This is a genomic window from Acetobacter orientalis (genome assembly GCF_000963965.1).
In the GTDB taxonomy this organism is placed as follows: Bacteria; Pseudomonadota; Alphaproteobacteria; order Acetobacterales; family Acetobacteraceae; genus Acetobacter; species Acetobacter orientalis.
Window position 1 is genome coordinate 1 of sequence record NZ_BAMX01000022.1, and the last position, 115,343, is coordinate 115,343.

Below are 115,343 nucleotides of genomic sequence, written 5' to 3' on the forward strand. Positions count from 1 at the left end.
CAATGCTAACGCATCATGACCCCCAGTCCGGAAACAGGCTGGGGTCTTCTGCGTGTCGTACCAAAGCCTACAATGCTATAAACACCCACACATACAGTAACCTGTAGCCCCGTAGCAGGTAGAAAAAGAGGGGTAGGGTGTGTCTGGGCTGCCTTATATAGCGCGTTATTATTTAATCACAGGTATTGGCTTTATGGGTTTTGTTTTTTCCGACCATAAGGCGGTGTGCTTGTAAGCAGAATGAAAGCGAAAGTGGGTGTTTATGCCGTACAGTGGAGTGATATACTGGCGGCATAAATAAGGTTTATTATAGCAAAGGGCAGATAATATGCGCCCGAAATAGGGCGCATAAAGGCTTTAGTTATTCCATTTAATGCCGGGGGTGGCGTCTTCCTCGTGGCCGACCGGCTGTAGAGTATGGCATGTGCTTTGGGGCACTTTGCCTTTTAAGAGGTTGGTTGCAAACGGTACGGAGTCATTTGCTGAAGGGTTAACTGCTCCGTTATGGGTTAGGCCATGGTACTGCACCCACGTAACATGCGTGCCAGCATCGCACATGGCGGCAACGGCGTTATATTGCTGGCTAATACCCGCTTCACCATCGGCTAAGCCTGTGCCAACCCAAACTGGCATTTTAAAATGCGCGTCTGGGATAACGAAGGCTTGGTTATAAGCTGGGTCGTTTTGCGTGACACCAGATGTAAACATGTTGCCGATAGTAATGTCGTGGCTGTCTGTGTAACGGAACAAGTCACCTAAGCAAGACTGGCGCGCTTGGCGTGACAGGTCGTGCCCTTTGTCTGTCATGCCTGTATCCATATTTTGGCCGGGGTGTAGGCTTTGTTTGGAGCCTTCATCGGTCAAAATGTCAAAAGCTGCCGCCATGTGGGGTGTTTCTGTGTTGCTACGGGGCAGCGGCGGGTGCTTGGGGTTTGCTGGTATTGCAAAATCTGTCACGACACCAGTGGCCACAACCCCCAGAATATGAAGCTCTGGGGCATAATGCGGGGCCATCCAGCCCGTGCCGAGTGCCGCACCACCCCCTTGAGACTGCCCGACCAAAACAATACGGTTACGCAACTGGGTGGGGTATTGCTTTAAGGATGCGCGTAGCCCGTTAAGCACGCTGTAGGCCTCAGGCTTATACATAAGGTAGGGGTGCGCGCCCGGTGTGCCTAGGCCTTGGTAATCGCTGGCAACAATAGCAAAGCCTGCGGTAAGCCAGTGGTCTAGAAAGGCCCGGTCGCGGGAGAAATAGCCACGCCAAGAAGGTGCACATACGTCTGCAATGCCGGTTGTACCGTGCTCCCACGCAATAACGGGCCAGCCGCCTTTAGGCGGTGTGCCTTTGGGAAAAATAACCTGACCAGACACAACTACGGGGTCTTCGTGCCCTACACCGCTAAGAGAGGTGTAGAGAATACGCTCTGCATGGTCGGCTGTTTCGGGCAGTTTTAGGTTTTGAATTCTCTCTGTGCGGATCATGTGCCCGACAGCGTTGGGTACGGTAGCGGGGGGCTGATAAAAAGCGCTGACACCTCCGTCACCCAAGGGGCGGTCTGGCACTATGGGTGCTGCTGGCGCTGGGGGCTGCTGGGCGGTGGTGCAGGCGGCCACAGTGATAAGAGCTGTTGCACTCAGGAGGGTACGGAATGAACGGGTCATGACAGTGTCTCCAAATTTTTAGTGGCCAACCGCCACGCCGTCACGGTGGGGGTCGCCCCAGCCTTCTAGGCCAGAAGCGTTACGGGTAATGCCCTGCACGGCAGCGTTCATAACGGCACTTTTGGGGGTATGGCCCATTTTGCGTAATGCTGCGGCTAGGTTTGCGGCAGAGGTACCGTGCTCAAGCTCTTCGGCTCGGTTTTGTGCGCCAATACGGGGTTGCTCAATGGCTGTGCGAATGTTTTGGCCCCATGCCAGATACCCCACCAGTGACTGCACAACTGAATCGATAATGCGTGCGCCACCACCCGCACCAATAATAACTTCTGGTGCGTTATCTGCGCCAAAAACAATAGTGGGGGCCATAGTGGTAATAGGCCGTTTGCCCGGGGCAATGGCGTTGGCTACGCGCTGGCCATCAACAACTGGGCGCGTGGCAAAATTTGTAATAGCGTCGTTTAGCACCATGCCATTGACAACAATATCAGCCCCGAAATTGAGGTTAATTGTTGTTGTAAAAGACAGCGCATTGCCAAAACTATCATGAATAGACAGGTGCGTGGTGGCGGGCACGGTCATGGCGTCTGAGACGGGTAGGGCTGTTTGGCCTGCCGGAATAACGCCTGGCACGACTTTTATAGCGGCAGAATTGAGGTTTATCTCTTTTGCGCGGCTATCGAGATACCCTGTGCTGAGCAAATAGGTGGTGGCTACCGGCACAAAGTCTGGGTCTGCTGCGTATTTGCGGCGGTCGGCCTCAGCAAGGCGGGAGGCTTCAAGCAAGAGGTGGGCAGCTTGCACACTGCCGGGCTGGTAGCGGCCAATTTGCATGCGGTCTAGCAGGGCAAGCTGTTGCAGCACGGCAAGCCCGCCTGCCACAGGCGGGGCGGCAGAGCAAATACGCCGCCCAAAGGCATGCACGCATAATGGGGTACGCTCACGCACTTTGTAAGCGGCAAAGTCTTCTGGGGTAATGTGGCCGGGGTAGGGAGCTTGCGCTACCGCTTGGGCAATACGTTTGGCGTTTTCTGGCGCGTAAAAAGCTTCGGCACCATTTTGGGCTATGGTGGTGAGGGTATCTGCCAATGCGCTGTTATGGAGCAGGGTACCACGCGGCAAGGGCTTATGCTCGGCATCAAAATAGCTTGCAAAGTCAGGCAGTTTTGCAAGGTCTGGGCGCTCGGTTAGCACCAAATGCAGGTAACCGGGCATTGCAAAGCCGTTGCGGGCGGTAGTAATGGCCTGCGTAAACAGGTCTGCCCAAGGCAGTTTACCGTAGCGTTTGTGCAGCAGGGCCAGGGTGCGTAAAGTACCGGGTATGGCAACAACGCGGCCTGTACGCTCAAGTACAGCGTGCGGAATTTGCCTGCCTTGTGCATCTTTGGTGTAGTCTTGCGGAATAGAGGCAGGGGCACTGGCTAAGCCATCGTAAAAACTAAGCTGCCCGGTTTGTTTTTCCCAGAATAGAATGGCGGAGCCACCACCTAAGCCAGAGGCTTGTGGCTCGACCACGGCCAGCACCATTTGCCCGGCAATAGCGGCATCTACTGCGTTGCCACCGCGTGCCAGAATGTCTGATGCGGCATGAGACGCCATAGGGTTGGCTGTTGCAACCATATAGTTTTGGGCGGTGGTAGGGGTTTTTGGGGGCATAGGGGCAGCACAAGCAGAAAGAAGAAGGGCAGAGGCACCAAACATGGCACTAAGGCCAGCCCGCCTGCGCAGAGAGAGGGGAAGGGCTCGGGGATCTGTTTTGATACTCATTTTGAAACAAAGACCTCTGCTACACCGCATAAAAATATCTCTGAGAAAAGATGTTACGGTCTTTAATCGAAACAATAAACGTGCTGATTATGGATAGATTAGAAACCTATGGTGATGAATGAACGTCTTTCAGGCAATGACTACGTTTGTAGCGGTGGTTGAAACCGGTAGCATGGCGGCTGCAGCCGAGCGTTGCAGTATGTCGTCTACCATGGTGGGCAATTACATTCGTTTGCTGGAAGAGCGCGTGGGGGCCAGCCTGCTGCGGCGCACCACACGGCGGCAGAGCCTAACCCCCTTTGGCGCTGTCTATTTTGAAAAATGCCGCGAGCTTATCGCCATGCTCGAGGAAACAGACCGTATGGCGCAGGCGGCCCAAACGGTGCCCGGTGGTAAGCTACGGGTAACGGCCCCTGTCACTTACGGCACAGAAAGCCTAACCCCCCAACTGGTAGACTACCTGCACCAACACCCCATGGTGGACGTAGAATTGGTGCTGACAGAACGCAGCGTTGACCTGACAGAAGAAAAATTTGATGCAGCCATTCGGCTTGGTTTGCCAGCGCCTTCCACCCTTATTTGCAGGCGTTTGGGAGATTACCGCATGACACTTTGTGCCTCTCCCGACTATTTGGCACGACGGGGAGAACCCTTTACGCCCATGCAACTTCAGGCGCACGATGCCCTGTCTTTTCCCTATCCGGCTAGTTCTCCCATGCAGTGGGCCGGGCGGGAATGGCAGCTTGAAGGGCCGAAAGGAAAAGTTGTGGTCGATATTTTACGCACCCGCGCTGTTATGAATAGCACACAGGCCCTGCGTAAAGCCGTACTGGCAGGTATGGGGGTGGCTATGTTGCCAGCCGACCTTGTGCGGGAAGACCTGCGGGCTGAACGGCTTAAAGTGCTGTTGCCAGACTACCGCCTGCCCACTCGGCCTGTTTACTTATTATACCATAAAGACCGTTTTAGCTCGCCCACCTTGCGCTCGTTTATCAATTTTATGGCGGGTGCTCTGGGTGGCATAGCAAGCCAGACCCGATGACAGCATTTTTGTCTGCCTCTGAACGCAAACGCTATGTTCTGACAGCAATCATCGGCAATGTTGTCGAATATTATGATCTGGTCATTTACTCTTATTTCTCTGCATTTATTGCCCGGACATTTTTCCCGGCAGATTTACGGTTTTCTCAAATTGCGCTGGCGCTTGCCACCTTTGGGCTTTCGTTACTAGCGCGGCCTGTGGGCGCTTACTTTTTGGGCGGGTATGCAGATAAAAATGGGAGGTTGCCGGGCCTTACGGCCTGTATGGCCCTTATGGCGCTTGGGAGTGCCCTTATTGCCTTTTGCCCCAGCTACGCACAAATAGGCGGCCTTGCGCCGTGCCTTATTGTTTTTGGCCGCTTGATACAAGGGTTCTCTTTAGGTGGCGAATTTGGGGTGGCGACCTCGTTTTTAATAGAACAATCCCCCCAGCATGAAGCAAAGCGGGCCAGTTGGCAGGCTATAGGGCAAATATTGGCCTCTCTGTGTGCGTGTAGTGTTGTGTTGTTGCTTGGCAGTGTTATGAGCCAGCAGGCTTATGCGCAGTATGGGTTTAGAGTGGCGGCGGTGCTGGGGTCTTGCGGTGGTTTGGTGGGGCTGTTGCTGCGTGCCTCTCTTGGCCCGCGTGAACGCATGCCGCAGGTTGCTGTGCCCAAACCAGTTGGGGTGGAGCGTTATACAGCCCTGCGTATTGTGCTGGTTATGGGTATGGTTAGCCTTGGCAGCGGCATTACCTATTTGGGGTTTTATATGCCCCACTATGCACAAAATGTTTTTCATGTGTCTGCGCGGCAAACTTATTGGGCGGCCTTTACCACCTATGCTGGGCAATTGCTCTTCACCCCTGTGCGGTGGCGGCTGGCAACCTATTTTGACCAAACAAAACGTATCTACCCCATGCTATGCTCGTGTACCGTGTTGTTTTTATTCCCGGCTACGCTGGCGCTCTGGATCCCTTGGACACCGCTTACGGTTATGGTGTGCCCCCTTTTGCTCAATATATTGGGGCTGTTTTATTTTGCCGCGCTGGACGGATATATGGGCCTGCTATTTGGCAAAGCGCATAGGGGGCGGGGGCTTTCGGTTGGGTACTCGCTTGGGGTGGCTATATTTGGTGGTTTGGCGCCCTTGTTAAACGGGGCAACTATCCAGCTCACGGGTTACCAAAATGCGCCGCTTTATTACGTTATGTTTACCGCGTGCCTTGCCGCGGTAGCCGTAAGGCTGGGCGTGTATTTCTTAAAAGAGACACACTCAGCCTAAGTGTCGTGGCTTCTAGAAGGCGGTTTTGCTGCCTTAGGGAGGTTATTATCAACCTTAGGTTGGCAATGTCCCCACGATTAAGCCATTTATTTTTTGTAGAAGATTCGTAACGATTATCAGGCATCACGCTCTTTCAGGAAAATGTGCCGCCATGTCTCGCCAAAAGATTTGCACGATTGCTGCTCACTCCAACGCTCTGCTGCGTGCCGCTAAAAGCAAACGGCACCTGATGGCAGCAACAGTGCTTGGCGCGTTTGTGCTGAGTGACGTTGCCGCTGCACAGCCTACGGCAAACACACTAGTAGCCCCGCAAGTGACTGGCCACGCAGCAGGCGGTAGTGCCCCTAACGCGGCGCGGGCGCGTAAGCGCACGGCACAAGCTGGCCCACGTGTGTCTAGTTCTTCTGAAAGCCTCGATATTCGGGGTAATAGACGCAATGCCCCCGGTGGCGGCATGATGCGTGTTGAGCGGCAAGCCCGTGCGACCCAGTCTGTGACCAGCAGCTACATTGCTATGCAAAGCCCTACCAGCGCCCCGCTTGATCTTATTTCTAACCTGCCAAGCGTGAACGTGTCTTCATCAGATCCAAGCGGCATTGATGGGAGTTCTATCAGCAGCCGTGGTCTGAATGATGTTGATATTGGGTTTTTGCTTAACGGTATGCCCATAGCCAACGGCTCATCTACATCTGGGGCAAGCTTTATCCAGAACTATATTGATTCCCAGAATATTTCTGTTGAATCCATGACACCGGGTTCCATTTCTGTGGAAGACCCACTGACTTCGGCTGCGGCTGGCTCACTCTCCATTACCACCCGCGCACCAACCGATAAATTTGGTGGCACGCTTTCTGGCAGCTATGGTTCGTTTAATACGTCTAAAGAGTTTATTCGTATCGATACCGGGCTTTTGGGCAATTCTGGTATTAAAAGCTATGCCTCGTTTTCACACACACGCGCAGATGCATGGCGCGGGTCTGGCAATAGTGACCGCAAGCACATGGATTTTCGGGCACAAAAAACATTTGGGCAAAATAGTTCGGTTGATCTGTTTGTAGGCTACAACCACTATGAGTCGTACCTGCTGCGTTACCCAACCATGGCTAACTTCATGAACGACAAGCACGGTCGGCCTGTTGCAACGCCCCTGAACTATACCGACACATTTAACCCGACCTCTCCCAGCACGTATTATGCAGAGCGTGGCACAAACAAAGATCAGTTTTACGCCTCTTTGCCGAGCAAATTTGCGCTTAACCATATTTTTAGCTTGAGCATCGTACCGTATTACCAGCGTGCTGCTATTACGCTAGACAGCGCATCGCGCATGCGGGAAGGGTATACGTATGCAGGGAGCGCGCTCCAACAGGTTGATCTAGACGGCAACGGCAAAATTACAAAAGGCACCTATTACGATGCCGCCAGTGCTGCGCAGTCTGTTAACCAGCAAGGCGGCGTTGTTGCTGCCCTGCATTGGTCGTTAAAAAATAATTCCGGGCAGGTTGGCTACTGGCACGAAGAAAACCGCTACTCCCTGCTCACCCCCATGATGCGTATGAACCAAACAACCGGTGCGCGGCCATCAGACAACGATAAATCGTCTTACCTGCGTGATACGGCGGGCAATGTTTACTACACGACCAATTTCTTGGGGTCTTACAGCCTTAACTCCGGGTTTTTGGAAGATGCGCAGTATTTCATGAACCACAAAATGAGCCTGCGCGCCGGTATTAAAGTAACAGCCATGACCCTGCGCGGGCAGGATTTTCTGGCGGCTGGGGCCGGTAAAACGTCTCAAACCTTTGTGTCCCCCACCCCGCGGGTTGCATGGTCTTATGATATTGACCGCCATAATCAGGTTTATATCAATGCGGAGGGAGACTTCCGTGCGCCGTCACCTGTTGGCCTAATCACACGCTTCAATACTTCAACAGGTAAAATCAACACATCTGGTGCGGGCGCAAAACCACAATATTCCATTAAGGAAGAAATTGGGTACCGCTATTCAGGCAATTTGCTGGTGGCAGATATTAGCGCCTTTAACTTCAATGTCTCAAACCGCCTGCTAACCCTCAACACATTCAGCAACGATGTACAGGTAAGCCAGACCATGAACGCGGGCGGAGAAACGATTAGGGGGGTAGATGTTATGTTGTCTACCCGGCCTTTGCTGCACCGTTTCCGTCCGTATGTGTCGTTTGAATATTTGCACGCCACCATGGACAACAACCTGCCAACAACAGCGGCAGATGGCGTGGTAGATTACCTGCGCACTAAAGGCAAAAGACCGGTCATGACCCCTAAATACATGGCAAGTGTTGGCCTCACCTATAATGAAGGCCCGTTTTTTATGAATGCCAGCCTGCATTTTACGGCTAAGCAGTATTCATCTTTCATGAACGACCAAGCAATGCCCTACTACTTTACCAACACTATTGCGCTTGGGTACCACTTTCCAAAAGTATGGATTGCGCAATCTCCCACTTTCCGTTTGAATTTTTCAAACGTTACTGGGCAAAATAAGTTAGGGAGTGTGTATTCCTTTGCGAACAATGCACGGCCAACAGTAGGTGTATATGGGCATGCTATTGCGGCATCTTCTGCACCGACTTACGCACCACTCCCATCGTTTGCCATGATTGGCACGGTTTCTACCTCGTTCTAAAACAGCACGGGTTGTGCAGAATATTTTAAAGTGTTCGGTACAACCCGCTATAGACTCTCTGATTTGAGCACGGCTCTCAGAGTATTTAATTCCTATAATATTTCTTTAAAATTACAGAAGATGTAGCACTTTTACTGCGCTACGGGCTCTTTCGTGCATATAAGAAAATATACCCGCCAGAGTGGCTCTGGTTGTTGTGTTAGGGCGTATTTTTGAGTGTATTATGCCTTAGAAATTTGGAATACATCGTTAATTTTCTCAAAGTAGTGTTTCATTTTAAATAACAAAGTTAAATAAAAAACAACTACAAAATATAAAAAATAATCAAAATTGTTAAGAGTATTTTAAAATAGCAAATATAGCGTGGCGACACTTTGTTGGCGTATTTGTAATAAAAGTCTAAAGCGCTTTTATTCAAATGCTGCTCTGTGCTCTCCAGATACAAGAAGCAGTAGTATGAAATTATGCGTGTCTTCCCGGCCTGTAACGCAACAAGCATGGTTTAGCCATTCACAGCTTCTTATGCGGTCGGTTTCTACCCTGGCTCTTAGTTTGTGGGGGTTAGCTGTTATTCAGCCTAATAGTGCCAATGCAGAAGATATCACAAATTCATCGACTATTGTTGGCCAAACAGGAACACAGCCTTCAGGCAGCACAGGTTGGTTAAACGGCACGCCCGGTAACCCCGGTGGGGATGGCGCATCCGTTAGTTCAGCGCAAACCTATACCAACACAAGCCTTGGTAACATAACGGGTGGCAAAGGGAGCAAAGGGGGTACTGCACACTATAGTGGTTCTGGCGGGCAGGGTGGCTCTGGCGTTCTTATTTCAGGCCAAGGTAGCACGTTAATTAATGCTGGGAGTATAACCGGCGGGCAAGGGGGCGATCGTGGCAGTTACTCGGTAGGCCCAGGTGGGTATGGGGCGGCTGGGAATGGCGTTTCTATAACAGGTACAGGAAACACACTTATAAATTCAGGAACTATCTCTGGTAATCATGGTGGCATAGGTAGCCCTGACGGCACTAATATATTTTCCAATTCAGTTAACGTGACAGCAACCAATAATACTGTAGAGCTAGATGTTGGAGGCAGTTTTGCGAACAATGTCGTGTCTACTGTCACAGGCAATACGTTTGCCTTGGGGGGTAAAGGGACATCGACGTTCGATTTTTCAAATTCGTCTTCTAAAGTAACGGGTTTTTCATATTTAAAAGTAACAGGCGGTTCAGATTGGACAATTTTAGGGACCAACACCACAAGTGTTGATGTAACAATAGACCCGACAGCAACCCTTGAGCTTGGGAATGGTGGCGCAAGTGGTCTTATAGCAAGTGGCCAAGCTATTCATAATAGTGGCACCCTTGTTGTGAACCACAGCGATACAGTCGTACTTAACCAAACAATTGATGGAACCGGCACCTTTGTGCAGGCCGGTAATGGTACAACGCGCCTTACTACAGCCCAAAAATATACTGGGGCTACCAGTATTACTGGAGGCACTCTAGCACTTACGGGAGACGGCTCTATTGCGGCATCTTCTGGTGTGCATGCCAACAGCGTGTTTGACCTCTCTGCTACGACCAACACGGCACCTAACATTACCGCTTTAGATGGTACGGGGTCTATTATTTTAGGCGCTAACACGCTTAACCTAACTAATGCCAATAGTGGCTTTGGTAATGTCTTTTCCGGGGTAGCATCTGGTACCGGCGGGTTGGCGGTTGGTGCCGGCACAGAAATTCTTGCAGGTGATAATACTTATACCGGGGCAACAACGGTTAATCAGGGCGCAACCTTGCAACTTGGCAATGGAGGCACTGGGGGGCGTATTAGCACCAGCTCTGCCATACACAATAATGGTGCATTGGTTGTTGACCATAGTGATGCTGTGGTTCTTACACAGGGCATTGACGGTATCGGCAGCCTCACCCAGCAAGGGCAGGGTACCACAACCCTGAGTGCGGCCAACAGCTACACAGGTGCTACCACCATTACAGCAGGTACATTGGCTTTAAGCGGTGATGGCAGCATTGCCACGTCTTCTGGCGTGCACGACAACGGTGTGTTTGATGTCTCGGGCAGCAGTTCTGCAACACCGAGTATTACTGCGTTAGAGGGGGCAGGCTCAGTTGTGCTGGGTGCCAATACGCTCACCCTGACAAATGCAAATAGTAGCTTTGGAAATATCTTCTCCGGTGTTGCCTCTGGCACTGGTGGCCTGACGGTTGCGGGTGGCACCGAGACACTGAGCGGGGCCAACACTTACACGGGTGTAACCACAGTTGCGCAGGGAGCCAGTCTGAACTTGCCGGGTTCTATCGCGGGTGATCTCACGACAGCCGGCACCACGAGCATTTCTGGCGGCAGCGTTGGTGGCAGCACCAGCAATAGCGGCACATTAACAGCGTCCGACGCGACCCTGCACGACCTCTCGAGCACGGCAGGCACGGCAATGCTCACAAATACCACAGCGGGTGCCCTGACCAACGCAGATGGCGCTACGCTACGCTTGAGCGGTGGCAGTGCGACCTCTGCGACTAATGCTGGCACCATGAGTTTGAGTGGTGGCAATAGTGTCAGTGGTGACGTGACCAACACAGCCGGTCAGGTAACGCTAGATGGCGCAACAGTTGGCGGCACGTTGGCGGCCCAAGGTGGTAGCTTCACGGTTGGTGCCAATGCTGCCACCGCCGGGTCTTTAAGTGGCACGGCAAATGGGACGCTGGACGGCACGCTTAGCTTGAGCAATGCTGCAGATACTTATAGTGGCATTTTATCTGGCGCTGGTGGCCTGAGTGTTAAGGGTGGGAGCGAAGTTCTCAGCGGAGATAATACTTACACGGGGGCCACAACCATCGCGACAGGTGGAACCCTGCAGTTGGGCGATGGTGGCACCACAGGGAGCATCAGTTCCAGTACTGCCGTGCATAATGACGGCCAACTGAGTGTAAAACATAGTAACGATCTGACCATAGCTCAAGCCATGGACGGCAGCGGCAGCTTTACCCAAGCAGGCACCGGCACAACCGTTTTAATGGGGGCAAATAGTTATAGCGGTACAACCACGGTCAGTGCTGGCACTTTGCAGGTTGATGGTAACCAGAGCGCCGCGACCGGCGCAACAGAGGTGGCGTCTGGTGCTTCTTTAGCCGGTATTGGTACTCTGGGCGGCAATGTAACATTAGCTGATGGGGCAACATTAACCCCTGGTGGCATTAACCATGCTGTGGGCACATTAACAGTGAACGGCAACTTGAGCCTTGGGAAAAATTCCATTCAGAACTGGGATTTGGGGCAAGTTAATATTGCTGGCGGTCAATATAATGACTTTGTTGACGTCAAAGGGAATCTGACCCTAGGCGGCACTTTAAATGTTGCCGCTGTTACCGATGGGCCAGATGTTAAAAATGGCTTGCTAGACGCTGGTGTTTATAGACTGTATGCGTACGATGGAAAATTGTCTGGTGCTCTAGATGAAAAACTGGGGGATATTCCACAAGGTGATAATGTAAGCCTTGGTTTACAAACATCTATTGCACACCAAGTTAATTTGGTTGTGAGCGATGGAACACTCATTTATTGGGATGGTGGCAACAGTGCAAACCATGGAACCGATGGTGCCTCTGGTAATGGTGAGGTTAATGGCGGTGATGGTGTATGGACAACCTTAAACGGTGTGGGAGACGGTAATTGGACAAACTATAACGGCACCCGCAATGCTCCGTGGGATCCGGGTGGGTTTGCCATTTTTAATGCAACTGCTGGCACTGTTACTGTGTCGGATACAAATAAGGCTGGTAATGTTGCCAATGTAACAATTAAGGGTATGCAGTTCGCCAATAGTGATGGAAATATGTATGTTGTTACAGGCGACGACGTGTACGCAACAACCAATACCACCACTATTCGAGTGGGTGACGGCACGAACGAAGGCTCCACTATTATTGCCGATTTAGATACCGTTATAAACGATAGCCAAGTTTCTGGTGGTACCTCTTTGGTTAAGTCAGATGCAGGCACTCTTCTTATTACAAAAGACCAAACTTATGTGGGAGATACCACAATTAGCGGTGGCACCTTGCAGCTCGGTAACGGTGGCACAGAAGGCCGTATAGACAGTAGTGCTGCTATTCATAATGATGGCGCATTGGTTATTGACCATAGCGATGCGGTCACTTTTACGCAGCAGATTGATGGTTTAGGTAGCCTTACGCAGCAAGGGGCAGGCACAACGGTGCTTGGCAATACTAACACCTATGCTGGTGGTACAAACATTACAGATGGCACCTTGCAAGGTAGCGCAAGTAGTTTTGGTAGTGGCGCTATTGTAAACGAGGGCACGCTCGTCTTAAATCAAGATAAAGATGGTAGTCTCGATAATCCCCTTTCAGGTAAAGGGGACTTTATAAAAAATGGCAATGCCTTAGTTGGCATAAATTACGACGACAGCCAGTTTGAAGGCAAAACAACCGTGTCTGCTGGCACCCTTAATGTAAATGGTTCTTTAGAAAACTCTCAAATAAGCGTTGCAGAGGGTGCAACTTTGTCGGGGTTAGGTACGGTAGGGGCAACGCATATTGCACAAGGCGGCATATTGGCGCCCGGTAATGCTGATACTGTAGGGGCATTAACTATTAAAGGCGACCTGAGCATGCAGGCAGGCTCTGTTTTATCAGGCACAGGTACAGGCACACTGACAGGCACAACATTTACGGCCAACGGTGCTACTTATGCCCAACTTTTGGGTGATGTGGTGCGGGTTGCTGGGTCTGCAAATATTGATGGTGCATCTGTCAGCTTTAATGTGGTGCAGGGCTCAGTGCTTAAGGCGAACCAAGCGTATACAGTCTTAAGTGCGACAGGTGGCATAAACGGTAAATATCTTGATCTTCTGACAAATATTACAAAAAACTATCTCTTTTTGACCCCTCAACTATTTTATACGGCTGATGATGTAGACCTGCTTTTAATAAACAATGGCTTAAATATTTCAGAATTGGGCGGCAGTGGTAATCAACGTCAGGTAGAACAAGGGTTGTCTGGCATGTCTGTTGAAAACCCCATTATTAAGGCTATTTCTCAGCTTGATAAGCAAGATGGGTTACAGGCCATTAATGCTCTTTCGGGAGAAGGGCATGCTTCTGTCGCTACAGCTATGACCGAAGACGCATTTTTTGCACGAGATGCCATGAATGAGCGTTTAGAAAGTGCTGAATGCGATGGCGGCTATAACAGAGGCACACAAAGTACAGCGAGCTTAAATAACAAGGTTTTTGAGAAAAATAACCGCTGTTATACGGACCGCTTTACACTGTGGGGCCAAAGTTATGGCAGCTTAGGTGAAAACTATGGTGACGGTAACGCCGCTACCATGCACCACACCACAGCAGGCTTTATGGTGGGGGCAGATACCGCAGTGCATGACCGTTGGCGTGTTGGTGGGTTGTTAGGGTATGGTAGCTCAACATTTAATGTTGGCACTGGTCGTAACTCTCATGGCAACAGCAATAATGTGCTGCTTGGTGGCTATGCTGGCACACATTGGGGTAAGCTCAACCTGCGTATGGGGGCGTCTTATGCATGGAATATGCAACAAGTTAATAGAACAGTTGCATTTAAAGGGTACCAAGGTGGGCGGCTTAATAGCAGCTACCTAGGTGGCACAGCGCAAGCATTTGGTGAGGTTGGCTATAAAATACGGCATAACGGCACAGTTATAGAACCTTTTGCCCAAGTTGCGTATGTTAATACTCATACCAATAAATATCACGAAACAGGTGGTATTGAAGCTCTGAACGGACGCGCTATGGATATGGGGGTTACGTTCTCCAGTTTTGGTGTGCGTGCGGCCTCTACTTTCAAAGTGGGTAATCTGGCCATGACCCCTCAAGCACTTTTGGGTTATCGCCACGCGTTTGGGCATCTAGCACCCACCGTGCGGCAAACATTCGCAAGCGAAGGGAATGGCCCTATGATGTCTATTTCGGGCACGCCCTTAGCAGCAGATAGTGCCGTGCTCAATGCAGGCTTTACCATACAGGCAACAGACCGCATTGATTTTGGTCTTTCCTATATTGGCCAATACGCCGTGCAGGCATTGGATAACGGGGCACGCGCCCACGTCAAAATTACGTTTTAAAGCAAGGCTGGCAGTAAGCGGTGTCTCTGCCATCAAAAAAATGGAGCTATTATGAACAAAAATCTTAAAATTATTGTTCCCGCAAGTATTGGTGTTTTGGCCCTTGCCTGTATAGGAGCATTTACATTTTATGGTCATGCATCAGCTAATACAGCAGCATCTAAGGCAAAAAGTGCTAACAACACCCAACCGTTACTGGAATATACTCTACCAAGAGGGGCCTCTTCTTTAAACGAAACCTACCAAGACTGGCGTGTTGTATGCCAAAAAAACAACCAGACGGCACAGTGTTTGGTTGTGCAACAAGAAAATGAAAATAAAACACACCAGCATATTCTTACTCTGGAGCTACAACCCAGAGGTGACAGAATAGCAGGGTTTGCAACACTCCCCTTTGGCCTTGCTTTGGCAAAAGGGGTTACTTTACAAGCTGATGCACACCCCATAGCCGATGTGCAAGCCTTTACAACATGTGTGCCTGCAGGTTGCCTTGTGCCGGTTAATCTGACCACTCAGCAATTTATAGAGCTACAAAAAGGCACAAAAGTAGAAATAAGAGCCGTTTCTGTTACGGGACAAAATGTTTCTATTCCTTTTTCTAACAAAGGTTTAGAACAGGCGATGGCGCGTATTACGGCGCTTTCTAGTTCAAAAATTTCTGGACACTAAACTATGCCGAGAGTCTTTTTGTATACAGTATAATGAGTTAAAGTAGATGTTAATTTTGCCAATCATATTTTCTATCAAAATATGGTTGGCGTATAAATGTATAAGAAATTAAAACTTTCAATAATGAAGAATATCTAAAGCAGCATAGTCATTCAATACAATGCTATAGCACAGTATATGCGGCAGATATATTTTAGCGATGAGATCATGCTCAGGGGAACGCCAACATGTCTCCAATTCTTATTAAAGGCTGTTAAGGAGAGAAAATTGCGTTTTCCCTTAACAGTAACCTGCCTTTTCATGGCACCATTACCCTGTATGGCAGAACCCGCACTGCCAATGCTACCAGCCCATACATTAGAGTGTGAGCGTTCTGAAGCTTCTCTGTTCACAACAGAACAACAAACTGCACCTCTCATAACAGTTGGGCGTTTCCCAATTTTTTCTGCTTTGTCGCGTAGCCCAGATGTTTTTCAGTCTCCCGATTCCGTTTATATTGGTGGGCTGCCTACGCATGGTTGGGGCAAAACTGGGCAGGCAAATAATACGGTATCACGGCCAGGTTCGTTGGTGATTACAGGCCAGCCATGGGGGCCATATAATGCCGGAGCTCTAGAAAACATTTTATGGGGCATAGGTGTTGACCAGCAAAATGGTGTGGCTAATGTAGACTGGCGAGCTGGGCAAGTGCCGCCATTTGATGGTGTGGGCCAGTATACAGGTGTAACCAACGCATCTGCTATGGTTATTGCACCGGCAAAATTTATGGCTGGGCATGCTGTTATTTCTCCAGCATTCACGCCTGCTCAACTGTCTATGTTAAGAATTGGTATGTATGTCAGTACAAATATCATTAATTCCCAGATTTCAGAAAAACCTATAAACAATTGGGTTGGTGACAGCTATCCTCTGGTTAATTTTTATCAGGGTATATTAGCTGGTTGGCAGCAGTCTTTTGATAGTACGGGTAAGGCCATTACGCTGCTTAATGTGCCTGCATGGGGTAATTATAATTTTAAACAGCAGCACGTAGGGAGCGTACCCGGTTACGAAAAAGGTGATAGTTTAGATACATTAAGGTCTAACTATAAACAGCCAATGGTATTTATCGGCAACGATACAGGCGAAACCGCTCATAATGACTACCTTTTTTATGATGGCCGAAAATCATCTTCTCAAGAAAATAAAGGGTATGCAAAAGCACTTTCGCATACATTAAGCGATACTGAGGTAGACTTACGGTATTATGCAACAAAACCAAAAGATGTAACGGTAAATGGTATAACCGTTTCAATTGCGTCTATGATGAACAGCCCTGTGGGGCGAGAGGCCATGACATCGGGTAGCTATCTCATGAACTTGAGTGGCGATATTCCCAACATACTTATTCTTGATGGCGCAGCAGATGCCAATATTATTCAAGGGCACTCTTTTTACCTACATGGGCAGGAAGGTACATATTTTCCGAAAGAGTATACCGCCACACAAACAAAAAATAGAAAAGTCCAAACCAATTTTGCATTCACTAGTTTTGCAGACAGCATAAATTCTCTTAACTTAATAAGTTACCAACAAGCTTATGGTCATTCTCAAGGTGCAACCAACACATCTTACCATTTGGGTTTACATGCAGACGGTAATTTTAAATTCCCGACGACTACAGGTTCAAATTATGGAGAGATTGAATGGAACCCCAAAGGAGCTTGGGGTGCTTCTATTGCGTTATGTGCAGCGCAGGAAAATTGTGGCCTGATTCATGACGGGAATGGCATGGTGCATTTAAAAAATGGCGCTCATGTAAAAGAAGGGGGGGTAACAGCAGGGAGTGGTCTTGTTATTGGCCCGCAACCGCAAGGCCATAATGCAGGGTTGGGTTTGTATATGCCTGTTTCTAATATCACTACTCTTTTAGAGATTATGCAAGGTAATGAAGAGTTGCTTTCATTGCAAAATACAGGAAATTTTATATTAAAAAAGACTTTTTTAGCGAAGCAGAATGTCATTGCTCAGGGGAACATTGTAGCAATTGGGTATTTTCAGCAACCTCTTAAAACCCCAACCTCTTCTCAAGCATCGTGTTCTGCTGGTCAGTTTATGGATGATGAAAATTACCATTATGTCTGTGTGGGTAAAAATCATTGGAAAAGAAGCGCTTTGAGTGATTTTTAGAGACTGGCTATAATCCCATTCAATACTGTAAGATGCATTGATGGGGTTATGAGAAACAAATAATACAGTTAGAGAGTTATAAAATTAAACAATCCAAGAGAGAGTTTTGTTACTTTCCTCTAAAAGAAGCTCTTTTGATTTAGTGTCTAAATTGGAAGATGCAATGAGAAAATCATTATAATTTAAATTTTGTTTCAGTAAAAAATCTACAAACTGTTGGTAGTTAAAATAATATTTTATAGATGAAAGTGTCTCAAACTGGAACGAGTTTTCAATAAGGGAAAATTGCTCCCACGCAGAGTGGTCTTGTCGGTTACACGTAATGTCTCCACCAAGGTCTAGCGGAACACAGCTTAGATATTTATTGGTATAAGGATCTCTTAAGAAAACAGAATTATTATGGGAAGGTACAATCTGAAAACGATAGCAGAAGCTTTTTTGCTGTTTATCTTTAATGTGAAAATTAATATTGGAGACCTGTTCGTTGTCTTGGCTTACAAGGTAAATAGTATCAGGGTCTTCGTCGTAAATTATGCCATATATAGGGTTGTTTGTGGTTGAGATATCTGGTGTTTGTGCAAGAAAACCGTCAATGCTATCTAGGTGTAAATAACTATCATGTTGTGTTTTAATAACAAAAGTTTTTGATTTTTTCTCATTTAAATTGATAACTTGGTTATGGAATTTATTTTTTAAAATAAGAGTTTCTTGGTAGTTATCAAAAAGTATAGCTTTAATATCGTTCAAAATTTTATTGGCATTTTCAATTTTTGATTTTTCAATATGATATTCAAGATCATTCTTATCAAAATGATTCCAATAAACTGTAGAGTTAGAGAGATCTGCTCCTAATCTTCTATTTATACGAGCAACATAATGCTCCATAGAGCGGCAAATATAATGGTTTACTCTGGCTCTACCCCATTCAACTTTTTTGGTAGAACCGGACCATGTAAAGCTATTTCCAAGAGAGTCTAGATATTGCTCATTTTCTAAATGGAATTTATGTGGGTCAGTGTAATTAAAAGTATAATATTCTGGTTTTATAATGCTCTTAACAAGCGTATTATCATCAAGCTCTTTTTGAGAGTGAAAAAGGAAGGCCTGATAAATAGGGATATGATCTTTTAGAACCTTATAGGAGCCACCATAAATACACCAGTTTAAAGCAATAGCATTGCAATTTTCATAATCTAAAAGAAAATCATTTATGGTATTATGTTCTTCTAAATAAATATATTCATCAGCATCTAAAAATGCGAGCCATTTGTAATTATTAAGCGATTTTCGGCAGGAATCAAAATAAGATTCTTTTTGTCTCCAGTAAAAATTTGGCTCTTTTCCAATACTAGTTCTATTTAATTCAATATTATATTTACGGCTAATTATTTCACATACTTCAAAAGTGCCATCTGTTGAGTGGTCATCGTAGATAAAAATTTTATCAAAACCTAAACTCAAATGCCATGAGATCCAAGAAGCGATATCGTAAACTTCATTTTTAACGAAAAGTACAATTGCAGACTTGTCACTCATTTTAATTTCTCCGTAAGCACAGAAATAAAATAGAGAGTTCTTATTTTTCATTCAATTAAAGTTATTTATATCAGAGCATTATTTAATTTTTCATAACGTAATTTGTATTTTATTATGTTAAAATAAATTGAACAGTGATTGTTTTATTTTTTGGTCTGCAAATACAAGGCTATCTCGTAGGTCATTAGGGTTTATGTAATAAGAAGATTCTGGATAATTTATTTCTTCACGGCCAAAGATATAGCACATTTTTTGCTGAGCGGCTTTACAGAGCGCAGATTGTATAAACCCAACTGAGCGTTTGTTATCTCTTAAACATCCGATAAAAGCAGAACGAGGCGCAAAAATACTATTATGGGAGGCTGATCCATATTCGCTAAATATAGAAACACTTTTAGAGTAAGTTTTTATTTGTTCATCAATAGTCATTTTTTCCGGGTAAAATATTGTATAACCAAAGTCTGTTACAATGTTTTCTATTTCGGTTGCATTAATAATACGCCGTGTGGAGGTTAGTTTTTGGCGAGAAAGATAAATTTTTTGCGTAATATCTGGTAGGGTAGGTAGCTTGAGTTTGGTTTTTAACCAAACAATATAATCTGACATAAGGGGGTGACAGGACATACCACATGTTAAATTGGTTGGGATAATAAGAGACTGGCAGTGTAGATATTCTTTTGTATGTTCAAATTTTATAATATTATCAGGTGTTATTCCAAATTTTTTAAGAAAAAAATGAACAAAATCTGGACATTGGGCGGGAATAATCCACTTTATTTCTTCAGATCTGGTACCTAAGCGCTCTAGTAGATATATGCGTGTAAAAAATTCTATTGTCCAATGGCCCCAAGTTGTCCAGCCTGGGCCGTAAAGAAGCACGCAAGGGTCATGAATAAAAGTTTCTGTAATTATATTTTCTAAAAAATGAGCGAGCACGGGGCGGCCTGCTTCTCTTAAATTTAAACCATCTGTTGCTAGAAAAGAGTTGTTTTTAAAAAGATAACCATCAAAAGTAATGCAAACATTTTTTGCGTTATAAATGCCGACAGGTGACCCTGCTGTATTTTCTACAATTGAGCGTCCAACATCTTGGTTCACCGCGCCAAAAAATGCGGTTATTTCGTGGTCTAATAAATCTGTTGTCTGAGATAAAGGGATAAAACTATGACCCAATTGTCTATCTATAGAATAAAACGGCATTTCAAGCAGGGCGTGTTTTGTAATATTTACCATATTCATAAACCGAAAAAATAAAAATTAGATTTAGAGTTAAAACTCTGCACAAGCAGGATATTTTAGATTTCATGAACAATAGAAAGCCAAATCATCCACTGATACTTTAAGCAGAGAGCATTAGAAATATTCAAGCTTGAGTTGAAGGTTTAATTATAAAACAAGAAAATGTTTTCTTTTTTCTGTCAGTAATATATTTTATTTAAACGTAAATATTGACCTCTATTTTTTTGAATTTCTCTTCGAGGGCATTAATTTTTATGCTGAGTGCTTTATTTATGGTTTCATCAAAGCACTTTGCTCTCTGGCCAGTTAAAATGTTAATAAAGTAAATATCGTAAGTTGATTTTATTTCACGGAGTAATGAATATTCAAAGGTTCTATTGTTTTTTATAGTCCTTATAACCAGACCATGTTTTATAAAATAATTTAGCGCCCTTTGCATTGAAGAAACACCCGGAATGTCACGATGCATCATAATTGTGTTGAGGGTTTTCCATAGCTCAGTTGCTGTTAAAGGTTTGTGTGCGTGTAGAAGCGCACATAAAGTTAACAGCCCAACATTGCGGAGAATAATTTTTTTGTTTTTTAAGTCTTTTTGTATTTCAAAAAGAGACTTCTCAATGCTTTCCCTATAATGCGGCCACAAGCCTTCTAAGCCAGAAGATTTTTTATACGTGGGTATTATGGGGGCTGGGGGGAGCATAATCTTCCTTACTTGTGTTGGGGGTGGGGGGCTGATGTAGCCCCCATTGTTGTACCAAAGGCTAGTAAGTAGCTGAAAGATTGAATAAAAATGAGCGGCCGACGGCTGGTGTAACACGGTTTTGGAAAAGGTTACTGTAATTAAGTCTGTTTGCAAGATTATAACCATTCATAGCAACACGCCAATGTTTACCAAAATTGTGAGAAATCAGAGCATCAAAGTCTAGCGTAGCGGGAACGCGCGCTGTATTGGGCGCATCAAGCCAGACCCCTTCGCGCCATGTAATGCCACCACCAATAGTAAGGTTGTAAGGGGTTTTGGCGGCTATGGAGTAGGTGCTCCATAATGTAGCAGAGTTTTTGGGTACATATTGTATGCGTTTGCCGACATCAGCCGCAGTTTGGGAGCCTGTAACGCGACTATCATAGAACGCATAGGTGCCAATGATGCTCCAGTTTGATGTAATATTACCAGACGCACTTAGTTCTAAACCTTGGTTGCGTTGTTTGTCTGAGGAAGCCGAGATATCACCCGTTGAAGGATCTGTTATTGTAGAGTTGTTTTTTTCTAGCCTGAAAAGTGCGGTCGTGAAACCCATGCGGCCTTTGAAGGCGTTATATTTGGCACCCACTTCGTAAAGGCTGCTTCGCTCAGGTGCGTAGCCAGAGTTAGTTGTAAAAGGTGCGTTGCTGTTTGTTACATACAGGCTTGTTGGTGTGGTAGATTGCGCCCAGTTAAAATAGAGCATGAGGTCATCATTGGGGGTGTACATCAGGTTTACTGTTGGGTTTACTGTTGTTTCGTTTTGTTTAAAGTGTGTGTCTGGGGTTGTTTTAACACCCCCCGTTGCAGAATAGCTGCTGTACCACCTATCAAGACGAAAACCACCCTTGATGGCAAACCATTTTGCAAGCCAGATTTGATCGGATAGAAAGACCCCGATATCTGTGGCGCTACCATCTTTGTAGCATTTACGGCCTACACCATTAGGGATAGAGGCCAGACCATTGGGGTTGTCTGCACAATTAAGGCGCTCAAGACCGGGCACATACATAGAAGGGTTGGTAAGGCTGGTACCTTGGCGGGTTACGTTGTAGGGGTAGTTTTTTCGGTGGTCTTCTACGTGCTCAATATCAAAACCGCCAATGATTTCATGGCGAATAGTGCCTGTGTGGAAGTGTGCAACACTAGAGAAAACATTTTGGATAGACCAATCGTTTTGGCGGTAAGGGTTGGGGCCACCTAAGCCACCATTTCGGGTGGTTGTGGCGTTACTTGGGTTGCCAGAAAAATACGGTGTAACACAGTTTTTGGCTGCGCAATTGGGTTGCGAGGCTGAATAATACCGATGATAAATGCCCCCTTTTGTGTCATTAAAGAGGGTAAGCCACGGCGCTACTTTTGCTGTAAGGCGCCCACTGAGCATATCTGTGCTGACATCGTCTTGATCAAAAGTGGTGCCATACCAATTTTTTCTATTTATACCATATTCGGTAATGGGTTTACTGATGCTTGTGCCCGGTTTTTGGACAACCCACACACCATAGTCAGGAATGCGATTATCGTTCTGATGGAAATAATCAACCGTGTAAGATATTTTTTTATTAAACCCAAATGTTACTGAAGGGGCTATACCCCATCTGTGCGAGTAAATATAATTACGACCAACGGCATTATTTTCATTCCCCATTGCAGACAGACGCACCGCAATGCTGTCGCTTATCTGTCGGTTTATGTCTAATGTGCCACGGTAATAGTCACCCGAGCCGCCAGAAAAACTACCTTGGTATGAGTTGCCGGTATGGGGTGCTTTTGTAACAATATTAATGGCACCGCCTGTTGTGCCGTTACCAAATACTTCTGACGATGGGCCTTTAATAACAGAGACATGGTCGTAATAAAAACTATCGCGTGTATAGACACCAAAGTCTCTTAGGCCGTTTTCGTAGATGTCGTTTTGTGCCTGAAACCCGCGAATAAGAAACTGGTCACCAGACATTCCGCCTTCGCCTTCACCAACAGACGCGGTAATGCCGGGTACGTTACGGAGTGCTTCATCAAGCGATTTAACGTTTTGTTGCTCCATTAAGGCTTGGGGCACCACATTAATAGCTTGTGCAGTGTGCATAACATCTTGCGGCATGCGGCTTAAGCCAACAGATTCGTGCAAGATATTCATACGAGAACCAACGACGGTTAGGTGCTCTTCGTTGGTAATAGCTTTACTGGGGTCAAGTTTGGGGCCGTTGAGCAGTTGCGCGTGTGCGCTCTCGTTCTGTGTTGTCTGCGCGGGTGAGGGTGGGGCTGTTTTTTCCCTTTTATGGGGTGTAGGTTTTTTGCTGGTTTTATCATGGTCTGGGGCGGCATGTGCGCTTTGTATGCCCGCACAAGCAAGTGCAAGGCCCGCGACAAGACCAGTTGACCCTATTTTCCGACGTGCCGGAATGTCGCTCATTTTTAGTGTCCTTGGTGGTGTAAATATGCCTTCTTAACATCACAATCGATAGTTATTCGCAATTGCAATAATGATGTGGGGATATTATACTTAGGTATTATTGATAGAGAAAAATTGCTTTTTTGGTCTATATGAAATTTTATACTCTGATAATTTATGTATAATAATCAATTAGAAGTTTGAATTAAGTGAGAGTATTTTCCGGCTTTCTGGTTGGGGCGTACAATGAGGATGCTGATGAGGCATTTGTCTCTTTTGTTTATAGTGCTTTTATCACTGTCTATTTTTTGCTTTACGTTGCTACCACCAAGGCATGACGCATTTAGCGTCTTGTATGTTATTGTCATTTTTCTGGTGTCTCAAGCAGCGTCTCGGCATGTTATCAAGCTTATAGCTTGTTTATGTATTGGTTTGAGTGTTTTTTCTTTTTCTTTAGTGCATAGAGATGACATTGTGCACGGCCCATATACACGCTTAGCCTTGAGCATTTTTGCTATTTTATTGGTTACTCTTCTTGCATTGCGTAACCAACGTATTACTGAAGCTCTTGCAAAGCAAAAGCGTATTCTGGCGCATGCTGACCGTATGCTTACATTGGGCTACCTTTCAGCATCTATTGCGCATGAAATTAACCAACCACTTACAGCAATCAGAACATATGCACATTCTGGCGTAAGGTGGTTAAAGAAAACGGAGCCCGACCTTACTGAGGCTTTGCACTGTTTTGGCTCTATAGAAAAAAACTCTCAAAGGGCGGAGAGTATTATTGGTAATATTAAGAACCTTGCTCAAAAAAAATCAGGCATACCAGAGCAAATTTCTGTTCACCAAATTATTCAAGAAAGTTGCGATATTTTAAAGAATGAAATAAGCAATAAGAAAATAAACGTGATTTTCAACCCTTCCGGACAGGATATTCAGTTTTGTGCTGTTAGAATAGAAATTCAGCAGATTTTCATTAATATTTTAATGAACGCTATTCAGGCATTTAAGGAGAGCATACCTAACAATTTCATTCATATTCGCGTGTATGATATGACCGATCGAGAGAATTTTTTTGCAATTCATGTTGTTGATAATGCAATGGGATTTATAGAAGCAACACCGGAAAATATTTTTGATGCATTTTTTAGCACAAAGCAAAACGGCATGGGGTTGGGTTTGACAATTTGTAAGGGGATAATTGAAGCTCATGGGGGTAGGCTTATTGCTGAACATAATAAGCTCAAAGGTGCAAAATTTATAATACAGTTGCCAAAACATGTTTCATAAAATACCCAAAGAGCAAAATCTTATTGTTATTCTTGATGATGATAAAGATGTTCAATTTTCATTAGATAGTTTGCTGCGGAGTGTTGGTTTTACAACATTTATTTTTTCAAGCACAGACGAATTTTTAACCACGCCTTTGCCGCCGCAAGCCTGTTGTATGCTGCTTGATGTGAAATTAGGTAACGTAAATGGTTTAGATTTTTTAGAAGAGATGGCGCAGCGTGGCCTAACCTTGCCGGTTATTATTATTACGGGCCATGGGGATATTCCAATGGCTGTGCGGGGTATTAAAAGTGGGGCAACAGATTTTCTTTCTAAACCATATAAAGATACGGTTTTGCTTAATGCGATTGCAGATTCACTTGAAAAATGGCGAAATAATCAAGAATCCCAAGAAAAGAAAAAACAAGCGACTGATTATTACGCGACGTTAAGCCAACGAGAAAAAGAAGTGATGGAATGCATTATTTCAGGTTTGATGAATAAACAAATTGCAGATCGGTTAGGTATTAGCCTTATTACTGTTAAAATACATAGGGCGCATATTATGAAAAAAATGCATGCACAATCTTTGGCAGATTTAGTAAGAATGAGTGAGTATCTTAATTTACATAATAAAGAAATATCTCGATATAAAAATAAATAACATGAACAAAACTATTTCTCTTTTACAAACAGTTTTGCTCATGTTCGGTCACTAGTTCTGATGAATATAAAATTCTACTGGCACGGTGAGTGTTAGGGGGTCTCCCGCTACGCTCTCTGGCGGCACAGGGAGTGGCTGTGCGCGTTTAGGAAGTGCTAGGGCTTCTGTATCCAGCAAAGTATGGCCAGAGCTATGGGCAAGTTTGACCCAAAGCACATGGCCTTGGCGGTTCATGGCAAAGGTAAGCGTGGGCACGCCTTCTTGGTGGTCTGCCATGGCCTCTGCTGGGTAGCGCTTAAATTTTTCAAGCTGGGCGAGAAGCGCGCTTTGCCATGTTGCAGGAGCCTGTGAGGACGATTGAGAAGAAGAGGCGCTGGCACTAGGGGCTGCTTGTGTTTGTGCCGGTGGTGCTTCTGTTGCGGGTGGGGCCGTTGTGGTGTTTGCTGGTGGTGTTTTGTCTGGAACTGGCTTGTTTAAAGTTACTGTCGTTTTATGCAGCTTTGTAAGTTTACGCGGCTTTTCAGGCTTTGGTACAGGCACTGGTGGGTTAGGAGCGGGTGAGGGGGGGGCGGTAATTTTAGGTGGGTCTACCGGTGTGGTATCGGGCACAGAAAGCGTTTGCTGCGGGCCTAGGGGTACATTTGTGGGCGGTGCTGGCGGGGAAACGGGAGCAGGTGCCATATCGATAGCAATGGCTGCTGGTGCTTCCGGTGCGGGTAGAGCAGTAGGCGTTAAGTGGGTTGCACCCCATAAAACAACCCCGCTTACACTCACAACGGCTAAAAGCGCGCAACTCCAGCGGCGTGTTTCTTCTCGCTGGGCTTTTTGTATTTGGCTTTTGTACCAAGCAGAAAAAGACGGTGCGGGGTTGTTCTGGTTGTGCATGGCAGTAGGGGTCACGGGGTGGTACCGTTTATGGCAGAAGGCGTTACTATGCCTGTAGCGCTCCCTTGCTCCTGCCCTTGTAAATTAACGAGCGCTACTTTGAGGTAGCCTGCGCTGCGCAGTTTATCCATAACGCTCATGAGCGTGCCATACTCGACTGTTTTGTCAGCCCGCAGAAAAATACGCTGTTCTTTGTCGTCTTTGGTGGCTGTGGCCAATGCCGTGGGAAGTGTTTCGAGAGAGATATTGTCCTCTCCCAAGGCAAGGTCATGGTCAGCTTTTACGGTTAGAAACACGGGGTTATCTGGCCGGGGGGCTGGCTTTTCGCTGGAAGAAGGCAGGTCAACGGGCACATTGACGGTGGTGAGTGGTGCAGTCACCATAAAGATAACCAGCAGCACCAACATGACATCAATAAAGGGTGTTACGTTAATTTCGCTGGCTTCGTGCAGCGTTTCGTCTGTGTGGCGAATACGGATCATATAAGTTTATTCCCCTGCCATGCGGGGGGTATCAAAGCGTACAATTTGCCCGCTGGCGGCGTGTTTGGCGGTGAGCGCTTGAGCGCGCCCTAAGTCGCGCGAGACAAGCCGCATAACAAGAGAGGTAAGGTCTGCCACCTGTGCGCGGCATGCCGCTGTTTGGCGGCCAAGGTGGTTATAAATAACCACTGCGGGAATAGCGGCCACAAGCCCCAGTGCTGTAGCCAAAAGAGCTTCTGCAATACCGGGTGCAACAACAGCTAGGCTGGTTGCTTTACTAGCGGCAATGCCGGTGAATGAGGTCATGATACCCCACACCGTACCAAAAAGCCCAATAAAGGGAGAGGTTGCCCCAACAGTCGCTAACAGGCCAGTGCCCCGCATAAGCCTACGGCCTTCTGCCGCTTCTAAGCGCTCAAGGTGGAGCACAATGCGCTCTTTTAACCCTTCGCTATCATCTGGGATATCGCGAGAGCGTTCGCGCTCAACCTCTGCTGCCATAACCAAGGTATGTGCAACGCGGCTTTGGCGCGTATCGTGCTCGCCTGTATCTAGGCTGTTGGCGGTTTCTAAAGAGTGTTCGGCCAAGTGTAGGGTGCGCCGCACCTTAAAGAGTTCAACAGATTTGGCGATAAAAATTGTCCATGTCAGCAGGCTTGCTACGGCAAGGAGCATCATAACGCAGCGTACCACTGGCCCCGCATGCAAAAACATATCCCACGGAGAAAATGAGAGCGCAGAAGGGGGAAGGGGTGGCATGTGCTGTGGTTCTCCTGAGTGTTTTACTGGGGCGTGCATAGGCACGGTGTAGCTATAAAGGCCTGCAACGGGCCGCTTATATATGCAAATAAGACTCGTTCTCAAGATAAAAGAGTGTGAGGCACCGGTACGGGGCTAAAAGCTACGGGTAAGCGGTAGTTTAGAGGCTCAAGCTGTGTTCAGAACGCAACAGGGTGGGGGAGTTTATAAGAATGACTCGCATTTATTTGTTGCGAACGATACGCAATATCATAATAAGAGCACGGTTTATCGATACGCTGAATAACACATATTGGGTGTCTTACGCCCAAGTAGGAGATAATAATGGAACAGTGTACGCGTCAGCTCTCTCCTAAAATGCGCCTTGGGGCTGCCGTGGCCTTGAGCTTATCTGCCAGTTTAGGCTGGGCAGAAAGCGAGGCCGAGGCGCAAGAGACAAATCTTGAGCCTGCGCAAACGGATAGCACAATTAAACTCTCAGCTGTTAAAGTGCGTGGTGAAAACAAGCGGGAAAACGAAATTCCCAACACGAACGCAACACTGTTGGATATTGGGCGTATGCCTACCTCTGTGCGTGATACGCCACAGGTTATTAATGTTGTTCCTCAAGAAATTATTAAACAACAACGTCTTTATACACTCGATCAGGCCCTTGCTAACGTGCCTGGTATTACGCTTTCAACGGGTGAAGGGCGTGGCGGGCTGAATGGTGACCAGTTTCGTATTAGGGGGCAGCAGGCCCGTGGCGATGTGTATACCGATGGTTTGAAAGATTTTGGCACATATACCCGAGACATTTTTGATATTGAAAATGTTGAGGTAATTAAAGGCCCTGCGGGCGAATATTTTGGCGCGGCTAATTTGGGCGGCCTTATTAATGAAACATTGAAAAAAGCCCATGACGGCACATCGTATAATTACGACCAAGCTTTTGGTAGCGCGAGCATGTACCGCGGGCAAGGTGATGTAAATTACCAGTTTACCAAAAATGTGGCGTTGCGCCTTAACGGTATGTATAACCGTGCTGGCGTTGCTGGCCGAGACTATGTTTATTCAAACCGTTATGGTGCCTCGGCAGATTTGGGTGTTGGGCTGCATGGTAAGACAACATGGCACTTAAACTGGCGGTGGCTGCATACCGATAGTATTCCAGACTACGGGGTGGGTATGATCAAGCTGCCCAACGGCACATATAAACCCATAACCAGTGCAGGGCTCGACCGGAGCACAACATATGCTAGAGAGGCCGACCGGGATAATTCTGATATCCATAGCCTGACATCATCTCTTAAATCGAAAATTTCTTCATGGTTTACTTTTAGTAATAACACGCGTTTTACGCGGTATGAGCGCAATTATGCCTCTACTACGCCCGCAGCATGCAGCACACCGGCTTGTGTCAGCTCGTTTATGGCTGGGGGCAACCCTACTCTTTCTTATGGAGCCATGGGCGGCACGGCGTATCTTTCTAAAGGGATAGGTGTTGAAAACGTGATGATGGGTGATGCCCGCTTTACCACCTTCCAGATTAAGCATGACCTCAAATTTGGGGTGGATGTAAACTACCAAGATGAAGACCGGTATATGGGCACATGGTTTGGCCGGGTAAATGACCAAACTATTCGTAACACGTCTCATTCTTCTAAAGGGGCTTATGTAACATTTCCTAAATCCAACAAAGCGAACTCAGACCAACGCGATGTTGGGCTGTTTTTGTCTGACCATATTCAGTTGACTAAAGAGCTTGCTTTGTTTGGTTCTGTGCGGTGGGATGCTTTCCAATCTACTTTTGCGGGCTACCAGCTTTCACCGGTATTAGTGCCGCGGCAAAAACAGAATGCCGACCGTTGGAGCCCATCTGGCAGCATTATGTATACCCCTTTAAAAAACTCGTCTTTTTACTTCACCTTCTCACGTTCGTATAAGCCTATTGGTACAGATGTTTCTTCTCAGGTTACAATTCTGGCAAGCGATACACCGCAAAATGGTGCAGACTTTAAACCGCAGCGGAGTGACCTGTTTGAATTTGGTAACAAGACAGACTTTTTACAGAAGCGTTTGGGCCTAGGAGTTGCGTTTTTTCAGATTAACCAAAACAATTCTTATTACTACGACGAAAATGGAGATGTTGTTTCCGGCTTTAGTGACTCAGGCGTTGGGCTGCGCACCCGTGGTGTAGAATTAAACCTGACAGGTAAAATTACAAAAAATTGGGATATTTATGGTGCATATTCTTGGATGGATGGAAAAATTCGGAATAGCACGCAGTATCGTGGTAAAGAGGCACCGGGGGTTTCTCATAATAATTTCTCGGTATGGACATCTTACGACCTGACAGATTACTTGTTTAAGCCAGAAAGCGGGCATTTGAAAATTGCCGGTGGGGCGCAATATGCCTCTGCTTATTGGTCAAACGGAGATTTTAGTAACACGGCGCGTATTCCGTATCAGTTCTCTCTTAACGGCATGGTATCATGGGAGGCCAAAAATTACCGTATTTCGTTTAATGCCAATAATATTACAGACCATTTAAATTATGCGTCTTCGTTTAGCACAAGCCGTGCTGTGCCGGGGCCCGGGCGCTCCTTTATTGGTAACGTTGGTTTAACATTTTAATGAGCACAAAAGAACTGGTGGGGGCGTTGCCTCCCACCAGTCACACGCTGCTAGATACAGTGCATGTGCACCTGCTTATTGGCCAAATACAGCTGAATAACGGAAACGCAGCCGGGGCCTTTAACCTGTTTGCTTTGGCGGCACAAAGTGGCCAACCTCAAGCCCTTAACATGCTTGGCCGGGCGTATGAGCAAGGCTGGGGTGTTAAGCGTAGTGCAGCACATGCTGTGTTGTATTTTCAAAGTGCGGCAGAACAAGATTATGGGTGGGCTTATTTCAATTTGGCAGACCTCTACCTTGCAGGAGACGGCGTGCCGCAAGATACAGAAAAAGCCTTTACCTATTATGTGCAGGCTGCGCGTAAAGGCGTGAGTAAAGCCCTCAATATGCTTGGTACATTGCATGAAAATGGTAGTATTGCCGGGCAGGCCGACCTAGAAAAAGCCTGCCAATATTTTAAAGCCGGAGCAGAGGCAGGAGATTGCTGGGCCGCATTTAATATGGGCCGTATTTTGTATACACACCAAAAATATGACCAAGCAGCACAGTGGTTTGAGTATTCTCTACCTTTAGGGTTTATGGCCTATTGGCAGGCTCTAAAAATGTTTTTGCTTGAGCATGATGGGCTCTTTTTAAAAGAAGTGTACCAAAAAACGATACAATTGTGCGAGCCCCAAACCTAAAGTGCGAGTTAGGTTAAAGGGGGGGGCTGGCACAGGCTAAACACTTTAGCACGCCTTTGTTCTAGGGGTATGGGTGGCTTACTTTAGGCCGTTGCTATCATGGCAGGTAGTGCTGCTTATGGCGGGATATTATTGACCGACCTTGCACTAAAGCGTCTTATTGAGCGGGGACACGCTGAACCTGCCTCTATGTTTATTTTCAAACCGTCAGCGTTAGAAAACGCTATTAAAAGCAATTTGGGGTGAAATATCAAAACCGGTATTATGCCCTGCAAAATAGGTTGAAACCCCAGCGATAACACCAAAACGGGGTGACCAGTTATATTCAAGCGCTGGGGCTATTTGCCAATCTCCTGATGAAGAGGAAATGGTGTTGATTTTTTGCCCCACAGCATTGGTGCCGTGTATATGGGCACCGTTTGACCAGTCTCGTGCAAGGTCGAGTGCCAGAACCCATTTTTGGTTTATGCCAAATTCTAACGAAAAGCCGCTTTGGCCATACATACCGGGCTGTGCCCGCCCCCTAAAGCCTGCGGTTGTGCCATAGCTGGTAGTATCGTGCAGGTGGGCAGTCGTCACTGCGCGGCGCAAAGTGCTCCACATACGCAAGCGTAATTCGTGCTGGCCGGGTAGGGTGTAGGTAGATTGTTCTGTTAACGCGAGCCGAAACGTATAAGCCCCGGCCCCTACGCCATCTTGCGCGCGGCCAAGTTTGTTATAATCACCAGTTGGAAAAGCCATGCCAGCAAAAATGCTGAGTGCCGGTATATAACGTTTGGGGTCAGCATCAAGGTAGCGCCACATGAGGTCTATGGGCAGGTCTGCAAATTTAAGACCACTGCTGGTGCCATGCCCGCGCTCCCACCTGTAGCTGATGGCGGGTGTGGCTTGCAGGCTAATGGAATCTGTTAGTGAGTATTTATACAATGTAAAATTGGTTACGGCTTTTTGCCGGGGGTGCTGGGGCCCAAAGCTGCCGTTACTATTAAGGTAACCAACTGGCTGGCTGTAGGTCATGTAGGGTTCCCATGCCAAAATGCCTTTTTGGGTCATGGCGCCGGAGGGAGAAACAAGAGAGCCTGTGTACCATTGTGGTTTGCTCTCTCCGGGTGCTTGTGACCCGCCAGCGTTGCTATTGTCTGTGCCAGCAGCCTGTGTTGGTTGAGTAAACAGAACAAGACCGCAAAAACCGAAAAAAACTGCCGTTGGCAAACAAATAACAGGCGCAAAAAGAGCACGCATTTACTCAAAGCTCGTCTAGTTAGTGGTGTGCGCGTGGCAGCATTGAATGCACGACGGCGCACATAAGAAACAAAATGCGGCCTAGCGTTGTACAAGGCCATGCCGCGCGTAGCGCGCAACCTAGTGTGTAAGCACAGGGCAGTAAAGGAATAGTATGGCAGCCTGCAACGCATAGCATTGTGCGCACTATCATGTTGATAAAAATATAAAAAATACGTGAGTGGTGCAAAATAGACCACGGGTACCCTCCTGCATGTAGGCACAGGTGCGTATTTGAGGGTGAGTATGTTTTTTTAGAACAATGCATAAGATTGTAGGAATTTGAGAGCAAGAACGCCTATGCTCTGGGCCTTCTTGTTTCTCATGCAATAAATGGTGCTTACAGCGTGATACGTCTTGTTACTCTAGCACATAAGTGGGTAGGCGGGGTGTGTGGCCTGCTTCTTGCTATTTTGGGGTTGTCTGGTGCTTTGTTGGTTTACAAAGATAACTGGACACTGGTTGCCCATAAAAACGACCCTTTTGTTATGCGTAGCCTTACGCAACAGCAGGTGGTTGCGCAGGCCATGCACAGTAAAGGCCCCCCGGCGCAAATGGTGGCGTTTGCCTCTCCCGAGTTAACGGTGCACCGCATTGCCTATGCCAATGGGCGTGGCGCCTATCTTGACCAGCAAGGCCGCACGGTAGCCGCATGGTCGAGCGAGTGGGCGCGGCCAGAACTGTGGCTTGTATCTCTTCATCGCTATTTATTTGCCCGCCCAGCGGGCGAAACATGGGTGGGCAGTGCCGGTGTGGTGGGCCTGTTTTTGGTTGTGTCGGGCATTATAAGCTGGTGGCGTAACCGCAAAACGTTTGAAGCACGCTTATGGCCCAAACGTTTTAGCCGGGCTGCGTTAATTCGTTACCACAAAGACAGTGGTATTCTTATAACGCCTGTTTTGGTGGTGTCTTTGGTTACGGGTGTGGCCATGGCTTTTAAGCCTGTTGCAAACGTTTTGTTGGGGCCGGGTAGTGCTGCTGCAATCTCTCAGGCCCTTAAACCGCCAGCATACCCTGCTGTACCTGTGGCCAAAAATCTTGATTGGCCAAAAATTGTGCAAGAAGCAGGAGATAGATTTCCGCAGGCGCAGTTCAGAAGCATAGCCTTACCGCGTAAAGGGAGTGGCCTTATTACCGTAAGGCTGCGCCAGCCTGCCGAGTGGCTGCCTAATGGCCGTACAATGGTATGGTTCGCCGCAGATACGGGGCAGCTTGTTGGGGCGCGTGATGCCACGCAGGCCCGTGCACAGGCACAGGCCTTTAACATGATTTTTCCGGTGCATACCGGCAAAATGGCGGGGGCTTTGCACCAGCTTATAATGGCGCTGTCTGGGCTCGTTTTATGTGTGCTTGGTCTGTTTTCATGCTGGACATTCTGGTTTGCAGGCGGCGTGCGGGGTAAAGTGAAACGCACCATACCTCAAGGTATCGAGTCAAAAAGTGTCTAGTAGGGTTGCGGGTGCTTGAAGCTTATGATGCAGCCGCGCTGTTATGGCATTGCGGCTGCAAAGCTTACTTGTCGTGTTAGAGCCGTGGCAGGTCAGTGGCACTCAATTTTTACATGATGCTAAAACGCCATTTCAAAAATTCCTTCTATTTTTGGGGTCTGCTTGGGGCCGTTTAAGAGAAGAGCTTTGCAGTTTTGCAAGCAAAAAATGGCGGAAGTGTCTTGCTTGCCAGAGCAAAGCTGGCTTGAATTGACATCAATTAGGCGGCCCCATAAAAATAGCGGTAACGGTTCTCTTTGCGTAAGAGAGATTAAAAGGGAACGAAGTGCGAGTGGTAACCCCCATTCAAGGCTTCGGCTGTCCCCGCAACTGTAAGTGGTATGTTTTTGCTCTACTGACTATCTTGTTCAGGCCACTGGGGGTGCAAACTTCTGGGAAGGTGAGGCAAAAAATTTGAGCCACAAGCCAGGAGACCTGCCGTTATATGTGGTTGCAACCGGGAACTGTTGGGCGGGGTGTCCTGATGGTGTGTGGTGTTATGCATAAGCTTTAAATGGCTGTGCGTAATGGCGCGCTCTCGTGGCAACGGTAAAGTAACCGCGAGATTGCCCCCTTATGTCTTTTTTTCGGACTGCTCTTATAAATTCTAGTATTTTTGTAAGTGTAATGCCTTTAACTGCGTGGGCCAGTGGTGTCCCGCTTAGGCAGGCTCAGTTGCCCAACACGGCACAAACCGTTGCGCAGCAAGAGAGAAAGCCCGCACTTGTTCCTCAGACCGTTAAGTCTGAGCAGCAAGAGCTTATAAGTGTAAGTGCAACGCGCCGACCTGTCTCGGTTGATGATATTGGCACGAGCATAACCATTGTGACTGAAAAGCAAATTCAGACCCAGCAGCGGCGTAGCCTGAGCGACATTTTGGTGCGCCAACCGGGTATGAATGTCGTGCAAACGGGTGGGCCGGGCGGCACAACCTCTATTTTTATGCGTGGCAATAATGCTAACGAGGTAAAAGTGCGCCTTGATGGCATGGATATTAACGACGGTAGCTCTACCAGCGGTATGTTTGACGCCAGCCAGTTTACAACCGATGGCATGGGCAGAATAGAAATTTTGCGTGGCCCCCAAAGTGGCTTGTACGGTGCAGATGCCATGGCAGGCGTTATTGATATAACGACCACCCAAGGGCAGGGGCAGTTTAAACCCTTTGTACGTATTGAAGGGGGGAGTTATGGCACCTTTAACCAAGCGTTTGGTGCGCGCGGTAGTAAAGGCCGCTTTCATTATAATGTAGAATTATCGCACTACCGTATGGATGGTTTTAATAATATTCCGGCCTACATAAAAGACTATTACAATGCCACCCACAGCCAAAGGCATGAAGGTAACCGGAATGACAACCGTAGTGCGAATATTCGTTTAGGCTATGACGTTACACATAATTTTGACCTTGGCCTAACAGCACGCCTGCTCCAGTCGAATTACCACACTTACTCGTTGTATGATTTACAAAGCGAAAACGCCTACGGGGATTCTGGCGTGCGTGAGCAAAGCACAAAAAACCAAGCAATTGTGCGAGGTACGGCGCATCTTGTGTCGTTTCAGGGGGTGTTGGACCAAGTGCTGGGGCTTGGCTACATGACCAACCGTAACCGCTGGACAGAGGCTGGCATACAGCCAGGCGGCAGTGCTTTGAACCCAGACCCAGATTATTACCGCTCTAGCCGTTTAAAAATAGACTGGCATGGTACTTTCAATTTGCACAAATACGGGCAGTTTTTAATTGGTGCAGAACATTTGCATGACACGTTTAATACAAGCCACACAGCGTCTAGCATGTGGGACAGTGGGTATAATACCTCTACCAGTATGGATACAACAGCAGGGTATGGGCAGTACCAAGGAAACTGGAACCACATACTGTATGGGGCTGCCAATATTCGCTACGATGCAAACTCACGTTATGGCAATCATGTTACGTGGCGTGTGGCTCCGGCTCTTCATGTGCCGGGCACGGGCACTATTCTTAAAGCCAGTGCTGGTTCGGGTTTTCATGGGCCATCTTTGTACCAGTTATTTGCGAACCAAGTTGGGGCAGGCTACAGCGAGAAAGGGAATGCCGCGCTAAAGGCCGAGCAATTAATTGGGTATGATGCAGGTATTGAGCAAAAACTATTACAAGATACCCTCAAATTTGGGGCTACGTGGTATGACAACCGGGTTAAAAACCTTATACAGTCATCGGTCTCTATAGATTCCAGCTATAACTATAATTATTCCTACGCAAATGTTGCCAAGGCGCGCATGTATGGTGTTGAGGCATTTGCAAATTGGAAAGCCCTTAAAACACTTGAGTTTGCCCTAAGTTATACATGGACACATGGGCGCGATGAAACCAGCCATATTCAGCTCCAACGCCGCCCGCAGCATAAGCTTAATTTTAATACAACATGGACACCAATTGAGAACCTGACGCTTTCTGGCAATATTCTCTACACCAGTGGCTGGCGTGACCTTAAGCCACTTAATGCCCAAAACTGCGTAGTAAGCAGTATATGTGGTAAAGGGCATGGGTATTTTACAATTGATGTTGCCGCACATTATAAAATTAACCGCTACCTATCTGTTTTTGCACGGGCTGATAACTTGCTCAACAGACAATACGAAAACCCCATTGGTTACCTACAACCCGGCAGGGCAGGGTATGGTGGCTTTACAGTGAGCTATTAATGATAAAGCGCAGTTTACGGGCCTGTATTATTGCTTTTGGGGCGTGCGCTGTGGTGGGGCAGGCCTATGCACTGCCCCGTGTGGCGTCATTAAACCTATGCACAGACCAACTGCTTTTAGAACTCGCTCAACCAGAGCAAATCGTAGGGCTAACACCGCTGGCGCGTGATTGCTGGAGTGCCGTGTTGTGCGAGCAAGCCCAACAGGCCCCAGTTATGCGCCCCACAGCAGAAAATATTGTAGCCCTACACCCCGATGTTGTGTTGGGTGGGGTGTATACTGCGGCTGTTGCCATGCAGGCCGCGCGGGAAAGTGGTGCACAGGTGCTGGCCATACCGCCCGCCAAGTCTTTGGCCGACATACCTGTCCAAATTATGCAGGTCGCTACAGCCATAGGCGTGCCAGAGCGTGGGCATGCTTTGGTGCAAGCGTTTGAGCGCCGCCTAGCAGCCCTTACCCAACCCCGTAGCCAAACAGACCCAACGGCAGCAGTATATGCCGCCAATGGGTTTGTAACGCATGCAGGCACATTGCCAGATGACGTGTTGGCTCATGCAGGGTTTAGAAATTATTCGACCATAATAGGGCAGCATAGGTCTGCTCATTTCCCGATGGAGGTCTTAATTGCCCACCCACCAGATTTGTTAATTCTTGACCGGTCTGGGCGGGGCAACTCGCTTGCTCAGTCATTGCTTGACCACCCGGCGCTGCAAGAGGCTTTTGCGGGCAAGCGGCATCTTAACATACCTGCACGGTTATGGTTGTGCGGTTTACCCCAAACACTAGACAGCATTGCGTTGCTTAAAGCCGCACACAGAGCTGAAAACGGGCCAGAAAGGCAAATACCATGACACCGGCAGGTAAAGTGTTTTGGCTTAATACGGTCTTGCTTGTGGCTATTGTTATGCTGTTTGTAGCGTCTTTGGTCTGGGGGGAGAGCCACCTTATGGTGGCTGATACTATACACGACATGTTGGTTGGCCACCGGAGCGCTGGGGTCATTATTGTTGAGCAACTCCGTTTGCCGCGTGCTGTGCTGGCTCTGGTGGTTGGTGGGGTGCTGGGCCTAGTTGGCGCTGCATTGCAGGGCTATTTACGCAACCCTTTGGCAGACCCCGGTATTTTGGGGGTTTCGGGCGGGGCGGCGTTGGGGGCGGTCTGTGCCTTTTATACCGGGCTTATGCAGGTGAGTGTGGCGGCCTTACCATTGGGTGGGCTTGTTGGTGCACTGTGTGCGGTTGTGCTGCTTATGGGGCTTGTAGGGCGGGGTGGCACGTTGGTGTTGCTGTTAGCGGGTGCGGCATTAAGCAGTTTTGCCGCAGCGCTTACCGCTTTAGTGCTTAATTTGGTGCCTAGCCCCTATGCATCTTACGAAATTATGCACTGGCTTATGGGGTCTTTAACCGATCGTGCCTTTACGCATGTTCTGGTTTGCTTGCCCGGTGCTGTGTGCGGTGCCCTGCTTATGTTTTCTGTAGCCCGTGCATTAGATGCCCTAACCTTGGGGGAAGATGTGGCTACAAGTTTAGGGTTTAGCTTATGGGGCGCGCGTGGGGTACAAACGCGCCTTGTTTTAGGGGCAGCTTTGGCTGTTGGCTCCTGCGTTGCGGTTTCGGGCGCTATAGGGTTTGTGGGGCTTGTGGTGCCGCATGTATTGCGCCCGCTTACGGGGTATCAACCCTCGCGTTTATTATTGCCCTCCTTTTTAGGCGGCAGTGTATTGCTGCTTGCGGCGGATATGGTAGTGCGTTTGGTACCAACTGGGCCAGAGTTACATTTAGGGGTGTTAACAGCTCTTATTGGTGCGCCTGTGTTTTTTGCACGCGTTGTTATGCTTAAAAGGTCTGAACCATGAGTATATTGCGCGTGCAAGATGTTGGGCTGTCGCGCAATGGGCATAAGGTGGTTAATGCGGCCAGCCTTACTTTGCCTAAAGGCCGCGTGGTAGGGCTTGTGGGGCCAAATGGGGCGGGTAAAACTACGCTGTTGCGTATAATGGCAGGGCTGCAAAAGCCAGAGTGTGGGCATGTCTGGCTTGGTGGGCAAGACATGGCGCAGCTTAGCCCGCTACAGCGGGCACGCCAGCTTGCTTTTTTACCGCAAGAGGCTGAAAAACCGTCTCTTATGCCGCTAAGGGCCGTGGTAGCTTTAGGGCGCTTGCCGCACGGCCAAACACATGCGCAAGCGGCTAACCACCCCACGGTAACCCACGCCATAGAGGCGACAGGCTTGCAGGCGTTGCAGCAGCGCCCGGCACGGTATTTATCGGGTGGGGAGCGTGCGCGCATGGCCTTAGCCCGTGCTTTAGCGACAGACACCCCGTGTATTTTAGCTGATGAACCTGTTGCCGCCTTAGACCCTGCCCATGCTTTAGGCGTAATGCATTTGTTTGCAAACTTAGCGCACCAGCACGGTAAAACTATTTTGGTTGTGCTGCATGATTTATCCCTTGCCACGCGCTTTTGTGACGAACTGGTTGTGATGCGTGATGGCGCTATTGTAACGCAAGGCCCAGCTGGCACCGTGCTAGATGATACATAATGCGCACAGTGTACCAGGTGTACGCCAAGCGGGTGGAGGCTGCGGTTATACCGTGGTCTTTGTGTTAGGCCGCACTTACGGGGCTGAGCTGCCAAATGTTTGGTGGGCAACCTTAAACAGGGTTTCGCGTAGCCAGCGGTGTACGGGGTCTGTATCACGCCGGGGGTGCCACGCCTGAAAGGCTTCAATATTTGGGAGAGAAAACGGAAAATCAAACGCAGTCAGGCCCAAGGCTTTGCTTGAAATATGGTCTATGACAAGGCCGGGTAGGGGCAGCACAAAGTCTGTGGTTTTCATGTTTTCAATCATGCAATGGTAATTAGGCACCACCATAACAATACTGCGTGTTAAGCCGTACTGGTTGCGCAATACCCAGTCTATTGGCCCTTGCGCCCGCCCCCGGCGTGAGACGCTAATATAGTCGTATTGCACCATGCTTTCTGGCGTAATGGGGTGGGCCAGAATAGGGTGGTTTTTGCGTATTAGCCCCCGCATGCGGTCGCGCAGTATGGTTTGGCGGCGTATTTCGGGCTTCATAAGCTCGGTGGCGCCTATATAGAGGTCAATACCACCATCTCGTAGGGGGTCGGAGGCTGCTGCATCTAGCTCTGGGGCCCAAATAACTTCGCATTGTGGGCACTCTTTTCGTAGGGCCAACAAAAGGGGTACGGCCAGCACAGCAACAATCAGGTCATTGGCACGGATAGTGAAAGAGGGTTTTAAATGAGCAAGGTTTGCTAATGCTCGTGTTTCTCTTAATCCGTCTGCTGTGCGTACAAGGTCTTGTACGCTGGCCAGAATACCTTTGGCAAAAACAGAGGCACTCATACTACGGCCAGACTGCACCAGAATGGGGTCTGCAAAGGCAATGCGGAGTTTGGCAAGGTGCCTGCTCATGGCTGGCTCGCTCACTTTAAGGCGGCGCGCAGCAAGAGAGACACTTTCCTCCTCTACCAGCACTTGCAAATAACGCAGAAGGTCTAGATCGTATCCTTTCATCCCTCCAGAAATAGACGTTACATTGTGGAATGACCAGAAATAATCATTCCGGAAATCGAAATCGTTACCTATCATAAATGGGGGTTGTGGCAGGCCAGTAGCGGCGCTCAATTACGGGCATGAATACTGCCGCACCTGCACAAGGGGCGCATGGGCCTGTTATTCATGCCGCACCGCCCATGCCGTCTTATATTCCGCCTTTTGGCCTGCGCACTGTTATTGGCTGCCTTGGCATGCTGTTGGCGGTACATGTTGCAGGCTTTAATGAGCACGTAACCGAAATTGGCCTGTCTGACATTAGAGGAGCCATGCATATTGGCCACGATGAAGGGACGTGGCTTATTGCAATTTACGAGGCCTTTAATATTGCCGCCATGGCGTTTACGCCTTGGTTTTACATGACCTTTTCTATCTACCGTTTTTCTATTTTCATGACAGCCATTCTGGCCCTGCTCTCCATTCCGGCACCGTTTATGCCTGATGTTACATCACTTTGCATTTTAAGAGCTTTTCAGGGCTTGGCCGGAGGGTGCCTGCCGCCAGTGCTCATGACCGTTATGTTAAAATACCTGCCAGCGCCTATTCGGGTTTTTGGTATTGGTGGCTATGCCATGAGCGCCACTTTTGGCCCCAACCTTGGGTTGCCATTAGAGGCCTTTTGGTTTGAGCATGTAGGCTGGCACTGGCTGTATTGGGAAATTGTACCGACCGCTGCCATCGCTATTGCCATGATGGCCTATGGCCTACCCAAAGACCCTATGCATTTTGAGCGGTTTGAAAAGTTTAACTGGTTTGGCCTGTTGGTTGGCCTACCTGCCATTTGCTCTTTGGTAATTGTGCTGTACCAAGGTGACAGGCTGGACTGGTTTCGCTCAGAAACTATTACCAACCTAACCTTTTGGGGTGGGGCCGCTTTTATTGTATTTGTTATTAACGAGGCGTTTCACCCAAGCCCGTATTTTAAAATACAATATTGGCGCTCGCGTAATATTCAGGCTGCCTTGTTGTCTTTGGTTGGTATTTTGGCAATTTGCTCCATTATGGGCGAAATTCCAGCTACCTATCTTGAGGCTGTGCGGGGGTATAGGCCCATACAGGCAGCCCCAGTTTCTTTGGTGGTAGCGCTGCCCCAGCTTATTATGCTGCCGCTTATTGCAGCCTTGTGTAACAGCCGTAAGGTAGATTGCCGTTGGGTGCTGGCAATTGGCATGGCGTGCCTTGCAATATCAGCTTTTTTGGGCACATGGCTAACTGTAGACTGGGTGCGTGACAATTTTTACCTGCTACAAATTTTGCAGGTTTTTGGCCAACCCATGACCGTTATTCCAACCCTTATGTTGGCCACAATGGCTATGGGGCCAGCCGATGGGCCGTTTATTTCTGGCATGGTTAACATGCTTAAAGGGCTGGCCAATGCCGTAGCGTTTGCGTTGTTTTCAGCCTTTATGCGCAGGCGTGAGCAATACCACTCCGCCATGTTGCTAGACCACCATGGCACGCACCAATTGGCGTTACAGGGTATGGGCAACCCTATTGTGCAACAGCTTAACCCGACATCACCCGACAGTGGGCATGTAGCCCGTAACGCACTGCAAGTTTTGCATACTTACGTGCGGGAGCAGTCTTTGGTGCTGGCGCTGAACGATCTGTATTTTGTGCTTATCTGGGTGTGCTGTGGCTATGCCGTTCTCAACCTTATTTTGCCGCATAGGGTGTACCCACCCCGTGCGCCTACCCCCCAAACTCCTGCTCGATAATTCTGGAACAAAACACATGATTTACAAAAAACCACTGCTTTATGCAGGTTGTGCCGCAGGCGTTCTTGCCCTTGTTGCATGGGGTGGGGCGCACTTGGTTAATGGTGATGGTGTAAACCAATATACTAATGATGCGTATATAACAGCCGACTTCCCAACCGTTGCCCCCAAGGTTTCTGGCCGTATTGACCGTGTTATAGCCCAAGACAACCAACTTGTGCATGCTGGCGAGGAACTGGCGCATATTGAAGAAGATGACTACCGCGCAGCCCTAGATGTTGCCAAAGGTAACGTGCTGGCCGCCCAAGGGGATGTTGGTAATCTGGCAGCAGAAATAACCCGCCAAGATGCCGTTATTGCGGGCGCCCGTGCCGCTGTGCAGTCTGATGAGGCAGACCTGGCTTTTGTACACCAAAATGCAGCGCGTTACCGCACGCTTTCTTCTGGTGGGGCGGGAACAATAGAGCAAAAACAACATGCCGAAGCGCAGGAGAAAGAGGCCCAAGCCGCCATTGCGCGAGACAAAGCGGGGGTAGAGGCCGCAGTGCGGCAAGTCGCTGTACTGCAAGCCCAGCTTGAGCGCGCAAAAGGGGCACTTTTGCGTGCACAGGGTAATGTCCAACAGGCTGCACTTAACCTATCTTATTGCACAATACCGGCCCCGATTGAGGGAGTAGTGGGAGAGCGTGGTGTGCGTGTGGGTAACTTTGTGCACCCCGGCACAGGTATTTTGGCGGTAGTGCCAACGCAAGATGCTTATGTACTAGCCAATTTTCAGGAAACACAGCTTACTAAAGTGCAAACTGGTCAAAAGGCAGTTATTTGGGTTGATACTTTTCCGGGGCACCCGCTTAAAGCCCATGTAGATTCTGTAGCCCCTGCAACAGGTGTGGCCTTTGCCCCTATTCAGCCAGACAACGCAACCGGCAATTTTACCAAAGTCGTGCAGCGCGTGCCGGTTAAGTTGACGTTTGACCCCGGCCAGCCGCTAGCCGCCAAAGTGCGGGTTGGTATGTCGGTTGAAGTAAGCATTGATACAGCCTCCACCCCCGAAGGGCCCCATGCCCACAACCCCCGTTATGTGTGGCGGTAACACCATGAAGCGTTTTCTTCTTACGGGGTTTTCTGCACTGGTTCTGGCAGGGTGTACGGTTGGGCCAGAGTACAAAAAACCCCAAGTGGTAAGCCCTGCTACTTGGCGTGCCACGCAAGGGCCGGCGCAAAGCCAGGTTACAACGGCCAAAACAGCACCGCAGTGGTGGGCGCTCTTTCATGACCCCATGCTAACACGGCTGGAAAACGAGGTTGCGGCCTCTAACCTAGACCTCAAAGTGGCCAGTTTGCGTTTAATGCAAAGCCAAGCCGAAAAGCGCATAGCCAGTGCCGCCCAAATGCCTAACATTGATGGCAACGCCTCATACGGGCGTGAGCGCGCCAGTACCAATGGTGTGCTAGGCCTTTTAGGCACGATGGAGCGAGAGCAAGCCGGGTCTATTGCCTCTGGCATGCCGGGGTTTGGGCCTACTGCGCTGCCGGGCAGCGTGGGCAACCCGTCTTTTAATTTACCCCAATATGGCATGAACGCCTCGTGGGAGGTCGATTTCTGGGGCCATGTACGTAGGCAGGTTGAGGCCGCAAGTGCGGCCATGCAGGCCACGGAAGATATGCGGCGCGACATGCTAGTGTCGCTTATGGCAGAAACCGCGCAGGACTATATAGAACTGCGGGCCATACAAACTCAAATTGGCATTTTAGAGCATAATATTGCGGTTGTAGCAGAGAGTGTTCGGCTTACACGCATGCGTTTGGAGCAAGGGGCCGCGACCCAGCTTGATGTAGCAGAGGCCACAGGGCAGTTGCATAGCTTTACAGCCCGGCTTGCCCCATTACAGGCACAAGCAACCCATATGCTTAACGCCCTAAGTTTTCTTATAGCGCGAGAACCCGGAACACTTGATGCAGAGCTAGGCAAGCCTGCTGCCATACCAAGCTTACCAGTAGCTGTACCCCTTGGTTTACCCTCCGAACTGGCAGAGCGTAGGCCAGATATTCGTATGGCGGCCGATAAACTGCATGCAGCCACTGCCAGTGTTGGGGTTGCCATTGCTGACTTTTTCCCACGGGTTACGCTGTCTGGCAGCTTAGACGTGCAGGCTTTGCAGTTTAGTGGTTTGGGGTCTTGGGCGTCTCGGCAATATGGGTTTGGGCCTACGGCTACGCTACCTATTTTTGAAGGCGGGCGTTTAACCGGGCAGTTGCATTTGCGTAAAGCGCAGCAACAAGAAGCGGCAACCCAGTTTCAGCGCACTGTGCTAAAAGCATGGCAAGAGATTGATGATGCCATGGCAGACTTTACCGCAGCCCAAAAACGGCGTGATGAGTTGGCAGAGGCTGTGCAACAAAACGAAATTGCTGTGGCAATGGCTAGGGCACAATATGTGCAAGGCGCGTCAGATTTTTTGAATGTGCTTACCCTGCAAAATGCACTTTTGTCTTCGCAAAGCGCTCTGGCTAATGCCACGGCATATAATGCAGCCTCTGTGACCCGCCTATACCGTGCTGTTGGGGGCGGGTGGGAGGCTTTCTACCCAGAGCAGCACATAACCAAAAACCACAGCTAAGGGCGGGGCATGATAGACGTAAAACTGGCTAATACGTGGGATGTTGCACAGGTCGGCCCAGTAACAGTGCGGTGCCACTTTGCTTTTGCTGATGTGTGTCATGCAGGCCTAAAACAGGGTGGCCACCTGCGTGCCCTTAACGCTGTGCAACTAGCAGCCAAGCAAACGTATGAGCTAGGGCCAGAAGCCGCGGTTGATATTGTAACGTGGGTACACAGCGGTAGCCTTACTGCCCAGATGAATGGGTTTGACGCCCAAACACTTGCGCCGCAGGGCTTACACCTTGCCAGTACAGGCAGCGGCTGCAGCCGCATTATATGGCAAAGTGGTACAGAGCGGGCTGCTTTTTACCAAATTTGGCTATTGGCAGATGTTGCAGGCACAATGCCAGAGCAAGAAACCCGCCCTGCCCAGTTAGCGTTGGAAGATGGTGGTTTTAGAATTCTAGCCTCTGGCTTTCCCGAAGATGACCCCGAAGAGGGGGCTGAAATAGAAGACGGCGCTCCCGTAACGCTTTGCGCACGAGCAAGAGTGCTACACGCTATTTTGCCCGAGGGTGAGGGAGCCGCCTATTGCACGACACCACAGCGTATGCTGCTGCTTTTGGTTGTTGAGGGTGTGGTAACACTTGGCCAAATTATGTTGCACGCGGGAGATACCGCCACTTTACGCGAACAAACAGACCTAACCGTAATAGCCCAGAGTACTGCAACTGTTTTACTGATAGATGTTGCTGAACTATAGGCGCGTTATTGGAGTGTAAGCTGAAAAAATAGGCCAGACTGAAGCTAAAAAGTTTTTGAAAGAGCCTTTAAAATATTTGGCCTTTTAAAAGCTCTGGCTTGGTTGTGTGCTTACGGTGCATTTGCCGCAAGGTGTAAACTTAAAGGAGGGCGGTTTTAACGTGCTCTACAATACGAGCCCCTGCGGCATCAAACGCTTGTTGGCTAAATTTTGTTTGTACAAACTCACGCGCATTGCGGCCGTAGCGTTGCACAAGCTGGGGGTGGGCAAACAGGGTGTTAAGTGCATCGCACAGGCTGTTTTCTAGGTTGCCAGCAAGACTAAAGCCTGTTTGGCCAGAAATAACGCTAAAAGCCAATTCCCCTACCGGTGTGGCAATAATGGGCAGGCCCATAGCCATGGCTTCGTGTCCGGCTAGGCACATGCCCTCAAATAAAGAGGGTTGCACGTACACATCAAGCCCCTGCAAAAACCCTTGTGGGTTAGTGTTATAGCCCAGTAGCGTAATGGTGTTTTGCAAGCCAGCTTGGTTAATCTGGTTTTGCAACTCTTCTTTTAAAGGCCCATCTCCCGCAATAGAAAGGTGCAGGCGGTTGGTGAGTTCTGGCCGGGCTTGTAACAGCTTATGTATAGCCCGAATGAGCAAGGCATAATTTTTTTGCTCCTTCAGGCGGCCCATACTGCCAAGGCGGAGGGGGCGTATGCCATCCCAATAATCGGTTATGTGGGTTGCTGTGTCACAGCAATAAAGTGGCCATGTCATAACCCGGCTAGCTGGCAGGCGCATGTCTTTCAGCAAAAATTGTGCCACCATGGCAGAATCTGCTATCCAGAGTTTGGTAAAATTCCGAAAAAACTGGGTGTAACGGCGGGCTTCAGCGTTGTTTTTCCAGCTTACAACCGGAATATTCAGATATTTACCTGCTAACTGCCCAACCAGCGTGGCCACGCTTAATGATGTCCAAAGCACGTCCGGCCGGTTGTGGCGCAAGTAGCGTATAAGAGCGAGCGTGTAAGCTAGTTTATTACGCTTGCCAGAGCATAGTACGGTGTAGGGAATACCTGCGGCCTCTAGTTTGGCAGCAGCTTTCATGTCGCGTGGTTCGCAGGCGAGTACGGTTACGTCACACCCTTGTTGGCGCAGGCTAGAGACAACAGGGGGTATGGTTAATTGTGCACCACCATTTTCCAAGCTGGTAATAAGATAGAAAAGTTTCATGGTCTGTGGTGTCCTGCGGTCTCGCTATGTCTCAGGCTGGGTCTGGTTTTGCGGGTGGGGCTGGGGGTATGTCTGAGCGGTAAACTCGTGCAAAAACCCTGCTAGCTCGTATTGCACACCAGAAAAAAACAATGAGTGATGCCAGCACAGCCGCTAAAGCTGCCCCCCATATACCCATAAATTTAGTGAGCAGCAGCAGGGCTGGAATATAGATAAAAATAGCGGTCATTTTAATGCGCATAACCGAGTAGACTTTACCCATAACAGTCAGCAAGGGTTCAAGCGGTACGGTTGCCACGTCAAGCAATGCGCTAAACGCAAGAATACTAATAAGCACACCCCCTCGCTCAGAGTGGTGGTGCAGCATATAATCCAGAATAGAGCTGCCAAAACAAAGAGAGATAACCAGAACCGCAATGCTTAACCCACCAATAGTGCCCATAAGGCGCAGCATGGTGTGCCGGAAGTCTTTCCAGTTTCTCTCATCTCGAAAGCGAATAAACTCTGGGTAAATAGTCGGAATAAGCATGGTGGCCGGTTTGGCTATGGCATTGGTAATCTGGCTTGCTACCCTAAAAACGGCGGCATCGGCAGCACCTATCCAGGCGCCAATTAACAATGTTGATATTTGTTTATAAAAAGAGACCAGAATCTCGTTCAGGCTGGCACCAATTGTAAGCTTCCAAATGCCTTTAATGCGCAGAGTAGGGAGAAATAACTCACGCCATGGGAAGTAGGCCGCAACGTTTTGGCGGACTAAATAGGCCCCAAAACCGTTATAAAGCACAAAAAGTACCAACTGCGCTACACACCATGTGCCCAGAAAAAAGCCAAACCCATACCCCATTTCGTAGCCAATAAAGCTTCCTATGGTACGCGTAAGGGTGCCCATGAGTTCTATGGTGGTTGAGACCTTAAACTTGTTAAGCAGCCACATAACCCCAACGGGCCAGCCACGGTTCATGAATAAAATGGTAATGGCTGCAAGTTCTGCTACGTGGCAAATGTTGTCTGGCCAGCCCATGGTGTGGCTAAAGAGCATAATACCAACAAGCCCCATGCACATGCCTGTTAGACCGCTTATAAAGTCTGAGCGCATGCAAAAGGCCAGAATTTGGTAAAAACTCCGGTTATCTTTTTCTTTAAAAGAGGCGGTGCCAAAGTGCAGTAAGGGCTGCCAAGAGTGCAGGTGCGTAATATCAGACACCAACATGCAGTAGCTAATAACAAGTAGCATTTGCCCAAAGCCACTTAGCCCAATGGTCTGCACGGTCCATGGAATATAGATAAAGCTGCATATGGCGTTGAGTATCCGACCAATCACTGTAATGGTCGTGTTGCCCATAATGCGTGAAAAGGCGCTTTGCCCCTTTTTGGTGCTCACAGGCGCAAGGCCTTGGCTGGGCAGCAGGCCAGAAAGGGCATGTCAGAGGGGCGGTCAGGCATCTGTCTTCTTTCTGTGGGGCTAAGCATAGTGGGGTGGGCTATAGCGCACCGGCCCTTGTTCTTCAAATAAGGCCTTAAGGGGTGGCTGGCTGGTCGTCCGTTTCAGCCTTGGCCTGAATGTGCTAGGCAGGGGCCACTATAAAGCATGAGCTTGCTGCAAATAGGGCGCGCCAGCTTTTAAGGTTGTGTGGTTTGTAAGAGGGAAAAGTTTTTTCGTGTCAGAGTTTACGCCATCAGCACCGGTAGGCAGTGTGCCTGTTAGCCCAGACTATAAGCCGCTTTTGGGGCGCAAAACCCCGGTTATTGCTCTGGTCGGGTCGGATGGTAGTGGCAAAACCACGGTGGGTGAGGCCCTACTGGCATGGATGCGTGAGCAGACTCCAACCCAGCTTTGCCACTTAGGCAAGCAAACCGGCAGTTGGGGGCGTGCCATAGCGCGGGTACCTTTGGTCGGGCGTAAGGTTGATAACGGTATTGCCAAAAAAGCCTCTAACACCCGGCGGGAAAAAGGCGCTGGGTCTTTGACGGCTTTGGTTATTTTTGTGCTGTCTATGCGTAGGCTGGTTAGGTTTCGCAAAATGCGGCGGTTGCACAAAGAAGGTTACACCATATTAACAGACCGCTACCCGCAGGCTGTTATTCCCGGCCCGATGGATGGCCCTGGCTTAGTGGCGCGCACTCCCAAAAATGGGTTTGTGAAATTTCTGACACAAATTGAACAAAAAATTTACGAGCACATGGCGACTTTCCGACCGGATATTGTGTTGCGCTTAAATGTTGACTTGCAAACTGCCTTGGCCCGCAAGCCAGACCATAGGCCAGACGCTTTGAAGCAAAAGGTAGCCGATGTACCCCGCCTTACCTTTAATGGTGCCCCTATTGTTGAGCTTGATGCCACACAACCGTTGGAACAGGTTTTAGCAACAGCCCGCACCCACGTGGCCGCGGTGCTTAAGGCATATGAATGCGTTCAGGTTTAAATGTCGTAAAATTTGACTTTCTCTAATCACCCACTTACGAGCCACCCCAAGATAGGTGGCGGCTTGGGTTGTCCCTAAAGGTTTTGGTTGCAGGGTTTTACCATGTCTGTTCGCACGCAGTTTCCTGAACAAACGCTAAAGACGTTATTTGACGCGATACTGGTTAATGATGTTGCTGAAACAGAGGTAACGCTCCCAACGGTTATTCCGTCAGATTTTTCTGCAGAGCAAGTTGCTGAGTGCTTCGCACTCTGCCGTCAACTGTGGCTTGAGGGTATTTCTTATACGCAGTTTCTCGACCTGGCGTGGAAGATTATGCGTAACCAAGATCTCTCTGAAGTAGACCGAGTGGCTTTTAAGCACATACGTGCCAAATACAAACATATGGGCTTTGGGTTTATTCTCTACACTCCCCAACATAAAAGGCCATTTCTATATGAGGCGACGTCCACTTTAATGGGGGAAGTACAAGACGCGTTCCGTAATGGCTTGCGCAAAAAGGTTTTTCTATTTGGGGTTGCTCTGCGTTTGTTGGCGAGCAAGTTTTTCCAGAAAAAGCGTGAACGCATGGTACTACAGGCACAGCTAGATACCACTGCTAATTTTAACGCTTACCTAAAAAATGAAATTGCTAAAATTCCGGATTACTTAAATCAACCAGCGGTAACATCGGCTCAATTTCATGCGTTACGTAAAATTATTAGTCGCCATATTTCTTTTTTTGACACATTACGCACGCTTTACCCCACCGAAGCCAATAATCAGATGTCGCGCTTTTTAAGTGCTATTAACGGCCTGATGGGCAGAATGCACGATGAGCTTATTGCGCAGTCAGTGGCCGGTACACTTGACTATCATAAAGATAAAATAGAAATTCCCGAAAGAATACAGGCTATGCTTTTATTATTACACAATAGATATTTCTCTGAATAGCAATGAATAAATATTTATGTATTTATGTATTTATGGTTTTTATTGATAAAAATAATTCCTATAATATAATTCATCATCATTTAATCCTATATTGGTGCCTGACTATTTTGAACGAGGGGGCAAGAGATTTTTTTTAGTATAGACTACAATTGAGCGTTTATCGCGTATCCAAGCGTAGCTTTCGCTATAATTTTTTTGAAGAGTTTGTATTAATTCTTTACGTATTATTGGGTTTTCACTTTCATCAGCAGGATTTTGTGTAATAATATGTTGTGGCTTTTGGGCTAGAATACGACGTAATTCGTTTTCAGGGTTCATACCTGTCGCATGCTCTTCTGATTTAAAATAAAATAACGACGGAAATTGGTATTTGCTAAGTTTACAATACGGCAATGCGTCATATAACATTATTGGACCATTATAGATAAAAAAGCATCCTCCACCATTAGAAATAATTGCCTGTTCTATTTGAGTGAAAGCTTTTTTATTGCCTTTGTGTTTGTGGTGTTTCCAAAGCGTTAATTGTCCGTAAAACGTACCAATTGCAGCAACGAGTACAATAGAAATACGCCCAATTGGAGCATACCAGAGTGGAGCAGTTTGAATTACTAAGGGCGGAAAAAGGGGAAGGGCATAATGTGGAAACCATGTTCCAAATAGCGCTACTCCGGCGAGTGCAAAGCAAGTCCAACCATTCAATAATGTAATTATTGGGCGTTGTGCTTGGGCAAAACGAATGTTCAATATTCTACGTAAGGGCCATAGAAAGAGAATAGGCAAAACAATTAGAAGTATTTTTTTTATCAGAAGTAGTTCTTCATGAGAGTTAGGTTTGCCTCTTTCAAATATTGAAACAAAATTTGCGAATATCCAATCTGAGGCATAACCGTTAATCCAGTAAAAAAATAGTATAATTACAGTAGGTAATATTGCACAAGATATCCATAATAAAGAATTCATACTAGTTTCATATAAGTTTTTACGTTTCTGCCAACTAAAGAAAAGCAAGAGAATGCCCGCATATAAACCTTCGAAAATAGATGTATATTTAATTTGCATTGCCAAGCCAAAAAGGAGCATGACAGCTACGCCTACGTAACGGCAGGCACTTATTGATTCCTTAATATATGTCAGACGACTTACAATTAACCATATTGCTGCTGTAACCAGACCATTATAAAATATAGGTGACTGACCGCCTTCGCCCCCCGCTAAATTTGGCCAAATTTCATATAATAGTGCCGCCATAAAAGCGCCGCTCATAGGGGCAATACGAGAGGCTATGTTTCTTACGATAAGAGCGGTCCCCCACAAACTGAGCAGAGCTCCTATTTGATAGGCGAGAATACGCCAAGTACCGAAAAGGTGAAAAAACGAGTAAATTAAGAAAATACCTAAGGGTTTACGATCCCACACATCGACGTACGGTAAATCTCCCTGCAATAAACGACCACCAGCAAACAAATAAAACTGTTCATCTGGCTCCAGCATGGGGTTACCAAAGGTAATACCACGTAGAATTATAGCGCATAAGAGTAATAATAGTGGCGCCAAAAGTCGACCCTTTAAAAATGAGACGGCTTTAGAACGCATCATAGTATACCAGTCCAGAAGCGAAAAATTATTTCTTTGATCGTGTTAAATATTTATATGCGATACCACTAAAAATACTACTGGATCCTATCCAAAACATACGTTTAAAAAGTGGCTTTTTCATTACATTTTCAAGAATCATGATGCCGAATTGGATCATGACCTGCGGGCCAAGTTTGCTTTCGCCATGTAAGCGGTCACGGAAAACCATAGGCACTTCTTTAACACGTACTGGTTTTGGTGCCGCTAAGAGTGTTTCAAGTAGAATTTTGAAGCCACGGCCAGTGAGTGAGGGGGCTATCGCTTCAAACCATTCTCGCTGCACGGCAAAAAAGCCACTCATGGGGTCGTTCACGGGTACGGAAAGGCTTTTAGCAATACGGATGCCTTGCTCAGACAGAAAGTGTCGCCATTTGTTGGCAAGGCCAGCACTGTCGCCGCCTTCAACATGGCGGCTCGCGACAGCAACGTCAAAATCGCCAGTTTTTAAGGCTTCAATCATGGCGGGTAGGCACGCTTCATCGTGCTGTAGGTCACCGTCCATAACGGCAACAATGGGAGCAGACGAGGCAAGAATGCCTTCAATAACTGCAGACGAAAGGCCTTTGCGGCCAATGCGGAGCAGCCCTCTAACATGTGGGTCCTGCGCAGCAAGCTGTCTTACAGCCTTAATGGTGCCATCTGGGGAGTTGTCGTCGACAAAGATAACTTCCCATGCCCTACCGTCTAGCGCAGCGTGCAAGGCGTTAACCAATGGCAGAACATTGTCTGCTTCATTGTAACACGGAACTACCACGCTAATTTCGGTAGACATCATCTCGTCCTCTTTTCTCAACTCAAATTCCGACAACTGCATTAAGGCTGCTATGTTGCTTGAACCCGTCTGTGCCCCGATACAAATAGAGGCACGCTTTTAGCGATGGCAAAGGTCATGCGTCAAATCGCAAAGTGTTTCTTTTTTCATCATGAGGAGAGGGAGAGCTTGTTGCTGCTGCTATGGATAGCGCCCAAAGCGTTTCTGATGTATCTGGGGGCACGGCAGAATAATGGGCGTGCCCGTGTATGTGCGTTGTGAGGCTACGGTGGTTTGTATAGATGGTGACTGGCTCTATGGTTGATGCTGCGCACAAAGTCGTTGGTGCACCAATTATTGCATTCATAGGGTGTGATGGGTCAGGTAAATCTACTCTTTCTGTAGAAGTGGCTGATATTCTTAATAAAACGCGTCAGACATCGCTGGTTTATCTTGGTTTGGGGTCTGGTGATATTGGGCGGCGTATTCAGCAGTTGCCTTTTATTGGCCCTACTATTGAGCGTGTTTTATCGCGTAAAGCCAAAAAGACGCGTACACCGGGTGAGAATATACCCGGTGTTTTAACTGCTTTTGTTGTCTTTTTGTTCTCCTGTAAGCGGTTTTTTGCCTTTAAAAAGCTGCTCAAGGGGCATCAAAATAATATTCAGATTGTAACAGACCGTTATCCTCAAGCCGAGCTGGCTGGCTGTTGTGACGGCCCGGGACTTTCTGCGGGACGTACACAAAACCCTATTATTGCATGGTTGGTATGCATTGAAAAACGCCTGTACCAGAAAATGGCAAGCGTGCATCCAACGGTTATCATCTTTTTAGATGTAGACCTACAAACGGCGGCGGCCCGTAAGCCTGACCATAATGTAGACCTACTGGCCACAAAAATAGAAAAAACCCGTATGCTGCGTTTTGATGGTGCACCTATAGAAAAAATAGATGCGCGCCAAAGCTATGCAGCCGTTAAAGAACAAGCTTTGGCCATTATTGAAAAATACACAGCCTGAAGCAGATCTGCCCTAAAACTAGAGTATTCAGGGGTGTGGTGGTGCGGCAGGTGGGTTTGCTTGCTCAGCGTAGCTGAGTAAACTTTCTATGCCGGGCACAATAGAGTTTATGAGGTCTGCTGCAGGTTGAGGCGTGTTTGTGACAACCTTGGTTGTGGCAGAGGCAGCTCTTTCGCTTTGTGCTTGGCCCAAAGTGGCTTTGGCGCTTTCTAGCCAGCTTTGCGATGGCACCTTATTGAGGGCAGCCAGGCCAATTTGGGCCAACGCCTTTAATTGGTGAGAGGTAGGAAGGGCAGGTGTTAAAGCCGGGTGTTTGCTGGCAGCGGTAACAAAAGCCGCATCGTTAGCAGCCCATTGTGTCAGGTATGCCATCAGGCTTGCCTTTAAATTGGTTTGCCCGTTTACAAAGGCTGCCGCTTGTTGGTTGAACCGTTCAGCCTCAAAACTATCGGGGCTGGCAATATCTGCTAATTCGGTCAGGTTTTGTTCTGTTGCGGTTACCTTGTGGCGAATTTGTAAAAATTCATGATTATGGGCGTAGTTGCGCACGGGTGCTGTTGCGCTGAGCAATGTGCGGGCCGCTTCTGTCTCTCCCGGCGCAAGGCGGCTGAGCATGCGGTTTGTATTGGCGCGGCTTTCTAGCCCTAAAAGTTCTAGTTTATCCTGCATGATGGCAAGGCGAGGGTAGAGTGTAGTGGGGTCACACATGCTACCGGGCGACCAGAAGCGCTCAGCTAAGGCCGCTGCTCTGGGCCATAAGCGGGCATCAAGCATTTCTTCAGAGACAATTTCTGTCCATAAAGCTCCTTCTGTCCCTAAAACAAGGTGTGTTTGTGCCTCAGAAAGGGGGGCAGTCGGTGCATCTACCTGCGTAATGAGTGTACCACCGGGTCCGGTGGTTTGCGCTGTGGCAGCCGCTTCGGCTCTGGTGGCGGCCGTGTTTTCTAGCGGGTCTTGCGCGTAATAGTCTGACGCTGCGCGGAGTTTATCAAGGTAATAACCGTCAGAAACGATAACAGGGTGGCCTGCTGCGGTGGCTGTTGCGGTATGCGCCGCGCCGCGCCAGACTTCTACCACTGTGTTGTTTGGGAGGTCTGCTGCGGCAATTTCGTCCCACCCAATAATGGTTTTGTGGTGCTGCGCCAGACTGGCGGCAACGCGGCGGGTAAAATTGGCTTGTAGGTCGGCCGGTGTTTTAATGTGGTGGGCCTGCATGTAAGCCTGAATAGGGGCAGAGCCTGTCCATTGTTTGGCAACCACTTCATCTCCGCCAATATGAAAATAAGCATCTGGGAAGAGTGCTGCCATTTCGCCATATAAAGCAGTAACAAAACGATAAGTGGCAGGGTTGGTCGGGTCTAGGGCTGCACGGTTTTTTTCGGCTCTGTCTTGCATGTTAAGCGGAGCTTGGGCAGCATAGCGGGGGTAGGCTTCAAGCAAAGCAAAGGTATGGCCGGGTGTGTCGAACTCGGGCACAATACGAATGCCCCGCTGTGCAGCATAGGTTATAAGAAAGCGGATTTGTTTTTGAGTATAATATTGCCCGTGTGAAGCAATGCTTTGTAAACGCGGGAAAAGGTGGCTTTCTACACGAAAACCCTGACCATCTGATAAATGTAAATGCAGAACATTAAATTTTACCATTTCCATGGCGTCTATCTGCCGCATAAGGGCTGCAAGCGACATAAAGTGGCGGCTAACATCAACCATTAAGCCGCGCCATTTAAACCGAGGCGTATCGTCTATAAAAGCATGGCGAATTTGCGCGGTGTTGGTGTGTCGTTCAACCAGTTGCAAGGCAGATGAAAAACCTCGGACAATACCAAACGGATTTTCGGCTGTAAGAATAAGGTTTTTGTCTGTAATTTGTAGGCTATAATCCTCTTGTGTGTTTATATTTGGCAGTGCCGTGCCAGCTGTTTTACTATTTAGGGTAACCGTAAATTCAGTCTTTTTCTGTGTTGAGGGTATAAAGTTTATTCTTTGGCCTGAAAGTTTTTCTAAACGGATGCGAAACCGTTCAAGGGCTTGCTCAAGAAAAGAATTTTTCTGCCCCACCCATTGCACAGCGATAGTCTGTGGCAGCTGTGATGCACCAGATAGAGCGTGCAGGGTAGAGGGGACAGGCATAATGACCGGTGCCGTTATGCTCTCTGCCGCACAAGCTCTGTTATGCACAATAGGCGCAGAACCAAAGCCTATGGTTACAGCAAAACAAGCAAACGGTAGCGAAAAAGCACGTTGTGGCATAAGCTCTATCCGGTGTGTAGGAGAGGGTAAAATGGCCTAATGAAGAGCACTATACCGTAGTGGTGGCCGTTGCCCTAACATTTTACCTGTATGCAATATTTTGCCAGTAACGTGAAATTAGAGAGCTTTTTAGTGATATTAGAAAATGTTTTAGTACAAAATAAACTACGTTGAGCGTAGGTTTTTGTCTTATTGGGTAATGAAAATTACTTTGTTTGTTATTGGGTAGAACGGTAGTATTTGACAGCTACCCTGTATAAAGTGAGATTTTCAAGAGCAGATAGTGGCAATGTCAAAGCCCTGCTTTGTATTGCAGGGCTTTAGCGGAGTGTTTAATTTTTATAGTCTGGTTGCTCGCGGTCTAGTTTGCGGCGGAGTGCGCTCCAGATCATGCGACCTTGGTCGGGGTCTTCATCAAACTGTTTTTTAGTGCGCAGTATTTTTTCTTCAGAGGGAATATGGAGCGGTGTGCCTGTGGATTGCGCGGCAATCTGGATACGGCATGACTGCTCTAGGTAATACATGCGGTAAAATGCGCGGGCTACGGTTTCGCCTACCGTTAGTAAGCCGTGGTTTTGCAAAATAAGTGCGCTGTTAGTGCCAAGGTCTTTGACCAAGCGTTCACGCTCGCTCAGGTTGTCATCTGCGGCAATGCCTTCATAACGGTGAAAGCCAACAGAACCATAGAACTCAATATTCATTTGGTTGAGGGGGAGAATATTGGTTTCTTGTGCCGCAATAACCATGCCGGGTACGGTATGGGTGTGCATAACGCAGGCTGCGTCTGGCCTGCTACGGTGTACGGCTGAGTGTATAACAAACCCAGCCGGGTTAACTGGCCAAGAGGTTTCTTGTTTTGGTAGGCCGTTTGCATCAACCACCACTAAAGAGCTGGCGGTAATTTCTTCAAACAAAAGACCGTAGGGGTTGACCAAAAAGCGGTGGTCTTCGCCGGGTATGCGCACAGACAGATGAGTGTAGACCAGGTCTGTCATGTTAAAATGTGCCATAAGGCGATATGCTGCGGCTAGGTCTTCGCGCAGTGCTTGTTCGGTTTGTGTTGTATTAACCATCATATTTCTCTTTATTCGGCAGATGTTTTTGTTTTGTGCAGGTGGCCAAATGTAGCAGTTTTACGCGCCCCTTGGGGGAGCGAAATTTCACCTGCAGCAACGCGCCGTGTCAGGTATTGGTAGGTTTGGAGAGCTTGCGCCCACATATGCTCGCCAATTGTAATGGTTTCATACTCTTGGCTACCGCTTTCAAAAGCGGGTAGAGGGCGAATTTGAGTGTGGTAGTCGCAGGCGTAAAAAAGTGGGAAAGAGTAGCGTTCTTCTTTAACGCTGCGCACACGGTGTGCTGTGGCCACAAAAGCGCCTGCGGTCATAACCTCAAGCATGTCCCCAATATTGACCACAAAAGCGCCGGGAATAGGCGGGGCGTCTATCCAGTCACCATGACCGTTCATTACCTCAAGGCCCGGTTGGTCTGCTAACAAAATGGTAAAACATTCATAGTCTGTGTGGGCACCAATGCCCGGCGCATCTTGGGCTTCTGCATCGTAGGGGTAATGGATCATACGCAGTTTTGATGGGGGGAAATTGGCGTGATCGTCAAAATAGGTTTCTGGTAGTCCCAGAGCGAGGGCAAAGCCTTGAAACAACGTGCGGCCTAGCGCAAAAACGGCTTTGTAATAAGTTTGTGCGGCTTCTTTAAAGCCGGGTACGGTTGGCCAGTTGTTGGGGCCAAGCAAAGGGGTTTTGGCAACCACTAGAGGGTTGTCTGCGGGCACTTCAAAGCCAATATCAAAGGCTTCTTTATGGTCGGGTTTGCCGCTGCCGTAGACTTCCTCTCCCTCTGGCACAAAGCCTTTATGGGTGGCAGAGGTGCCAATGTAATAGTTCATTTTATAATCGAAAGGTTGTGCAAAAAATGCTTTAGCGGCATCGCGCACAGCCTGAATTGTTTCTGCCGGAACATGGTGGCCAGAAATATAGAGAAAGCCAACATTGCGTGCAGCATGGCCAAGCTCTTCTGCCACGGCCATACGGTCTTGCACGTTAGCGCTGTATAGGCCTGCAATATTAACGACAGGAATAGAGGTAAAAGTTTCAGTCTCTGTCATGGCACTTTGTCCGGTTGGCTTATTGAGGGAAGAGTGTTTGAAAGCGCGTCTGCTCCGTTTGGCCTATCCATGTGTTCATTTCCCACAGGTCTGCCACGGGGGCATTGGTAAAGGGGAGAGTATGAACATACCCATCTGGCCCACATTCTGGCGTAAGGGTGCTGAGCGTATAGCCACGTGCTTTTTGGGCGTGCCATACTTGCTCCCAAACCTGTTGGTGGAATTGCCGCGCCGCGGCATGCTCTGGCGCGGTAGGATGGGGTATTTGTGGGCCTTGATCATAGCCTATGCGGGCTTGGATATGGTGCACGCGCTCAAAAAAAGCAGAAAAATCATCTGCTGGGTCGTTGAGTAGGCGTTCACAGCAAACAACCCAATGGCTTATGTCGAGTGTAAACAAGACCTCTTGGGGGAGTTGCGGTAAAACATCGAGTGTAACCCATGGGTTTGCCAAAATGCGGGAGCGGTGTGTTTCAAACACGCACAATATGCCCGCCTCCTGCCCTATAGCATGGGCCTGAGTAATAAAGTCTGCCTGTTGGGCAGCGCTCCAGCGGTCATTACCCCCCAGCACATTAATAAAGCGTGGTGCCATAAGGGCTGCACGCTCTACTATAGCGCGTAGGTCGTTTAGGTGGCTCTCAAGGGTAGCATCTTGTTTTGGCACAACGCCGCCGCCTGTCATGGCAATGCCAATGTAGGGCATAGTGGCCTGCTGGAGCAGGTGGGCTTGGTGTTGGGCCTCGGCGTTTGTTGCGGGTATGCGGGCTTCAAGCCCGGTAAAACCGGCGGTTTTTACCTCTTCTATGGCATGGTGCCATGGGCGGGTATCGCCCCAGAGTGTTTTAAAAACTTCTAGACGCATAATTTTGCTCTCAGAAGATAAGCTGTGCTGCGTTTAGGCAGCAACACAGCTTTTAGGCTTAGAAGTTGTAGCGCAGGTCTACACCAATCCAGCGTGGTGTTTGCAAATACTGCGCACGGCTGTTGTCGCTGCCGGTAAAGGAGTACGTATTGCCGTGGTTGTTGAGCATGTTGTCTACATACACAGCAGCCGTCCATTTGCTGGTTTTAGGTGCAAACTCCATACGTAGCCCCATGGAACTAATTTTGTTGGTTTGGCCGTTGGGGTCACCCAAGGCAACCAGCATATTGTCTTTCCATGTATAGCTGGCTTGTAGGGTCAAACGGTACCGGTTGATGTCTATGCCATAACGAGCCACGGCACTCCATGAAAAGCGCGGTGCAAATGGCAGGGCAGAATGCGCATCAACATTTGAGAGAAGAGGCAGGCCGCCAATGTTGTTAACGGCAGAAATGGCGCGGGCATCAAGGTAGGCGAAAGACCCGCGTAGGTCGAGGTTGGGAATTAAATCGTGAATAGCTGACGACAACTCACCACCGCGTGTTCTGGCACGAGAAATTGAGCCGAGGCTGAGAGAGGTAATGTCTCCTGGCATTTCTGCAACAAAAAGGGTTTGTCTGTTATGGTATTCATAATCAAACAAAGAGCCCTCAACCGTAAGTTTGTTTTTAAACAGGCTGGATTTTACACCAACTTCATAAGCAATCAGGTTTTCTGGGCGCACATAGTCCAACGCCTGCGGTGCAGAAACGGGTGCCGCAAAATAAGTGCCAGCTTTATACCCGTTTGAAATGGTACCATACAGATAGGTGCCCGGTACAACTTGGTAGCGTAAGCCTACACGGCCCGTAAAACGCTCATAATTATGGCTGGTATTGAGGTAAGACAGGTTGCTACCAGCAGGGCTGCCAAGCACACCATTATCGTTACGAGTGCCACCATGAAAACCACGTTCATCGTAAGAGAAACGGCCGGAGGCAATAAAGTCTAGGTTGTGCGTAATATTGGTAACTGTATTAACGTACACACCAGTTGAAAGGTTTTGCTGACTGAAATGGTCAGTCAGGTTTGCTTCGGGTCGGTCAAACAGGAAGCCACGGTAACTGGTGTAAGCACCGTCAATCTTGTCATAAGATTCGTAAATACCCACTGTTAAATGGAATATTTTGGCAATATTAGTACGCAGGTGCATGTCGTGTGACTGTGCCAGATAGGTGTCGTTCCAGTGGTAGTCGCCTACCTGCACAGACTCACCATCGTAGTTGTCGTAAACGCTGCGGCGATACATATCGATTGCAGTTTGCGAGCTAAACACACCAAAGTTGAATACGCGCTCGAAAGAAAGCGATGCACCACCACCATCTTCTTTGCGGCCAACGCGGTCTTGGCCAACATTTACTTGGTTAAAGCGTGCATTTGGGCCAACACCAATGGTACCAGTGGGGGTGCCGTTAACCGCATCACCATCGACATCCTGCGGAGACATAGGCGTGCCACGGTCACGGGTGTAATGGATATTGAGCAAAGCTGAGCTTTTATCGTCAATCTGGAATTTGGTCAGGTTTCTGATAGCCAGCAAATCTTGCGCGCCATAGCGGCGGTTGGTGTTAATATCGTGCTGCCAGCCATCGCCTTTAGTGTAGCTAAAGGCAGTGCGGTTTGAAATTTTGCTTGTAATGGGCACGTTAATGGCAAATTTGCCGGTGTTTGTATTGTAGCTACCATAACCCCATTCAGCATAACCGCCAAATTTGTCAGAAGGTTTGACAGAGGTAATATTAACGCTACCGCCCGTGGTGCTGCGGCCCATGTCAAAACCCTGCGGGCCTTTTTCTACCACAACGTTTTCAATATCGAGCATTTGGCCGTTGTAAAGCGCAGGGTACGGGGCAAACACGCCGTCAAGGTAAATGCCAATACCGCCCATGTTGGTGCCAACATAGTCGTCTAGCCCAACGCCACGAATAGAGAAAATGGGAGAACTGCCAGAGGTTGCATTGACTGCGGTTACACCGGGGGTGAAGGCCGCAATTTCTTTGGGGCTTTCAACGTGGAGTTCACGCAGTTCTTTCCCGCTCATAATATTGACTGTACCGGGCTGGGACAGGTAGCGGGCTGTGCGGGTTGTCACAACCTGAATATCTTCGGGTGATGTGCTTTTGTGCGGGCCACGGGCCTTACGGCGTGCAACAGGCGTTGCTGCCTTGGCGGGCTTTGCATGCACACTACTGGTGACATGGGGGGCTGGTTGCGCGCCTACAGCGGCGAGCGCGGGCAGGGCAGACGTGGTGCCCAACAGCAAAGCTGTGAGTGCCAGTTTGCGGCGGGTAGCCTGCTGGCGGGCTTTGGAGAAAGAGAACCGGGAGGGGAATGTCATGCCTGCATTCCTTGCGCTAGGACGTGTAGGGAAAAGGTGGAGGCATGCGGTGCCAGCATGGGCGACAGGGCAGCCAAAGTCGCTTTAAGTGGTAGAAAGGAAAAACGGGCGGTCATCAGATCCCCTTGGTTGCTGGGGTGGGAACGGCCACCCGGGTAACGACTTCATTGCAAATTAATAACGAAGTTATGGGTCGTTTCGTTTGGAATGTTGTAAATCTTACTTTTGTACCCGCTCGTGTTTGGTCTCAGTAACGGATCATCTGGTTCAAGAAATTTTGTGCACGCTCTGTTTGTGGTGCGGTAAAAAATTGCTCAGGTGGTGTTATTTCAAGAATGCGCCCTTGATCCATAAAAACAATTTTATCTGCAATACGGCGGCTAAAAGCCATTTCATGGGTAACGCATAGGGTGGTTATGCCTTGCTCAGCCAAAGTGTCCATAATGCTAACCACGCCGGTTATGGCTTCTGGGTCTAGGGCTGCGGTTGGTTCGTCAAACAGCATAACTTCGGGTTGCATACACAGGGCACGGGCTATCGCAACACGTTGTTGCTGCCCACCAGAAAGTTGAATGGGGTATTTATGAGCCTGCTCTGGTATGCCCACTTGTTTGAGAAAATTATGGGCCATTTCTTGCGCGTCTTTGCGGGCAACATTACGCACAAGCTGAGGAGCCAATGTGCAGTTATCCAGCACGCTAAGATGTGGAAAGAGGTTATAGTTTTGAAAAACCATACCCACCATACAGCGTAGTTCTGTAAGGCTTGTTTTTTCGTTAATAATTTTTCCGTCTATTATAATGCTCCCGCTATCGTGCGGTTCTATGCGGTTAAACGTACGAATAAGCGTTGATTTGCCAGACCCCGAAGGGCCAAGCACTACAATTTTTTCACCGCGTTGCACGTCAAAATTGAGGCGGTCGAGTGCAACAAACTCTCCGTAGAGTTTGCTCATATTGTGCACTGCAATCATGGGGGGGTGCTGTGCAGGCTGTGGGCTACCGTGGGGGAGAGGGTTAGGCTGCATTGGCTGTTGCTTTCTTACGGTCGGCCCATGAAAAACGGCGTTCAACACGTTTTTGTAAAAATAGAAAAAAGAACACCATTGCCAAATAATAAACCAAGGCAGCGGCGTAATATTCTGTAAACTCGAACGTACGTGCGACCTGCACCTGTGTAATAGCCAGCAGCTCCTGCAAGGAAATGACAGAGGCGAGCGAGGTCGTTTTTAACAGGCTAATAAACTCGTTAATGGTTGGTGGCAGAGCAATGCGTAAAGCCTGCGGAAAAATAACGTAGCGGTAAACCTGTTTGCGCTTCATGCCTAAGGCATCGGCTGCGAGTTCTTGCCCACCATCAACTGCGCTTAGGGCTGCTCGGTTAATTTCAACCTGATAGGCGGATTCATTAATAGAGAGTGCGACAAGTGTGGCGAGAAATGGTGTGAACCATTGCTCTCTAAAAATAGGAAAAAACTGGGGCAAAGCATTCCAAATAAACAAAAGCTGCAACAGTGTGGGCGCCCCACGGAAAATGGATACATATGCTTTAAGCACCCATTTAAGCGCAGAATTTTTGTGGCTGTTTAAGGCAACAGCCATAGGAATAGAGATAAGAATAGCAATAAAATGAGAGAGAAGGGCAACCCCAAGCGTAAGTGCTGCCCCTTTCAAAAAGGCTGCCGAAAAAAGCGCAGAGAAGAAAGACTGCCAGTTAAACCCACCACTGCTTTCATCTGCCGTTAGGGCTTGTTCAGCCTGCGAGGAGAGAGACCATTTTTGGCGCAGTTTTGCGAGTGTTCCGTCTTGTTCTAGCTCTGCTATGGTTTGGGACAATAAGGCACGGTCTTGCTTATTTTTGCGCAAATAGGCCGCAAAATGGCGGTAGTCTTGGTAGTCGGGTTTAAGGATAATGCGTACTTTACCGTGTAACTGTTTTTGGCGGTAATACAGCTCTACATCTTGGCTAACAAACGCAAATACCCGGCCAATAAGCACCTGCTGTACCACTTGGTCTTCTGTTGGGTATTGCTGCACAAGAATAGGGGCTTTACCTGCGGCGGCCAGGCTTACATTTTCACGCTCTATGCGGGCTGCGTAGCTTGTGCCTGCTTGCACGGCAATGGTTTTGCCAGACAGTTCGGCCATGCTTTTAATGGGGGGGGTATTGGCGCGCGCTACAACGGTTAACGCTGTTTCTTGGTAGGCTACTGCGTCAAAATTCTTTTCTCTGTCTGCTAATTGTATAATGCCGCTTATAACCAACCCACAACGTTGCGCGGCAAGGCTCGGGAAAAGCCCTGTAAAGTCCATTGTTATTAAAGACAAAGACGCATGCCACCGTTGTGCAAGTGCGCGCACAACGTCAATATCCATACCTTCTGGCTTGCTGGCGTCTGAGCCTTGAATAAAGGTCATGGGGGGGAGGGTCGGGTTTGTGCATACGGTTAATGTGCCGTCTTGTACAAAAGAGGGCACAGTCTCCGAGCTGCTTTGGGCACGGCCCATGGTAGGCGTGCTGAGTGCCAGCCCGGTGCCAAGCAGCCCAATAAGTAAGGCAGAGGCCCACTTATTTGGCTTACAAACCTTGTTTTTTGCAGCAAAAAAAGAAAGAGCAGCCATTAGTATGAGTCTTCCAACAAGGCGCGAAACGTCTCAACCATGAGTTCTGTTTCGGGAGATGTGCGCGCTAAAAAATGACAGCAGGTGATAAGTTGTAAATTATTGAAGTTGATGTGCCGGAGCAGCCCGCGGTCAACTAAAGGTTTTGCAAAGGCTTCGGGTAGAAAACCAATGAAGTTGCCAGACAAAATAAGCAGAGCACGGGCATCAACATTTTCAGCCGCCGCTCTAAACGACAGGTGTTTTCTTATTTCGTCCCATTGGGGAGATGTCGCGGCTTCAGAGACCGCAATCATGCGTTGAGCGGCCAAAACGTCTAATGTTATGGTCTCTTCCGGCACGGAGTAAAGGGCGTTACGCGCACCACAATAAAGATTGAGGGCTTCAGACACCAAAGGGATGCCCTGCATGCCGGGCATATTTTGTGGGTATAGTGCAATGCCTGCTGTGGCTTGGCCGGTGGTTACGGCAACCTCTACCTCCCGCGTGTTGGCCGAATGGACGGTCATGAACACATTTGGGTGGTGGCTGGTAAAGGTTTCTATGGCCCGTATAAGGGGTGTTTCGCCATGTGTTTGCAGGTTGTCTGGTACGTAAAGGCGGAAGGTGCCAGACAAAATGCCACTTATCTGGTTAATGCGCTGCTGAAAATGCTGAATATTTTGCAAAAGCCCTAACGTGGCCTCCAGCACAGATTGCCCTTCGCTGGTGAGAGAAAACCCACTTCTGCCGCGTTTACACAGTTTAAGGCCCAAGCGTGTTTCAAGGGCTGAAATATCAAGACTGATAGAAGACTTGCTTTTACCCAAAGCAATTTCAGCCGCAGCAAAACCGCCTTGTGCAGCAACAGTATGAAAAACACGGAGCAGGCGCAAATCAACTTCAGAAACCTGACCGCTAAAACCACTTGAGCGCCGCGCTGTGGCTTTGCGCTGTGGGGTGGGGGCTGTTAGGGGCTTGGCTGATCTTTTCATCTGATCTGTCGAGTCCTCTCTCAGGCGGCGGGTGGGCGGTGTAAAACAGAGTCTTGTGGTGCGCGGTCGTGGGCTTGGGGCGCACATAGCGTGCCACCACTTCTACAGTAAGACCTCGGTTACCCTTTGCATTCTGTTACTCTACCGTAAGAACGTAGGGCCGGGAAGTAGGTTGAAGCCCAAATATGCCTCTAAACTCGTGTAAAGACTAAAGTGTGGCGTGTGGGTAGTTTTACGCATTGTAGAGATTTTTGGCAGAAAACAGCCAATTTTCATTTTGAGGTTTGGCCATGAAAGATATTTTTACCGCGATAATTAATGATTTTGTAAAGTGAACTCCGGTTAATTCTAATTTTGCACTCGTTCCTTTTCCGTTACAGTCTGGGGGAACTTAGCAATCTCAAGGATTTCCGGTAATGGTAGCAAACCGCTGGTTTATTGATAGCGAAACCGGTGAACTGGCTGATGTGCTGCTCTGCTCGCCAGAGTACTATCAGTGGATCCCCAGTAACGATATTGCCATTCAAACAATGGCAAATGGCGGTAAAATTGACCGCGCAGCCCTAAACACACAGTTTGCTGAGCTGGTAAGCACCTTGAAAGAGGCAGATGTTACCTGCCACTTCTTAAAACCTCAGGCTGATATGCCGTATCAGGTTTATACCCGTGACAGCTCCCAAACTACGCCGTTTGGCACGGTTGTAACCCGTTTGATGCGTAAAGAGCGTGTAGCCGAAGAAAGCGAAATTCGCGCTTTTTATGCGCCAGACGAAATTTGGAAAAGCTGCACTAAAGGGCATATTGAAGGGGGTGATATTCATATCATTCGCCCTGGTTTGCTGGCAGTGGGCGTGAGTGGTGGCCGCACTGATGAGGCTGGTGCTGCAGAGTTTATTGGCTGGTTTGAAGAGGCTGGCTGGACATGCCGCATGATTCGCTTTCCGGAGCATTTTTTGCATCTGGACGTTATTTTTACCATGGTGGCAGAAAATCTGGCCATTGCAGCCGTTGACTGCTTGGCCGATGAAGATCTGGAGTGGTTCAAGGCGCAGGGTATTCGCCTTTTGCCGGTAAGCTATAAAGAAGCCATGCGCGACATGGGCTGTAACGTGCTGGCGCTGGGTAAAGACCGCGTAGTGAGTCCTTTCCATTCAACACGTATTAACGCCATGCTGCGTGCTGAAGGTTTAACTGTGCTTGACCCTGAGCTAAACCAGTTTTCTCAAGGGGGTGGCAGCATTCATTGCATGACCATGCCTTTGCGCAGGAAGTCTCTTTTGCCAGCATAAACAGCAAAACTAAGGTGTAATATTATGGCGCGGCTTATTATTAGTGCGGATGGCCCAGACAAATTTGCAATCTGGAAAGAAGCCTTTGCAAAAGCCGCGCCAGACTTAACTGTGTGCTCGTGGTACGCGCCAGAAACACACCTGTTACCGTCTGATTATGTGCTGGTCTGGAAACCAGAGGCAGACCATTACGCCGCCTTGGCACAGGCTAAAGCTATTTTGTGCACAGGGGCAGGGGTAGACCATTTGCTCCAACACCCACACTTTCCGGTTCATGTGCCGTTAGTGCGTATGGGTGGAGAGCAAACGGCGCACTTAATGGCCGATTACGTAACCTGGGCCGCTATTGGCTTGTTACGAGATGCCCGAACCTGGGCTATTCAACAAAACCAGCACCAATGGGTTTATAACGGTATTGCCCGTACCTCGGCTGAAATACGCATTGGTGTTATGGGCTTAGGGCACTTAGGGGCGTATGTTGCCACGCACTTGGCGCGCGTAGGGTTTCAGGTTGCAGGGTGGAAACGTTCTGCTGCCAGCGTGCCTAACGTGCAGGTTTATGTGGGGCAAGAAGCGTTGCCAGAATTTCTGGCAACAACAGATATTTTGGTTAACCTTTTACCCAGCACCCCTCAAACACGTGGCCTTGTAACCTACGATTTTTTGAAAAATCTACCACGTGGGGCCGGGTTTATTAACGTGGGCCGGGGTGAGCATGTTGTGCAGGCAGACCTATTGCAAGCACTCGATACCGGCTTGCTGTGTGGTGCCGTGCTTGATGTCGTAACCCCAGAACCACTGCCAGAGCAGTCGCCCCTGTGGGGGCACCCGCGGGTTACGGTTACGCCGCATGTTGCCTCAGAAGCCTCTGCTTACAAACAGGCAGAGTATGTGGCGCAGGCTATTGAACAATTAGAACGGGGCGAAAAACCCGCATTACTTTGTAACCCGCATACCGGGTACTAAAACAGTAAAGCCAAAGAGCAGATAAAGGACGTTAATATGGTTGCGCACAGCAATATGGTAATAGATGGCCCAGCCCTTTGGCGTGACCTTATGGAAACCGCTCAATTTGGAGGCACCCCCAAAGGCGGTATATGCCGTTTGGCTTTATCTGATGAAGATGAAAAAGTAAGGGCATGGTTTACCAAAACCTGCGAAAATTTGGGGTGTACGGTTACGTATGACTCAATGGGTAACCTGTTTGCCCGTAGGCCCGGTGCTCGTAACGATTTGCCCCCTATTATGATGGGTAGCCACCTTGATACCCAACCAACGGGTGGCAAGTTTGATGGTATTTTAGGGGTATTGGGTGGGGTTGCCGTACTGCGTGCATTACATGCAGCAGGTATTACAACCCAACACCCTATAGAGGTTGTAAACTGGACAAATGAGGAAGGTGCACGCTTTACCCCCCCCATGTTGGCATCGGGCGTATTTGGTGGTGTGTTTACCCAAGAGTATGCACGGGGCCGGGCAGATAAAAACGGTATAACACTTGGCCAAGCCTTAGAGCAGGCTGGTTTTATTGGGCAAGAGCCATGTGGCCAGCACCCTGCCAGCGTCTATTTTGAACTGCATATTGAGCAAGGCCCCGTTTTGGAAGCCGAGCAGAAAACCATTGGCGTGGTAACCGGCGTGCAAGCCATGCGATGGTATACCGTTACAGTGACTGGGCAAGATGCCCACGCTGGTACAACCCCCATGACCATGCGCTCAGACGCCTTGTGGGCAGCTGCCCGCATGATAGATGGTGTGCACCAAGTTGCTATAAACCATGCGCCAGATGGCTTGGGTACTGTGGGTATTGTTGACTGCCAGCCGGGTAGCAGCAATGTAGTGCCGGGGCATGTGCAGTTTACAGTAGATTTACGCCACCCGACAGATAGTGTGCTGGAAGGTATGGAAAAAGAATTTTACGAAACACTTACCAATTTGGCAGAAACATGTGGTGCGCAAATTGCCATTGAGCCAACATGGGTTTCTGCCGCTGTGCATTTTGACCCCTTCTGCCTTTCCTGTGTAGAAGAGAGTACGGAAAAATTGGGCTATTCGTCTCGTAAAATTGTATCTGGCGCAGGGCATGATGCTGTTTATGTTGCAAAAGTTGTACCCACAGCTATGATTTTTGTACCATGTTGGAAAGGCATTAGCCACAACGAAGCAGAAAGTGCCGAACCGCAAGACGCAACAGCGGGGGCAAATGTTTTGCTACATGCTGTGTTACAAGCCGATGCACAGTTACTAGCTTCTTAAAAATTAACACAATTTGTATAATGGTTTGAAAAGCGTGTGGGTTTAGGCTCACACGCTTTTTTATTAGGCTACACAAGGCAGGGCTCAGCACTATACGGGAGTGGCCGCAACATTATTGTTGGATCAGTATTTTTTGAAAACTATCGTATATAACTTGCCGTAACCATGGGTTATCTGTTGCTTTTTGCCAAAGTAACGAGACAGTATAAGACCCTAAATCAAGCGGGGTTGGGCAAAGTGTAAGCCCTGATAGGGTGGCAAGACACTGGGCTGCATGTGCCGGGAGTGTTGCAACCGCACGTGTGCCTACCAAGAAGGGCGGCAGGGCTGAAAAATGAGTGAGTGCTGAGCGTACTTGGCGTGTAAGCCCATGTTGTTTTAAAACATGGTCAACAATGCCTTCTCGTCCAGAAAATGAAACAAGCACGTGTGGCAGGGTCAGGTAGTCTTGCAGCGATAAGGGAAGGTCTATACCGCAGGCCTTTGGGTCAAGCAGGCAGGCATAACCAGATTGCCCAATCTCATGGTGTTGTAGCCCAGAGCGTAGGGCTGGTTGGGCAATTACTGCAAAATCAATTTCGCCCGCTTCAAAAAGAGATTCTACCTTATGTTTATTCGCTTGCCTAAACGTAAGAGAAACATGCGGTGCGGCTTGCGCCACTGTATGCGCAAGTAAAGGGCCTACCGCAATTTGAAAATCATCTGACATACCGATGGAAAAATGTTGGCGGCTTGTAGCGGGGTCAAAAGCGCTAATAGATGAAAAAGCCGTTTTAATAAGTGCTGTCCCATTTTGGAGTGGCTCTACCATAGACACGGCACGGGGTGTTGGCTGCATGCCGGTGCGGGTGCGTACAAATAAGGCGTCATTTGCGGCATCGCGTAGGCGCGCAAGACTAGCACTGACCGCAGACTGGCTGAGAGAAAGCCTGCGGGCCGCTTTTGACACGCTGCGCTCCTCCCACAACACTAAAAAAATGGTGGCAAGATTAAAGTCGAGCCGAGACATAATATCACTCATAGCGATTTAGAATATCATAATAATCAATTTGCCTGATAGTGGCAAAACGTTCAGTCTCTTTAAAAGCATGTTGTTTATAGGCAGAGGATATGAACATGACCCCCTTACGTGTTGCTGTTGTACAAGCCGGAACGTCACTTTTTGATACGCCCAAAACGTTAGAGCGTATGCAAGCGCACTGCGAGGCCGCAGCGGCATTAGGCGTTAAGTTGGTTGTTTTTCCTGAAGCTTATATTGGCGGCTACCCCAAGGGGTTAACGTTTGGCGCTGTTATGGGCAGCCGCTTTCCTGAAGGACGAGAGGAATATTTACGCTACTGGAAATCGGCCATTATGGTGCCGGGGCCAGAAACGGTGCAGATAGGCTCTTTTGCCGCCACTATGAAAGCGCATATTGTGGTGGGTGTTATAGAAAAAGAGGGAGCGACATTGTACTGTACGGCTCTTTTCTTTGGCCCAGACGGTGCGTTGCTTGGTAAACACCGTAAACTTATGCCCACCGCCACCGAACGACTGGTGTGGGGGCAGGGAGATGGCTCAACCCTGCCGGTGTTTGAGACGGAAGCTGGACGCTTGGGTGCCGCCATTTGCTGGGAAAATTATATGCCAGCCTTGCGGCAGAGCCTGTACGCGCAAGGCATTAATGTGTGGTGTGCTCCAACGGTAGATGAACGAGACATCTGGCAAGCCTCCATGCGGCATATCGCGTATGAAGGGCGCACATTTGTTTTAAGCGCTTGCCAATACATGACCAGAGCTGATGCACCCGAGCAGTATGAGTGCCACCAAGGGCACAACCCAGAGACGGTGCTTATTAAAGGGGGGAGTGTTATTGTTAACCCCTTTGGCGAAATTATTGCAGGCCCGGTTTATGACCGTGAGGCTATTTTAACGGCAGATATAGACCTAGATGACGTTATTCGGGCTAAATACGACCTAGATGTTGCCGGCCATTACGCGCGGCCAGATGTTTTTAGCTTGCAGGTTGATACAACGGCTAAAACCCCGGTTGCGTTTACAACGCAAGAAACAGGCCCGCTCTCCTTACCTGATGCCATAGAATAAGCCATTATTGAGGGGCGTTGTGGGGCACCACAAAGGGGCCTACATGTGCTGCGGCAGTGCTGGTTTTAGGGGGTAGTGCTGTGGCGCATCTTGTTTTTTGTCTATTAAACTCATGAAATTTGGTGCTACGTCCTTATGAAGAGAGAGACGTAGTCTAAAGGCAATGAGCGTGACAACAAAGACAAACCGTATTGCTGATGCTGGTGTGCCTAGGCGTAATAATACGCAGCGTATACTGACCGCCGCAGAGAAAATTTTTGCGGCGTATGGGCTGGCTGGGGCACGGATAGATGACATTGCCAAGGCTTGCGCGTTACCTAAAGCAAATATTCTTTACTATTTTGGCAGTAAAGAAGGGCTGTACCGTGCCACACTTGAGCGGTTGTTAGCCGGGTGGCTGGCCGATGCAGATGAATGGCTTACAATAGAACACGCCCCACGAGTTGGGTTGGAGGGGTACGTACGCGCAAAAATGCTGTTTTCGCGGCGTAAACCTGCGGCCTCTCGTTTATTTATGCATGAGCTTTTGGCCGGTGGTGGCTGTGTGCAAGACTTTTTGCGCACAACATTACGCGACTTTGTGCAAAGCAAAGCGCTTGTATTTGCCCACTGGCAAGAGCAAGGCCTATTTGCACCAATAGACCCGGCTCATTTTCTATTTCTATTATGGTCTACAACCCAAGCTTATGCAGATATGCAGGTTCAGTTTGCTGCGGTTTTAGGCCGCAAAAGCTTGAGCGTGGCAGACTTCGAAAAAGGAATAGAAACCCTTATGCAACTGGTTGATTCTGTTTGCTTGCCAAAAGAGGCAAACGGTTAAGGCAAATATGCAGCAGTCCCCCTGCACAAAACCCAAAAAACCATGAAAAATTTTGTAAAGCAGCATAAGGCTGTACAAAAAGAACAATAAGCCCACAACATACCCCAGCAATTAGAGAGAGAATTGCAAGGGGGTTAGTGCCATTTTTATACCAATAGGCGTCATTGGGGTTCATGGAATAAAGGGCGTTAGGCACTAGTTTTTGCTTTTGTACGCTGTAATAATCGGCCAATAAAATACCAATAAGCGGGGCAATAAAAGCGCCCAAAATGTCTAGAGTAAAATGTATCAGCTCTGGCCGCGTGTAGAGGTTCCAAGGCATAACAATAATAGCGCCAAGTGCCGCAATAATACCGCCCCGCCGCCATGAAAGAATATGGGGGGCAAGGTTTGAAAAATCAAAAGCAGCAGAAACAAAATTTGCAGAAATATTAATGCCAATTGTTGCCGTTAAGAATGTAGCCATACCTACAATAAGCACGGTCATACTGTTAATTTGGGTTACGGTTTCAACCGGGTCTATAATAATGCGGCCAAATACTGGTTGGGTGAGGGCTATGGTTGCAAGTGTTAAAATAGAAAAACCCATGAAATTAACAGGTAAGCCCCAGAAATTGCCCATTTTTATGTCGCGCATGGTTTTGCCGTAACGGGCAAAGTCACCAAAATTGAGGATAATGGGAGAGAAGAAAGCAATTGTAAGCGCCATAGCGTTTAAAATACCCAGCAGGCGTGGGGTAAAGCCGGTTTTTTCTACTGCGCCAAAAACATGAAAATTTATATGGCCATGTGTTTGCCAAAGCAGCCAGCCGTCAAGCGCAATCATCATGACGTAAATAGTAGGGCCTGCCCAATCAATAAAATGCCGAATGGCGTCCATACCACGCCAAAAAATACAGAGTTGCAGCAGCCATACGGTCATGAACGTGGCCCACCCAAGGGGGGAAAGACCAATAAACCCATGGTGTGCGGTATCGGCCCACGGCGCTATTTGTGGCCAGAGCTTTAAGCCGAGAATAAGGAGCGCATTAGAAGCGAGCCATGTTTGGATACCGTACCACCCCACCGCAATAGCCCCGCGTACAAACGCAGGCACTAAAGCGCCTTTAACACCAAACACCATGCGTATTGTAACGGGAAACGGCGTGCCTGATAGAAAGCTGGGTTTAGCCACCAAGTTACTGGCAACCTGCACAATGCAAATAGCCAGAATAAGGGCTACAAAAACATCTTTAGCGGGCAGGCCCATGGCAAATAGGCTACCTGCGGTAACGTAGCCTGCAACGCTATGCACGTTAGACATCCATAAAAACAAGTAATCTGGCCATGCCCAACTGCGGGTTTTAATGGGGGCTAAATCATCGTTTATCAAATGGGTATCAGTCTGGACATCTGGGGGGACGGGCATGGCGAGTCTTCCTGATTGGTGCATGTGCGGAATATATTATTGACCAAAGGGTCAAAATAACAATACGGTTTCGATATAAAATATGAGTCGTGAACAGCCCTTACGGTTAACGCAGGAAGGAAGCCCGAAGTCATGCTGCATATCAGAGGTGGAACGGTTGTAACAGCCGAGCGCACACTACGGGCAGATATTCTGTGCGATGAAGCAGGCCTTATTGCGCAAATAGGCCCAGACCTTGAAACACCTGCGGGGTATGAAGTGGTAGAGGCAGGTGGCTTGCTGGTTATGCCCGGCGGCATAGACCCTCACACCCACATGGAAATGCCCTTTATGGGCACCATTGCAACAGATGACTTTTATACCGGCACAGCAGCCGGGCTGGCCGGGGGTACCACCAGCATACTCGATTTTGTTATACCCGGTGCAGGCCGTACCCTACTGGATTCTTGGCGCGCATGGCGTGACAAAGCAGACAAAGCAGCCGCAGATTACGGCTTTCATGTTGCCATTACCCATTGGGACGACCAAGTCCATCAGGATATGGAAACCCTAGTGACCTCTTGCGGGGTGAATTCTTTTAAGCATTTTATGGCGTATAAAAATGCCCTGATGGTGGAAGATGAGGCGTTTTTGCACTCCATGCGCCGTGCAGGAGAGTTGGGGGCCATTTGCACCGTGCATGCTGAAAATGGCGATGCCGTAGCCTACTTGCAAAAAGATCTTCTGGCGCAGGGCCGTACTGGGCCAGAGGCACACCCGCTTTCTCGCCCGCCGAGTGTAGAGGGTGAGGCAACACAACGTGCCATTACGTTGGCAGGCTTATTAGGCGTGCCCATTTATGTGGTGCATGTCTCAACCGAGGAAGCAACCAACGCCATTGCGCAAGCCCGCATGAATGGCCAAGAGGTTTATGGTGAGGTGTTACCCCAGCATTTGGTGTTTGATGACCAAGTTTATACAGCATCAGATTGGTTGAAAGCAGCACGTTACGTTATGAGCCCACCTTTTAGGCCAGCGCACCACCAAAAAGCATTATGGGGTGGTTTAATGTCTGGCCAGCTCCATACAACGGCCACAGACCATTGCTGCTTTTGTAAGGAGCAAAAAGAAGCAGGCCTAAACGACTTTACGCGCATACCCAATGGTACGCCGGGTATTGAAGACCGGATGAGCGTTTTGTGGCACCATGGCGTGGCCACCGGCAAACTTACGCCTGAGCAGTTTGTTGCCCTGACCTCTACCAATACGGCGCGTATTTTTAATATGTACCCCCGTAAAGGGGCGTTGGCGGTTGGGGCTGATGCCGATATTGTTTTGTGGGACCCAACAGGCACCCGCACTATCTCTGCTGCAACGCACCACCAAAATGTTGATTATAATATTTACGAAGGTATGACAGTAACGGGTATTGCAAGAAAAACCATAAGTAATGGTAAAGTGGTTTGGGATAATGGTGACTTGCGTGCTGTGCGTGGGGCAGGGCGGTATTTGGAGCGCCCAACGTATAAACGCCAGCCACGTTACCCTTTATAAGGGGTTGGTGGGGGCGGTAACGCGCTCCTGTTGTTTAGCGTAGTCGAGCGAGGCTTGATTAAAAACAAAAGGTAGGCAGGCGTAGCGCTTACCTTTTGTTACAGGGCGCACGGCATGTAATAGAGCGGTAGAGAAAATAATAGCGCCACCCGGCGGAGGGCAAAACCCCCGAGCTGAAAATTCAGGAAAAAACAAATCGCCGCCTTCAAATCCATCATTTAAATTGAGTGATACCGCAAAAAGCCTGTGCATAGCGCCTGGTACGGTGTTGTCACGATGGGGGCCAAAGCAACCTCGTTCTTCTGCGTTGTAACAACTTAAAATCATACGATCCATGCCTGTAACATCGCACTGAAAAACTTTGCGTATTTCAGGTACAACACGCCTTATTATACGAGCTTGCAAATTGCGTACAAGTGATGGGTCGTTTAAGGCGCAGTCTCTGCGCCGTTTGAAAGAAAAATTATCTGCATTAACTGCTTTACGCTCATGGTTTTGAGTTAATACACCAGAGATATGTGACGGTTGGCTGTTGTAATATTCTATTAACGTTGTGCAAAAGCTGTGTTCCAAAACGCCCTCTAACAGTAAAGCAGGCACTGGCCCTTCTTGAAAAGGCTTCGCATTTTGTAGGAAGTTTTTGATAAAATTGAAGTATTTTTCGCTTGCCTCTAACACGCATTTAACCCGCAGCATGGGGTCAACCACAACCCAAGTGAGCATATTAGGTGCAATACCATATTGGGTATGAACCTGCTTATTGGAATCAAATATTGTAAAATATTCTTTTTTATTAGCTAACGTTTTTTCTTCGTCTAGTGGGTTGGTGCTTATAATAAAAAGTTCTAGGCGGCCAGATGCTTTTAAACTGTATAAGCTACTGAGTGCATTTATAGCTTTCTGAGTGGCCTCTATTTGCAAAGAGGGACAAAATAAAAGAAGCGAATAGCGACCTGCCGCCATATCAAAACTATAATGGTGCCAATCTGTATTCGCGCGCTGGGTAAAAAGGGGTGCAGGGTCGCCGGGAAGTATCATGGATACAAAGCTTTCATGGTAGGGTCTTGCAGACAGAGTAAATTCTCTTGTCCGTAATATTCAAGAATTATCATGAGTGGTTGTTACATTTGTTCCACACCATCAGATAAAATCTAACCAAATAGTCGAATTTACGTTGCTAACCCGGATCGAATCATCATATCGTTCCGCGGTCGGTTCGATCTTTTAAAGAGGAGGCCCTTTCCAGTCTTTTAGACCCCCATCTGCCCCGCCCCCTCTTGCTCTGGAGCTCGAAAGGCTATGCCTCTCATTCGAACATCTGCCACGCATCTACTTTTAACCGGAACGTTTTTGGGTTCTGTTCTGCTTTCTCATGCAGCATCGGCACAAAGTGCCCCTACACATACAAAGCCAGTTCATCGTGCGGCACCTAAAAAGATTAAGCGTAATTATGGCCCGGTAAGTGCTACAAACTCACCTGAAGAAATACAGGTTGCAGGGTCTACAACCGTGCAAGGGGTTACACGCCACGCGCCGGGTGGTGGTCTTATGCGTGTGGAGTCTCGGGCCGGAACAATCCAGTCTGTAACACGAGATTTTATTGCAAAGCAGCCACCTTCTGCTAACCCTGTGCAAGTATTGGCACTGACCCCGAGTGCTTATGTGGCCCTTACAGAGCCTTACGGCATAGCTGGGGGTAATCTTATGCTCCGTGGTTTGCCCGGAGACCATGTCGGCTGGATTTATAACGGCGCCCCAGTGAATGACGTGGGCGATGGTGGCTTTTACGCCAACCAGACTTCTGATGGTGATAACCTTAAATCTGTATCCTTAATGCCGGGCTCTGCTGATATTGATACGCCTAGTATTTCTGCCGCAGCGGGCAGTGCGTATGCAGAGCTTATTGACCCATCGCACAGGCGTGGGGGCTTTGTAGATTTTTCTTACGGTTCTTATAATATGCACCGTGAGTTTGTGCGTTTAGAAAGTGGGGATATTGGTAATAGCGGCTTCCGTGCTTTTGCGTCTTTCTCCAACACAGCGGCAGACAACTGGCGTGGGCCGGGTAAGTTTACCCGTAAGCATGTTGACTTTAAAATGGTTAAGGATTTTAGCCCAGATAGCCATTGGAGCCTTAATGCGAGTTATAACACCAATAATCTACAGCTCGACATGTACCCCACCAAAGAGCAGTTTGATAAATACGGTAAGCATTACGATTTTTCATCTAAATATGACCCCAATAATAAAACAAGCTACCATAAATATGGGCTAGATGCTTTTCAGAACATGATTGCTTCTGCCCCGCTCTCTGTTAAATTAGCAGAAGGGCTGCGGTTTGATGACACGCCCTATTTGTGGTGGGGTTCTGGTACAATTGGCGGTGTCAGTACTGTAACAGATGGCCAGACTTTCTCTGGTAACCAGCCTGTTAATGTTGATGTTGCAAACGGCACAACAGTTTATACGCCGCTTTATTTTAGCTACCACCGTACAGGTAACAACGCCAAACTAACATGGAAACAAGGGGTTAACACCCTTACCTTTGGGTGGTGGTTTGAATGGTCTCGTACCAACCAGTCTACCCCTGTGTCTTATATTAACCAGCAAAATGGTGGCCCTGCGAATATTTATGGTGATTACGGGCCAAATATTTATAAAACGCAGGAAGGTAACCGTTGGTATTTGAATAACCACAACACCTTTACGCAAGTGAACATGCTTTATTTGGGCGATAAGCTAAGCCTACTGCATGATAAGCTGGAACTTCAAGCTGGTTTGCGGGTGGCTATGGTTAACCGCAAGGTTGATAGCTACGTGCCTAATATTCAACAAAAGCGTGCCCAAAACGTTTTTGAGCCGTTGCCCCAATTTAGTGCCAGTTACCGGTTTAATAGCCATCATCAACTTTATGTTTTGGGCACCACTAACTTTAAAATGCCTAACAACAACACTATGTTTGAGCTGTATAACCTTGATGGCTCCATGTCTACAGCGCCCTCTGCTAACGTAAAACCCGAATATGCGATTGAAGAAGAAATAGGCTACCGCTACCACGATGACCTATTTGTGGGTGAAATTTCTTTCTTTAACTATAACTTTACCAATAGACAGATGAGTGTGCTGAGCTACTTTGGTAGTGCACCAATGTCTACCACAATGAACGTGGGTAACCAGACCTCTCGCGGGGTTGATGTGCAGTTCGGTACGCGGCCCATTTTTGGGCATTTCCGTCCTTATGTAAGTTTTGAATATCTGGATGCGACAACAGACTCCAATATTCATTATTTGAATGATGATTTGCGGACAAAAGGGAAACGACCAGTAGGCACCCCGCACGAAATGGGTGCGCTCGGCATTGACTGGGATAACGGGCATATTTTTGCGAACTTGAACCTCAAATATATTGGGGCCCAGTACGCAACGCTCGTAAACGATGAAAAACTACACCCCTATATTACGGATACGGTTACTCTTGGGTATAGGTTTTCTAACAAATGGCACCTTCGTGCACCTCAAATCCAGCTTAACTTCCAAAACCTAGCTGGCTCTCTCTATCGCAATGGTGTGTATTCTATGTCTCCGTTTGCGCATGCAACAACGGGGGTAAATGGTACCAATTATGGTGCGGGTTCTGCGCCAACTTATACATTGTCTCCGGGGTTTGCGGTTTCATTCTCGCTTTCTACCGGTTTCTAAGGTTTCCTACTTTTGCCCTGTTTGATCCTGCCTGTTGCCACAGGCAGGATTTTTTTTGAGGGCATACACAAGTTCAGCATGCAGTCTTTTTTTATAAAAGCTGAAAAGATGGTCAGAAAAACGTTGCGCAATCGTCTCTTTTGATCTTATCGTTACGAAATCGGAATTTCATGGAAGCAGCAGTTATGAGAATCCCAGATACCATCTGTGGTCGCCTGAGTGAGGGAGAGCTGGCAGCCAATTTTGCTGATGCTCACCCCCCTCTAACGCATGCTCAAGCAGTAATAGAAGCAGAGCGCTGTTTTTATTGCTACGATGCCCCTTGTGTGCAGGCTTGTCCTACCAGCATTGATATTCCTAAATTTATCAAGGCTATAGCCACCAACAATATGCAAGGCTCTGCACGGACTATTCTGGAGTCTAATATTTTGGGCGGGGCTTGTGCCCGCGTGTGCCCAACAGAAATTCTGTGCGAACAAAAATGTGTGCATACCGCGCGCGAAGCCGGGCAGGCTATCCGTATTGGTGCATTGCAGCGCCACGCCACAGATTGGCAGATGGAGCATGGTGGCCAGCCTTTTACGCGTGCTGTTGCAACGGGTAAACGTATTGCCGTTGTGGGGGCTGGCCCAGCAGGTTTGGCGTGTGCGCACCGCCTTGCCATGCATGGCCATAATATTGATTTGATTGATACCCACACCTTGCCAGGTGGCCTGAACGAATACGGCGTTGCCGCTTACAAACTGGCAGATGACTTTGCTCAAAAAGAAGTAGATTTTCTTATGGCCATTGGAGGGATTACCTTCCAGGGTGGGCTGTCACTTGGCAAAGACTTTACCGTTGCCCAATTACGCAAAGAGTATGATGCTGTTTTTCTTGCTGTGGGCCTAGCTGGCGTAAGAGCCATGGGTATTGAAGGTGAACAGCTTGATGGCGTGATGGATGCCGTTACTTTTATTGAAACTCTGCGCTCACAAGACAAAAAGACCGTGCCAGTTGGCCGCAGGGTTGTGGTTGTGGGCGGTGGTAACACGGCGGTTGATGCTGCGGTGCAGGCACGTCGCCTTGGTGCGGAAGATGTGTTTTTAGTTTACCGCCGTGGTCATGAGCAAATGTCCGCCACCACGGTTGAGCGGGAGTGGGCACAGACCAATGGCGTTACGGTTAAGCTGTGGGCTTCTCCTGTGCGTATTGTGTCTGAAAACGGTGTTTTGCGCGGCGTAGAGTTTGCCCGAGGTGCCATTGGCCCAGATGGTAGCATTGCCTACAACCCCGCCGACACCTTTATTATTGAAGCTGACATGGTGTTAAAGGCCGTAGGCCAGACATTTTTATCTACCCCCTTACAAGCAGATACCATAGCCATAAGTGGTGGCCGCATTTTGGTAGATGACCAGTACCAGACCACAATGCAGGGTGTTTTTGCGGGTGGTGACTGTACGCCGGGTGAAGACCTGACTGTTGCTGCCGTGCGTGATGGCCGTGATGCGGCAGAGGCTATTCATGCCATGCTCTCTCAAAATTCTGGCCAATAAAGGATAGAAACAATGGCTGACCTGCGCACAACTTTTGCCGGTATTAAGTCTCCTAACCCTTTTTGGCTGGCCTCTGCCCCCCCAACAGATAAAGCCTATAACGTGCGCCGTGCGTTTGAGGCGGGCTGGGGTGGTGTTGTCTGGAAAACTTTGGGTGAAGACCCACCCGTGGTTAATGTAAGCTCTCGTTACGGGTCGCTAAACTATAACGGCAATCGTTTAATGGGGCTTAACAATATTGAGCTTATTTCAGACCGCCCACTGGCCGTTAACCTTGCAGAAATTAAGCAGGTTAAACGAGACTACCCAGATAGAGCGGTAGTTGTCAGCCTTATGGTGCCCTGTGTTGAAGAAAGCTGGAAAGCCATTCTACCGTTGGTTGAAGAAACGGGGGCAGATGGTATCGAGCTCAATTTTGGCTGCCCACATGGTATGTCTGAGCGAAATATGGGGGCTGCTGTAGGGCAGGTTCCAGAATATGTTGAAATGGTTACGCGGTGGTGTAAGCAATACACCCGTATGCCGGTTATTGTTAAACTTACCCCTAATATTACCAATATTCTTATGCCAGCACTTGCTGCCAAACGGGGTGGGGCAGATGCCGTTTCTCTTATCAACACCATTCAGTCTGTTATTGGTGTTGACCTAGACCAAATGGCCCCCATGCCTGTTGTAGGCGGTAAAGGCACACACGGTGGGTATTGTGGCCCAGCCGTTAAACCTATTGCCCTGCGTATGATTGGTGACATTGCCCGCCACCCAGAGCTGGCTGGTATTCCCATTTCTGGTATGGGTGGTATTGGTTCTTGGCGTGATGCCGCAGAGTTTTTAGCAATGGGTGCGACGACATTGCAGGTTTGTACGGCCGCAATGCACTATGGTTTCCGTATTGTTGATGACATGATAGATGGTCTTTCTAGCTGGATGGATCAAAAAGGGTATGCAGATATTCCCTCTGTTAGTGGGCAGGCTATTCCACGCTTTGTTAATTGGGGTAATTTAAACTTAAAATTCAAAACACTTGCAGACATTAACCAAGATGCCTGCATTGGGTGTGGCTTATGCCATATCGCCTGCGAAGATACATCGCATCAGGCTATTTCAAAAACACTTGTTGATGGCAAAAACCATTATGAAGTGATTGATGAAGAGTGCGTAGGCTGCAACCTATGTGCGCATGTTTGCCCCATTGATGATTGTATTACCATGCAACCTCAGCCTGTAGAAGGCGAGCTGACATGGCCAGAGCACCCCAATAACCCTAACCGGGTTACAGCGTAAATTACGGTTTGAGTAGTGTATTAAAGCGGAGAAAAGGTATGTCTCAGGTAGGTTTTACAGGTAAAAATAATAACCTTTGTGTAGATGGTCAGGCACTTTGGGCAGACCTTATGCAAACAGCAGAGTTTGGTGGCACACCTAAAGGGGGTGTAAAGCGCCTGACATTAACGCACGAAGATAAGCTGGTGCGTGACTGGTTTATAAAAACCTGTAAAGAGCTGGGCTGTACAGTTTCTTATGACTCTATGGGCAACTTGTTTGCCCGCCGTGCTGGGCAGGATAATACGCTTGCTCCTATTACTATGGGTAGCCATCTTGATACGCAGCCAACGGGCGGTAAGTTTGATGGGATTTTGGGTGTATTAGGGGGGCTGTCGGTGCTCCGTGCGCTGCATAAATCTGGTTATGTAACACGCCACCCTATTGAGCTTATTAACTGGACAAACGAGGAAGGCTCACGTTTTTCTCCTCCCATGATGTGCTCAGGCGTTTTTGCTGGTATTTTTAAAGAAGAAGATATTCTGGAAAAACGTGACCGTGCGGGCATTCGTTTTCAAGACGAATTAGAAAAAATTGGTTATCGGGGTGAGGAAAAATGCGGTGAGCACCCTCTGGCGGCTTATTTTGAGTTGCACATTGAACAAGGCCCAATTTTAGAGTCTGAAGAAAAAACGATTGGTATTGTTACAGGTATTCAGGGTGCGCGGTGGTATGAAGTAACCGTAACCGGCAAAGATGCCCACGCAGGCTCTACTCCTATGCCGCTACGGCACGATGCACTGGTAGCCGCCGCAGGTATGATTACGGCTACCAGTCAGGTTGCCAAAGCGCATGCTCCCTCTGCGGTAGGGACTGTTGGTCTTTTGGAAAACCGGCCTAATAGCAGCAACGTTGTGCCGGGTGAGGTTTTCTTTACTATTGATATTCGCGACCCTAACGATGCGGTTGTGCTAGAAATGGAAAAAGAACTGCTGGCTCGTATTAAAACGATTGCAGAAGAAAACAACGTGAGCGTAGATGTTGTGCAGATTTGGGATGCCCCTGCGGTGCATTTCAACAAAGATTGTGTTGCGATAGTTGAACAAGCTGCAACAGAGGGCAAATATCTTGCCCGCCGTATTGTTTCTGGCCCCGGCCATGATGCAGGTTATATGGCACACGTAACCCCAACTGCTATGATTTTTGTGCCCTGTAAAGATGGCCTAAGCCATAACGAAGCTGAAAGTATTTTGGAACAAGATGCAACAGCAGGCGCAAATGTTTTACTTGAAGCCGTTTTAAAAGCTGATAGCTTTTTTAATAAAGCGGAGTAGTAATTTTTAGAGCCTAACCGACACGCGTTCTTTTGTTAAAACACCACAGGCCAACGCCGAAAGGGCATTTGCAGTGAGCAATTTTGATAGTGTGGCAACAGTAAAAAAGGGCACTTACTGGCAGCCCTTTACCGCAAACCGGTTGTTGCAGGCCAACTCACCCCCTCGTACTTTGGTCGCTGCTAAAGGCGCCTATTACGAGAATGTTGAGGGCCAGAAACTGTTTGATACGCTGTCTGGCTTGTGGTGTACTCCCCTTGGGCATGCTCACCCTTTAATTGCGGAAGCTGTTAAAAAACAGGTCGATACACTCGATTTTGCTCCCTCTTTTCAGATGACGCATAATAACGCGCTCTCGCTTGCGCAGCGTATTGCAGATATGGCCCCAGAAGGCATGAACCACGTGTTCTTTGCTAATTCTGGCTCAGAGTCTGTTGATACGGCACTCAAGGTCGCGCTTGGTTACCACCGTATTAAAGGGGCAGGAAACCGCTTTCGTATGATCGGGCGGGAGCGGGGCTACCACGGTGTAGGTTTTGGCGGCATGTCTGTTGGGGGTATTCTCTCCAACCGTAAAATGTTTGCGCCGTGCATGATGCCCGGCGTAGATCACCTGCGGCATACTTACGCACCAGAGCATATGGCCTTTACCCGTGGGCAGCCAACATGGGGAGCAGACTACGCCGAAGACCTAGAGCGTTTAGTGGCTTTGCATGATGCCTCAACCATAGCGGCTGTTATTGTAGAACCTGTGCAGGGGTCTACAGGGGTTATTGTGCCGCCACTTGGCTATTTACAACGCCTGCGTGAAATTTGCACAAAGCACGGTATCCTTCTTATTTTTGATGAAGTTATCAGCGGTTTTGGCCGTATGGGTGCGCCATTTGCCGCACAGCGTTTTGGCGTTACACCTGACATTATTACCTTTGCTAAAGCGGTTACAAACGGCATTGTGCCCATGGGCGGGGTTATTGTAACAGACGAAATTTATAAAACGTTCATGACCGGCCCGCAAAACGCCATTGAGTTCTGCCATGGTTATACTTATTCGGGCCACCCCTTGGCTGCTGCCGTCGGTCATGTTGTGCTAGACGTTATGGAAAGCGAAGGCTTGTTTGAGCGTGTTGCGGCTCTTGAGCCTGTGTTGGAAGATGCCGCCCATAGTCTGGCCGATGTGCCGCAAGTGGCAGATATTCGTAATATTGGCCTGACCGCAGCGATTGAGCTCAAACCTGCACAAGAAGGTGTTGGCGTGCGTGGTTTAGCCGTGTTTGAAGAAGCGCTCAAACAAGGGCAACTGTTGCGCGTAACCGGTGATATTATTTCTTTCGGGCCGCCCTTTATTGCAACAGAAAACGAGCTAAAAAATATGATGCAAACTGTGCGTAAAGTCATTGAAACTGTTGGTTAATGCAGCTTGTAAAATATTTCTTGTATAATTGTTAAAAAGGAAAAAAGTTATGCCTTTGCTTCATTTTCACCTTATTAAAGGGAGCAGAACAACAGACGAAGTGGGCACTCTGCTTGATGCTGCTCATGGTGCCATGTTGGCTGCTTTTAAAGTGCCAGAACGTGACCGGTATCAACTTGTGTCTGAGCATGATGCAACACACATGATCATTCAGGACACTGGGCTTGATATTCCAAGAACAAACAAAGTTGTTTTGCTGCAAGTGGTCTCACGCCCACGGCCGAAAGAGCAAATAGCAGAATTTTACCGCTTATTGGCAGAAGCACTCGAAACAAAATGTGGGCTTAAACCGTCAGACTTAATGGTTTCAATTGTTCAAAATGCAGATGAACACTGGAGCTTTGGCTGGGGCCGTGCCCAGTTTTTAACTGGGGAGCTATAATTTAATTATTTTTACATTTTACCACTAAGAATAATATAGATTCTTAGTGGTGTTTTTATAGTTTTTCTTCCTAAAAGGCACATGGACTTAATCGGCATTATAACCCTAAGCTCATTATTCACTAAATTATTGAACTGAGCGGGTTGTTGTGTTTCAGAGACCTGCGATGGAGGTAGGTCTCTGACTGGTATGTCTTTGCGATCTGAAAAGTAGATGGAATGGATTAAGCCGTATTTTCCTCTGGTGCATGTCGTTCTGCGTGTGGGCCAGAGCGCAGGGTCTAATATACTACTCGTGCGGTATGAATTACTAATGTGTAGGTTAGTAATTCTGTAAATCACTTTCTGGGTCAGCCAGCACTTCTATTGGTATAGATGCAGAGTTAACCACTAACCGTCGGAGCTTGCGTAAGGCGCGTGTAGAATTAATTGCTGTGATCCCGCAAATAGTAGAGCCATCTAAATGAAAAATGAGACAACCCTCAGTGTCCGGGTTGCCACGTACAACCTCGCTTGTTCCTAGTGGGTTACCTATTACTTGAATGTTGAGATCATACTGGTCTGTCCAGTAAGAACCAAGGGTGGAGTAATCATCTGGTGCACCAATCATAGCTTTGGCGACGTGTGCACCATGGCTGGCTGCATGTTGCCATGTCTCATCACGACGTTGCGTGCCGTAATGTATATTATGATGAAACGCGACCTCTCCAGCGGCGTAAATGTCTGTAATCGTCGTTCTGCCTTGTGCATCTACTTTAATACCAGCAGGAGTAACGTCAATTCCTGCTAGTGTGCTCAGTTCGAGTTCTGGGCAGACACCCACCCCCACAACAACGAGATTAGCTAAAATCTGAGTGTCATTAGAGAGTGAGAGGCAATATCCAGAATGACATTTTTCTACGTTTATGATGTGGGTATTGCATAAAATTCTTACGTCATGTTCGGTATGTTTTCTGGCTAGAAAATGAGCGAGAAACGGACTGCCAGAACGCCCCAGAGGCCTTTCCCCTGTCTCTATAACTGTTACCGTAAGACCTTGTGTTGCTGCTGCAGCAGCAACTTCTAGGCCAATAATGCCAGCACCCACAATAACCATGTTAGCGTCTTGGGGGAGCTTTTCCATATCATCTTTTAATCTTTGCGCATCGTTTAAGGTGCGCAAATAATGAATGCCGGGTGATGCGTATGGGAAAAGAGGGAGTGTTCGCGCGCGAGATCCCGTTGCTAAAAGTAGTTTGTCGTAAGTGAGGTATGTATTATTGGAGAGAGTTAAAACGTGGCCATGTGGGTCTATGCTTGTGGCTGAAACACCTAGCCTAAGATCGATGTTATTGGCCTCATAAAATGTCTTGTCTCGGAGTAAAAAAGTAGCGGAGGAAGAACTTGCCGTAAGGGCCTCTTTGGAGAGCGGTGGTCTGTCATAAGGCATAGTATTTTCACGGCTTAATAAGACAATTCCTCCTTTGAAGCCGTTTTCGCGTAAGGCTTCAGCTGCAGATACACCCGCCACGCCGGCCCCTACAATGACAATTCTCTTTTCTTCCACTTTTTAACTCTCATTTGCGTGCCAACATGGGTGGCTGATTTCTTTACTGATCGTAATTTAAATCATCAGCAAAAATTACAAAAACAGGATTCTCACTCACATATGTCAGATAACGTTTTTCGCGACAAGGGAGGAAAAAATGATATTCAACGTAAAATAAGGAAAAATTATATTTTACATTCGAAATGAAATGATTATATAATTTGGGCTGGCTGATGAAAGCAAATGGAAGGTAGTCATGAAGAAATAAGAATTTCTGAATTAATAAAAAACTTCACTGTAATCTGCCATATAAAAATATTAATATTTTTCAATAATAATTTGTTTATTTTCAATAATAGTGTATTTTTATTCACATATTAGTTTGTAATTGATTTTCACTTATACAAAAGAGAGTGAAGTAAAGTGTTCGCCTGTCTTGGTGGTAAGCGTGCTTCTGTTACGTCAATCTGGGTCAAATGACGTATGAAGCTCTTATGGATAATGAGGTAAATTCTTCACTAAAGTAAGGCTTGGAGGTGGAGATGAGCGGAACTCGCGTTGGAAACAGAGTGATTGGATCGCAAGCTCCTGTCACGGTTGGCTGGGACAATATACCAAAAGTGGAGGGGGGAAAGGTTAAGCAGTTTGTCTTTACCTATTTTCAGCCTGCAATGCTCCTTGGCTTAATTATTTTTTGGTATTATGCGCCTAATTCTATAGCCACAGCAACAACCGCCATTGGTATTGGGGTAGGCTTTCGAGTGCTCTTGATGGCACTTGAATGGGTAAACCCACGTTATGAAAGTTGGCGCTTAACATGGAAAGAGCTGGTTACAGACCTTTTCTATGTAGGTATTGGCTATACTTTTCTACGTATTGTAAATAGTTATATCGGTAGCGATGCTGTAATAGATTTTATTCAATTGCATCTCCATTTTGACAAATTTACATGGTTTCTTGTTCTGCCCCTTTTGGTTCAGGCTTTTCTTATTTCGTTTATTTTTGATTTTGGTCAGTACTGGATGCATCGTGCAATGCATACATGGTACCCATTGTGGTTACCGCATTCAGTCCATCATTATGTTACTCAATTAAATATTAATAAGGGTGCCGTTGGTAATCCGACCGAGTTGTTTCTTATAGGTCTTGGGTTGGGTGGTTTTTTTGATTTTTTACCCCGTGCAGTTTTGCTGGCTGGGGCTATGTCTATGGCTATTGGTGAATATCAGCACATTAACGTGCGGTTTAACACACCGCGGTGGTGGAGGTATTTATTTAATACAACAGAGCATCATAGTTTGCATCATGCGCAAGATTATGAAGCGACATGTAGTAATTACGCGAGCGTTTATATCTTCATAGATAGAATGTTTGGTACCTGTGTTGATGGTGAGGCAGAATTGCTTGGTACAGAAGGAGGGCGTCGCCTAACAATTGCTGAGCAAATGACTTATCCATTCACCAATGGTTGGCGCTATTATAAAAGGAAATTCAAAAAAGTAACTAAACAGTGGTTTGGTGAGAAGGCTCGGCAATAACTCTTATATGGCTTTCTACTTCAGCGTAGTTTGAAAAAGGACATAAAAGTGAACTGGCACCTTATCGATTGGGTCTGGCATGTAAGAGGAAACCTTTCCCTGCCCGTGCAACAAACAAATAGTGAAACACTTGGTAAAATAGAACCATTGTTTCAAGAAGTGGGTACAACGCACGAGCTGACAAATGATGGGTTGGTTTTTTCTAAGAAAAATCAACCATCTCAAGACAAGATGGCCGTATTTGATAATGGTGTTTTGAGTATAGAAAAAAATCAGGATGGTTCTTTTTTGCGCTACGACTTAACCAGCAAAACACTACTTTTTTGCTTTTTAGCGCCACTCTTTTTTTTGATAATGGCAGAACTGACTATTGTCGTTAAGCATTTACAGAAACCATCAACCGAAGTATCGCAATCTGTTAGTGATAAAGCTAAAGAAGAGAAATACCTTATACAGAGCCCAATAGACAAAGCGTTAGGGGTGCCTGCACCGGAAAAGAAGAGCGAGAAAGATAAAGAAGGACAGGGAAAACGAAAGCTGTCTCCAACTGCCGCATATGTATTTGCTGGAATATTTTCTATTTTATACGTTATTGGCAGAATTAGAGAGGCTTTATCAGTAAAATCTCTTTTTAGGAAATACATATCCTAATATTAATTATTTAATAAATTAGAAGAGGTTTTCATGATGTATCGTAAAACAATTTTAAAATATACTTTGATGTTAGCGGTGCTTTCACCGCTAAGCTGTTTTTCTAATGTGTTTGCGCAAACAGCTCCTATGCCGCAGGTTATGCATGTGCCCGGCTCACCTGACTTTCTTGCTGTTGATGGTAGTTCAGTATGGGTTATGAATAGAGGGCGGGTAGAGCACTGGTCGACAGAGGGAAAGCTGGCTGAAGTCAAGCTGGATCATCCTTGCGGTGCAATGGCAGTAGCATTTGGCTCTTTATGGGTTGCCGATTGTAAGGCCAAGACACTCAACCGTGTTAATTTGCAAACTGCGAAAAACGATATTGTTATTCAAACTGGTATTGCAAACCCAAGAGGTGAACTAAATGTTGTTAGTGGAGATGGTTCTATTTGGGTAGGGAGTGACGGTAGCGGAAAGATCTCCCGTGTTGACCCACTCACAAACAAGGTAATTGCCTCTATTCCCGTTGATTCTGAAACTTATTATTTGGCATTTGGTTTTGGTGCTTTATGGGGGGTGAGCCCTACTCATAACACTCTTCAGAAAATTGACCCGCAAACAAATAGTGTCGTTAAAAAAACGGCCCTTGGTCAAAATCCGGGCTTTCTTGTTGCTGGAGAAGGCGCTGTCTGGGTGCAGGAACAGGGCGATGGAACGCTTGTGCGCATTGCGCCAGAAACAGGAGAGATTTCTGGCCGCGTTAAAGTAGATAATACATTAACGTATGGAGATATTGATGCAGGAGGTGGCAAGGTTTGGCTCCGTACAACAGATCACCAGACATTTGTTGTGGTTGATCCAAAAACTCTTGCTATCCGTGCAAGGCTTGGCACACAAACGGGTAGTGGAGCGTTACGTTATACCCCTCAGGGGATATGGACCACATCTCACGATATTCATGTGCTGGCATGGTGGGAGAAGCCAGAAAATATAGGCAATTGAATCATCAACCTGAACCTTATTTTATAGAGGGCAGATGTTTCTTGTGTTGCAGGGTGCATCTGCTTTCAATGAGTAATCATGGCAAGTCTATGAAACAGAATTTTTTATGAAAATTAGCTTTATGAGATGCTTCTATAATGATTATTCTAAATCGTGTTTTTGTCTTCATTAAAAAAATATTGTGAAAATGGATAGCGCCTACATCTTGTGCCTGTCGCGTTAAAAAGCGCATTCCCTAGCGATGGAAATGCGGCAGTCGTGCCAACCTCTCCAATACCGCCAGGGTTTTCTGTACTTTTGATAATATGAACGTCAATTGGTGGTGCTTCATTAATTCTCATAAGCGGATAATTATGAAAATTACTCTGCTCTATACGTCCATTTTTTATGGTTATTTCGCTATAAAGGGCTGCACTAAAGCCAAACAGTAACCCACCTTCTATTTGTGCTTTAATAGTATCAAGGTTAACGGCTATACCACAATCTATAACGGCTGTTACCTTTGTTATGGCAATATATTTTTTATCTGTCACCATCACTTCAGTAACAACTGCGCAGTGGGTACCAAAAGCATTATGTAATGCTACTCCACGGCCCGTGCCCGAGGGTAAGGGTTTACTCCATTGGCTCTCTTGTGCAACACGTTTTAGTAGAGCTACAGAACGAGGGTTTTTACGTAAAAGATGTAGTCTGTAATCTAATGGGTCATTATCTGTTGCGGTCGCTAGTTCATCTATAAAGCTTTCTACCACATAAACATTATGCGCTGGGCCTACGCCACGCCACCACCCAACGGGCACTGGGGTTTCAGCGCGCGTCCAAGTTACAAACATTTGTGGTAAGTCATACGGTGTATCCACAGCCCCTGCTACGGCGTCTGAATCGAGCTTGCCTAGAGGGAGGCCACCTGGTGTAAACCGATCGACAACTGAAGGGCCGCTTACATGGTGCTGCCAAGAGAGCGGCTGCCCGTCTTGGCCAAGTGTTGCGCTAATACGGTCATAATATGCTGGGCGAAAAAGGTCTTGGCGTATATCTTCCTCACGGCTCCAGATAAATTTTACTGGGCGCGAAACCTGGCAGGCAAAGTGCGTTGCCTGTTCCAAAAAATCTGTTGCTAATCTACGCCCAAAACTACCACCTATCATGTGATTATGAATGGCAATTTTTTCTTGGGGTAAGCCTGTTACCTGTGCAACCGCAGCACGAGCACGTGTTGGCACTTGTGTGCCCATCCAAACATCGCAGCCATCTGCGCGTACATGTACAGTTACGTTAGCCGGTTCCATCGGAGTATGAGATAAAAACGGGAGTTCATAAGCGGCTTCTAGTTTTCTACCTTCAACAGAAGCATCCTCCGCTCTTTCATCGCGCGCAATAACCTCTGGAACAGAGAGGGAGGCGTCACGAATGGTTTTTCGAATGTCTATAGAAGAGAGAGAAGCCTCTTTTCCCTCTAACCATGTAACCTTAAGAGCACCTAACCCTTTTTTCGCTGTCCAGTAATTTTTTGCGATAACGGCAACGGCTGTATCCGTTTTTAGAACGTCCAGAACACCAGGAATATTTTTGCAGAGCGTGTCATCGATAAAGCGAACTTTAGCACCAAGCGATGGTGGCCCCATAATAGTGCCAATCACCATGTCTGGTATACGGACATCAATTCCGAAAACAGCTGTTCCGTTTGTTTTTGCAGGGATATCTAAGCGTGGAAAAGACTTGCCTATAAGTTTCCAGTCATCGGCGGCCTTGAGCGGCACTACTTGGGGTATGTTCTGTCGTGCTGCTTCAGCTGCAAATTCACCATATTTTGCACAACGCTGGCCAGTATGATCTTTTATGTAACCGTTTTCAGCTACGAGAAAACGTTGCTCAGTGTTCCAACGGGTAGCTGCTGCGGCAAGAAGCATTAGTCTAGCAGTTGCGCCAGCTTGCCGTAAGGGCACCCAGCCTTTGCGCACCGAACGCGAGCCGCCTGTTGAGAGTGATTTAAGGAATTCTGGTGCAAATTCACTCACGTCTTGTGGGAGTGCTGGCAGCACAGTAATGTCGTTGGGGTCTACTTCTAACTCTTCTGCAATAATGATAGCTTCAGTTGTATAAATGCCTTGCCCCATTTCAACGTTGGGAACAATGAGAGAGATTTGATTGTCACTCCCAATACGAACAACACCGCCAAGTGTGACATCTGATGAAGGGGGGGGATTTAGGTTTGTCTGTGCTAAGGCGCCTTTACCGCAGGCGGAAGGGAGGGCTGCAAAAGCAAGTGCGATTCCCCCTCCCAAAAAGTGGCGCCTTAAGAGAGAGCCTAAAGCATTATCGGCTTTACTAACGAAAAGAGAAGACATGTGTGTGCCGGTTCCCCAATAGCCTTGCAGAAGAGAAGCGAGGAATGTTTTTAGAGAAATAGACTAGAGAAATTTTTAGACTATCTTCAGAAACATTCCTGTGAATGCACTCCTGTTCCCCAATAAATTTCTACTGTATTTTTTTAATAGCTTTCCTCAGCCCTGCAATTTACTGGGATTTCAGAAATACTCACTTCATTGGGTGATGTGACAAGAAAATGCGCCACACGGGCAATTTCTTCAGCTGGGGTCATATGTAGGCCCGGCATCATACCTTCAACCATATCTGTTTTCACAAAGCCTGGGCATATAACGGTCGCTCTAATGCCATATTCAAACCCAGTGTGGCGAATAGCATGTGCCAAAGCAAGCGTTGCAAATTTGGATACCGCATACGCCCCGGAATCTGAATCGTAAACGCGTTTGCTTGATAAAGAACCGATCATAACAACTCGACCGCTACCGCTTGCAACAAGCTGCTGCCAAGCGGCACTTACAAGCCGGCGTGGGCTTTTAATATGCACGTCCAATAGGTCATCCATTTCCCCTTCAGAAATTTCTATAACATTTTTCCAAATGCCAATGCCTGCATTTGCAACAATTGCATCAATATGGCCAAAATGGCTTATGGTCTTTTCAACCCATGCCGTTTCGGTTGTGGCATCTAATGCGTCGTAGTAACCAATTAAAATACGTGTTGTATCAGTTGCCCATGCTGGTGTTTCAGATTTACGCATACCAAGGCTAACATGCCAGCCCTCATCGTAAAATTTTTTGGCGATGGCAGCACCCATACCTCTTGCCGCGCCTGAAACCATAATCACTTTTTGCGGTGTTTTCATCAGAGATTTCCCTCTATTTATGGTATTTTAAAGGTTGCTATAAGCATAAAGTAAATAATAAAAGAACCCTTCTATGGAAAATAACTTTCACATAGAAGGGTTCTTTTAAATTATATTGATCGAGTGCATTACTTTAGAAATGAGCGCTTGCTTCCAGACCAAAGGTGCGAGGTGTGAGAACACTGTAAGCATAATAACGTTCAGCAACACCATCACGTGAGCGAATAGAACTCATGTCGTTACTAACAGCTGTTACGGCGTATTGGTCAGTCAAGTTATTAACAAAAAGATCAACGCTCCATTTTGGCGTATTATATGTTACAGAGGCGCGGTGCGTTACGTAGCTTGGCATACGGTAGCCATATCCTTCTAGCCCAACGCGGGAGAAAATACTGCCTTGGTATGTTGTCGCCCAGTTGAGTTGAACGTTACGGTCTTCGTCAATATGTATAATGTAGTTTGCAATAACACTCCCAGAATTTTTGGTCGAACCAGGTAGACGGTCGCCTGGCTGACCGGCATAGGAACCAAGTACGTTCGTTACCAAACCAGGCGAGTATTTAGTCAGGTGTGCATCAACATAAGAATACGTGGCCGAAATCGTAAAATTAGGTAGGACTTTTACATTAACAGACGCATCGAAGCCTCTTGAAACCGCCGCGGCTCCGTTTTTTGTAATTCCGACATTCCCATATTGGGTTTGGCCCGGAACCTGTATATTGCTCCAGTCTATATTATAGCCAGCTAGCGTAAACATTAACCGGCGATGGAAAAAATTCCCGCGAATACCAAGCTCAGCGTTGCGAGTTTTATCGGGTTTATAGCTTACCTCATTAGGGAGAGCGCACGCATGCTGCACGCTTGTATCTAGTGGCATAGAGCAGGGTGCTACTTTATTAACCCCACCAACACGATAGCCAGTGCTGTAAGTGAAATAGGCCATAATATTAGGGTTAACACGGTAAGAAATGTTTGCTTTCCACATAGTGCCGTTGGCACCGGTAGAGCCTTGCTGCGAGCTATAATTTACATTTGGGTAGGCTTGAAACAGCGGTAAAGCGGTGCCGCCGTTCACAGAGGCATCATAGTCAAAGTATCGGAAGCCACCTGTAATCTGTAGGTTCTTTAAGATATGATACGTAAGCTCTCCATATACTGCACGTTCTTGCGTTTTGGTGTGTACACGGGAGGCATATTCCAACTCATCTGGGCGATCTATACCCGCCCATGACGTATAGCCGGGCACGTATTCATGACGGTTTGTATCTGTTTTAAGGTCGTTATAAAAACCACCAATAACCCAGCTTATCGGCCCTTTGTGGGTCGAGACAAGGCGTAGCTCTTCGTTAAACTGTGTATATTTGCGGTGGTTGTTGGCATAAGAAGAGAAGCTCGGAAAGGCTTGGTAGCCATAATCTAAATCAAGCAAAAGATCCGTGTTATCTTCTACAGAATCGATTGTCTGGTGTGTATAAGCTGTTGTGTTAACTAGCTGGGCAAAGTTGAAGATATTAAAATAGAACTCCCCGCTATAAAGGTCTGATGTGCGGTTAACTGGTTCTTGATAGCGCCAAGGGGCTTCATAGTGGCCGGTGCCCATAACACCAACACCATTGGCCTGTTGGCCACCAGTACGTGTTTCTTGGTGCATATAGGTAAGGTAGCCCTTAATATTAGGGTTCACCTGTACCAAGAGCTGGTTACGAGTTGTAAAGGTGTGGTCGTAGTTCAGGTCTTTGCGGCGATAGAAATTTTGATCGCGTTGTTCGGCTGTGCCTAAAGAATTTGCACCGGGTTGTGGGTTAGAGACCCCAGGCGTTTTAAGAAGGTAGTTGTAGTCCATAAAGCCGGGGTCGTTATAGTACCCAACAACAGTTCTAAATGCTAAATGGTCTTTCATGAGTGGAATGTTAAAGGTGCCGGTTGTTTCACCGCCAGGCGAGCTGCTGTGTGATTCGCCAAAAGTTTTTCCGGTTACGTCAGCAGACCAATGATTAAGAACCGGGCGGTGTGGCATATAGCGTATCGCGCCAGCTAGTGTGCCCAAGCCATACAGTGTTCCCTGTGGCCCTTGCAGAACTTCTAAGCGATCAATGTCGATCATCTTGAAGTCAGTGTAAAGCGGCACTTCACCAAGGTAGACACCAACCGAGTTGTTGGTGAAATTTCCGGTTGTAGAGGTTGAGCCAGAAGATAGCCCACGCATAATAATATTACCGGTATTACCAGGGCCGTTATCGGTAATGGTTAAACCCGGGACAAAAGAGCTAAGTTGGCGAATATCAGTGATCCGCTCATTTTTCATGAGTTTCTGATCAACCACTGAAATATTGATTGGTGAATCTTCCAGCTTAGTGGCACGCCGTGTCGCTGTAACCATAATCTGCTCTTCTTGGGCAGCATGGACTTTGGGCGGTGTAGTTTTAAGCGCTGCGGCTTTTGTGGCAGCGGGTTGTTGTTTTGCTGGCGCAGCAGGGCGCGTTTTTTTCTCTGCAACTGGGCGCTTCTGTTGGTCAGAAGATGCTGCATGAGCGGAGACGACGAAGGCAAAGGGAGCGCCACTGATGAGCATAGTGGCGCAAAACAGATATGCCCTTTTTTTAGCCGGACAATCCTGCATACGTTACTCCTGTTTTTACTTTGGTGCGTGTCTCCGTTGCTAGATCCAGCAACCAAGAAGAGAGGCGCCCAATACATTCATCTAGGATCGTAGACTCATCATTTCGAAACCGATATGTGTTATTTGACGTAATTAAAGGTGTTTGTCACCAGAAAAAGAGGCTTATTTTCGTATTTGCAGCTTATAATTTTCGGGGTTGAGCGTGGGGGAGGCGAATAATATCAAGGCGTAAGAATGCATATAAATAAAAATTACTATAAAATATAATGATATTTCATAAAAAATAAAAATATCCTTCAAGTTTTTAGAGAAAATTTAGAAGATTTTTAGGGTGAACCTCAGGAATGAAGGAGGCCATGTCAACGACGGTGGCGGCTATGGTTAAATAATTTTGTGCCATGGAATGTGTGTAGAGATTGTAAAATCCAGCGACCTATGTCAGTTTTTGTTCTTAGATCAAAACGGTCTTTGTATTTACAAAAATATATGCTGGAGAAAGCAATGGTTGAAAAAGTTTTTTTGTGCCGTGACAATGAACTGCGTGAAAGCGATATGCGCCAGGTGGCAGTTGCCGGGTTAGAGACGAAATTGGTGGTTTATAAAGTTAAAGGTAAAGTGTATATCACCGATGCTCTTTGCACGCATGGAAAGGCAGTCCTGACAGACGGAGATCTGGAAGGCACTACAATTTATTGTCCATTGCATGGCGGGGGGTTTGACATTTGTACGGGAAAGGCTGCCTCGCCACCATGCACTGTACCGCTTAAAACATATCCTGCGGTGGTTGAGGGGAATGATATTTTCGGTTTGCTGGGCGAATAACAGTGAGCCTTGAGAGAATTTAATACTGAATAGCTATCTCGTCAGGAAAAAGAGTGTTTTTAGCTATGGTTAAAAGCACTCTTAATATTTCAAGGAAAAATATATAAAATACAATATGTTATTGCTGCTATGTGTCTCTAAAAAGTCTTTTCCAATAGGATTGGCTAAACACAAATTATAAAAAATTCGTTACGGTATTGATTTGATGTGTCGGACTCTGTTATAAGCAATTATGCAGTTTTAGTTAGACTGTAAAAATATGCAATGGTTCGCTAGGGTTCCGGTCTGTTTATGCAGATGTCTGGTCCGAGAGCGAACGACCTCTGGTTGAGGTTACACGGCGGGACAAAAGCCCGGGAGACAGCCCACATTTGTGGTGCGCTGCTCTTTTGTTGTCGTGTTAACCAGGGGTTTTGAAGATGCAATTTTCTCTTTTTCCCATAATTATCAATAAAATAGACATCAAATCGGCAATGTTTTGCGGGTCTGGTCTTTTTATTCCCTCTGCTGTGCGTGCTTGTTCACGCTGTTGCGCATTCCACCCTCTAGGTGTTGGGAGTTTGTAATGAAAAACGATATGCTGACTTTGCGTCCGTGCCTTTATGAAGAACACGTGCCGGGTGGAGGGCATACCTCACTTATTCTTAAGCGTGGGCGTGTTTTGCGCATTAAAGATATTGAAGGTGGCGCTAATATAAGCGCAACTTTTCTAAATGCCGACCAAAAGAGCGAGCGTTTTAATCTTCCAGATACCCTAAAGGGGCAGCATACCGCAAAACTTACTGCAGGGCACTGTCTATATTCTGATATGGGCCGTGTTCTGTTGGCTATTACTGAAGATAGTTGCGGTTGGCACGATTCTTTTGGCGGGGTGCTTAATGCGCAAGAAGTAGAAGAGAAATATGGAAAAGGGCCCTATCAGGAACTGCGTAATAAATTTTACCGTAACGGGCATGATAACCTGCTGGTAGAAATGGGAAAATGGAACCTTAATCTACAAGATCTTCTTATGGTTGTGAATTTTTTCAGTAAAGTAACAGTCGATGAAGAAGGCCGATTCTCTTTTGTATCGGGTCATTCTTCTGCAGGTGACTTTATTGATCTGTATGCCCCCATGGATGTGTTGATTATTCTTACAGCTTTGCAGCACCCAATGGACCCAGATCCGCATTATAACCCTAAACCTATCTCTTTTTCCGTACATGAGGTTGTAGAAGACGGTATTTCCTTGGGTTGTCATACCTCTAGGCCAGAAAATGGACGTGCGTTTTTCAATACAGCTCTTTACTGCGTGTAAGGAAAATAAAAATGAAGCTGACACCAAGTAATCTGTCGCAAGAAACAGCATTATTCCGCCATGTGATTCCTGCAGGTGAACCCTTCTTATTTGAAGTGAAAGCCGGCCAGACACTCCGCCTTCTTGATCTTGAAGGTAACCAGGCTATCGATACGTTGTTTTATAATGCGCAAGCTCCACGGGAGCGTTACGACCCGCAGCGCACAATACGGCGTCAGAACAGCGTTTATCTTACGTGTGGTACAGTGCTGTATTCCAATATGGGTAATCCTATGCTGACAATTGTGGCAGATACTTGTGGTCGTCACGACACTTTAGGCGGTGCCTGTGCGCAGGAAAGTAATACGGTTCGCTATGCACATGACCGTAGGTTTATGCATAGTTGCCGTGATAATTTTTTGTGTGCCTGCCTGCATGATGGCAGATTGGATAAGCGTGACATTGGTGCCAATATTAACTTCTTTATGAATGTGCCTGTCACTTCAGATGGTGGACTTACGTTTGAAGATGGTATTTCCGCGGCAGGAAAATATGTTGAAATGCGCGCCGAGCAACATGTCATGGTTCTTATTTCTAATTGCCCACAATTGAATAACCCCTGCAATGGGTGGAACCCCACTCCTGCAGAAGTGCTTGTGTGGGAGTAAACTGAAAGACATGTAAGGTCTTTCAGTTCTTTTTCTACGCTAGACTTTCTCCTGTAGTGGGTTAGCTGTTTTCTTCTGAATGAGATCATAATGTTTGAAAAATTGCTGATAGCCAACCGTGGTGCCATAGCATCTCGCATTATAAGAACCTTGCGAGATCTAAAGGTTAATTCAGTAGCTGTTTATTCGGAAGCAGACCTCGGAAGTCTTCATGTACGTAATGCTGATCAGGCTATTTCACTTGGAACTGGTGCAGCAACTGAGACTTATTTAAGAACTGACAAGATTTTGGAGGCTGCACGGCAGGTAGGTGCCAAAGCGATCCATCCAGGTTATGGGTTTCTATCTGAAAATGCGGCTTTTGCTGAAGAGTGTGAAAAACAAGGATTCGCTTTTGTTGGGCCAACTCCTGAGCAGCTTCGCACTTTTGGGTTAAAGCATACCGCGCGAGATCTAGCCGCAGCACAAGGTGTGCCCATGCTACGTGGCACCACGTTGCTGGCTACAGTGCAAGATGCAACTGATGCTGCTACCCATATTGGGTATCCAGTTATGCTGAAAAGCACAGCGGGCGGTGGCGGCATAGGTATGCGTGTCTGTTATAATGAGGCAGAGCTCGTTGAGGCATTTGATAAAGTGCGTCAACTTGGTATGAACAACTTCTCTGACGGTGGTGTGTTTATTGAAAAATACATTGAACATGCACGCCACCTTGAAGTTCAGATATTTGGTGATGGAACAGGGGAGGTTGTTGCCCTTGGCGTGCGTGATTGTTCAATCCAGCGCCGCAACCAGAAAGTTATAGAGGAAACACCTGCCCCCGGTTTACCCGATGGCATAGCCGAAGCGTTGTGTGAGGCGGCAATTCGGCTGGGTAAAGCAACACATTATCGTAGCGCTGGTACTGTTGAATTTGTTTATGATAGTGATGTTAAGCAATTTTATTTTTTAGAGGTTAATACACGCCTTCAGGTTGAGCACGGGGTAACGGAGCAAGTCTGGGGGGTTGACCTGGTGCGTTGGATGGTTGAGCTGGCGGCAGGTACACTGCCCCCTCTCAGCAGCCTTATGGCTGACCTAACGCCGCAGGGTCATGCCATTCAAGCCAGACTCTATGCTGAAGATCCCGGTCGTAATTTTCAGCCGTCTCCGGGCCTTGTTACGCATGTTCATTTTCCACCCTCAGACGGAAAAGCTCTGCGTATTGATACATGGATAGAAGCTGGTGTAGAAATTCCTGCATTTTTCGACCCAATGGTTGCCAAGGTCATAGCTCATGATAGCTCACGACAAGAGGCACTGGCGCGACTAGATGACGCGCTTGCTAAAACAGAAATTTACGGCGTTGAAACAAATCGCGGCTATCTTAGGCAAATTCTAGCCTATAAACCGTTTGTAGAAGGCGCACCTTGGACAAGATGTCTGGAGCGCTTAACGTATCATGCCAATACGTTTGAAGTTATTGTAGCGGGCACACAAACAACCGTACAAGATTGCCCTGGAAGACTTGGCTATTGGGCTGTTGGTATTCCGCCTTCTGGCCCAATGGACGATCGTTCTTTTCAACTAGCGAATACACTTTTGGGCAATAGCTCAGATGCCGCTGGTCTCGAAATAACCATGAATGGCCCAACGCTACGCTTTAATACAGAAGCTGTTGTTGCCATTACTGGTGCTGAAATTGTTGTTGAGCTTGATGGGCAACCTTGCCCTATGAATACAGCATTGCATATTGCTGCGGGCTCTGTTTTGCGGCTAGGCGGTATTGTTAGAAAAGGGGCAAGGAGTTATCTCGCCCTGCGTGGCGGTATTATTGTTCCTGCGTATCTGGGTAGCTGTAGTACTTTTGTTCTGGGGCAATTTGGGGGGCATGCTGGGCGTGCGCTCCGTGTGGGAGATGTGTTACACATTTCGCCTCTGCAAAACCCACTTGCAGGCAATACTCTTCCTGAAGTGCTTACGCCACCACTACCTGATGTTCAGACCTTACGTGTTATTTATGGGCCTCATGCGGCACCTGAATATTTTACGCAAGCATATATGGAAACATTCTTTTCTACAGAATGGGAAATTCATTTCAATTCTAGTCGCACAGGTATTCGCCTTATTGGCCCAAAGCCAGAATGGGTACGTGAAAGCGGAGGAGAAGCTGGCCTGCACCCCTCTAATATTCATGATAACCCTTATGCGATTGGCGCAGTCGATTTTACAGGAGATATGCCGGTTATTTTGGGCCCAGATGGCCCTAGCTTGGGTGGGTTTGTGTGTCCCGCCACTGTTATCAGAGCAGACCTTTGGAAGCTCGGGCAGCTCAGAGCTGGTGATCTCGTACGTTTTGTTCCGGTTGATCTCTCCACTGCACATAATTTAGCGCGCTGTGGTGAGCGAGAAGTCCAAACATTAATTGAGCACGGTCCGTCTTGGGAGCGTGCACAACTTTGCTCACCAGTGGTTATGACTGAAGGAGAGGGCGCTACCCGTCTTGTTGTTCGTCTCTCGGGTGATGCTAATCTGCTTCTTGAAATCGGAGAGCCTGAACTTGATCTGACACTCCGATTTAGAGCGCATGCGCTTATGCGAGCGATGGAGGCTGAAAACCTAAAGGGTATTATTGATCTAACGCCCGGTATACGCTCGTTACAAATACATTATGCTCCTGATCAAATTACGTCTGTCCAGTTGCTCAGCCTTATTAAAGGGCTGTGGTCAGAAGTTTTAAAAACTCAGAATTTACGTGTCCCCTCGCGTATTGTGCACTTGCCTCTTTCTTGGGATGATCCCGCCTGTCAGCTTGCAATTCGCAAATATATGACCACGGTAAGAAAAGATGCACCATGGTGCCCAAGCAATCTTGAATTTATCAGGCGTATTAATGATCTTGGTAGTATCGATGATGTTTACAAGATTGTTTTCAATGCAAGCTATCTGGTTATGGGCTTGGGGGATGTCTATTTAGGCGCACCAGTGGCAACCCCCATAGACCCACGGCACAGGCTGGTTACCACAAAGTATAATCCGGCGCGTACTTGGACAGCCGAAAACTCGGTGGGTATTGGCGGCGCTTATTTGTGCGTGTACGGTATGGAAGGGCCTGGAGGGTACCAGTTTGTAGGCCGTACTTTGCAAATGTGGATGCGCTATCGTTTACCAGAAGCTTTTCAGGATAAATCATGGCTTTTACGGTTCTTTGACCAGATTCGTTTTTATCCTGTTTCAGCAGAAGAGCTTGAGACTATTCGCCGGGATTTTCCGGTGGGGCGTTATGCTCTTAAAATTGAACCAACAGAACTTTCTCTTGCAGACTATCATGCTTTTCTTGAGCAAGAGCACACATCCATTGCGGCGTTCAAAAAAAATCAGCAGGCTGCTTTTAACGCAGAGCGCCAGCGTTGGATTGAAAATGGTACAGCTGATTTTGCAAGTAATGACATTGCACCGGAGGAGGGGGAAGATGTGCCCTTGGCCAATGGTTTGCAGGCAGTTGAAAGCGGCATAGCGGGTAATTTGTGGCAAGTACTTGTAAGCTTGAACGAAAAAGTTGAAGTGGGGCAGGTCGTTGTCATTCTAGAATCAATGAAAATGGAAATATCTCTTGTTGCGCCATGTGCTGGCACAGTGGTGGAAATTCGGGTTCAACCTGGCGCCCCGGTAAGATCTGGGCAATGCGTCATCGTGATCAAGGAAAACTAAAGCTATGAAAAAAGATTTTCCTAACCTGCATATTGATACTCTTTCTGCGGCTTATGCTCGAGGTGAAATAACACCACGTGCTCTTATGGTGCAGTTAAAGCACCGTGCAATCGAGCTTAACGCAGAATATAATCTGTTTATCCATATTCTCGATGACAAAGAGCTTGCGCCTTATCTGGCACGGTTGGAAGACCCTGCTGCTAAAGCATTGCCTCTTTACGGAATTCCCTTTGTTTTAAAAGATAATATTGATTTAAAAGGCATACCTACTACCGCAGCGTGCCCAGATTTTGCATATATTCCAGAGCGTAGCGCTACCATTGTAGAGCAACTGATTGAACTAGGAGCTTTGCCTGTAGGGAAAGCCAATTTGGATCAATTCGCCACAGGCTTAAATGGCACACGCTCTCCTTACGGACTATGCAAAAATAGCGTTTTGCCTGAGTATCCCTCTGGTGGGTCTAGTGCTGGTTCTGCGTTGGCTGTTGCCTTGGGTGTAGCCAGTTTCTCTCTCGGGACAGATACAGCAGGGAGCGGGCGTATCCCGGCTGCTTATAACAATCTTGTCGGTCTAAAAGCGAGTAAAGGCCTCATCTCAACTGCAGGCGTTGTACCTGCATGCCGAACGTTAGATTGCACTACGCTTTTTACAACAACCGCAGCAGAAGCCAGTCGTTTATTAGGGTTAGTTGCTCGGCGTGACCCAAGAGATGACTTTAGCCGACATAACCCGGCTTGGAACGATGCAACCGCTTTTGGTGCTATTGCGCCGGGGTTTCGATTTGGCGTTCCAGAAACACTAGAATTTTTTGGTGATGCAGAGAGCGCGGCGCTTTTTAGCGTTGCTATCTCTCAACTGGAAAGTATAGCTGGTACAGCTGTTTCTATTGATTTTGAACCATTTTTAGAGGCTGCCCGCCTACTGTATGAGGGGCCATGGGTGGCCGAGCGTTATTTAGTTGCTGGTGCGTTAATTACCAAAAACCCTCAAGCCGTTTTACCTGTTATTCATGATGTTCTTGAAAAAGCGCCTCATTATTCAGCACTAGATCATTATGAGGCTCTCTATAGGCTGCAGCACTTGAAAACGGTTTGTGATGCCATTTTGGCAGATCTGGACTTTGTTGTAACGCCCTCCATGCCGCGACCGGTTTCCCTTGCAGACCTCTCTAAAGAACCTGTGGCGGCAAATTCAAGGTTGGGTTGGTATACCAATTTTATGAACCTGTTAGATTATGCGGCAGTGGCAGTACCTGCCAGTTTTATGCGCAGTGGTCTGCCATGGGGTATTACGCTGTTTGGACGTGTGTTTACAGATCAGTATCTTCTGTCTGTTGCCAACACATTCCAGCACGCCACCAACTTACCATTGGTAGGGGGCCATGCATTACCAGCTCCAAAAAGTACGGGGCGTAAAGCTAGAAACGATAAAGCCCGCGTTGTTGTTTGTGGTGCTCATCTAGAAGGTTTGCCCCTTAATTGGCAGTTGCGTGAGCGGCAGGGGCATCTCGTTTCTGCTACCACGACTGCACCGCATTATAGATTATATGCTTTGCCAGGCGGGCCACCTTTGCGCCCAGCCATGGTAAGGGCAAGTGAAGGCGGTCAAGCCATAGAAGTGGAAGTCTGGGAGCTGCCCTCAGCAGAACTAGGGTCTTTCTTAACTAACATTCCCGCTCCACTGGGTCTTGGTAAAGTTGAATTGGCAGATGGCTCATGGGAAACAGGCTTTGTATGTGATGGCTATGCTATTGCGACCGCTGAAGAAATTACCTCTTGGGGAGGCTGGCGCGCATGGTTAGGGTCTCGCGCAGCATAAAATATAACTTGGTGGCTATACTAATGGCCGGCTAAACCAGTGGGGCTACCAAACACTGGTTTGCAGTAGCCCCTACGACAAGCATGAGGTGCTTGCTTAGGCGGCCGCAGCACGTAAGCATGGAAACTGTGGTTCACACGAGGTAGCGCAGGGCATGATGATAAGTAAAAGGTCGGAAGGAGAACTGCAAAGCCGGAGCATTGTTGCAATGCGTCTGGTAATAGGTTCTTTCTCCATCCTTTTATTTGTAGCCGTGTTTGGGTTTGGTTGGGCCCTTGGGTTGCGTAATATAGGTCTTTGGTTAGCCTTAGGGGGTATTGTCACTGTATTAGCTGGAATTGTTGCGTGCTTACGGGCCTTACAAAACAAATACCGCTGTATAGCTGAGGAAAAGATTCAAAATTGCGAGAAAGCGTTAAAAATAGAGCGTGATATTTTTACTCAAGCACAAGCAGAGCTACGTAAAACGCATGATGCCGCTATCGCTGCAAACGAAGCAAAAACACGTTATCTTATCTCTGTTAGTCATGATATTCGCTCGCCGCTTAATACAATCTATGGTTATGCGCAACTTTTAGAGCGTGGCACACGGTTTTCTCCTACAGAAGCAGGGGCTGTTATTCGTCAATCTGCTGAGTATTTAACAAGTCTTGTTGAGGCTTTGCTTGAGGTTTCAAAAATAGAAAGTAGGCAAATAGAAATTCAGTCAGATGTTGTTTCAATAAAAGACTTGCTTGATCATATTGTCATGATGTTTCAGGTGCAAGCTCATGCCAAAGGTCTTAAACTTAATTTTGTTGTGCATGACTCACTTCCTGCGAAGGTTAAAACAGACGAAAAGCGGTTGCGCCAAATTCTTGTTAATCTGCTTTCAAACGCAATAAAATATACAGACGCAGGGTGCGTCACGCTGTCAGTGCACTATCGTAGTGAGGTTGCACGTATTGAGGTGAGCGACACAGGTACCGGTGTTGAAGCACATGATCTTGAACGGATTTTTGAACCCTTCGAGCGTGGTCGTGATGATCAAACAAGAGGGAAGCCCGGAATAGGGTTAGGTCTTGCTATTACACGGGTTCTTACGCAGATGTTGGGTGGCGACATTACGGTAGAAAGTCATCTCGGCATTGGGAGTACGTTTTGTCTTCGGCTCATGTTGCCGAGCGTTCATACCCAGTATGACAAGGAGAGCGTTCTACACTCTAAGGGCAAGATATCAGGGTATGAAGGCAGACCTCGTTGCATAGTGGTAGTGGATAATGATGTGCTACAATGTGATTTTTTGGAAGCATTATTGGTTCCGCTCGGGTTTGTTGTGCATAAAGCCCATGATGGTCATTCAGGTATGCAGGCAGTGATACAGTCTGACCCAGATATGGTGCTGCTGGATATGAAAATGCCTGGTGAGGATGGTCTTATAATAGCTGCTAAAATACGTTCTCAAGAGAAAAGAAATCCAGCAATTGTTATAGTCTCTGCTAATACTGCCGAGTTAAGTGCAGATGCTGCTTTGGCAGCATACTATGACGATTTCGTAACAAAGCCAGTAGATAGTAACGCCTTGCTCGCTACGATTGGCAACGTGCTACACCTTGAATGGATTTGCGCCGAACAGAATGAGCCAGAAAGTGAGGCGCCTCTCCGCTCTGAAGCAGATTTTTCGAGCCTTTCGGCACAAATTCGGCAGCATTTTCCTCAAATACGTCAAGCAGCAGAATTGGGGCATATTAGAGGCGTAGAAACGGTGCTAAATTCTCTCGCAATCGAAACAGAATCTGATAAAGTGTTTGTTGCGATAATAAAACGGTATGCGCATGACTTTGACCTGGCAGCAATAACCAGAGCAATCAACGATGCCGAATTATGACCCGCTAACACAAGGAACACAGCCCTGTGTTCTGGTTGTCGATGATATGCCACAGTCACTGCATTTTGTGACCGCTGCACTGGAGGAAGCCGGCATGACAGTGCTTATTGCTCGCGATGGTTTTGCCGCACTGGATCTTCTTAAGAAGGTGGTACCTAACATTATTATTATGGATGGGTTAATGCCGGGCTTGGATGGTTTTGAGGTGACACGGCGGTTAAGAGCTGACCCAACATTTACCCATGTTCCCGTTATTTTCATGACTGGTCTAACGGAAACTGAACACGTCATACAGGGGCTACAATCTGGTGGTGTAGATTATATCCGTAAGCCGGTCGATGTGAATGAACTTGTGGCACGCGTACGTGTGCACCTGCAAAATGCAAGAACGGGGCAGGCAGTCACGCAGGCTCTTGATTTTGGGCATCGCCCAACTATTGGTGTTGATAATCAAGGCGTATTGTTGTGGCATACTCCCCAGTCAGCTCTTGTTTTAACCAGCGCTTTCCCAGGTTGGGCCCTTAACAAGCCGCTACCCGAGCCGCTCCTTTCCGTCATGACAGCACTTCTTGCGCAACGCTCTCTTATGTTGCGCCGGACAATAGATATTACAGAAGGCGTGATAGAGTGTGTTTTAATGGGCACGATGAATGACGGTACAAACGCTGTCTCTCTTTTGTTAAAACGCCCTGGTGATGAAGAGCGTTTACTTGAAACAACTCTTGGCCTCACGGTAAGAGAAGCACAGGTATTGCTCTGGATTAGCAAAGGCAAGTCTAACCGAGACGTAAGTGCCATTTTGAATATCAGCCCACGAACGGTAAACAAACATCTTGAGCAGATATTTGTAAAACTCGGTATCGAAAATAGAACGTCCGCTGCGGCTATTGCTATGGCAACTATGAATAAGTGATTCTGTATGAATATTATAAAAATCTATTCCCTTAAAATGCAGCACAACTTTCCCTGTTAAACACAATACAAGTAAGAGAGTGTAAGGCATATGACATTAGCTTTAATCTTACAAAGTTGCTTATATCGGGTAAAAAACGTAGATACATCACTATACTTAGAGAATATTTTCTCATGATGTTAAGCTCTACCTCCGTTCATATCAAGCAAGCACTAAGTGCGCTTGAGCAAGGCAATTTGCCTAAAGCACAATCTCTTGCCGCTGCAGTTTTGGCGCGGGATTCTCGTTCGGCTAGAGCATATTTTATACTCGGTGTTTGTGAGATTACACTTGGCAATATACGTGCAGGAAAAACGCTTTTAGAAACCTCAGTTAGTCTAGAGCAATCCGTCGAAGGTTTTGCACAGCTTGCACGTACTTTTTTGCTTTTGCGGCGCGATGCAGATGCACTTTCTGCACTCCAGAAAGCAGAAATATGCTTAAAGTCTGGAATAAACGCTGACGCTTTAACGCGAGATACGATTGGATGTGCGTATTCTCGTTTAGGAAAGCATGCTGCATCTATAGCGCATTTTGAGGCTGCAACGCATGGTGCGCCAAATAATACAGCATTTATATATAACTGGGCCGTAGCACTCAGTTTTGTTGGGCGTGTAGATGAGGCAGAACAAGCTTTTGAAGCCCTTATTGCTCATGCACCAGCCAATGCTCGTGCTCACCATGGTTTAAGCGGGTTACGGCGTCAAACAATAGAACATAACCATATTCTACGCTTAAAGGCAGCGTTGACAAAAGCAAAAGACTCAGAAGCACGGTTGCTGTTAGGCTATGCGATATCAAAAGAATTGGAAGATGTTGGACAAACACAAGAGTCTTTCCAATTTTTATTCAATGCTAATACTCAACATAAGCAGCAGTTAGCATATAATATTAATCAGGATGAGAAAATTTTTGATGCGATAGAAAAAAATTGGCCTCTTTATGCGCAAACAGCAGTGAATAATGCGCCTGTTGACTCTCCTGTTTTTATTATAGGAATGCCACGGACAGGTACAACATTGGTAGACCGTATTATTTCCTCTCATCCAGATATGGTGAGTGCAGGCGAATTACAGGCATTTCCTATCGCAGTAAAATCTGCTTCTGGTGTAAGAACCAGAATGGTTCTTGATGTTGAGACACTTATCAATGCAGCTAATAAAAACCTTGGTATGATAGGGCGCGACTATATTGCTCGTGCTTTCTCACATTTACCATTACAAAATATAAGATTTAGCGATAAATTTCCTGGAAATTTTATGTATGCGGGTCTGATCGCAAAAGCTCTCCCTGCAGCGCGAATTATTTGCCTGAGAAGGCACCCTATGGATACCGTTTTAAGTAATTTTAAGAATTTATTTGCAACAACATCACGATATTACGACTATAGCTATAGCCTTGAGGATATTGCTAGATATTACGTACGCTTTGATCGGTTAATGCGTTTTTGGCAAAAAGAAATACCAGGTCGTATTTTGGAAATTTATTATGAAAGTATTGTTCTAGACCAAGAAAATACCACACGGTCTATTCTTAACCACTGCGGCTTAAGCTGGAATAATGCATGTCTCTCTTTCCACACTAATCGTGCTGCAGTTTCTACCCCAAGTGCTGCACAGGTGCGCCGGCCACTTTATCGAGATGCTCTCGAGCGTTGGAAGCAGCATGAAGAGGCCTTAAAGCCTGCTCGTCTTATTTTGGAAAATGCAGGGATTATCGTGTAATGGAAATGTATTTTCTAGAGTGTTCGTAAATACTGGTTTTTCATTTTGTGGCGTTATGTAGTCTTCAAAATGCTCGGTTAAGCCATTCTGTATGGCCATAGTATGTTTTTAAAAGCTCTATGCCACTATTCGGTCGTTGTTGCGACTACTCGTTAAGGGTGAAATGATGTCTGGTTCGCAAAATATATCTTCTGTTAAATCTGTGTCTGATATTTCTAATGCAGAAGATCTTGCTCAGTTTGGGTATGGTCAGGAGTTACGTAGAGAATTAGGGCCATTTGCCTCTTTTGCTTCTGGTTTTTCATTTGTCTCTATTTTATCAACTATTTTCGAACTCTTTGCGACTGGATATGGTTTTGGTGGGCCACTTTTTTTTTGGACATGGCCTATTGTCTTCATCGGTCAGTTTTCTACAGCGTTATGCTTTGCTGAACTTGCTGCATCTTACCCTGTTGCTGGTGCTGTCTATCAATGGTCTAGGCGTTTATCAAACGATAGTATCGGCTGGTTTGCAGGGTGGTTCATGCTTATTGGGTATATTATGAGTGTAGCAGCTATTGCTATTGCAATGCAGTCTGTTTTACCCAGCGTTTGGAGCGGTTTCCAGATTATTGGTGGTGATACAGCAGTTGGGTCGCCAACAGGTGCGGCAAATGCTGTAATTTTAGGAACAGCTACTATTTTTATCTGCTCTTTAATATCTTCCCTAGGGGTAAGGGCAACAGCAACAGCTACGGCTATTGGTGTTTATTGTGAAATAATCGGTTTGGTTATTCTATTGGTTGTTTTGTTTACGCATACTAGTCGTGGCCCGTCTGTTGTGATGGGGGGCGGAGTGCCTGCCCCAACGTTTTGGAGTTTTTTATCGTCTACTTTAATGGCGGCTTATGTGATGTATGGTTTTGATAGTGCAGCGGAACTATCCGAAGAAACAAATAACCCACGTCGCACCACGCCTAAAGCTATTATCCAATGCCTCTTAGTTTCATTTTTTGGTGGCGCTCTTATGGTTATGGCTGCTCTTATGGCCGCTCCATCGTTAACTGATGGTAATTTGGCAAAAGATGGTGTTTCTTATGTTTTGTCTTCTGTAACAAGTGGTTTTTCTGGCCATATACTTTTTGCAATGGTCGCAATTTCTATTCTCTCAGCTACGCTTGCTATTCAAAATGCAGCCGCTCGGGTTATGTTTTCAATGGCACGTGATAATCGGTTGCCGTTATCTTCTTTCTTAACGCGTGTATCTGCTAGAACTGCAACTCCATGGATTGCAACGCTCGCTGTTACGGTTATGGCAATAAGCCTTTTGTGGGTCTCTTATGGTGACCCAGCAATTTTTAGTGCTTTATGTTCTGTTACAACTGTTACAATCTATTTTGCGTATCTGCTTGTTACCTTGCCTATGCTCATTTTACGGATAAAAGGCATTAATCCTGTATCAGGTGGTATGGAGTATTTTTATTTAGGTCGGCGTAAAGGGTTATTTGTTAATATTGTTTCTGTGGTAATTGGTGTCATTCTATTGGTAAACGTAGCATGGCCAAGATTATCAGTGTTCGATCCGGGTAATACACATTGGTATTTGCATTATTTCCCTATTATTTTTATGTTTTTTGGATCAATTTCTGGATTTATTGTTTATAGGTATAAGCAGAAACAAAATGGCTAGTTTTTTGAGACCTTTTCAAAAATATAGAATGCTGGATGAGAGGGCTGCTAAAGCCCTCGTGGTTTTAAGAAAACCGTTTCGGATTTAACGGAAAGAAATTTATTTAGAGATTAGGCATGAACACCAGAACTGTCTTGGTTCATATAGAAAAGGTAAGTTCAATTTCGACAGGGAGGGGGGTAGTCGATATAGGCAGCAGGAATTGATTATTTTAGCCCATTTATTGGGGTTCTGACTATTCGGTATGTGCTATAAATTTATATCCTCTCATATAATAAAATGGAAAATCATAATTTATTTATTTTCGCTTGTTGCTGTATCCATTGTGTAAAGTTATCTATGTGTGCCCTCCTGTTAAACGGAGTGGAAAGAAAATATCCTCTTTTGCTTTTTATTGGCTTATTACTCAGGGAAACAATTTGTTTTGTTTTTATAAGGTCATCAACTAAAGGCCGCCACCCCAAAGCAATGCCTTGATTCTGCAAAACAGCTTGCAAAAGTAATGGGTAATTTCCAAAAGAAAGATTGTTTTTTGAAAAGGTCTTAATTGGAAGAGACGTATCAATAGACGCAAACCAGTCTGCCCATGTAAACCACTGATGGTCTGGGCCGGTTAAATGTAATAATTTTGCCTTTACAATATCTCGTGGGTGGTTAAATGGCCCTGCTGCCTTGAAATATGCAGCGCTACAGATAGGAACGATTTCTTCTTGAAATAGGCAGGTCCACGATAGATCATGGGTCTGCGGTTTTTCTCCAAAAAGAATAGAAACATCATGATGAGTGTTTCTATGGTCTATTTTGGCGTCACGTTTCGCCTGAGTTGTGAGTAAGCTTACATCAATTTCAGGAAATTTTTCTTCAAAGTCTGACAAGCGTGGTAGAAGCCAGTTAGCGGCAAATCCGTAGTCTGTCAGAATGATTAATGTTTCACGACTGTCACTATCATGGATTATTTCCATGGTATTATAGAGTTGTGTCAGCACGTCTGCAGTCGTGGTGTGTAGCATTTGGCCATGACGGGTCGCGGAGACCCCTCTATGCCGACGCTCGAATAAAATAACTCCCAGTAATTTTTCTAGGTGCGCAATTTGCTGGCTGACGGCGGGTTGGGTCATTCCCAGTTCAAGGGCGGCCGTACTGAAGCTGCCGCATCGACCAACAGTCTCAATCAGGCGCAGGGAGCGTAATAGATAGTCTGCTTGATTCGGTGTCATAACTCGTGCTTATACAACATATATAAACGTAGATACATCAAAAATAACATATAAAATGGTTTATTGTTTTCGATTAAAACTATTTTAAATGGTTGAATTGAGGGATGGAGACTGACCCCATGACACAAACCTCTCCGCTGAATTTTTTGGTTGTTGTGGCTGACCAGCTAACAGCTCTTGCGTTGCCTGCTTGTTTGGGTGGGCGCGATCCGTCTCCAGCTCAGGTGCCTAACTTACTCAAGCTGGCTCAACGCGGTGCCGCCTTTACGAATGCTTACACGGTTAGCCCTCTGTGTGGGCCTTCTCGTGGTGCGTTTATGACAGGCCTTATGCCGTCCCAAAGTGGGATTGTGGATAATGGCAGCGAATGGCACTCAGATATTCCAACGTTTGGGCACAGACTGCGAGATGTGGGGTATCAGACCATTCTTGCTGGAAAGATGCACTTTGTTGGCGCCGACCAGCTTCATGGTTTTGAAGAGCGCCTGACGACAGATATTTACCCCTCAGATTTTACCTGGGTGCCTGATTGGCAGAATGAGAAGGATCGACCTGACTGGTATCATTCTATGGATTCTGTGCTGAATGCTGGGCCGATTTTACGCAGTAATCAAATTGATTTCGATGAAGAAGTCGCATTTGCATCACGCCGAAAATTGTTCGATTTAGCCCGTCAACGAGATGATAGTCGGCCATTTTGCATGGTTGTGTCTTTTACGCACCCCCATGACCCTTTCAATATTACGCCACACTGGTGGGATCTGTATGCAGACACCGACATTCCACTTCCCCGAGTGCCAGAGGCGGTAGAGAACCACCCTGCTGAAGAGCGTATTCGCGCGGCGTGTGGTATTGATACGCACCGCCCTACCGAAGCGGATGTGCTGCGGGCAAAGCGTGCTTACTACGGGGCGATTTCTTATGTTGATCATCAACTAGGAGAGTTGCTCGCTGTTTTGCAGCAGACCGGGCTAGACAAAACCACAGCAATTATTTTCACGAGTGACCATGGTGAAATGCTCGGTGAACATGGACAGTGGTATAAAATGTCTTTCCGGGAGGGGGCAAGTCGCATACCGCTTCTGTTTGCCCTGCCGCAAGGTCAGTCAGGGCGTGTTGATTGCGCTGTCAGCTTGGCTGATGTTGGCGAGACAATTTGTGGTCTCGTCGGTGCGCCGTCTGCTCCAGAAGTGAGTGGCCGTGATTTGACACCCCTTCTACATGGGCAGACGGCTTGGCCAGATGAAGTGTTTGGTGAGTATTTGGGTGAGGGAACGTTTGAACCGACTGTTATGATACGGCGTGACAGATGGAAATTTCTGTACACACCAAACGATCCTGAGCAATTATATGATCTGGAAAATGATCCAGACGAAAAGCAAAATCTTGCGTTAGTACCTGCTCACCAGGAGCGTGTCCGTGCGTTTCAGGCTGAAGCGCTCCAAAAATGGGACTTTAGTAGGCTCCGGCACAATGTGGTGCTTAGTCAGCAAAGGCGTGCATTAGTTAAGCGTGCTCTGGCCACTGGTCGCTGTACAGCATGGGACTATCAGCCCCCTGCAAATGCGCACCGAACCTATATTCGCCATCATAAACCCTTGGAGCAGCTTGAAGCCGAAGCGCGGCTGCTACCACAGGGAGTTAGGTAATATCGCCATGATATTTAATCGTCTTTCGTATCGCGCTTCTTTCGCTTTTGTTGTTTCCCTTGGAGCAACGTACTCGGCACATGCTGCTGAGGCAGAGCGTTACCAGAGGGTACCTCAGCCCAGAGAGGTTGTGCAAAAGCAGAACAAACAGAAGAAGGTCTCTGCGGTTGCAGCACAGACCAAACAATCCTCCGCTCTGGAGGAAGTGATCGTTCGTTCTAACAGGCGTACGCAGCAAGCAGTGAACACGCCAGCGTCAGTTGTCGTTTTGACAGGGAAGACACTTCAGACAACCGGCGTGCGTGATGCATTGTCGCTAGCCCGTGATATTCCCGGCCTTATGGCAGAAAGTACGTCGGGTTCTACCAATCCGCGCTATAGATTACGTGGTATTGGAACAAATGATTTTTCAGCCAACATGACTACAGCCGTTGGCGTGTCTGAAGATGAAGTGTTTTTGGATAGTGGTGCCTCTCAGGGCACGCCAATTTATGATTTGGATCATGTCGAGGTTTTTCGTGGGCCGCAAGGTACTTTGCAAGGTAAAAACACAACAGCGGGCATGGTCTCTTATTATACCAAAAAGCCAACCAACACACTTGATGGTTATGTGCGGGGTACTGCCGGAAATTATGGGCTTTGGGGAGAAGAAGGGGCTATTGGTGGGCCGATTATAAAAGATAAACTCATGGCACGTTTTGCCATTGTGAACCGGCGTATGGATGGCCAGTATTATAATGGCACACATAAAAACCCCACAGGTGGCTATCAGTACTATGATATGCGCGGGCAAATTCTTGCAAAGCCGGTTGATAATCTCTCTATTCTGATCAAGGCTCACCTTGGCCGAAACAGAACGGAAGTGCCTATTGACCATGTCGGGCTGCTAGAGGGGGGCACAGATGCGCAAGGGTATGCTCAAACGTCCCGCCGCAATATCCAGAACAACGGGCGCACAGATGCAACAACCCGTAGGGCAGGGCTTTCTGTTAATGCACGTTATGAGTTTGAAAATGGCTGGAGCCTAAGCAATATTTTTGCTCTCGAGTGGAATCACTTCAATGTTTTTTCTGATGATGATGCAAGCCCTGCGGCTGTTGATTATCAGGAAAATATTGGCGGCGTAGCGCGAGTGCTCAGCAACGAAGTTCGTGTGGCATCACCACAAAATAAGAAAATAAGATATATTGGTGGTGTCTATTATTTAAGGAACATGACGCAATCTTCTAGTCAGCAGCCGCTTTATAGTCCGACTGATTTCGGTGTGAATGGCAATGCATCCAGCTTCAATATTAACACGCAGGACGCAGCTGTCTTTTCTGCTCTCTCCTTCGATCTTACGCGCCGCCTTACCCTTGATATTGGGGGGCGCTTTACATCTGAAACCCGTAGCGCCAATGGTGAAGCATGGGCCTATAATACCCTAGCCTCAGACCCGTATTATACCGGTAATAGAGCACTCACTTATATAAACACAAATACAGGCACATTTATTGACCCCGCGACTGGGCAAAGTCTGAGTGGGCCGCCGTTGAAAAAAACGTTTAACCGTGACAGTGAGGATGCCAGCCTAAAATACCAGTTTTCTCATGGCATTACTGGCTATTTACGTTATGCGCGTGGTTTCCGTACCGGTAATTACAATACCTACGTTGCAACAGCGTCAGATTTTAGTCTCTATAACCCTGAAGTGCTGACTGATTATGAAGGCGGTATAAAGGCTCGGTTATGGAACGGCAAAGCTCAGCTTAATCTTTCTGGTTTCCATTACGACTATAATAATATGCAGGTTACAATTCTGCAAAATACTGGCACGCACACAACTAATGCCGCACGCGCCGTGTCTAACGGGTTTGAATTTGAAGGTCAGGTTCGCCCACTTGAAAACTTGTTTGGTTCATTTGGTGTGTCTTATCAAGATGCACATTATACCAGTTTTCGTAATGCAAGTGCGCCAACACCGTTTAACGGAGGTAACCCGGTTGACTTGTCCGGGCAGCCGTTGGAACGCGCGCCCCATGTTACGACTAATTTTTTATTGAGTTATAAAATTCCGGTCTCGTTTGGTGATTTCACAGTCCAAACCGACTGGCGTTATACCAGCCGTTATCGTTTCCAAGCATGGTCCGATGTGCATCCGGCTACGCCTGCGCCATTTCTTTCTTCACCGCAAACACAAGCCTTAGTACGAAATGCTTTTTCCCAGAAAGCAGTCATCACAGGAAATGTAAGGCTCGCATGGCATTCTGTTGATCAGAAAACAGAAGTAGCTGTCTGGCTACACAACATCACTAACCAGATGACCTATACCAATGCGTTTGGTGAATTCTTTAACCGGAATATTAGTCGTTACCCCGGTGACTTGCGCTCCTTTGGTTTTGAAGTCATGCGGTCTTTATAACTATGTGGGGGCAAACGCGTAAAATTGGTCTTATAACATTAGCTGCTATCAGCGCAGCAGATTGTGCCGCGCACAGTATGAACTCGCTAGGCCCATTTGCTGTGGGGGAGTTGATAAAAAATGGCCAGATGACAGCAGCACAGGCTGGTCTTTGGAGCAGCATAGAAATGCTGTCCTATGCTGCTGCCATGACAGGCATTGCACCCCACGTAAATCGTGTGCGTTTGCGGATGCTGGCCCTTGTTGCTGCGGGCTGCGTTGTTGTTGCACAAACCGGGTCAGCTTATTTGCATGTTTTCTGGGGGCTACTGTGTTTACGTGGTTTGTCCGGTTTGGGGCTAGGGGCATTGAACACAGTTGTTAACGTGGGGGCCAGCCGCATAGGGCAACCTGTTTTTGTGCTTTCGTTTGTTATGGTTGTACAGACAGTCGTTTTTTCTGCATCAAGCCTTTTTCTGCCATATGTTGGTAAAGTGCTTGGGCAAAAGGGTATTTTTTTACTATTGGCATGCATTGTTCTTTTGCTCATGCCCTTGATGCGGCTGTTACCTAATAGGCCCCATAAGACTGCGGAGGCGCCACAAGCGGCCCACCCGGCATCTGGCCAAGAGATTGCCGCGTTACTTGCTGTTTTATGTTATACAGGTGGTAGCCTTGCTGTGTGGCCATTTACAGAACGGATCGCTGCATCAGTAGGGCTTACACCTAACGCATTTGGTGCTTTGTCTGCCTTTGCAAATTTTTTTGGTTTATGTGTCTGTCTTTTCAGTGTTCGGTTGAGCCAAAATAAAAGTAATATGCGCTTGTTAAGTCCGGCACTTATCCTGACGGGAGTGATTTGTATTTTTCAGGCGTGGCCACCATCGTGGTTATTTTTTAACACAGCATTTTCTTTAAATTATGCCCTATGGTTTTTTATTTACCCTAGTCTGGTTGGTGTAACCTGTTTGATTGACCCTTCTGGTAAGCTTGCGTCCCGCTCTGGGGGCGTATGGATGCTCTCTCAAGCCGCAACCACGCTACTGGCTGGTGTGGCGGGTAATAGTGGGCAGTACATGTGGGTGGGCTTTTTTGGCTTTTTATTGTGCCTTATATCAGCCATCTGCATATTTTTTATCAAACCACATCAGATAATAGCCTCGCGGCCTTTATAGCCTGGTTTGTTTTCATCATGATGCGACTTCTAGTGGTTGCAGCGTTACGTCGTATTGGAACAGGCTAGCAGTGGCGTCAGATAAAGCAAAAAGCACTGCCTGAGCATTGTGGTGGGGGAGAGAGGCTCCTGCCACAATGGCAAGCAGCCCCCCTATGGCAAAAGTCGGCCAGAGCATTTTTCTGAATAACATTGTGTTCTCCATGAGGGCTGGACGTCTTACCGTCGGTGCTTTCGATCGTTGGATAATCTTATTCCACTAAAATATGATGAATTATATTTTTTACAACGATAAAAATATGTGCTTATTTTTATCTCAGATTTTATTGTGTGATTCTGAGGGGAACTTATGACACTCCAGCTTGGTCAGATCGCTCCTGATTTCGTGCAGGATAGCACGCAGGGGCCAATCCATTTTCATTCATGGCTCGGGACGGCTTGGGGTATTCTGTTTAGCCACCCGAAAGATTTTACCCCCGTTTGCACAACGGAGCTTGGTGCTGTTGCCCGCCTTGCGCCTGAGTGGGCTAAGCGGGACACGAAAGTACTAGGTCTGTCTGTTGATGGGCTCAAAGATCATACGGTTTGGGAGGCAGATATTGCCGAAACTCAGGGCGGTATTGTGAATTTTCCTATCCTTGCAGATACAGATCAAAAGGTTTCGACCCTTTATGGCATGATCCACCCAGATACTGACCCAAAGGTAACGGTGAGAAGTGTTTTCATTATTGATCCCAACAAGAAAGTCAGACTGACACTGACCTATCCTCCTTCAGCAGGGCGAAACTTCGATGAAATTCTGCGCGTGTTGGATAGTCTGCAACTGACAGACCAACAGAAGGTAACAACGCCCGCAAATTGGAAAGCGGGGGAGGATGTGATTATCGCCCC

General features: G+C 47.3%; 80 protein-coding genes, 2 pseudogenes and 2 riboswitches (1 of these 84 running past the window's edge). Of the genes and pseudogenes, 50 read left to right on the forward strand and 32 right to left on the reverse strand.

All coding sequences use genetic code 11. The annotated features are described in order from the left end of the window. Positions 1-357: 357 nt before the first annotated feature. Both Abor_RS08660 and ggt read right to left on the reverse strand, forming a co-directional pair. Positions 358-1,665 (reverse strand): lipase family protein, encoded by a 1,308-nt coding sequence (locus Abor_RS08660; RefSeq protein ID WP_048841476.1) that lies wholly within the window; start codon positions 1,663-1,665, stop codon positions 358-360. Between the two features lie 18 nt (positions 1,666-1,683). Continuing rightward, entirely contained in the window at positions 1,684-3,363 is a 1,680-nt protein-coding gene (gene ggt, locus Abor_RS08665) for a gamma-glutamyltransferase (RefSeq protein WP_052946411.1), read from the reverse strand. A 184-nt stretch (positions 3,364-3,547) separates the two neighbouring features. Here ggt and Abor_RS08670 point away from each other — a divergent pair, with 184 nt between their 5' ends. From Abor_RS08670 to Abor_RS08695, 6 genes are all read left to right on the forward strand, one after another. Next, on the forward strand, positions 3,548-4,471 hold the full coding sequence (locus Abor_RS08670; RefSeq protein WP_048841477.1) for a LysR family transcriptional regulator: 924 nt from the start codon (positions 3,548-3,550) through the stop codon (positions 4,469-4,471). Then, entirely contained in the window at positions 4,468-5,733 is a 1,266-nt protein-coding gene (locus tag Abor_RS08675) for an MFS transporter (protein WP_048841478.1), read from the forward strand. The genes Abor_RS08670 and Abor_RS08675 overlap by 4 nt, the downstream gene beginning before the upstream one ends. Positions 5,734-5,884: 151 nt before the next feature. Continuing rightward, positions 5,885-8,398 (forward strand): TonB-dependent receptor, encoded by a 2,514-nt coding sequence (locus Abor_RS08680; RefSeq protein ID WP_048841479.1) that lies wholly within the window; start codon positions 5,885-5,887, stop codon positions 8,396-8,398. Between the two features lie 456 nt (positions 8,399-8,854). Beyond that, on the forward strand, positions 8,855-14,539 hold the full coding sequence (locus tag Abor_RS08685) for an autotransporter domain-containing protein (protein ID WP_048841480.1): 5,685 nt from the start codon (positions 8,855-8,857) through the stop codon (positions 14,537-14,539). Positions 14,540-14,590: 51 nt separating this feature from the next. Further along, positions 14,591-15,208, forward strand: coding sequence for an invasion associated locus B family protein (locus Abor_RS08690; RefSeq protein WP_048841481.1), 618 nt, complete (start codon positions 14,591-14,593; stop codon positions 15,206-15,208). A gap of 318 nt (positions 15,209-15,526) precedes the next feature. Then, positions 15,527-17,377 carry a hypothetical protein gene (locus Abor_RS08695; RefSeq protein ID WP_146855145.1) on the forward strand — a complete coding sequence of 617 codons (1,851 nt, stop codon included), beginning with the start codon at positions 15,527-15,529 and terminating at the stop codon, positions 17,375-17,377. Positions 17,378-17,461: 84 nt separating this feature from the next. Here Abor_RS08695 and Abor_RS08700 read toward each other — a convergent pair whose 3' ends face one another. From Abor_RS08700 to Abor_RS08715, 4 genes are all read right to left on the reverse strand, one after another. After that, positions 17,462-18,913, reverse strand: coding sequence for a glycosyltransferase family 2 protein (locus tag Abor_RS08700; protein WP_048841483.1), 1,452 nt, complete (start codon positions 18,911-18,913; stop codon positions 17,462-17,464). A gap of 117 nt (positions 18,914-19,030) precedes the next feature. Next, positions 19,031-20,146 (reverse strand): glycosyltransferase family 61 protein, encoded by a 1,116-nt coding sequence (locus Abor_RS08705; protein ID WP_158319728.1) that lies wholly within the window; start codon positions 20,144-20,146, stop codon positions 19,031-19,033. Between the two features lie 202 nt (positions 20,147-20,348). Further along, on the reverse strand, positions 20,349-20,852 hold the full coding sequence (locus tag Abor_RS08710) for a hypothetical protein (RefSeq protein ID WP_048841485.1): 504 nt from the start codon (positions 20,850-20,852) through the stop codon (positions 20,349-20,351). 61 nt (positions 20,853-20,913) lie between these two features. Beyond that, a complete protein-coding gene (locus Abor_RS08715) occupies positions 20,914-23,307 on the reverse strand; it encodes a TonB-dependent receptor (RefSeq protein ID WP_048841486.1) in 2,394 nt (797 codons plus the stop codon). Between the two features lie 237 nt (positions 23,308-23,544). On the opposite strand from Abor_RS08715, the gene Abor_RS08720 reads away from it, so the two are divergent. Continuing rightward, positions 23,545-24,579: a sensor histidine kinase gene (locus tag Abor_RS08720; protein WP_048841487.1), complete on the forward strand. Its 1,035-nt coding sequence runs from the start codon at positions 23,545-23,547 to the stop codon at positions 24,577-24,579. Beyond that, positions 24,569-25,225, forward strand: coding sequence for a response regulator transcription factor (locus tag Abor_RS08725; protein WP_084594455.1), 657 nt, complete (start codon positions 24,569-24,571; stop codon positions 25,223-25,225). The genes Abor_RS08720 and Abor_RS08725 overlap by 11 nt, the downstream gene beginning before the upstream one ends. 51 nt (positions 25,226-25,276) lie before the next feature. Here the strand turns inward: Abor_RS08725 and Abor_RS08730 are convergent, their stop codons facing one another. Genes Abor_RS08730 through exbB form a run of 3 tightly spaced genes read right to left on the reverse strand, consistent with a single transcriptional unit; the run spans position 25,277 to position 27,351 of the window. Further along, entirely contained in the window at positions 25,277-26,110 is an 834-nt protein-coding gene (locus tag Abor_RS08730; RefSeq protein ID WP_048841566.1) for an energy transducer TonB family protein, read from the reverse strand. An 11-nt stretch (positions 26,111-26,121) separates the two neighbouring features. Next, a complete protein-coding gene (gene exbD, locus Abor_RS08735; RefSeq protein WP_048841488.1) occupies positions 26,122-26,592 on the reverse strand; it encodes a TonB system transport protein ExbD in 471 nt (156 codons plus the stop codon). Between the two features lie 6 nt (positions 26,593-26,598). Next, positions 26,599-27,351, reverse strand: coding sequence for a tonB-system energizer ExbB (gene exbB / locus Abor_RS08740; RefSeq protein WP_048841489.1), 753 nt, complete (start codon positions 27,349-27,351; stop codon positions 26,599-26,601). Between the two features lie 324 nt (positions 27,352-27,675). On the opposite strand from exbB, the gene Abor_RS08745 reads away from it, so the two are divergent. After that, on the forward strand, positions 27,676-29,967 hold the full coding sequence (locus tag Abor_RS08745) for a TonB-dependent receptor (RefSeq protein WP_048841490.1): 2,292 nt from the start codon (positions 27,676-27,678) through the stop codon (positions 29,965-29,967). Continuing rightward, positions 29,967-30,650, forward strand: coding sequence for a tetratricopeptide repeat protein (locus Abor_RS08750; RefSeq protein WP_052946406.1), 684 nt, complete (start codon positions 29,967-29,969; stop codon positions 30,648-30,650). The genes Abor_RS08745 and Abor_RS08750 overlap by 1 nt, the downstream gene beginning before the upstream one ends. A 213-nt stretch (positions 30,651-30,863) precedes the next feature. Here Abor_RS08750 and Abor_RS08755 read toward each other — a convergent pair whose 3' ends face one another. Further along, the gene (locus Abor_RS08755; RefSeq protein ID WP_244877884.1) at positions 30,864-31,892 is read right to left on the reverse strand and encodes a hypothetical protein; all 1,029 of its coding nucleotides are present in this window, start codon (positions 31,890-31,892) and stop codon (positions 30,864-30,866) included. Positions 31,893-32,278: 386 nt separating this feature from the next. Between Abor_RS08755 and Abor_RS08760 the strand changes: the two genes are divergently transcribed. The 5 genes and pseudogenes from Abor_RS08760 to Abor_RS08780 all read left to right on the forward strand — a co-directional run bounded on the left by Abor_RS08760 (position 32,279) and on the right by Abor_RS08780 (position 38,715). Then, a complete protein-coding gene (locus Abor_RS08760; RefSeq protein WP_232015023.1) occupies positions 32,279-33,379 on the forward strand; it encodes a PepSY-associated TM helix domain-containing protein in 1,101 nt (366 codons plus the stop codon). 270 nt (positions 33,380-33,649) lie between these two features. After that, a riboswitch (cobalamin riboswitch) is annotated at positions 33,650-33,875 on the forward strand. Between the two features lie 170 nt (positions 33,876-34,045). Then, positions 34,046-36,106 carry a TonB-dependent receptor plug domain-containing protein gene (locus tag Abor_RS08765; protein ID WP_371861270.1) on the forward strand — a complete coding sequence of 687 codons (2,061 nt, stop codon included), beginning with the start codon at positions 34,046-34,048 and terminating at the stop codon, positions 36,104-36,106. Beyond that, entirely contained in the window at positions 36,106-36,957 is an 852-nt protein-coding gene (locus tag Abor_RS08770; protein ID WP_048841494.1) for an ABC transporter substrate-binding protein, read from the forward strand. Before Abor_RS08765 ends, Abor_RS08770 begins: the two co-directional genes overlap by 1 nt. After that, positions 36,954-37,961: a FecCD family ABC transporter permease gene (locus Abor_RS08775; protein ID WP_048841495.1), complete on the forward strand. Its 1,008-nt coding sequence runs from the start codon at positions 36,954-36,956 to the stop codon at positions 37,959-37,961. Before Abor_RS08770 ends, Abor_RS08775 begins: the two co-directional genes overlap by 4 nt. After that, positions 37,958-38,715, forward strand: a pseudogene (locus tag Abor_RS08780) (ABC transporter ATP-binding protein). The gene Abor_RS08775 and the pseudogene Abor_RS08780 overlap by 4 nt, the downstream one beginning before the upstream one ends. Positions 38,716-38,722: 7 nt before the next feature. Here the strand turns inward: Abor_RS08780 and Abor_RS08785 are convergent. After that, positions 38,723-39,646 (reverse strand): LysR family transcriptional regulator, encoded by a 924-nt coding sequence (locus tag Abor_RS08785; protein ID WP_048841496.1) that lies wholly within the window; start codon positions 39,644-39,646, stop codon positions 38,723-38,725. A gap of 119 nt (positions 39,647-39,765) precedes the next feature. On the opposite strand from Abor_RS08785, the gene Abor_RS08790 reads away from it, so the two are divergent. From Abor_RS08790 to Abor_RS08805, 4 genes are read left to right on the forward strand one after another with little or no spacing between them, the layout of a single operon-like run. Further along, the gene (locus Abor_RS08790; RefSeq protein WP_048841497.1) at positions 39,766-41,403 is read left to right on the forward strand and encodes an MFS transporter; all 1,638 of its coding nucleotides are present in this window, start codon (positions 39,766-39,768) and stop codon (positions 41,401-41,403) included. A gap of 16 nt (positions 41,404-41,419) precedes the next feature. Next, complete coding sequence (locus Abor_RS08795; protein ID WP_048841498.1) at positions 41,420-42,496, forward strand: HlyD family secretion protein; 1,077 nt, start codon at positions 41,420-41,422, stop codon at positions 42,494-42,496. A gap of 4 nt (positions 42,497-42,500) precedes the next feature. Continuing rightward, positions 42,501-44,024, forward strand: a complete 1,524-nt coding sequence (locus Abor_RS08800; protein ID WP_048841570.1) for an efflux transporter outer membrane subunit — start codon at positions 42,501-42,503, stop codon at positions 44,022-44,024. 9 nt (positions 44,025-44,033) lie between these two features. Next, positions 44,034-44,768 carry a pirin family protein gene (locus Abor_RS08805; RefSeq protein WP_048841499.1) on the forward strand — a complete coding sequence of 245 codons (735 nt, stop codon included), beginning with the start codon at positions 44,034-44,036 and terminating at the stop codon, positions 44,766-44,768. Between the two features lie 139 nt (positions 44,769-44,907). On the opposite strand, the gene Abor_RS08810 is transcribed toward Abor_RS08805, so the two are convergent. Both Abor_RS08810 and Abor_RS08815 read right to left on the reverse strand, forming a co-directional pair. Beyond that, the gene (locus tag Abor_RS08810; protein ID WP_048841500.1) at positions 44,908-45,987 is read right to left on the reverse strand and encodes a glycosyltransferase; all 1,080 of its coding nucleotides are present in this window, start codon (positions 45,985-45,987) and stop codon (positions 44,908-44,910) included. Between the two features lie 31 nt (positions 45,988-46,018). After that, positions 46,019-47,371: a lipopolysaccharide biosynthesis protein gene (locus Abor_RS08815; protein WP_048841501.1), complete on the reverse strand. Its 1,353-nt coding sequence runs from the start codon at positions 47,369-47,371 to the stop codon at positions 46,019-46,021. A 277-nt stretch (positions 47,372-47,648) separates the two neighbouring features. Here Abor_RS08815 and Abor_RS08820 point away from each other — a divergent pair, with 277 nt between their 5' ends. Both Abor_RS08820 and Abor_RS08825 read left to right on the forward strand, forming a co-directional pair. After that, the gene (locus tag Abor_RS08820; RefSeq protein ID WP_232015024.1) at positions 47,649-48,413 is read left to right on the forward strand and encodes a dTMP kinase; all 765 of its coding nucleotides are present in this window, start codon (positions 47,649-47,651) and stop codon (positions 48,411-48,413) included. A 102-nt stretch (positions 48,414-48,515) separates the two neighbouring features. After that, a complete protein-coding gene (locus Abor_RS08825) occupies positions 48,516-49,346 on the forward strand; it encodes a hypothetical protein (protein WP_048841502.1) in 831 nt (276 codons plus the stop codon). A 102-nt stretch (positions 49,347-49,448) separates the two neighbouring features. On the opposite strand, the gene Abor_RS08830 is transcribed toward Abor_RS08825, so the two are convergent. Further along, on the reverse strand, positions 49,449-50,942 hold the full coding sequence (locus Abor_RS08830; RefSeq protein WP_048841503.1) for an ArnT family glycosyltransferase: 1,494 nt from the start codon (positions 50,940-50,942) through the stop codon (positions 49,449-49,451). A 115-nt stretch (positions 50,943-51,057) separates the two neighbouring features. After that, positions 51,058-51,795: pseudogene (locus tag Abor_RS08835) on the reverse strand (polyprenol monophosphomannose synthase); the annotation flags it as partial. Positions 51,796-52,034: 239 nt separating this feature from the next. Here Abor_RS08835 and Abor_RS08840 point away from each other — a divergent pair. After that, on the forward strand, positions 52,035-52,751 hold the full coding sequence (locus tag Abor_RS08840) for a dTMP kinase (protein WP_048841504.1): 717 nt from the start codon (positions 52,035-52,037) through the stop codon (positions 52,749-52,751). Positions 52,752-52,778: 27 nt separating this feature from the next. Here Abor_RS08840 and Abor_RS08845 read toward each other — a convergent pair whose 3' ends face one another. The 8 genes from Abor_RS08845 to Abor_RS08880 all read right to left on the reverse strand — a co-directional run bounded on the left by Abor_RS08845 (position 52,779) and on the right by Abor_RS08880 (position 63,963). Next, the gene (locus Abor_RS08845; protein WP_264820850.1) at positions 52,779-55,001 is read right to left on the reverse strand and encodes a beta-N-acetylhexosaminidase; all 2,223 of its coding nucleotides are present in this window, start codon (positions 54,999-55,001) and stop codon (positions 52,779-52,781) included. Positions 55,002-55,333: 332 nt separating this feature from the next. Then, positions 55,334-56,077 (reverse strand): class II aldolase/adducin family protein, encoded by a 744-nt coding sequence (locus Abor_RS08850; protein WP_232015025.1) that lies wholly within the window; start codon positions 56,075-56,077, stop codon positions 55,334-55,336. A gap of 8 nt (positions 56,078-56,085) precedes the next feature. Continuing rightward, positions 56,086-57,126, reverse strand: a complete 1,041-nt coding sequence (locus tag Abor_RS08855; protein ID WP_048841505.1) for an isopenicillin N synthase family dioxygenase — start codon at positions 57,124-57,126, stop codon at positions 56,086-56,088. Positions 57,127-57,145: 19 nt separating this feature from the next. Beyond that, the gene (locus Abor_RS08860) at positions 57,146-57,991 is read right to left on the reverse strand and encodes a sugar phosphate isomerase/epimerase family protein (RefSeq protein WP_048841506.1); all 846 of its coding nucleotides are present in this window, start codon (positions 57,989-57,991) and stop codon (positions 57,146-57,148) included. A gap of 58 nt (positions 57,992-58,049) precedes the next feature. After that, entirely contained in the window at positions 58,050-60,368 is a 2,319-nt protein-coding gene (locus tag Abor_RS08865) for a TonB-dependent receptor (RefSeq protein ID WP_084594457.1), read from the reverse strand. Between the two features lie 247 nt (positions 60,369-60,615). After that, entirely contained in the window at positions 60,616-61,341 is a 726-nt protein-coding gene (locus tag Abor_RS08870) for an amino acid ABC transporter ATP-binding protein (RefSeq protein ID WP_048841576.1), read from the reverse strand. Between the two features lie 43 nt (positions 61,342-61,384). Continuing rightward, complete coding sequence (locus tag Abor_RS08875; protein ID WP_244877885.1) at positions 61,385-62,989, reverse strand: ABC transporter substrate-binding protein/permease; 1,605 nt, start codon at positions 62,987-62,989, stop codon at positions 61,385-61,387. Next, complete coding sequence (locus tag Abor_RS08880; protein WP_048841507.1) at positions 62,989-63,963, reverse strand: LysR family transcriptional regulator; 975 nt, start codon at positions 63,961-63,963, stop codon at positions 62,989-62,991. Before Abor_RS08880 ends, Abor_RS08875 begins: the two co-directional genes overlap by 1 nt. A 416-nt stretch (positions 63,964-64,379) precedes the next feature. Between Abor_RS08880 and Abor_RS08885 the strand changes: the two genes are divergently transcribed. Genes Abor_RS08885 through Abor_RS08895 form a run of 3 tightly spaced genes read left to right on the forward strand, consistent with a single transcriptional unit; the run spans position 64,380 to position 67,508 of the window. Beyond that, entirely contained in the window at positions 64,380-65,252 is an 873-nt protein-coding gene (locus Abor_RS08885; RefSeq protein ID WP_048841508.1) for a dimethylarginine dimethylaminohydrolase family protein, read from the forward strand. 24 nt (positions 65,253-65,276) lie between these two features. After that, positions 65,277-66,218 carry a 2-hydroxyacid dehydrogenase gene (locus Abor_RS08890; RefSeq protein WP_048841509.1) on the forward strand — a complete coding sequence of 314 codons (942 nt, stop codon included), beginning with the start codon at positions 65,277-65,279 and terminating at the stop codon, positions 66,216-66,218. Between the two features lie 36 nt (positions 66,219-66,254). Continuing rightward, the gene (locus Abor_RS08895; RefSeq protein ID WP_048841510.1) at positions 66,255-67,508 is read left to right on the forward strand and encodes a M20 family metallo-hydrolase; all 1,254 of its coding nucleotides are present in this window, start codon (positions 66,255-66,257) and stop codon (positions 67,506-67,508) included. A 112-nt stretch (positions 67,509-67,620) separates the two neighbouring features. Here Abor_RS08895 and Abor_RS08900 read toward each other — a convergent pair whose 3' ends face one another. Beyond that, positions 67,621-68,529, reverse strand: a complete 909-nt coding sequence (locus tag Abor_RS08900; protein ID WP_048841511.1) for a LysR substrate-binding domain-containing protein — start codon at positions 68,527-68,529, stop codon at positions 67,621-67,623. Positions 68,530-68,624: 95 nt separating this feature from the next. Between Abor_RS08900 and Abor_RS08905 the strand changes: the two genes are divergently transcribed. Both Abor_RS08905 and Abor_RS08910 read left to right on the forward strand, forming a co-directional pair. Further along, positions 68,625-69,593 carry a carbon-nitrogen hydrolase family protein gene (locus tag Abor_RS08905; protein WP_048841512.1) on the forward strand — a complete coding sequence of 323 codons (969 nt, stop codon included), beginning with the start codon at positions 68,625-68,627 and terminating at the stop codon, positions 69,591-69,593. Between the two features lie 163 nt (positions 69,594-69,756). After that, positions 69,757-70,413 carry a TetR family transcriptional regulator C-terminal domain-containing protein gene (locus tag Abor_RS08910; protein WP_048841513.1) on the forward strand — a complete coding sequence of 219 codons (657 nt, stop codon included), beginning with the start codon at positions 69,757-69,759 and terminating at the stop codon, positions 70,411-70,413. Here Abor_RS08910 and Abor_RS08915 read toward each other — a convergent pair. Beyond that, positions 70,364-71,821, reverse strand: coding sequence for an NCS1 family nucleobase:cation symporter-1 (locus Abor_RS08915; RefSeq protein WP_048841514.1), 1,458 nt, complete (start codon positions 71,819-71,821; stop codon positions 70,364-70,366). The two genes, Abor_RS08910 and Abor_RS08915, sit on opposite strands and share 50 nt — an antisense overlap. A 132-nt stretch (positions 71,822-71,953) precedes the next feature. Between Abor_RS08915 and hydA the strand changes: the two genes are divergently transcribed. Beyond that, positions 71,954-73,354, forward strand: coding sequence for a dihydropyrimidinase (gene hydA / locus Abor_RS08920; RefSeq protein ID WP_048841515.1), 1,401 nt, complete (start codon positions 71,954-71,956; stop codon positions 73,352-73,354). On the opposite strand, the gene Abor_RS08925 is transcribed toward hydA, so the two are convergent. Then, positions 73,349-74,392 (reverse strand): 2OG-Fe(II) oxygenase, encoded by a 1,044-nt coding sequence (locus Abor_RS08925; protein ID WP_048841516.1) that lies wholly within the window; start codon positions 74,390-74,392, stop codon positions 73,349-73,351. The two genes, hydA and Abor_RS08925, sit on opposite strands and share 6 nt — an antisense overlap. A gap of 261 nt (positions 74,393-74,653) precedes the next feature. On the opposite strand from Abor_RS08925, the gene Abor_RS08930 reads away from it, so the two are divergent. The 6 genes from Abor_RS08930 to Abor_RS08955 all read left to right on the forward strand — a co-directional run bounded on the left by Abor_RS08930 (position 74,654) and on the right by Abor_RS08955 (position 83,035). After that, complete coding sequence (locus Abor_RS08930) at positions 74,654-77,053, forward strand: TonB-dependent receptor (protein WP_048841517.1); 2,400 nt, start codon at positions 74,654-74,656, stop codon at positions 77,051-77,053. A 185-nt stretch (positions 77,054-77,238) separates the two neighbouring features. Continuing rightward, entirely contained in the window at positions 77,239-78,588 is a 1,350-nt protein-coding gene (locus Abor_RS08935; RefSeq protein ID WP_048841518.1) for an NAD(P)-dependent oxidoreductase, read from the forward strand. A 12-nt stretch (positions 78,589-78,600) separates the two neighbouring features. After that, on the forward strand, positions 78,601-79,869 hold the full coding sequence (preA, locus tag Abor_RS08940; protein ID WP_048841519.1) for an NAD-dependent dihydropyrimidine dehydrogenase subunit PreA: 1,269 nt from the start codon (positions 78,601-78,603) through the stop codon (positions 79,867-79,869). Positions 79,870-79,907: 38 nt separating this feature from the next. Continuing rightward, positions 79,908-81,182 carry a M20 family metallo-hydrolase gene (locus Abor_RS08945; RefSeq protein ID WP_048841520.1) on the forward strand — a complete coding sequence of 425 codons (1,275 nt, stop codon included), beginning with the start codon at positions 79,908-79,910 and terminating at the stop codon, positions 81,180-81,182. 73 nt (positions 81,183-81,255) lie between these two features. After that, a complete protein-coding gene (locus tag Abor_RS08950; protein ID WP_048841521.1) occupies positions 81,256-82,593 on the forward strand; it encodes an omega-aminotransferase AptA in 1,338 nt (445 codons plus the stop codon). Between the two features lie 49 nt (positions 82,594-82,642). After that, entirely contained in the window at positions 82,643-83,035 is a 393-nt protein-coding gene (locus Abor_RS08955; RefSeq protein ID WP_048841522.1) for a tautomerase family protein, read from the forward strand. A gap of 321 nt (positions 83,036-83,356) precedes the next feature. Here the strand turns inward: Abor_RS08955 and Abor_RS08960 are convergent, their stop codons facing one another. Then, on the reverse strand, positions 83,357-84,580 hold the full coding sequence (locus tag Abor_RS08960) for an NAD(P)/FAD-dependent oxidoreductase (RefSeq protein ID WP_048841523.1): 1,224 nt from the start codon (positions 84,578-84,580) through the stop codon (positions 83,357-83,359). A gap of 524 nt (positions 84,581-85,104) precedes the next feature. On the opposite strand from Abor_RS08960, the gene Abor_RS08965 reads away from it, so the two are divergent. Genes Abor_RS08965 through Abor_RS08975 form a run of 3 tightly spaced genes read left to right on the forward strand, consistent with a single transcriptional unit; the run spans position 85,105 to position 87,735 of the window. Next, on the forward strand, positions 85,105-86,100 hold the full coding sequence (locus tag Abor_RS08965) for a sterol desaturase family protein (RefSeq protein WP_048841524.1): 996 nt from the start codon (positions 85,105-85,107) through the stop codon (positions 86,098-86,100). Between the two features lie 48 nt (positions 86,101-86,148). Beyond that, the gene (locus Abor_RS08970) at positions 86,149-86,751 is read left to right on the forward strand and encodes a hypothetical protein (protein ID WP_048841525.1); all 603 of its coding nucleotides are present in this window, start codon (positions 86,149-86,151) and stop codon (positions 86,749-86,751) included. Between the two features lie 33 nt (positions 86,752-86,784). Continuing rightward, complete coding sequence (locus tag Abor_RS08975) at positions 86,785-87,735, forward strand: Vgb family protein (RefSeq protein ID WP_219809794.1); 951 nt, start codon at positions 86,785-86,787, stop codon at positions 87,733-87,735. Positions 87,736-87,881: 146 nt separating this feature from the next. Here the strand turns inward: Abor_RS08975 and Abor_RS08980 are convergent, their stop codons facing one another. From Abor_RS08980 to Abor_RS08990, 3 genes are all read right to left on the reverse strand, one after another. Then, positions 87,882-90,083, reverse strand: coding sequence for a xanthine dehydrogenase family protein molybdopterin-binding subunit (locus tag Abor_RS08980; RefSeq protein ID WP_048841526.1), 2,202 nt, complete (start codon positions 90,081-90,083; stop codon positions 87,882-87,884). 143 nt (positions 90,084-90,226) lie between these two features. Beyond that, complete coding sequence (locus Abor_RS08985) at positions 90,227-90,925, reverse strand: SDR family NAD(P)-dependent oxidoreductase (protein ID WP_048841527.1); 699 nt, start codon at positions 90,923-90,925, stop codon at positions 90,227-90,229. Between the two features lie 133 nt (positions 90,926-91,058). Beyond that, positions 91,059-93,545, reverse strand: coding sequence for a TonB-dependent receptor (locus Abor_RS08990; RefSeq protein ID WP_048841528.1), 2,487 nt, complete (start codon positions 93,543-93,545; stop codon positions 91,059-91,061). Positions 93,546-93,980: 435 nt separating this feature from the next. Here Abor_RS08990 and Abor_RS08995 point away from each other — a divergent pair, with 435 nt between their 5' ends. The 9 genes from Abor_RS08995 to Abor_RS09035 all read left to right on the forward strand — a co-directional run bounded on the left by Abor_RS08995 (position 93,981) and on the right by Abor_RS09035 (position 108,032). Next, positions 93,981-94,367, forward strand: a complete 387-nt coding sequence (locus Abor_RS08995; protein WP_197719547.1) for a non-heme iron oxygenase ferredoxin subunit — start codon at positions 93,981-93,983, stop codon at positions 94,365-94,367. A gap of 261 nt (positions 94,368-94,628) precedes the next feature. Next, positions 94,629-94,729: riboswitch (guanidine-I (ykkC/yxkD leader) on the forward strand. Between the two features lie 203 nt (positions 94,730-94,932). Continuing rightward, on the forward strand, positions 94,933-95,664 hold the full coding sequence (locus tag Abor_RS09000) for an urea amidolyase associated protein UAAP1 (RefSeq protein ID WP_084594459.1): 732 nt from the start codon (positions 94,933-94,935) through the stop codon (positions 95,662-95,664). 11 nt (positions 95,665-95,675) lie between these two features. Beyond that, entirely contained in the window at positions 95,676-96,311 is a 636-nt protein-coding gene (locus Abor_RS09005; protein WP_048841530.1) for an urea amidolyase associated protein UAAP2, read from the forward strand. A 90-nt stretch (positions 96,312-96,401) separates the two neighbouring features. Continuing rightward, positions 96,402-100,001, forward strand: a complete 3,600-nt coding sequence (uca, locus tag Abor_RS09010; RefSeq protein ID WP_048841531.1) for an urea carboxylase — start codon at positions 96,402-96,404, stop codon at positions 99,999-100,001. 4 nt (positions 100,002-100,005) lie between these two features. After that, positions 100,006-101,820 carry an allophanate hydrolase gene (atzF, locus tag Abor_RS09015; protein ID WP_048841532.1) on the forward strand — a complete coding sequence of 605 codons (1,815 nt, stop codon included), beginning with the start codon at positions 100,006-100,008 and terminating at the stop codon, positions 101,818-101,820. Positions 101,821-101,974: 154 nt separating this feature from the next. Then, complete coding sequence (locus Abor_RS09020; protein WP_084594460.1) at positions 101,975-103,687, forward strand: ATP-binding response regulator; 1,713 nt, start codon at positions 101,975-101,977, stop codon at positions 103,685-103,687. Beyond that, entirely contained in the window at positions 103,674-104,600 is a 927-nt protein-coding gene (locus Abor_RS09025; protein WP_048841533.1) for a response regulator transcription factor, read from the forward strand. The genes Abor_RS09020 and Abor_RS09025 overlap by 14 nt, the downstream gene beginning before the upstream one ends. A gap of 173 nt (positions 104,601-104,773) precedes the next feature. Next, positions 104,774-106,363 (forward strand): tetratricopeptide repeat-containing sulfotransferase family protein, encoded by a 1,590-nt coding sequence (locus Abor_RS09030; RefSeq protein ID WP_232015031.1) that lies wholly within the window; start codon positions 104,774-104,776, stop codon positions 106,361-106,363. A 163-nt stretch (positions 106,364-106,526) separates the two neighbouring features. Next, positions 106,527-108,032, forward strand: coding sequence for an amino acid permease (locus tag Abor_RS09035; protein WP_146855148.1), 1,506 nt, complete (start codon positions 106,527-106,529; stop codon positions 108,030-108,032). 287 nt (positions 108,033-108,319) lie between these two features. Here the strand turns inward: Abor_RS09035 and Abor_RS09040 are convergent, their stop codons facing one another. After that, entirely contained in the window at positions 108,320-109,249 is a 930-nt protein-coding gene (locus Abor_RS09040; protein ID WP_048841535.1) for a LysR substrate-binding domain-containing protein, read from the reverse strand. Positions 109,250-109,368: 119 nt separating this feature from the next. Between Abor_RS09040 and betC the strand changes: the two genes are divergently transcribed. From betC to Abor_RS09055, 3 genes are all read left to right on the forward strand, one after another. Further along, complete coding sequence (gene betC, locus Abor_RS09045; RefSeq protein WP_048841536.1) at positions 109,369-110,898, forward strand: choline-sulfatase; 1,530 nt, start codon at positions 109,369-109,371, stop codon at positions 110,896-110,898. Between the two features lie 7 nt (positions 110,899-110,905). Further along, positions 110,906-113,299, forward strand: coding sequence for a TonB-dependent receptor (locus Abor_RS09050; RefSeq protein ID WP_158319729.1), 2,394 nt, complete (start codon positions 110,906-110,908; stop codon positions 113,297-113,299). 77 nt (positions 113,300-113,376) lie between these two features. Then, a complete protein-coding gene (locus tag Abor_RS09055; protein WP_146855151.1) occupies positions 113,377-114,453 on the forward strand; it encodes an MFS transporter in 1,077 nt (358 codons plus the stop codon). Positions 114,454-114,468: 15 nt separating this feature from the next. Here the strand turns inward: Abor_RS09055 and Abor_RS09060 are convergent, their stop codons facing one another. Beyond that, positions 114,469-114,645 carry a hypothetical protein gene (locus tag Abor_RS09060; RefSeq protein ID WP_158319730.1) on the reverse strand — a complete coding sequence of 59 codons (177 nt, stop codon included), beginning with the start codon at positions 114,643-114,645 and terminating at the stop codon, positions 114,469-114,471. Positions 114,646-114,801: 156 nt separating this feature from the next. On the opposite strand from Abor_RS09060, the gene Abor_RS09065 reads away from it, so the two are divergent. After that, on the forward strand, positions 114,802-115,343 hold the 5' portion of the coding sequence (locus Abor_RS09065) for a peroxiredoxin (RefSeq protein WP_048841538.1). 88 nt of this gene lie beyond the right edge of the window; 542 of the gene's 630 nt are visible here — the first part of the coding sequence; it begins with the start codon at positions 114,802-114,804; the stop codon falls past the right edge of the window.

Coding starts and splice junctions, on each gene's coding strand:
- Abor_RS08900 (WP_048841511.1), bottom strand. CDS start 68,529: ATGAGTGATATTATGTCTCGGCTCGACTTTAATCTTGCCACCATTTTT.
- Abor_RS08855 (WP_048841505.1), bottom strand. CDS start 57,126: ATGACAGAGACTGAAACTTTTACCTCTATTCCTGTCGTTAATATTGCA.
- Abor_RS09050 (WP_158319729.1), top strand. CDS start 110,906: ATGATATTTAATCGTCTTTCGTATCGCGCTTCTTTCGCTTTTGTTGTT.
- Abor_RS08705 (WP_158319728.1), bottom strand. CDS start 20,146: ATGGTAAATATTACAAAACACGCCCTGCTTGAAATGCCGTTTTATTCT.
- Abor_RS09035 (WP_146855148.1), top strand. CDS start 106,527: ATGATGTCTGGTTCGCAAAATATATCTTCTGTTAAATCTGTGTCTGAT.
- Abor_RS08990 (WP_048841528.1), bottom strand. CDS start 93,545: ATGCAGGATTGTCCGGCTAAAAAAAGGGCATATCTGTTTTGCGCCACT.
- Abor_RS08875 (WP_244877885.1), bottom strand. CDS start 62,989: ATGGCTGCTCTTTCTTTTTTTGCTGCAAAAAACAAGGTTTGTAAGCCA.
- Abor_RS08685 (WP_048841480.1), top strand. CDS start 8,855: ATGAAATTATGCGTGTCTTCCCGGCCTGTAACGCAACAAGCATGGTTT.
- Abor_RS08850 (WP_232015025.1), bottom strand. CDS start 56,077: ATGATGGTTAATACAACACAAACCGAACAAGCACTGCGCGAAGACCTA.
- Abor_RS08880 (WP_048841507.1), bottom strand. CDS start 63,963: ATGAAAAGATCAGCCAAGCCCCTAACAGCCCCCACCCCACAGCGCAAA.
- Abor_RS08975 (WP_219809794.1), top strand. CDS start 86,785: ATGATGTATCGTAAAACAATTTTAAAATATACTTTGATGTTAGCGGTG.
- Abor_RS08915 (WP_048841514.1), bottom strand. CDS start 71,821: ATGCCCGTCCCCCCAGATGTCCAGACTGATACCCATTTGATAAACGAT.
- Abor_RS08690 (WP_048841481.1), top strand. CDS start 14,591: ATGAACAAAAATCTTAAAATTATTGTTCCCGCAAGTATTGGTGTTTTG.
- Abor_RS08810 (WP_048841500.1), bottom strand. CDS start 45,987: ATGAAACTTTTCTATCTTATTACCAGCTTGGAAAATGGTGGTGCACAA.
- Abor_RS08800 (WP_048841570.1), top strand. CDS start 42,501: ATGAAGCGTTTTCTTCTTACGGGGTTTTCTGCACTGGTTCTGGCAGGG.
- atzF (WP_048841532.1), top strand. CDS start 100,006: ATGAAAAAAGATTTTCCTAACCTGCATATTGATACTCTTTCTGCGGCT.
- Abor_RS08995 (WP_197719547.1), top strand. CDS start 93,981: ATGTCAGTTTTTGTTCTTAGATCAAAACGGTCTTTGTATTTACAAAAA.
- Abor_RS09040 (WP_048841535.1), bottom strand. CDS start 109,249: ATGACACCGAATCAAGCAGACTATCTATTACGCTCCCTGCGCCTGATT.
- uca (WP_048841531.1), top strand. CDS start 96,402: ATGTTTGAAAAATTGCTGATAGCCAACCGTGGTGCCATAGCATCTCGC.
- Abor_RS08955 (WP_048841522.1), top strand. CDS start 82,643: ATGCCTTTGCTTCATTTTCACCTTATTAAAGGGAGCAGAACAACAGAC.
- Abor_RS08890 (WP_048841509.1), top strand. CDS start 65,277: ATGGCGCGGCTTATTATTAGTGCGGATGGCCCAGACAAATTTGCAATC.
- Abor_RS09005 (WP_048841530.1), top strand. CDS start 95,676: ATGAAGCTGACACCAAGTAATCTGTCGCAAGAAACAGCATTATTCCGC.
- Abor_RS08755 (WP_244877884.1), bottom strand. CDS start 31,892: ATGCGTGCTCTTTTTGCGCCTGTTATTTGTTTGCCAACGGCAGTTTTT.
- Abor_RS08925 (WP_048841516.1), bottom strand. CDS start 74,392: ATGATACTTCCCGGCGACCCTGCACCCCTTTTTACCCAGCGCGCGAAT.
- Abor_RS08945 (WP_048841520.1), top strand. CDS start 79,908: ATGTCTCAGGTAGGTTTTACAGGTAAAAATAATAACCTTTGTGTAGAT.
- Abor_RS08765 (WP_371861270.1), top strand. CDS start 34,046: ATGCCTTTAACTGCGTGGGCCAGTGGTGTCCCGCTTAGGCAGGCTCAG.
- Abor_RS09055 (WP_146855151.1), top strand. CDS start 113,377: ATGAACTCGCTAGGCCCATTTGCTGTGGGGGAGTTGATAAAAAATGGC.
- exbB (WP_048841489.1), bottom strand. CDS start 27,351: ATGCCACCCCTTCCCCCTTCTGCGCTCTCATTTTCTCCGTGGGATATG.
- Abor_RS08675 (WP_048841478.1), top strand. CDS start 4,468: ATGACAGCATTTTTGTCTGCCTCTGAACGCAAACGCTATGTTCTGACA.
- Abor_RS08770 (WP_048841494.1), top strand. CDS start 36,106: ATGATAAAGCGCAGTTTACGGGCCTGTATTATTGCTTTTGGGGCGTGC.
- Abor_RS08870 (WP_048841576.1), bottom strand. CDS start 61,341: ATGATTGCAGTGCACAATATGAGCAAACTCTACGGAGAGTTTGTTGCA.
- Abor_RS08860 (WP_048841506.1), bottom strand. CDS start 57,991: ATGCGTCTAGAAGTTTTTAAAACACTCTGGGGCGATACCCGCCCATGG.
- Abor_RS08795 (WP_048841498.1), top strand. CDS start 41,420: ATGATTTACAAAAAACCACTGCTTTATGCAGGTTGTGCCGCAGGCGTT.
- Abor_RS08715 (WP_048841486.1), bottom strand. CDS start 23,307: ATGAGCGACATTCCGGCACGTCGGAAAATAGGGTCAACTGGTCTTGTC.
- Abor_RS08785 (WP_048841496.1), bottom strand. CDS start 39,646: ATGAAAGGATACGATCTAGACCTTCTGCGTTATTTGCAAGTGCTGGTA.
- Abor_RS08840 (WP_048841504.1), top strand. CDS start 52,035: ATGGTGACTGGCTCTATGGTTGATGCTGCGCACAAAGTCGTTGGTGCA.
- Abor_RS09060 (WP_158319730.1), bottom strand. CDS start 114,645: ATGTTATTCAGAAAAATGCTCTGGCCGACTTTTGCCATAGGGGGGCTG.
- Abor_RS08695 (WP_146855145.1), top strand. CDS start 15,527: ATGGCAGAACCCGCACTGCCAATGCTACCAGCCCATACATTAGAGTGT.
- Abor_RS08905 (WP_048841512.1), top strand. CDS start 68,625: ATGACCCCCTTACGTGTTGCTGTTGTACAAGCCGGAACGTCACTTTTT.
- Abor_RS09025 (WP_048841533.1), top strand. CDS start 103,674: ATGCCGAATTATGACCCGCTAACACAAGGAACACAGCCCTGTGTTCTG.
- Abor_RS08805 (WP_048841499.1), top strand. CDS start 44,034: ATGATAGACGTAAAACTGGCTAATACGTGGGATGTTGCACAGGTCGGC.
- Abor_RS08750 (WP_052946406.1), top strand. CDS start 29,967: ATGAGCACAAAAGAACTGGTGGGGGCGTTGCCTCCCACCAGTCACACG.
- Abor_RS09000 (WP_084594459.1), top strand. CDS start 94,933: ATGAAAAACGATATGCTGACTTTGCGTCCGTGCCTTTATGAAGAACAC.
- Abor_RS08885 (WP_048841508.1), top strand. CDS start 64,380: ATGGTAGCAAACCGCTGGTTTATTGATAGCGAAACCGGTGAACTGGCT.
- Abor_RS08680 (WP_048841479.1), top strand. CDS start 5,885: ATGTCTCGCCAAAAGATTTGCACGATTGCTGCTCACTCCAACGCTCTG.
- Abor_RS08660 (WP_048841476.1), bottom strand. CDS start 1,665: ATGACCCGTTCATTCCGTACCCTCCTGAGTGCAACAGCTCTTATCACT.
- Abor_RS08725 (WP_084594455.1), top strand. CDS start 24,569: ATGTTTCATAAAATACCCAAAGAGCAAAATCTTATTGTTATTCTTGAT.
- Abor_RS08700 (WP_048841483.1), bottom strand. CDS start 18,913: ATGAGTGACAAGTCTGCAATTGTACTTTTCGTTAAAAATGAAGTTTAC.
- Abor_RS08830 (WP_048841503.1), bottom strand. CDS start 50,942: ATGATGCGTTCTAAAGCCGTCTCATTTTTAAAGGGTCGACTTTTGGCG.
- exbD (WP_048841488.1), bottom strand. CDS start 26,592: ATGATCCGTATTCGCCACACAGACGAAACGCTGCACGAAGCCAGCGAA.
- Abor_RS08935 (WP_048841518.1), top strand. CDS start 77,239: ATGAGAATCCCAGATACCATCTGTGGTCGCCTGAGTGAGGGAGAGCTG.
- Abor_RS09030 (WP_232015031.1), top strand. CDS start 104,774: ATGATGTTAAGCTCTACCTCCGTTCATATCAAGCAAGCACTAAGTGCG.
- Abor_RS08775 (WP_048841495.1), top strand. CDS start 36,954: ATGACACCGGCAGGTAAAGTGTTTTGGCTTAATACGGTCTTGCTTGTG.
- Abor_RS08910 (WP_048841513.1), top strand. CDS start 69,757: ATGAGCGTGACAACAAAGACAAACCGTATTGCTGATGCTGGTGTGCCT.
- betC (WP_048841536.1), top strand. CDS start 109,369: ATGACACAAACCTCTCCGCTGAATTTTTTGGTTGTTGTGGCTGACCAG.
- Abor_RS08985 (WP_048841527.1), bottom strand. CDS start 90,925: ATGAAAACACCGCAAAAAGTGATTATGGTTTCAGGCGCGGCAAGAGGT.
- Abor_RS08720 (WP_048841487.1), top strand. CDS start 23,545: ATGAGGCATTTGTCTCTTTTGTTTATAGTGCTTTTATCACTGTCTATT.
- hydA (WP_048841515.1), top strand. CDS start 71,954: ATGCTGCATATCAGAGGTGGAACGGTTGTAACAGCCGAGCGCACACTA.
- Abor_RS08670 (WP_048841477.1), top strand. CDS start 3,548: ATGAACGTCTTTCAGGCAATGACTACGTTTGTAGCGGTGGTTGAAACC.
- Abor_RS08790 (WP_048841497.1), top strand. CDS start 39,766: ATGAATACTGCCGCACCTGCACAAGGGGCGCATGGGCCTGTTATTCAT.
- Abor_RS08965 (WP_048841524.1), top strand. CDS start 85,105: ATGAGCGGAACTCGCGTTGGAAACAGAGTGATTGGATCGCAAGCTCCT.
- Abor_RS08825 (WP_048841502.1), top strand. CDS start 48,516: ATGTCTGTTCGCACGCAGTTTCCTGAACAAACGCTAAAGACGTTATTT.
- Abor_RS08710 (WP_048841485.1), bottom strand. CDS start 20,852: ATGCTCCCCCCAGCCCCCATAATACCCACGTATAAAAAATCTTCTGGC.
- Abor_RS08865 (WP_084594457.1), bottom strand. CDS start 60,368: ATGACATTCCCCTCCCGGTTCTCTTTCTCCAAAGCCCGCCAGCAGGCT.
- Abor_RS08930 (WP_048841517.1), top strand. CDS start 74,654: ATGCCTCTCATTCGAACATCTGCCACGCATCTACTTTTAACCGGAACG.
- ggt (WP_052946411.1), bottom strand. CDS start 3,363: ATGTTTGGTGCCTCTGCCCTTCTTCTTTCTGCTTGTGCTGCCCCTATG.
- Abor_RS09020 (WP_084594460.1), top strand. CDS start 101,975: ATGATGATAAGTAAAAGGTCGGAAGGAGAACTGCAAAGCCGGAGCATT.
- Abor_RS08745 (WP_048841490.1), top strand. CDS start 27,676: ATGGAACAGTGTACGCGTCAGCTCTCTCCTAAAATGCGCCTTGGGGCT.
- Abor_RS08895 (WP_048841510.1), top strand. CDS start 66,255: ATGGTTGCGCACAGCAATATGGTAATAGATGGCCCAGCCCTTTGGCGT.
- Abor_RS08845 (WP_264820850.1), bottom strand. CDS start 55,001: ATGCCACAACGTGCTTTTTCGCTACCGTTTGCTTGTTTTGCTGTAACC.
- Abor_RS08980 (WP_048841526.1), bottom strand. CDS start 90,083: ATGTCTTCTCTTTTCGTTAGTAAAGCCGATAATGCTTTAGGCTCTCTC.
- preA (WP_048841519.1), top strand. CDS start 78,601: ATGGCTGACCTGCGCACAACTTTTGCCGGTATTAAGTCTCCTAACCCT.
- Abor_RS08730 (WP_048841566.1), bottom strand. CDS start 26,110: ATGCACAACCAGAACAACCCCGCACCGTCTTTTTCTGCTTGGTACAAA.